This is a genomic window from Chelatococcus albus (assembly GCF_030067675.1).
Taxonomy (GTDB): domain Bacteria; phylum Pseudomonadota; class Alphaproteobacteria; order Rhizobiales; family Beijerinckiaceae; genus Chelatococcus_A; species Chelatococcus_A albus.
Window position 1 is genome coordinate 1 of the sequence record NZ_JASJEV010000010.1, and the last position, 105000, is coordinate 105000.

The following is a 105000-nucleotide window of genomic DNA, read 5'->3' on the forward strand; positions in this document are numbered from 1 at the left end:
CTGCTCTTCTTCACGTCCGTCTCCTCTAGGTGACGGACTCTCACTCAAACCGAGGGATCAGGAAGGGGGCAGGTCACTGGCCGTTCGTGCGGCTCGTCTTCGCGCCCGTGAACCTGGCGCATATCGGCTGGTCGGCGGTCGGTATCGGGCTGGCGACGGTGGCCCCACTCGCCGTCCCGGAGCGGCTGCGCCACGATCCGTCCCCGATCGCTGCCGGCATTCGCGGAGCCTCGGAACGCGTGCTCGTCGGCGCCCATCTCGGCCTGTTCAACATGGCGCTCGCCGTCGGTGGAGCCGCCTTCGCCTATGGTGCGACGAGCCTCGGATGGCCGCTTCAGGATGCGCGCTTGGCTGCCATCGACCAGGCCCTCGGCTTCGACTGGCCCGCCTTCCTTGCCTGGACCAATGCCCGGCCGTGGCTCGCAAAGCTGCTGGCCAACGCCTATCACAGCGCCGGCCCGCAGCTCCTTGCCCTCTATGCCTTTCTCTGCCTCACCAAGCGGTGGCGGGAGCTGGATGAATTCCTGGCGATGATCGCCGTGTCCTCGCTGATGGTTGGCGTGGGGATGGCCCTCATTCCCGCGGCTGGCGCCTATGCGCACTGTGGTCCCGATCCGAGCCAGTTCAGCAGTTCAGCACTGAGGCCGGCATGTGGCACTACGTGACCTGACAAGCCCTGCGCACAGAAGCGACCCCCGTGTTCGATCTGCGGAAGGTCGAGGGCATCGTCACCTTCCCGCCCTTCCACACCGTCCTGGCGATCCTGACAGCCTACGCCTGCCGCGACGTGCGCCCGCTGTTCGTCGCCGCGGTTCTTCTCAACGCGCTCGTCATCGTCTCCACCCTGCCCGAGGGCGGGCATCACCTGGTCGACATCATGGCCGGGGCGCTCATTGCAGGCGTGACGATCATCGGAGTGCGCCGGGCCCTTGCGGTCGGGACGGCGCGCAACTAGCGGTTGCGGCTCCTTCCCGCTCCCGCGAGAGCCCATCCCACCTGCGCGGGGCCTGCGCTTCCGTGTGGCTTGTTCGCCCATGCGTGGCGCGACGGGGAAGAGCATGCCCGCGTTCCGGTCGCGCTCTTGCTGGCCCGCCTCCGCCCGATCGGTCGGGAGGGATCATTCACTCCCTCGCGGGCATCGGTGGCCCCGCCTTCGGCCGCTCAGGCTGCGTGGCGGTGGGCGCCGGGACCGAAATGCTCGATGTAGCGGGGGTTGATGGCGGAGACCGGCAGCACCACGAGCACATCGGTCGTGCCGAACTGTCGGTCGATCACCGCACCTTCGCCGAAGGTCGCGCCGAGGCGCAGGTAGCCCTTCACGAGCGGCGGCAGGGCGTGCAGCGCCGCCTTCTGGTCCACCGCGTCCTTCGGCAGCCGGTCCATGGCGACGTAGCGCTCGCCGACGGCGCGAGCGCGCCATTCCCGCGGCGCCAGCGCGTAGTGGTGCAGGAAGCTGAGCGGCAGGGCCAGGTGATTCGGGTCCGTACCCTCGAGGCTGGCGCAGCCGAGCATGACGTCGATGCGATGATGCAGCACATAGGTCCAGATGCCGTGCCACAGGAGCTCGACCGTGCGCTTGTTGCGGTAGGGCTTGAGCACGCAGGAGCGGCCGAGTTCGAGGAAGCGCATCCCGGGATTGGCGTCGATCAGCGGCTGGATGTCGAACTCGCCCGCCGTGTAGAAGCCGAAATGACGGTCCGCCACTTCCTGCCGCAGCAGGCGGTAGGTGCCCACGACCTTGGGCTTGGCCTGCCGGAAGGGCTTGCGCGGCGCGTCGTGATCGAGAACGAGGAGGTGGTCGCAGATCGCGTCGTACTCGTCCTTGTCGCGCCGGGCGAGCAGGGAGGCGGCGTTGGGAATTGCCGACATTTCCTCGTAGAAGACGTGGTAGCGCAGGCGCTGCGCCTTCTTGATCTCCTTCTTCGAGGTGGCGAGGCGCACCTCGAGCGAGCCGATGCGGCCGAGCACCGGCGAGAGGCCCTGGCCGGGCTCGTTCGCCGGAAGGGACGGCATGAGGCCCGGGAAGAAGCGATGGCCGGCGGCGGGACCCCAGTGGCTCGGCTTGAGCTTCTCCATCAGCGCCATGGGCCCGAAACGGCCCGGCTCCGGACGCAGAAACGCTCGCGAAGCCTTCGCGTGCATGGGATCGAATACCATTATGCCCCCCCCCCGCGGGCGGCGGTTCGCTCCCATGCCGCAACTCGACCGTCGGGCGGCCGAGTCGGCATCACCGCCGCTTCCCATCGAGCGAGGAGAACCATAAGCGTCGGACGGTAATGTGACAATGCCGCGGGGGTTGTGGCGCGGCTGCGCTGCGGCCTTCAGCCGGCGACGGCGCGCGGTCCGCGGCCGGCAGCGAGCCAGTGGCGCAGCCTGTCCCGGTCGAGCGGCTTCGCCAGGAATCCGTCGGCGCCGGCGGCGCGGGCGGCAGCGCGATCCTCGTCGAAGGCATTGGCGGTCAGCATGACGATGCGCGTCCCGAGCGCCACGCCGAGCGCCGCCTCGCGGGCCCTCAGGCGCCGCACGACCTCGAGCCCGTCGATCTCCGGCATGCGCACGTCCAAGAGCACGAGGTCGTAGGGCGGTGCCGCGCCGGCGAGCGCCGCCTCCAGGCGCGCGAGGGCGGCCGCTCCGTCCCGCGCCCAATCGGCCTCGGCGCCGAGGAACTGCAGCATCTTGAGGGCGAGCAGCGCGTTGATCTCGTTGTCCTCGGCGAGGAGCACGCGCACGCTCTCGTCGCCCTCGCGCGCCACAACGGCGGGCGATGCCGCGAGCGCCGCGAGCGCGGCCGCGGCCGACGAGGTCGTGGCGACCGCCTGCTCGAAGAGCGAACGGACGCGCACGGGCTTGACCAGATAGCCGTCGAAGCCCGTCGCCGTCGGCGAGCCGACACCCCGCCGCTCGAAGGGCGACAGGAGCACGAGGCGCCGGCGGGCGCCGGCCTCGCGCGCCGCCGTCGCCAGGCGGCGCGCCGCCTCATCCCCGAGCGCGTAGTCGACGATGACGATGTCGTAGGCCCTTTCCGTCGCGAAATCCCGTTCGGCCTCTTCCGCCGTCGCCCGGATGCGCACCTCCGCCCCGGCCTCCGTCAGCCGCGCCGCCAGGAACGGGGCCTCGAAGGGCGACTGGGCGACGATAAGCACGCGCCGGCCGGCAATGCCCTCGGTCGAGAAGCCACGGCCGGTGTCGTCGGCGGCGGGGAGGGGAAGCGTGAAGGAAAAGTGCGAGCCGCGGCCGAGCTCGCTCGTCACCGAGAGCCGGCCGCCCATCCGCTCCACGATGCGGCGGGAAATGGCGAGGCCGAGGCCCGTCCCGCCGTGGGCGCGGCTTGCCGAATCGTCGCCCTGCTCGAACTCGCCGAAGATGGCGTCGAGCCGCTCGGGCGCGATGCCGGGGCCGGTGTCGGCCACGGCGAAGGCGAGGCCGCCGTCCGCCGCACGCGACAGGCTCACGCCGACGCCGCCGCTCGTCGTGAACTTCACGGCATTGCCGGCGAGGTTCATCATCACCTGGCGCAGGCGGTCGCCGTCGCCCACCACCCGGCGCGGCACGTCGGGGGCGATCGAGGCGGCGATCTCGAGGCCCTTGTCCTGGGCGCGCGGGGCGAGGAGCTCGACGACGCCCTCCACGAGGGAATGCAGGTCGAAGGGCTCGGCCGTGAGCGCGAGCTTGCCTGCCTCGATCTTCGAGAAGTCGAGGATCTCGTCGATCAGTGAGAGCAGCGCCGTGCCGGAGGTGCGGATCGCCCTGACATAGGTCGTCTGCTCGGGGTCGAGCGGTGTGTCGGCCAGCAGATCCGCCATGCCGAGGATGCCGTTGAGCGGTGTGCGCACCTCGTGGCTGACGGTGGCGAGGAAGCGCGACTTCGCCTCGTTCGCCGCCTCGGCCCGGGCGCGTGCCTCCTCAAGGGCCTGTTCGGCAGCGATGCGCTCCGTCACATCGCGGCCGACACGCTGGCGCTCGCTGCCGGCCGCCGTCACCACCGGCGTCTCGATCCAGGCGATCCAGCGCAGGCCGCCCTCGACCTCGATCGCCTCGTCGACGAGCCAGGCGCCATCGGTGCCCGGGCGGCCCGGTTCGCTCTCGCGCACGGGCAGTGCATAGGCGGAGCCGATGAGCGTCTCGCGCGGCCGATGCGCCAGCCGCGCGAAGGCGTCGTTGGCATAGGTGATGCGGCCGGTGCCGTCGCGCCGCACGATGATGTCGCCCTGGGCCTCGATGAGGCTGCGGTAGCGTTGCTCGCTCTCGGACATCTCCCAGAGCGCGTCGTGCAGACGCTCGATCTCGGCCTCCAGACGTGCGCCCGCTTCCGCCGGCCGCTGCCGGCGGCGCCAGACGCCGAAGGCCGCCGCCGCTGCGCCCGTGAGGAAGGCCGCGACGACAAGAACGGCCGTATCGATGGACGTGGGCGCCAACTCCATGCCGTTCCATTGCCAAAGGACCGGGCATCGGATCCCGGACGCGAGGTGCCATGATGCCTACGACAGATTGAGAAAGCGTTGTCCCGATCGGTGCAATTCGGTCATGCGGCGACGGCGATGCGGTCGACGGCGCTGCGGTAGGACAGCGCCTCGGCGAGATGCAGGCGGCCGACCTTCGCCTCGCCGTCGAGATCGGCCAGCGTGCGCGCCACCTTGAGCACGCAGTGGTAGCCACGCGCCGTCAGGCGCATGGCCTCGGCCGCCTCGCGGATGAGGGAAAGGCCGGCGGAATCGGGCCGCGCCACCTCCTCGAGCACCGGCGGCGGGCAGGCGGCGTTCGACGTGATGCCGTCGAGGCCGAGGGCGGCATAGCGCTGCGCCTGCCGGGCCCGCGCCGCGGTGACGCGCGCCGCAGCCTCCGCCGAGCCCTCCGCCGGCGGCGGCAGGATGAGGTCGGCGGCGGTCACCGCCGGCACCTCGATGACGAGGTCGATGCGGTCGATGAGCGGGCCGGAGAGGCGTGCCTGGTACTGCGCCATGCAGCGCTCGTTGGGCGCGCGCCGGCAGGTATGGCCGGGCTCCGTCGCCCGGCCGCAGCGGCACGGGTTCATGGCCGCCACGAGCTGGAAGCGCGCCGGATAGACCACCCGGTGGTTGGCGCGCGAGATCGCGACTTCGCCCGTCTCGATCGGCTGGCGCAGGCTATCGAGCACCTGCGGCTGGAATTCGGGCAGCTCGTCGAGGAAGAGCACGCCGCGATGGGCGAGCGACACCTCGCCCGGGCGGGCGTGCAGCCCGCCGCCGACGAGGGCGGCCATGGAGGCGGAGTGGTGCGGCGCCCGGAAGGGGCGCCGGTCGGTAAGCGCGCCCTCGGCGAGGAGGCCCGCGACCGAATGGATCATCGACACCTCGAGCAGCTCGCGCGGGGCGAGCGGCGGCAGGATCGAGGGCAGGCGCTGCGCCAGCATGGATTTGCCTGCACCGGGGGGCCATTCATCAGGAGGTTGTGGGACCCGGCCGCAGCGATCTCGAGGGCGCGCTTGGCGCTTTCCTGGCCCTTGATGTCCTTGAGGTCGGGAAGGGCCCCGGCGGGCCGCGCGATCGCCGGTTCCGGCCGGCCCATGACCTGCGTGCCCTTGAAGTGGTTGGCGAGCTGGATGAGCGAGCGCGGCGCGAGGATCTCGAGATCGCGGCTCGCCCAGGCCGCCTCCGCGCCGCAGGCGGCCGGGCAGATGAGGCCGTGGCCGCGGCCGTTGGCGGCGATGGCTGCCGGCAGCACGCCCGCGACCGGCGTGATGGTGCCGTCGAGGGCGAGCTCGCCGAGCACGGTGAAGCCCTCCAGCGCGTCCGCCGGCACGGCGCCGATCGCCGCCATGACGCCGAGCGCGATGGGCAGGTCGTAATGCGAGCCCTCCTTCGGCAGGTCGGCCGGGGCGAGGTTGACGGTGATGCGCTTCGCGGGCAGGGCGAGGCCCGAGGCGATGAGGGCGGCGCGCACGCGCTCGCGGCTCTCCGCCACCGCCTTGTCGGGCAGGCCGACGACGTTGAAGACGACGTTGCCCGGCGAGATGAGCACCTGCACGTCGACGGCGCGCGCCTCGATGCCCTCGAACGCCACCGTCGCGACGCGCGTCACCATGTGATTGAGCCCCGTCTTCCGGCGCCGCACCGGCGCCGCGCCCGGGGCGCATGCCCCAACGGAAACTGTAGCGGGCCACCGCACGGCTGACAAGAACAAGGGGAGAACGGAGGATGCCCTGCCGCCGCGCCGCGGCCCGCGGCCGCCCGCACACTTGTGCGCGGCCGAGGCCGCCGGCTATATGCGGCCGACTGCCGGGGAGATGGACATGGCCGAAATGCGGCTCGTCGTCGTGGGCGCCGCCGGGCGCATGGGGCGGATGCTCGTGAAGACCGTGGCGGAGACCGAGGGCACGACGCTCGTCGGCGCCATCGACCGCGAGGGCTCGGCCCTGCTTGGCCAGGATGCGGGGACGCTCGCCGGCATCGGCGCGCTCGGCGTGCCGCTGACCGACGATCCGCTCACGGCCTTCGCCAGGGCCGACGGTGTGCTCGACTTCACCATGCCGGCGGCAACCGTCACCTTTGCCGGGCTCGCGGCACAGGCGCGCATCGTCCACGTGGTTGGGACGACGGGCCTGTCGGAACAGGATTTCGCCCGTCTCGACGCCGCCGCGCGCCACGCCGTCGTCGTGCAGTCGGGCAACATGAGCCTCGGCATCAATCTCATGGCTGCCCTCGTGCGGCGCGTGGCTAGGACCCTCGGCGAGGATTTCGACATCGAGATCCTGGAGATGCACCACCGCATGAAGGTGGATGCGCCGTCGGGCACCGCGCTCCTCCTCGGCGAGGCAGCGGCAGAGGGACGCAACATCGCCCTGAAGGACCGTTCCGTGCGCGTGCGTGACGGCCACACTGGCGCCCGCAATCCCGGCGACATCGGTTTCGCGACCCTGCGCGGCGGCACCGTCGTCGGCGAGCACTCGGTCATCTTCGCCGGTGCCGGCGAGCGCATCGAACTCACCCATCGGGCCGAGGACCGCGGCCTCTTCGCCCGCGGCGCGGTCAAGGCCGCGCTGTGGGGATTCGGCAAGAAGCCCGGCCGCTATTCCATGGCCGACGTCCTCGACATCGCCGCGATCTGAGACACGTTCAGCCTTCAGGAGTTTCGTCCCATGGAGCGCCTTCTCGTCCTCGTCCGCCACGGCCAGAGCGACTGGAACCTCAAGAACCTGTTCACCGGCTGGAAGGACCCGGACCTCACCGAGCAGGGCATCCGCGAGGCCCGCGCCGCCGGCCGGCGGCTGAAGGAGCTCGGGCTCACCTTCGATGTCGCCTTCACCTCGGACCTGACGCGTGCCCAGCATACCCTGAAGCTCATTCTCGAGGAGATCGGCCAGGCCGGTCTGCCGACGCTCAAGGACCAGGCCCTCAACGAGCGCGACTACGGCGATCTCTCGGGCCTCAACAAGGACGACGCCCGGGCCCGCTGGGGCGAGGAGCAGGTGCACGTCTGGCGCCGCTCCTATGATATCGCTCCGCCCGGCGGCGAGAGCCTGAAGGATACGGCGGCGCGCGTCCTGCCATACTACATCCAGCACATCCTGCCGCGCGTCATGCGCGGCGAGCGCGTGCTTGTCGCCGCCCACGGCAATTCGCTCCGGGCCCTCGCCATGGTGCTCGACGGTCTCACTCCCGAGACGATTCCGACGCTCGAGCTCGCCACCGGCGTGCCGCTCGTCTACCGTCTGAAGGCCGACACGACGGTCGAGACGAAGCGGGTGCTTGCCGCCGCCTGAGGCGGGAGCGTCGGGCCTCGATCGACCGGCAACGGGGTGGAACCGCCCGATTGCAGACGCATCGGTCGATACCAGCGAGTTGCAGCGGGAGGGGACGGCTGGCCGGTTCCTGCTCCCCGTCCCGCTCCAGCGCGGAGGCCGGATGAGAGAAGTCCTGCCCGGCGTGCAATACCATCCCGGCTATCTCGACCGGGTGGTGCAAGAGGCGCTGGTGGAGGAGCTGCGCGGCGTGGCGCGCGCGGCGCCCTTCTTCACGCCGCGCATGCCGCGCACGGGAAAACCGTTCTCCGTGCGCATGACCAACTGCGGCAGCCTCGGCTGGGTCTCGGACGAGCGAGGCTACCGCTACCAGCCGACGCATCCCGACACTGGCGCTCCCTGGCCGCCGATGCCGGAGCGGCTGCTCGCGGCCTGGCGCGAGCTTGCCGGCTATCCGCATGATCCCGAGGCCTGCCTCGTCAACTTCTACGAGGCGAAGGCGAAGATGGGTCTGCACCAGGACCGGGACGAGCAGGAGTTCGACGCGCCCGTGCTGTCCCTGTCGCTCGGCGACACGGCCCGCTTCCGCATCGGCGGTACGGCGCGCTCGGGCCCGACGGTGACGCTGCGCCTCGCTTCGGGCGATGCCCTCGTCTTCGGTGGCCCCGCACGGCTTGCCTTTCACGGCGTCGACCGCATCATCGCGGGGTCGTCGACGCTCCTGCCCCAGGGCGGGCGCATCAATCTGACGCTGCGGCGCGTGACGCGGCCTCCGGCCGACTGAGCGGCGCGGGGGGCCACAATGCCGGCGCAGCAGCGGTCGAGGCTGCCGCCAATCGAGGGGAGGGCAAGGCGCATGAAGCGAGGTCTGGTCGGCGGTCTGGCGGCTCGTCCCGGTGTGTTCCGGTTTTCGGCGTCCGCACTCGGCCTGCTGCTCCTTGCGGGTGGCGCCCTGGCCGACCCGGTCTTTCCCACCGGCCTCGGCATCGGGCTCACCCCGCCCGAGGGCATGACGGCATCCGCCAAGTTCTCCGGCTTCGAGGACGAGAAGACGGGGGCCGCGATCCTCATCGTCGAAATGCCGCCGGAGGCCTATGCCCAGATCGAGAAGGGGCTTTCCGACGATGCGCTCGGCAAGCAGGGCGTCTCCGTGGCCAAGCGCGAGAACTTCCCGGTCAAGGATGGAAAGGGCTTCCTCGTCTCCGGCATGCAGCGCACCGGTGCGCTCACCCTGCAGAAGTGGATGCTCGTCGGCGCCCTTCCCAAGACGACGGTGCTCGTCACCGTGCAGGTGCCGTCGAGCGCGAGCGGGGCCTATTCCGATGCCGTGGTGCGCCGCGCGCTGGAAAGCGTCACCTACCGCTCCGCCGGCAGCCTTGAAGAGCAGATGGCCGCGCTCCCCTTCACCCTGGGCGACAGGGCGGGTTTCCGTGTCCTGCGTGTGCTCGCCGGCAACAGCCTGCTCATGACCGACGGCCCCAAGGACGTGGTGAGGGGCGGCGAGCAGCCGATCTTCATCATCGCGGCCGGCCAGGGCGCGATCCCGGGCACGCTGGAGCAGGACCGTTTCGCCCGGCAGGCCTTGTCCGGCCTCGCCGGCGTGCAGGCGGCCGAGATCAAGCGGGCGGCGGGCAGCGAACGCGACAGGGTGTCCTGGCACGAGATCGAGGCGGTGGGCGTGGACCCGGTCACCAAGGCCAGGCTCTTCGTGGTGCAGGCCATCCGCTTCGGCGCCAACGACTACATCCGCATGGTCGGCATGGTGCGCGAGAAGGACCGGGCTGCGGTTGCGGCCCGCTTCGCCCGGATCCGCGACGGCGTCGCGCCCCGATAGGCCGGGGTCAGGCGGCCGGTGCGGCCGAGGTCATCCAGCCCATGGCGGCGCCGGTCGGATCGCGCAGGATGGCGATGCGGCCGACGCCCGGCACGTCGAAGGGCGCGCGCAGCACCGTTCCGCCCTCGCGCTCCGCCGCCGCGACGCGGGCATCGATATCGTCCACCTCGACATAGGCGAACCAGTGCGGCGGAGCGCCGGGAGCCACGTCCTCGATCGCCATGAGGCCGGCAACCGGCGCGTCGCCTGCCTTGGCGACCCAGTACTGCGAGTTCTCCATCGGGAAGCTCTCGAAGCTCCAGCCGAGGGCCGCGGCATAGAAGGCCTTCGCCTTCTCGACGTCGTCGGTCATCAGCTCGTTCCAGGCGAAATGTCCGTGCATGACGCTCTCCCTCGGTGCTGCGGCGCGGGCTCCGGCCGGCCCCGCAGCATAGCGCAGCGGGCGGCGCGGGCGCGCCCGGTCTCACGCGCCGTCAGCCGGCGGCTGGAAATTCGGCATGGACCAGCCGCGCGCGAGGGCGAGGCCCCGCAGGCCGAAGCCGCTGGCGACGCCGGCGAGTTCGGCCGCGAGCGGCGGCAGGGCGAGGTGGAGGGCAACGACGTAGGCCGTGGCTCCCACGACGGCGGCGGTGATGTAGATCTCGCGGGCGAGGACGAGCGGCACCTCGTTCGCCAGGATGTCGCGGATGATGCCGCCGAAGGTCGCCGTCATGGTGCCGAGCGCGACTGCGACCAGGGGTGAGGCGCCGAAGGCGATCGCCCGCTCCGCTCCGGTGACGGAAAAGAGGGCGAGGCCCGCCGCGTCTGCCCACAGGATCAGCCGCCGCCGGCGCCCGCCTCCGGCCCGGACGGGAAAGCGCCCGCCGCCGGCGAAGACGAGCACCGCGACGGCCATGCACACGAGCACGTCCGTGGGGTCGCTGATCCAGAAGACCGGCCGCACGCCGATGAGCAGGTCGCGCAACGTGCCCCCGCCGACGCCCGTGACCGTGGCGAGCAGCATGAAGCCGATCGGGTCCATGCCCTTGCGCGCCGCGACCAGCGCGCCCGTGAGCGCGAAGACGGCGACGCCGGCCCATTCCAGCCACGGGGCGGCGACGCCGAGCATGGGGCTCAGGCCGCCGGACCCTGCGACGCGGCCGCCGTATCGCCGTTGCCGTTACCGTTACCGTTCGGCGTCCTCGGCCCGCCCTTCGACACGCCGACGAGGGCCGGGCGCAGCACGCGCTCTCCGATGACGAAGCCCGATTGCACGACTTGCACCACGGTGCCGTTCGGCACGCTGGCGTCCGGGACCTCGAACATGGCCTGATGCAGATGAGGATCGAAGCGCTGGCCCTGCGGATCGAGCTTCTTCACGCCGTGGCGTTCGAGCGTCTTGATGAGGTCGCGCTCGGTGAGCTCGACGCCTTCGACCAACGCCTTCAGGACCCCGTCGGCGGCGCGCGCCTCCTCCGGCAGGCTGGAGAGTGCGCGATGCATGTTGTCGGCGACGGTGAGGATGTCGCGCGCGAAGGCGCTGACCGCGTAGGTTCTGGCGTCGGCCACTTCCCGCTCGGTGCGGCGCCGCAGGTTCTCCATCTCGGCGAGCGTGCGCAGGAGGCGGTCCTTCAGTTCCGCCTTCTCGCTCTCCAGCGCGGCGATGGGGTCGACGGCGGGCTCGACGGGCGTTTCGGCCGCGGCCTCGGGCTGCGCCTCGGCTGTCCTGCTCTGCGCGTTCTCCTGCATGCTGTCCTGCACCTTGCGCGTGTCGGGGGCGGTGTCCTTGGCCGGATGGGAGCCACCGGCCGGCTCGTGCGTGGTCGGCTTGTGGGTCATTTCACGTCTTTGCGATTGCCACAGGTTCGCGCCCGATATCAGCGTTCGGGCGGGAAAAATCAAGGCAACCTGCGGCCGGTGCCGGGCGGTGGCGCCTATCGGGCCCCCGCGCGGGGTGGGGATGCAGGGGCCTCCTCCTCGCTCCGGAAGACGTCGAGGAGGGCCCGCCGGATGGCCGCCTGGCGGTTGGCGTTGGTGATCTTGGCGCCGGTGAGGTCCGTCACGTAGAACACGTCCACCGCCTTCTCGCCGAAGGTCGCGATATGCGCCGAGGCGATGTTGAGGTTGAGCTTCCCGATCGCGGTGGTGAGATCATAGAGCAAGCCCGGCCGGTCGAGGCCCGAGACCTCGAGCACGCTGTGGCGGTGCGACAGGCTGTTGTCGATGATCACCTCGGGCGCCACGTGGAAGGGCTTGGCCCGGTCCTTCGCCGGCCGGCGGGCGGCGACGAGGTCGGCGATGCGGACTTCGCCCTTGAGCGCCCGCTCGATGGCAAGCGCGATGCGCTCGCCACGGCGCAGCTCGTCCTCGTCGCGGTCGAAGGCGCGCGAGACGAAGATGGTGTCGAGCGCGAGCCCGTCGGTCGTGGTGAAGATCTGCGCGTCGACGATGTTGCCACCGGCTGCGGCGCAGGCGCCGGTGATGATGGCGAGGAGCCGGGGGTGGTCGGGCGCGAGCACGGTGAGCTCGGTCACGCCGCGGAACCCGTCGGTCGCCACCGTCGCTGCCGTGGTGCGATCGGCGGCCTCGGAGACGCGGATGAAGCGCGCCTGTTCGATCTTGCGCGGCAGGTCGACCTTGAGCCAGTAGGCGGGATAGTGCCGTGCCGCATAGGCTGCGAAGCTCGCGTCGTCCCAGTCCGGCAAGGCCTCGCGCAGGGCGACCTGGGCGCGGCGCACGCGCTCGGCGCGATTCTCGCCCGACTGGCCGCCGGTGAGCACGAGCTCGGTCTCGTAGAACAGCGTGCGCAGGAGCTCGCCCTTCCAGCCGTTCCAGACGCCCGGGCCCACGGCCTTGATATCGCAGACAGTGAGCAGCAGCAGGAGCTTCAGCCGCTCGATGGTCTGCACCACCTTGGCGAAGTCCTCGATGGTGCGCGGATCGGCGAGGTCGCGGCTCTGGGCCACGGTGGACATGACGAGATGGTTCTCGACGAGCCAGGCGACCGTCTCGGTCTCAGCCTCGTCGAGACCGAAGCGGGGTCCGAGCTTGCGGGCGATGCGCGCCCCGGCGATGGAATGGTCGTCCGGCCGGCCCTTGGCGATGTCGTGCAGGAAGAGGGCGACATAGAGCGCGCGTCGGTTCTGGATCGTGCCGATGATCTCGTTCGCCAGGGGATGTTCGGCGACGAGCCGGCCGGCGTCGATCTCGGCCACGACCCCGACAGAGCGCAGCAGATGCTCGTCCACCGTGTAGTGGTGGTACATGTTGAACTGCATCATCGCCACGACGCGGCCGAACTCGGGCACGAAGCGACCGAGCACCCCAGCCTCGTTCATGCGCCTGAGCACCACCTCGGGCGCGTTGCGCGAGGTCAGGATGTCGAGGAAGAGGCGGTTGGCCTCCCTGTTCTCCCGCACGCCCCGGTCGATGAGCTTGAGCGAGCGCGTCGCAAGGCGGCTCGCGTCCGGGTGGATCGCCAGGTTGTGTCGGTCGGCGAGCCAGAAGAGCCGCACGAGATTGACCGGATCGCGCGTGAAGGCGCCGTCGTCCGCGACGGTGATGCGGTTGTTGTCGAGCGCGAAGTCGTGCGACTCGAGCGGCCCCCTGCGCCGCCGCCGCAGGCGCTGGACGAAGCGGTCGAGCGTCGGGCGGTGCTTGGCATGACGGGCCTCGAGCCCCGCGCAGACGATGGCGGTCAGGTCGCCGACATCCTTGGCCGTGAGGAAGTAGCGCTTCATGAAGCGCTCCACCGCCGACAGCCCTCCGTGCGCGGCATAGCCGATGCGTTCGGCGATCGCCCGCTGCAGGTCGAAGGACAGGCGCTCCTCGGCGCGGCCCGTGGCGAAGTGCATGTGGCAGCGCACCCGCCAGAGGAACTCCTCGCAACGGTTGAAGAGCACCATCTCCTCGCCGGTGAACAGCCCGGCCCGTACGAGTTCCTTGGGCTCGTGCACGCGGTAGACGTAGCGGGCAAGCCAGAAGAGGGTGTTGAGGTCGCGCAGGCCGCCCTTGCCGTCCTTGACATTGGGCTCGACGAGATAGCGCGAGGCGCCGGCGCGCGAGACGCGGGCGTCGCGCTCGGCGAGCTTCGCCTCGACGAAGGCCTGGGCAGAGCCACGCACGACGTCGTGCTCGAAGCGGGCGACGAGATCGTCGTAGAGCGCGCGCTCACCGAGGAGGAAGCGCGCCTCCAGCATGGCGGTGCGCACCGTCATGTCGGCGCGCGCCTCGCGGATGCAGTCGTCCACCGAACGCGTGGCGTGGCCGACCTTCAGCTTGAGGTCCCACAGGATGTAGAGCATCGCCTCGACGACACTCTCGCTCCAGGCCGTCTGCTTGTAGGGCAGGAGGAAGAGGAGATCGACGTCCGAGCCTGGCGCCATCTTGCCCCGGCCATAGCCGCCGACCGCGACGACCGCGAGGCGCTCGCCGGTCGAGGGATTGTCGGCCGGGTAGAGCCGGCGCGTGGCGACGCCGTGCACGGCGGCGATCACCTCGTCCATGAGCTGCGACAGGCGCCGCGCGCAGGCGAGCCCGTCGCGCTCGGCGATGAGCCGGGTCTCGGCCTCCGCGTGGCCGGCCTCGAGGTGGGCGCGCAGAAGCGTCACCAGATCGCGCCGGAGAGCGGCGGTATCGCTGCCCTTGCGCGCTTCGAGCGCGGCGACGGCGGCCGCGAGGTCGCGGATTGCGGCGGTTTCGGTTGCGGCGCGGGCCATCGTGGCGAATGCTCCTCGGGCGGCGGGGGGACGGGATGCCGCCGCCGGGATGGCATAGCACGGGCGAGGCGCGTTGCGATGCGCCCGAAGGGAGCGCCATGGACAGGACCGAATTGAGGGCGCTGCAGGCGCCGCTCAAGGCGCGCTATCGCGCCGCGCCCGAGGCGGCGCTCGTGACGCTGAAGGCGCGCGGGCGCCTGGACGAGGCCCGCATCGCCTGCAAGGTGGAGAGCGGGCGCGCGCTCGCGGTGGCTGGGCTCCACCCGGCGACGGGTGGCACAGGGGCGGAGCTGTGCTCGGGCGACATGCTGCTCGAGGCGCTGGTCGCCTGCGCCGGCGTCACCCTCAAGGCCGTGGCGACCGCGCTCGACCTTCGCCTCGACGGCGGCGAGGTGCGGGCGGAGGGCGACATCGACTTTCGCAGCACGCTCGGCGTCGACAAGGATGCGCCCGTCGGCTTTCGCGCCATCCGCCTCACCTTCGCGCTCGATACCGATGCACCGGCGGAGAGGCTCGACGAGCTCCTGCGGCTCACGGAACGCTACTGCGTCGTCTACCAGACGCTCGCGCGGCGGCCGGACCTCAGCGTGACCATGGGGCGGGCCTGAGCCTTATCCTGCGAGTTTCAGTGATGGCATCGAGGGCGAGACGAAGCGGGCAGGCTTTCCCCCGCTCCTGGTTTACGATGCCCTGCTCGAACTCTGGCGCGCGCCCGACAGGCGCCTGCGCCAGGTCGATCTCGAACGCGCCATGCTCGTCCGCCAGTACGGCATCTCGCGCCTGGTCGACCGGCTCGAAAGGGACGGGCTCGTGCGGCGCGAGCCCTGCAGCGAGGCTCAGCGACGAGGAGGCCGATCTGCTTGCCGGCCTCCTGACGCGTCTCTATGGCGACTGATGTCGCCGCCCGGCGGCGCGTGCCCGAAGACCTACAGGCCGCTGAACCAGTTGTAGCCGTAGGTCTCCCAGTAGCCGCCGGTGTAGTCGTTGCCGATCTCGATCTCGACGAGGTGCTTCGGGTTCTTGAAGCCGAGCTTGGTCGGCACGCGCAGCTTCACCGGGAAGCCGTGGGCGCGCGGCAGGGGCACCCCGTCCATCATCAGGGTGAGCTGCGTCTGCGCGTGCAGGGCGCTCGCCATGTCGATGCTGGTTGCGTAGCCGTCCTCGCAGCGCAGCGTCACATATTTGGCGGTGAGGTCGGCGCCGGCCCGCCGCAGGAAATCCGAGAAGCGGACGCCGGTGAACTTGCCGATGGCGCTCCAGCCTTCGATGCAGACGTGGCGGGTGATCTGCGTCACGCGCGGCAGGGCATTGAGCTCCTCGAGCGTCCAGCCGCGCGGCGCATCGACGAGGCCGGTGACGGCGAGCCGATAGGTCGCCGGATCGATGACGGGCGCCTTCTCGGGGACGTTCGGCGTGTAGAAGCTGTTGAAGGGAAACGGCCGGGTGATCATCCGCTCCGGATATTCCGGGGCGAGCCGCTCGGGATCGAAGAGGAAGGCCTGGACGCGGTCGTTGAAGTCGGACATGCGGCCGAGCGCGGCCTCCGCCGACATGCCGTCCACGATGTCGCAGCCGGTGAGCAGGGTGAGCGAGCCGAGGCCGAGCATGTCGCGGAGGAACTGCCGGCGCGACCAGGGGGAGGCCCGCCGCGCCGCCTCGCGCAGGATCGCACCGCTGTCGGGATGGGGGAGCTTCGGAAGCGGGGCATTCATGGCAGCACCTATCGGCCGCGGATCATGGCGCCGAGGCTTCTCGGCACGGCGAGCGCCATCGTCACATGAACGAGGAGGAAGAGAACGATCGCCGCCATGGCCCAGAAGTGCAGGAGCCGCGCCCGGTCGAAATCACCGAGCGCCATGACGAGGCCCCGGAGCTGCACGGGCTTCCAGATGGCGAGGCCGCTCGCGACGGCGAAGACGAGCGCGAGAATGACGCCTGCATAGAGCAGTCGCTGCACGGCGTTGTAGCGGCCGATGTCGTCGTGCGAGAGCCGGCCGGCGACAAAGGCGCGGAGGTCGGTGACCACCGCGCGCGGCGAGATCGGCCAGAGCTTGCGGGCGAAGCGCCCCGAGGCGAGCCCGTAGACGAGATAGACGAGGCCGTTCAGGACGAGGAGCCACATGGCAGCGAAATGCCAGCGTAGCCCGCCGATGAGCCCGCCGCCGAGTGTGAGCGCCGGCGGAATGGTGAAGGGCAGGGTGGGATAGGCGTTGTGGATCGCCAAGCCGCTCAGGATCATGACGATGACACAGAGCGCGTTCACCCAATGTGTGACGCGCACCACGAGCGGATGGACGGCGGGTCGGTCGTTCTTCATGGCCTCCTCCTCCGGGACGGGGCCGCAGCGTCGGCTGCGGCCCCGGAGGTTTCTCCGCCCGGTCAGTTCGGCAGGAGGACGGTGTCGACGACGTGAATCACGCCGTTGCTCTGGAAGACGTTGCCGATGGTGATCGACGACCTGTGGCCCTTGGCGTCGATGATCGAGAGCTTGCGGCCCATCGGCATCACCGAGAGCTTCTCGCCCTGGACGGTGGTCAGGGAGGCCTTGCCGCCATTCGCCTCGGCCTGGCGCTTCAGCTCCTCCACCGAGAGCTTGCCGGGCACGACGTGATAGGTGAGCACCGCCGTCAGCATGGCCTTGTTCTCGGGCTTCAGCAGCGTGTCGACGGTGCCGGCCGGCAGCTTGGCGAAGGCGGCGTTGACCGGTGCGAAGACCGTGAAGGGCCCCGGCCCCTGCAGCGTATCGACGAGGCCGGCGGCCTTGACCGCCGCGACGAGCGTCGTGTGGTCGCGCGAGTTCACGGCGTTCTGGACGATGTTCTTCGTCTCGTACATGGGCGCGCCGCCCACGTCCGGGTTGGCGAAGGCGGCCGCCGACAGGAAGAGCGCTGAGGCCGTGGCGAGGGCGAAAGTGCGGATCGACGACATGAAGGTCTCCTCTTGGCAGTGTCCGGCCGCGGGTTCGGGCCGGGAGGCCGTCGGCACCATGTCCGTCCGGCCGTCGCGAGGAGCTACGGAAAGGTGTCCGGCGGGTTTCATGACGGCTGCGGATTTTTTGCCGGGAGCCCCGCCGGGGCGGGAGAAGTCAAGGCGTGGCCTGCACCAGCCGGCCCGTGAAGAGCACGGGGCCACTTGGCCGGCCCGTGGTCGAGCCGCCCCTGGGCTCAAGGCTCACCGCCAGCACGGAGGACTGCACGACCTCGCGCGGATAGGCAGCGAGTGCCGCCGTCTGCGTGAAGCCCTCGTCCTCGACCAGGCCTAGCGACCGCGGGGCATCGTAGCGGTCGTTGACGAGCCACAGCTCGTAGGACCTGTCGGCCGGGCGCTCGGCGCTGACGGCGCGCACGGTGAGGTTGCGGGTGGCGAGGTCGACGGACACGATGAAGGCGGGCGAGGCGGCGTCCTTCTGCAGCACTGCCACGAAGCTCTGCGGCTCGGTGGGGCGCAGCACCCGCTCGCCGGCGACGAAGAGCGCGAGCGAGGCCGCGATGGCGCCGCTCGCGAAGGCGGCGAGCTTCCACCGACGCAGGTGGCGGGTGAGGTCGACGACCGGGGCGCCAGCCCCGGCCGGCGCGTCGAGCGCGCGCTCGATCTCCGCCCACAGGTCCTCGGGCGGTGCGACCTCGGGCGCCGCCTCGCCCAGCGGACTGAGGCGCCTCTCCCAGGCCGCGATCGCGTTGTCGAGCGCCGGCTCGCGGGCGCGGCGCGCGGCCACGGCGCGGCGTTCGGCGAGATCCAGCGTGCCGAGCACATATTCGCCGGCAAGGCGCTCGATGTCGTCGCGCTCGCTCATGAGCCGAGGCACTCCCTGAGCTGGGCGAGGCTGCGGTGCAGCCACACCTTGATCGTGCCGACGGGACGCGCGAAGCGCTGCGCCAGCGCCTCGCGGCTCAAGCCGTGGCAATAGGCGAGCAGCACGGCCTGCCGCCGTTCGGCGTCGAGACCGTCGAGGCAGGCGATGAGCCGGCGCAATTCCTCACGGCGCGCGCGTGCGGCGAGCGGATCGGGGTTGTCGCCTGGGACTTCCAGCTCGACGTCGTCGATGTCCGCGGCCGGCGGCTGGCGGCGGCGCGCTTCGTCGAGGGCGCGGTTGCGCGCGATCGCCGCCATCCAGGTAATGGGAGACGATTTCGCGGGGTCGTATCTGGCGGCGTTGTGCCAGATCTTCACGTAGGTCTCCTGCGTGACGTCGCGGGACAGGTCCCTGTCCCCGAGGATACGCAGAATCGTGCCGAAAAGTTTCGCGGAGGTGGCGCGATAGAGCGCCTGGAACGCTGCCCGGTCGCCGCGGGCGGAGCGCGCCAGCCAATCGACGAGTTGGTCCTGCTCGCCACCCTGCACCGCCGCACCACCTCTGCCGATGATCCGCGCCGGATCCTACCGTTCCGCGCCGGCGGGCGCCACGGCCTTTCGACGGCGGCCGCAGCAGTCCGTCATGGTCCGGCGAACAGGCTCCATGCCAGCTCCATGTCAGCTCCATGTCAGCTCCATGCAGCCCCCGGGGCGGCGCCCCGACACGGCGCTCATGCCGATTGGCGCCGCCGTTCTGTCCCGCGCGCCTTCACCTTGCGCTCGATTGCATCCCAGATCGACACGGCGAGGTCGGGGCCGCCAAGGCGCTTGATGGCACGGATGCCGGTGGGTGAGGTGACGTTGATCTCGGTGAGATAGCCGTCGATCACGTCGATGCCGACGAAGATCAGCCCGCGTTCGCGCAGCGCCGGGCCGATGGCGCCGCAGATCTCGAGCTCGCGCGCCGTCAGGTCGGTCGGCCGCGCCGCGCCGCCCCGGACCATATTGGAGCGGATGTCGTTCTCCGCCGGCACACGGTTGATGGCGCCCGCCGCCTCGCCGTCGACGAGGATGATGCGCTTGTCGCCCTGCTTCACCTCGGGCAGGAAGCGTTGCACCACCCACGGCTCGCGGAACGTGACAGAGAAGAGATCGTAGATCGAGCCGAAGTTGGGATCGTTCTTCGTCACGCGCAGGACAGCGGCGCCGCCGTGGCCGTAGAGCGGCTTCATGACGATCTCGCCCACCTCGTCGCGAAAGGCTTCGATCTCCGCCTTGTCGCGCGTGATCAGCGTCGGCGGCATGAGCTCGGGAAACTGGGTGACGAACAGCTTCTCCGGCGCGTTGCGCACCTGCGCCGGGTCGTTCACCACGAGGGTGTGGGGATGCACGCGCTCGAGCAGATGCGTCGTCGAGATATAGGCCATGTCGAATGGCGGATCCTGGCGCAGGAGCACCACGTCGACGGTGGCGAGGTCGACGCGCGTCGGCTCGCCCACGGTGGCGTGGTCGCCGGCAACGTCGCGCACGCGCACCGGATGCATCTCGGCCGTCACGCGCCCATCGCGCATCGAGAGCTTCTCGGGGCGGTAGTAAAGCAGCGCGTGGCCGCGCTCCTGCGCTTCCAGCATGAGCGCGAAGGTGGAATCGCCGGTGATGTTGATGCGCTCGATCGGGTCCATCTGGACCGCCACTGTGAGGCTCATCAGCCGCTCCTCGTTGTCACGCCGTATCGGCGCTCGTCGTGTCGATCCATGCGCGACATGGGAGGTGAAGGCAAGCGGCGGAACGTCTCGTTAACGATGGCGATCTACGGTATTGGCCTGCCCCGGGACGGGGCGTGCTTTGGATCATCATGCGTCTGCGCTTTTCGATCGGGACCAAGGTCTCCTTCGCGCTCGGCCTCCTTGGCCTCGTCATGCTCGCCGTCGTGGCGCAGGGCTATGTCCTGGCCGACAAGGTCCGCCACGTCGTGCCAGAGCTGCACGCCTCGGCTCTCAACGCCCTCTATGCCCAGCGCTTGGAAACCCGCCTCAACCAGGCAATCCGGGAGGCGCAGAGCATCTATCTCGCCCGCGACGGTGGCGGCCTTGAACGCTACGGCCAGAAGGTGCTGAAGGCGCTTGACGACATGGAGCAGACGCTGACGGCGTGGTCGAACCTGCCCGATGCGGGCATGACCACCGCCCACGAGCGCACCCGCGCCCTCGTCCGCCGCTTCATCGACAGCCGCCGCGGGCACATGCGCAAGCTGGCGGAGGAGGGCCTGCAGGCCGGCTGGAACATCGCCAGCGAGAAGGCCTTTCTCGATCTGCGCAGCGAGCTTGCGGAGGTGCTCGGCGTCCTGATCGAGGAGAGCGATCGCGCCATGCACCTGGCCAACGCCACCATCAAGGCGGACAGCGAGCGCATGCGCACCTTCGTCGTCGGCTTCTCCGTCGTGCTGCTGACGCTCGCCCTGGCGCTGGCCCTCGCCTTCACCCGCGTTGGAGTGACGCGCCCCCTGCGCATCATGGCCCGGCGCATGCTGCGCCTCGCCGACGGCGACACGGCGATCGACGCGGGACCGGTGCATCGCGGTGACGAGCTGGGCGACATGGCGCGGGCTCTCCTCGTGCTGCGTGACGCCGTGCGGCGCAACAACGAGCTCGTGGAGGAGATGAAGGCGCGCGACCGGCGGGAGGAGACGCTGCGGCGCGAGGCGGCGGTGAAGCAGGAGGTGGAGGCCTTCGACGAGGACCTGCAGCGCTCCGTGGCGCGGCTCGGTGAGATGATCGAGCGCATGGCGGCCTCGTCGGAGGCGATGACCCATGCGGCCGGTGCCGCCAGCTCCGGCACCGATTCCGCTGCGGCCTCCGCCCGCAAGGCGGCGGAACACGTGTCGAGCGTCGCCGCTGCGGCCGAGGAATTGTCTCACACGGTGGACGAGGTGGGCCGCCGTGTCGCGGACGCGGCGAGCATCGTCCATTTCGCCGTGCTCGACACGCAGCAGACCAACACCACGATCGAGCATCTGGCGAGCTCGGCGCAGCGCATCGGTGATGTCGTCAACCTCATCAGCCAGATCGCCGCGCAGACGAACCTGCTTGCCCTCAACGCCACCATCGAGGCGGCCCGCGCCGGCGACGCCGGCCGTGGTTTCGCCGTGGTGGCGGCGGAGGTGAAGGCACTCGCCGCCCAGACGACACGGGCGACCGAGGAGATCGGCGATCAGGTCTCCGGCATCCAGGCGGCGACGCGCCAGTCGATCGAGGCGCTGCGCGACATCCAGCGCAAGATCGGCACCATCGAGGAGATCAGCCTGTCGATCGCGGCCACGGTGCAGGAGCAGAACGCCTCGACGCATGCCATCGCCGGCGACATCCGCTCAGCCGCCGAGGGAACGGCCGCCATGTCGATGAGCCTGACGGACGTGCGTGCGGCGACGACCCGCTCCAGCGACAGTGCCGACACCGTCGTGGAGCTTGCGCGCGCGCTCGATGCCGAGGCCCGGCGCATCCGTGCGGATATCGAGCAGTTCTTCAAGACCCTGCGCGCGGCCTGACGGGTCAGTCGAGGGCGAGAAAGGTCACAGCCGGCAGGTGCACGGGCCAGCGCCACGGCGCCAGGAACACCGCGTCGCAGCGCAGCACGTGGCTGGTCGCCCAGGGGTGGCGCGCGAGCCAGTGCCGCGCCGCGCGTGCGAGGCGGCGCTCCTTCCGGGCCGTGATGGCCGTGCGTGCGGCGTCGAGGTCTGCCCGCGCCTTCACCTCGACGAAGGCGATCGTGCGGCCGCGTCGCACGACGAGGTCGATCTCGCCGCCGTGGGCGGCGTAGCGCCGGGCGAGGATGCGGTATCCCTTGATGAGCAGGAAGGCGGCGGCGATCGTCTCGGCCGCGAGGCCGCGGGTATGGGAGCGACTGTGCCGGGACCGCGGCCCGCCGCTCACGGCGCCTCGCCGGCCGCGGCGGTGAGCGCGAGCGCGCGGGCGTAGACCTCGCGCTTGGGCAGGCCGGTCTCTGCCGCAACGAGGGCGGCCGCGTCCTTGAGCGAGTGTTTCGCCATGGCAGCCCGCAAGCGCTCGTCGAGATCGGCCGCGGAGGCAGGGCGTGTCTCCCCCTCGGCCGGAGGGCCGATCAGCACCACGATCTCGCCCTTCGGCGGTCCCTCCGCGGCAAAGCTCTCGGCGAGCCGGAGCAGTGTATCGCGGCGCACGCTTTCGAAAGCCTTCGTCAGTTCGCGCGCGACCGCCGCCGGGCGCGGGCCGAGGACGGCCGCGGCATCGGCCAGCATCTCCGGCAGGCGGCGGGGCGATTCGAAGAAGACGAGCGTGCCGGGCACGCCCGCGAGCGCGGCGAAGCGGGCCCGGCGGGCGGCGCTCTTCGGCGGCAGGAAGCCTTCGAAGAAGAATCGGTCGGTCGGCAGGCCTGAGACGACGAGGGCGGTCAGCACGGCCGAGGGGCCGGGAACGGTGGAGACCGTGACGCCCGCGGCGAGTGCCTCCTCGACGAGCTTGAAGCCCGGATCGGAGACGAGCGGCGTGCCGGCGTCCGAGACGAGGGCGAGTGCCTCGCCCTGCCTCAGCCGCGCGATCACCTTGGGGCGCATCGTCGCCGCATTGTGCTCGTGGTAGGGCACGAGCGGTGTCGTAATGCCATAGTGGGCGAGCAGCGTCTTCGTCACGCGCGTGTCCTCGGCGAGCACGGCGTCGGCGGCGGCGAGCGTGCCGAGAGCCCGGAAGGAGATGTCCTTCAGGTTGCCGATCGGTGTTGCGACGAGATGCAGGCCGGGCGCCAGCGGCTCGGCCTCGGCGGCGAGCCCGAAGGCGGTGAAGCGGGACGGCTCGCGGTGCGGGCGGGCTTTCGGGCGCTCGATGGTCATGCTGCTCTCCGGAACGCAGCTTGCCATGCGCAGCGGCACAAGCGGAAGCGCGCCGCGGCCTCCGCCCCCAGGGAACACGCGGGCAGCCCGGCGCCACGGCCGCGGGAAGGCGTCGTTAACCATTCGTTGCGATGCTGCCGCACATTGCAAGCATGCAGGCCCGCGCGGCGCCCCTGCCGTCCCGGTCCGACGGTTCGCCCGAGGAGTTTGCCGTGCCCAGCTCCGCCGTCCCGCTCCCGCGTCGCATCTCATTCTCCATGGCCGGCCACCTCCTGCGAGCCGTCGGCGCCGCTCTTCTGGCGGGCGGTCTCGCAGCCGCCTGCAGCAGCGGCTTCTCGGGCTTCCCCGGCACGGATGCGGGTCCCGAAACCAGGGCACCTGCCACTCCTGCGCCGGGCGGCAGCCCGACCGGCGCCGTCCTCGGCAACGGTCGCGTCAAGGTGGCGCTCATCCTGCCGCTCGGCGCGACAGGCCAGGCGGGCACGGCCGCCGTCGCCCTGCGCAACGCGGCGGAGCTCGCGCTCGAGGAGTTCAAGGAGCCCGACCTGCAGATTCTCGTGAAGGACGACCGTGGCACGTCGGAGGGAGCACGGGCGGCGGCGCAGGGCGCGGTCGCAGAAGGGGCGGAGCTCGTCGTCGGCCCTCTCTTCGCCGGTGCCGTGCAGGCGGCCGGCCAGGTGGCACATGGCGCCGGCCGGCCCGTCATCGCCTTCTCCACCGACGTGAGCGTGGCCGGCCGCGGCACCTATCTCCTGAGCTTCCTGCCGGAGACAGAGGTCCGGCGCATCGTCGGCCACGCGGCGCGAGAGGGGCGCCGGTCCTTCGCCGCGCTCGTTCCCGAGTCGCCCTACGGCCGCGTGGCGGAGGCGGCCTTCCGCGAGGCCGTGACGAGCAACGGGGGCCGCGTCGTCGCTGTGGAGCGCTATGGCGCGGCCGGGGCGCAGGAGGCAGCCGGCCGGATCGCCGGGCTCGCCGCCCGCGCAAGCCCGCAGATCGATGCGCTCTTCCTTCCCGACTCGGGCGACGGGCTCGTCGCCGCGGCGCAGGCCCTGCAGGGGGCCGGCATCGATCCGAAGCAGGTCAAGATGCTCGGCACGGGCCTGTGGAATGAGGCACGCGTCTTCAAGCTGCCGGCGCTGCAGGGCGGTTGGTTCGCTGCCCCGGATTCGGCCGGCTTCAATGCCTTCGCCCAGCGCTACCGCGCCCGCTTCAACGCCGATCCGACACGCATCGCCACCCTGTCCTACGACGCGATCTCGCTCGCGGCGGCGCTGGTGCGGACACAGGGCGAACGGCGTTTCTCGGAGGCGGTGCTCACGAACCCATCGGGTTTCGCCGGCGCGGACGGCGTCTTCCGCTTCCGCCCGGACGGCACGAACGAGCGGGCTCTCGCCGTGCTCGAGGTGCGCAACGGCAATGCCGTGACGCTGAGCCCGGCGCCCCGCCAGTTCGGGGCGTCAGGCACATGAGATCGCGGCGGACGCCGTCAGCGTCCGCGGCGCGCGCCCGTGTCGCGGTCGAAGAGATGCACCTTGGCCGCGTCGATGGTGAGCGTGAGCTGGCGCGTATCGGATGTGATGGCGCCGGTCGGCGCCTGCACCACCATCTCGGCGCCGTCGAGCTTGCCGTGGAAGAGCTGGGTGGCGCCCAGCTCCTCGACGAAATCGACGGGCAGGCGGATGCCGGGCCCGCCGCTGACCTCGAGATCCTCCGGCCGCAGGCCCACGTCGAGTACCGTGCCGGGGGCGAGGCCCGGCGCCATGTCGGCGACGGCGAGCATGTGCCCGCCCACGGCTACGCGGCCGTCGCCCTCCACGATGCCCGGCACGATGTTCATGGGCGGTGAGCCGATGAAGGTGGCGACGAAGCGCGAGGCCGGGCGCTTGTAGACGTCGTTGGGCAGGCCGACCTGCTCGACGTTGCCGGCATTCATGACGACGAGCTTGTCGGAGAGGGTCATCGCCTCGACCTGGTCGTGCGTCACATAGACCGAGGTGACGCCCAGCGCCCGCTGCAGGCGCTTGATCTCGACGCGCATCTGCACGCGGAGCTTGGCATCGAGGTTCGACAGAGGCTCGTCGAAGAGGAAGACCTGGGGCTTGCGCACGATGGCACGGCCCATGGCGACGCGCTGGCGCTGGCCGCCGGACAGCGCCCGGGGCTTGCGCGCGAGGAACGACTCGATGGCGAGGATGCGCGCCGCCTCCTTGACGCGCTTGTCGATCTCGTCCTTCGGCGTGCCGCGGTTCTTCAGGCCGTAGGCCATGTTGTCGTACACGCTCATGTGCGGATAGAGCGCATAGTTCTGGAACACCATCGCGATGTCGCGATCGGCAGGCTCCACGTCGTTGACGACGCGCGGCCCGATGGCGACCGAGCCTGCGGTGATCGTCTCGAGCCCGGCGATCATGCGCAACAACGTCGACTTGCCGCAGCCCGACGGTCCGACGAGGACGCAGAAGCCCCCGTCCGGAATGTCGAGCGACACGCCCTTCACCGCCTCGACACCGCCCGCATAGGTCTTGCGGACGTCCTTCAGCACCACCTCGGCCATCGAACCCCTGTCCTTGTCGTTCTGTTGCCGGCTCTCCGTCCGGAATAGCCGGGAGGCGCCCTCTCGGGCGCCCGATCCCCATGAGCCCCGCGGCATGCCGCGCGGGCGTCACTTCTCCGTTTCCACGAGCCCCTTCACGAACAGCCGCTGCATCAGCACCACGACGACCACGGGCGGCAGCATGGCGAGCACGGCGGTGGCCATGGCAAGCTGCCACTCGGTCAGCGCGTCCTGCGTCACGATCATCTTCTTGATGCCGATGACGATGGTCTGCATGTTGTCCTTCGTCGTGATCAGCAGCGGCCAGAGATACTGGTTCCAGCCGTAGATGAACTGGATCACGAAGAGCGCCGCGATGGTCGTGATCGACAGGGGCAGCACGGTATCCTTGAAGAAGCGGAAGGCGCCGGCCCCGTCGATCTTCGAGGCCTCGAGGAGCTCGTCCGGGATGGTCATGAAGAACTGGCGGAAGAGCAGCGTGCCCGTGGCCGAGGCGACGAGCGGCATGGTGAGGCCCGCATAGGTGTCGATGAGGCCGAGATCGGCCACGATCTTGTAGGTCGGATAGATGCGCACCTCGACCGGCAGCATCAGGGTCACGAAGATGATCCAGAAGGCCGTCATGCGGAAGGGGAAGCGGAAATACACGACCGCATAGGCCGAGATGATGGAGATGAGGATCTTGCCGAGCGCGATGCCCATCGCCATCACGAAGGAGTTCAGCATCATCGTGCCGACGGGCTCGCGCGTCGACGACGACGTGCCGACGAAGATGGTGCGGTAGTAGTTCTCCAGGAAATGCGGACCCGGCACGGGCTGCATCTGTCCGTTGGCGATGGTTGCCGCGTCGTGCGTCGAGGCGACAAAGGCGAGATAGACGGGGAAGGCGACGATCGAGACCCCGACGAGCAGGATGAGATGGGGAACAAGGTTCCCGAAGCGGCGCTTCTCGACCATCAGTACTGCACCTTGCGTTCGACGAAGCGGAACTGCACGGCGGTGAGCGCGATGACGATGATCATCAGGATCACCGACTGCGCGGCCGAGCCGCCGAGATCGCCGCCCAGCCGCCCGTCCGAATAGACCTTGTAGACGAGGGTCTCCGTCGCCTTGGCGGGGCCGCCGCCGGTCACGGCATCGATGATGCCGAAGGTGTCGAAGAAGACGTAGACGATGTTGACGACGAGCAGGAAGAACGTCGTCGGCGAGAGCAGCGGGAAGACGATCGTCCAGAAGCGGCGGGTGGGGCGCGCCCCATCGATGGCGGCGGCCTCGATCAGGCTCTTCGGGATGGCCTGGAGCCCGGCGAGGAAGAAGAGGAAATTGTAGGAGATCTGCTTCCAGGTGGCCGAGAGGACGACGAGCATCATCGCATGGTTGCCGTTGAGCAGCGGGTTCCAGTCGAGCCCGAGGCTGCGCAGGCCGCGCGCCACGAGGCCGAGCGAGGGCTGGAACATGAAGAGCCACAGGACGCCTGCGATCGCCGGCGCCACCGCATAGGGCCAGATGAGCAGCGTCTTGTAGACGGGGGCGCCCCGGATCTGCCTGTCGGCCATGGCGGCGAGCAGGAGAGCGACCGAGAGCGACAGCACGGTGACCGCCGTCGAAAAGATGAAGGTCGTGCCGACCGCCCGGAAATACTCCGGCTGCTGGAACAGCGCCGCATAGTTCTCCAGCCCGACGAACTCGGAGGAGAGGCCGAAGGCATCTTCCAGCATGAAGGACTGCCACAGCGCCTGCGAGGCCGGCCAGTAGAAGAAGACGAGGGTGATGGCGAGCTGCGGCAGGAGCAGCAGGTAGGGCAGCAGGCGGCCCGAGATGACCGAACGTTTTTCCATGGGCGTGCGCCGGAAGGGAGGCGGGCCGCCGTGCGGCCCGCCTCGTCTCGAGGTTGAGGCTCAGCGAGCGGCGGTGCGTTCGAACTGGCGGAGCATCTGGTTGCCGCGCGAAACCGCCGAGTCGAGCGCGTCCTTGGCCGTCTTCTGGCCGGAGAGCGCCGCCTCGATCTCCTCGGCCCACAGGTCCCGCAGCTGCACCATGTTGCCGAGGCGCAGGCCGCGCGAATTCTCCGTCGGCTCCTTGTTGGTGAGTTCCTTGAGCGCCACCTCGAGCGCCGGGAACTTGTCGTAGAAGCCGTCGGCCTTGGTCTTGTCGTAGGCGGCCTTCGTGATCGGCAGATAGCCCGACGCCTGATGCAGCTTCGCCTGCCGCTCCGTGTCGGAGAGGAAGGTGAAGAACTTGGCCACGCCCTTGTATTCGTCGGGCTTCTTGCCGCCCATCACCCACAGAGAGGCGCCGCCGATGATGGAGTTCTGCGGCGCGCCCGCCACGTCGGGGTAATAGGGCATCGGTGCAGCCGTGAAGTCGAACTTCGCGTTCGCCTTGACGTTGCCGTAGAAGGCCGAGGAGGTGAGGAAGAGCGGACACTCGCCGGAGGTGAAGCGGCCCTCGCCCGTGTTGGTGCGGCCGGAATAGTCGTAGATCTTGTCCTTCTGCAGATCGACGAGGTTCTGCAGATGTTTGACGTGCAGCGGCGAGTTGAACTTCAGCTCCGTGTCGAAGCCGTCGAGACCGTTGGCCTTGGTCGCGAGCGCCGTGTTGTGCCAGGCCGAGAACTGCTCGATGTTCGCCCACGTCACCCAGGCGGTGGAGAAGCCGCAGGTGGCATAGCCCGCCGCCTTGAGCTTCTTGGCCGCCTCGAAGACCTCGGGCCAGGTCTTCGGGGGCTGGTCGGGGTTGAGGCCCGCCTTCTTCAGCGCCTCCTTGTTCACCCACATGACCATGGAGGACGAGTTGAAGGGCATGGACAGCATCTCGCCCTTCGCCGTCGAGTAATAGCCGGTGATCGCCGGCAGATAGGCCTTGGGATCGAACGTCTCGCCGGCGTCCTTCATCAGCTCGTGCACGGGCTTGATGGCGCCCTTGGCGGCCATCATCGTCGCCGTGCCGACCTCGAAGACCTGCATGATGTGCGGTGCGTTGCCGGCGCGGAAGGCGGCGATGCCGGCATTCATCGTGTCGGCGTAGGAGCCCTTGTAGGTCGGGACGACCTTGTAGTCCTTCTGGCTCGCGTTGAACTCCTCCGCGAGCTTGACGATGACGTCGTTGTTCGCGCCCGTCATCGCGTGCCACCAGTGGATTTCAGTCTCAGCTGCGGCGGGTACCGCAATGCCCATCGCGACGGCGAAACCGGCCGTCGTGACGAATCGAGATGCCATGCTAGCCTCCCCTGTGCGGGACCCCCTCGGGGCCCTTCTCGTCGTTGCTAACGAACGTAGCACGATGCTTCCGTGACGGTTGCATGAATATTCGATGACAAACGAAAGTGAAACGACAATTCCACTTTCGGGCGGACACACGCCCCGGGTCGGGGCGAAGGGGCATCTATGATTCACGTGAAACTCAACGCCGACAAGGCCTTGCCGGTGGATTTCGCGCGCGCCGCGCTCGCCGGCCGGGTTTGGCGCCCGGATGTGGAAGGGCCGGCTGTGGTGGCGATTCGGCCGGATGGCGTTTTCGATATCAGCCGCACATTCGCAACGATTCGCGACCTATGCGAAGAAAACGAACCGGCGGCGGCCCTGCGCGCGGCGACGGGCGAGCGCCTCTGCGATCTTGACGCGATCCTCGCCAACACCCCACCCGACGGGCGCGACCCCGCGCGCCCCTGGCTGCTCGCACCGGTCGACCTGCAGGCGATCAAGGCGGCCGGCGTCACCTTCGTCGTCTCCATGCTGGAGCGCGTGATCGAGGAGCGCGCCCGCGGCAATCCGGATGCCGCCGCCGTCATCCGCGGCGAGATCAACCGCCTCGTGGGCGAGGACCTGCAGAAGCTGAGGCCCGGCTCCCCGGAGGCTGTGCGGCTGAAGGAGGTGCTGATCGCGCAGGGGGTGTGGAGCCAGTATCTCGAGGTCGGCATCGGCCCCGACGCGGAGATCTTCTCCAAGGCCCAGCCGATGGCCGCTGTCGGAACCGGCTTCGACGCCGGCATCCATCCCGCGTCGACCTGGAACAACCCGGAGCCGGAGGTCGTGCTGGCCGTGGCCTCGACCGGCCGCATCGTTGGCGCCACCCTCGGCAACGACGTCAACCTGCGCGACGTGGAGGGTCGTTCGGCGTTGCTCCTGTCCAAGGCCAAGGACAACAACGCGAGCTGCACGATCGGCCCGTTCCTGCGCTTCTTTGACGCGGCCTTCACGCTCGACGACGTGCGGCGCATGCGGGTGACGCTCACGGTGGAGGGGCCGGACGGCTTCCGCATGGAGGGCTTCTCCAGCCTCGACAAGATCAGCCGCGACCCGGCCGACCTCGTCGCCCAGACCATCGGTCGGCATCATCAGTACCCGGACGGCGCCGTGCTCTTCCTCGGCACACTCTTTGCGCCGGTCGAGGACCGCGATGCCCCCGGCAAGGGCTTCACGCACAAGGTCGGCGACATCGTCACCATTGCGGCGCCGCAGCTCGGCAGCCTCGTCAACCGCATGCGCCACACTCACGACTGCGCGCCCTGGACCTTCGGCGTGAGCCATCTCATGCGCAATCTCGCCAAGCGCGGGCTCCTCTGAGCCCGCGCCGAAGCGCTTCCCCCATGCGGGCTCCTCTGAGCCCGCACGTCCCTCACGCCGCAGTGCCGGGAGGATCAAGCACCTCGAGCAGGGCGCAGGGCGCGTGCAGGTCGGCGATCTTCGCCCGCACTGCCTTGAGGTGCGCGGCGGCGATCGCACCCGTGTCACCGCAGCGTTCCTGGCCCGGCGTCGCGAGGTCGAGAAGCGCGCCAATGTCATCGAGGCTGAAACCGGGTTCGCGGGCGCGGCGGATGAAGGCGAGGCGGCAGGTGCTCCGGCTCGCAGGCGCGATGCCCGCCGGACGTGCGCGGCGGCGCGGGCATCAGGCCGATGCGCTCGTAATAGCGCACGGTTTCGAGGTCGATCCCCGCCGCGGCGGCGAGCTGCCCGATGCTCGGGCCTCGCGTGGTCGTGATGACGGATATGTGGAACCCGTTGTCGCTACGGGCCGCAGCACAGGCCACCCGTGATCGGGCAGCGAGTCCGGAGAAGGAGCCATGCATCTGCAAAGCGTCCGGGACGGGCCCGCGAGGGCCGCGGGTTCCGCCGGCCGGCTGCTCGCCGCGGCGGGAGCGGGGTCCGGCCTCGCGGCCCTTGTTGCCGCATGGGCCTGTTGCCTCCTGCCCATCGGCCTCGGGACACGCGGGGCAGGCGCCAGCATCGTTGTGGCGCTCGATGGCCTCGTCCCCTGGCGGTGGCCATTGCTCGGCGTGAGCGTCGTCGTCGTTGCCCTCGGATGGCTCGCCCATCTGCGCGAGCGCGCGGCCGCCCGGGCCGCCGGATACGCCTGCACGAACGGAGGGCGGCGCCTGACACCCCTCCTCCTGGGGCTCGCCACCGTCCCGATGGCCCTCGCGGCAGGATGGGATGCGCTCCAGCCCGTCGTCCTCGGCTGGCTGGAACCAGTTGCCTCGTGAGGGAATCGACGAGGGAAGCGGCAAACGGTGGAACGAGGCGGAACGTGATGCGGCGCCTGTCGACCCTGACCTGTCCCGCCTGCGGCCACCGGGCGACCGAGGCCATGCCGGCGGAAGCCTGCCTCTTCTTCCATGTGTGCCGCGGCTGCGGCACGCGCCTGCGCCCGAAGCCGGGTGACTGCTGCGTCTTCTGCTCCTGTGGCGATTCCTGTGGCGATACGCCCTGCCCCAGCGTCCAGGCACTGGCGGATGATGCGGCCGGGCACGAAGCGCCGGTCTGCTGTCCGGGCGATGAGTGAACTCTCCACGGGGCGGGTGCGGCCGCCGCCCGTTTCGCTGCCGATCATGCGGACAAGCGATGCCACGAAGGCGGTCCTGCGTCTCATCGGCGGGCTCGCGCCCTGCGGTCGCACGGGCAAGGGCAGGTAAGTCCCAACGAGGGCTGTCGTTCGGCTATACTCTCGCGCCGGGGCAGGTTGCGGAGATGGCGCGTGGACGTTGCAGCCTGGTTGCAATCGCTTGGTCTGCAGCAGTACGAGCCCGCCTTCCGCGAGAACGCGGTGGACGCGGAGGTTTTGCCTCAACTGACTGCCGACGATCTCAAGGAGCTCGGTGTCGTTGCCGTCGGGCATCGCCGCAAGCTGCTCGCCGCCATCGCCGTGCTGCGCGAGGCCGCGGCGACGACCGCCCCGGTGGAGGCGCCCAAGCCGGCGCTCTCGGAAGGCGCCGAGGAGGAAGAGGGCGAGCGGCGCCAGGTCGCCGTGCTCTTCGCCGACCTTACGGGCTACACGCGCCTCAGCCGCGAGCTCGATGCGGAGGCCCTGCACGATCTCCTCGACAGCTTCTTCGTCTGCGCCGACCGCATCGTCGAGGAACACGGCGGCCATATCGACAAGCACATCGGCGATTGTGTCATGGCGGTCTTCGGCGCGCCGGTGGCGCATGGCAACGATCCCGAGCGCGCCGTGAGCGCGGCGCTCGCCATCCGCGCGGCCATGGCCGGCCTGTCGGCGGAACTGGGCCGCCCCATCGCGGTGCATACGGGCGTCGCCTTCGGCGAGGTCGTGGCGAGCGGCACTGGCGGGGTCGGCCACCGCGCCTATACGGTGACCGGGCTGTCGGTGAATCTCGCCTCGCGCCTCGCCGATGCCGCCGGCCCCCAGGCGATCCTCGTCTCCGATCTCGTCATGCGCGCGCTCGAAGGGCGCCTCGACTGCAGCGACGCCGGCACCCTCACCGTGAAGGGATTCAACGAACCGGTGCGCGCCTGGCGGCTCGAGGGCCTGCGCGCGGTCGCGACCGCGACGCGGCCTTTCGTCGGCCGGCGGGCGGAATTGCAGCAGTTCCAGGTGGCGCTCGCCGCCTGCCGCGAGACAAATGTCGGCCGCACGATCTACATCCGCGGCGAGGCCGGCATCGGCAAGAGCCGCCTCGCCGAGGAGTTCCGCGAGGCGGCGCGGGCCGCGGGCTTCTCCTGCCACACCGGCCTTGTGCTCGACTTCGGGACCGGCATCGGCCGCGACGCGATCCGCACCATCGTGCGCGGCCTTGTCGGCCTCGACGTCACGAGCCCGCCGGAGGCGGCGCGGGCGGCAGCGGATGAGGCGCTCGCCGACGGGCTGGTATCACCCGAACATGCCGTCTTCCTCAACGACCTTCTCGACCTGCCGCAGCCACTCGCCCTGCGCGCCCTCTACGACGCCATGGACAACGCCGCCCGCAACCGCGGCAAGCGCGAGACCGTGGCGGCCCTGGTGCGCCGGGCGAGCGCGCGGCAGCCCCTGATGCTCGTCCTCGAGGATCTGCACTGGGCCGACCAGCTCATGCTCGCCCATGCCGCGGAGCTCGCGGCCGTGACTGCGGACCATCCGGTCGTGCTCGTGCTCACCTCGCGCGTCGAGGGCGACCCGCTCGGCCCCGCCTGGCATGCGGCAACGCGGGGAGCTGCGCTCGTCACCATCGACCTCGGCCCCCTGAGGCGCGAGGAGGCGCTCGCCCTCGCGCGCACCTTCAAACATGCCGACGAGCGGCTGGCCGAGGCCTGCGTCGAGCGCTCCGGCGGCCACGTGCTGTTCCTGGAGCAGCTCCTGCGCAGCGCCGAGGAGGGCGGACTCGCCGAGGTGCCGGCTTCCATCCGCAGCGTCGTGCTCGCCCGCATGGACGCGCTGCCGCCCCACGAGCGCCGGGCGCTCAGGGCCGCGTCGGTGCTCGGCCAGCGCTTCGATCTCGCCGCTCTGCGCCATCTCCTCGCCGATCCGGATTACATCTGCGCCGAGCCCGTGCGGCACCAGCTCGTGCGGCCGATGGGTGAGGAATTCCTCTTCGCCCACGCCCTGATCCAGGAGGGCGTCTACGCCTCGCTGCTCACGCGCCAGCGGCGCGAGCTGCACCGCCGGGCGGCGCTGTGGTTCGCGGGGCGCGATGCCGTGCTCGAGGCCGAGCACCTCGACCGCGCCGGCGATCCCGCCGCGGCGCGCGCCTATCTCGCCGCCGCCCGCGCCCAGGCTGCTGTCTACCGCACGGAGCGCGCCGTGCAGCTCGTCGCGCGCGGTCTGGCGCTCGCCGCTGACCCGGCCGACGTGCACGCCCTCACGTTGTTCAAGGGCGAGCTCCTGCACGACCGCGGCGCCATCGCCGAGTCGCTCGCCGCCTACGAGCGGGCGCTCGCCGTGGCGGCGGATGATGCCGGCCGCTGCCGTGCCTGGCTCGGCCTCGCCGCCGGCATGCGCATGACCGACCGCTACGAGGAGGCCTTTGCCGCCCTCGACCGCGCCGAGCCCATGGCGATCGCCGCGGGGCTCGGGCCCGAACTCGCCCGCCTGCATCACCTGCGCGGCAATCTCCACTTCCCGCTCGGGCGTCTCGACGACTGCCGCCACGAGCACGAGGCGGCCCTCGCGGCCGCGCGCTCGGCCGGACTGCCGGAACTGGAAGCGCGCGCCCTCGGCGGCCTCGGCGATGCCGAATACGTGCGCGGCCGCATGGTCACGGCCCACGGGCACTTCCGTGAATGCGTCGACCTTGCCCGGCGGCTCGGCCTCGGCCGTATCGAGGTGGCCAATCTCGCCATGCTGGGCTGGACGCGCTGGCATTTCGACCCGAGCGGCGAGGTGCTCGACGAGGGGCAGGCCGCCGTCGCCGCCGCCGCGCGCGTCGGCCATCAGCGGGCCGAGGTCATCGCCCTCGGTCTCGTCGGCCTCATCCTGCTGCAGACGGGCGCATACGAGCGCGCCCTGCCGCAGATCGAGCGTCACCTCTCCGTGTGCCGCGGCCTCGGGGCGGGGCGCTTCGAGGCCCAGAGCCTGCTCATGAAGGCGGAAGCCCTGCGCGCCCTCGGCGAGCGGGCCGAGGCGGTCCGCATCCTCCGGGATGCCCTGGCGCTCAGCCGCCAGACCGGCTTCGGCTTCATCGGTCCTGCGATCCTCGGCGCGCTCGCGCTCGCGCTCGATGCTCCGGACGAGCAGCGCGCCGTCCTGCGCGAGGGGGAGGAGGCCCTCAACGCCGGGGCTGTCAGCCACAACCACTTCTTCTTCCGTCGCGACGCTGTCGAGGTCATGCTCGCGCTCGGCGACTGGCGGGCGGTCGAGCACCATGCGGCCGCCCTGGCGGACTACACCCGGCCCGAGCCCCTGGTGTGGACGCAGTTCCACATCGAACGGGCGCGCGTGCTCGCCGCCGTCGGCAGCGGCCGTCGCGACGCGGTCCTCGCGGCCGAGCTCGAACGCCTGCGTGCCGAAGCCCTGCGGCTCGGCCTTGCCCCGGCCCTGCCGGCGCTGGACCGTGCGCTCGCCGCTGCCGCCGCCGCCCCCGGTGCGGCGCGGCGTGGCCGTTGACGACAGGCGCCGAACATGGCCTGTCGGGCGTTGACGCGACGCGTGGCCCGGCGTGATCTGGACGAGCGACCTGTCGCCGGTGAACGGAAAACCAATGAGCGGTCTCATTCTCGTGGCGGGCGAAGCGCTCGTCGACCTCATTCCCGAAGGAACGGCCGAGGCGCCGCTCTTTCGCCCCGTGCTGGGCGGCTCGCCCTTCAACGTGGCGCTGGCACTCGCCCGCCTCGGCGCACCCAGCGCCTATGCCGGCCGTTTGTCGCTCGACGCCATGGGCGAGCGTTTCGCCGGGGCGCTGGGCGCCGCCGGGGTGGACCTGTCGCTCGCCGTCCGCGACGCGCGGCCGAGCCCGCTCGCTCTCGTGACCCGCGACGGCGACGGCTCGGCGAGCTACGGCTTCTACCTCGCCGGCACGGCCTACGACGGGGAGGCTCCGCTCGGCGGCCCGTGGCCCGACGGCGTCGCGCATCTGCATGTCGGTTCCTTCGCCGCCCTCGACGAGCGGCACGGCCCGGCGACGCTCAAGGCCCTCAGCGCCTTCGCCGGCACTGGCTCGACGAGCTACGACCCCAACATCCGCCCGGCCCTCATGCCGGGGCGCGCCGAGACCCTGCGGCGCGTCACCGCCCGCGTGGGCCTCGCCGGCGTGGTCAAGGCGAGCGAGGAAGATCTCGCCTGGCTCTACCCGGGCCGCGATCCGCTCGACGCGGCGCATTCCTGGTCGCTCCTCGGCCCGCGGCTCACCGTCGTGACGCGCGGCGCCGCCGGCGCCGTCGCCTTCGCCGCGGGCAAGGCCGTCGCCGTGCCGGCACCGGCGGTCGCGGTGGCCGACACAGTCGGCGCCGGGGACTGCTTCATGGCCGCCCTCCTCGCCGCCATGCACCGCGACGGGGCGCTCGTCGCCGGCGCCGAGCCGCCGACGCGCGTGGCGGTCGTCCGCTGGCTCACCTTCGCTGTCGCCGCGGCCGCCATCGTCTGTGCCCGCCAAGGGGCCGACCCGCCGCTCCTCGCCGAGGTGGAACGGGCGCTCGCCGCCTGACCCAGCAAGGGAGACGAGCGCGGATGGATGTCGCGGCGCGAACGCCCGGTCACGGCAAGGCGGCCGTCTTCGAAGCAAAGCGGCAGCGCCTGATGAGCGTGGCCTACCGCATGCTCGGCTCCGTCAGCGACGCCGAGGACGTGGTGCAGGACGCCTATCTGCGCTGGCACGCCGCGCCGGAGGTGGCGATCCGTGTGCCGGAAGCCTGGCTCCTGGCCGTCGTCACGCGCCTCGCGCTCGACCGGCTGCGCGCGGCAAAGCGCGAGCGCGACGCCTACGTCGGTCCCTGGCTGCCGGAACCCTGGGCGGGCGGCGCGGGCGTTGCCGAGGCGCCGGACGCGGCCCACGAGCAGGCGGAGGAACTGTCCTACGCCTTTCTCGTCCTCCTGGAACGCCTCGCCCCGGAGGAGCGGGCGGCCTTCCTCCTGCGCGAGGTCTTCGAGGCCGATTACGCGCTCGTGGCGGCGACGCTCGAGCGCAAGGAGGCGGCGTGCCGGCAGCTTGTGCATCGCGCCCGCGAGCGTCTCGCGGCCGGTCGCGCACGCCGAGTCGCCACGGCGGCGGAGAAGGCGGACCTGCTGCGGCGCTTCCAGGCGGCAGCGCGTGCCCAGGACGGCGAGACCCTGGCGCGACTCCTCGCTCCGGATGCCACCTTCACCGCCGACGGCGGCGGCAAGACCTTCGCGGCCCGCAAGGTGCTCGAAGGCGCGGCGCGTATCGCGCATGTCGTCCTCGGCATCCGCCGCAAGGCGCCGGGCCCGGAGGTCGACAGGCTCGTCTGGCTCGACGGCGAGCCGGCCATGACGGTCTGGCGCGACGGCGTGCTGCGCACCGTGACGCTCGTCGACGTCGACGAGGGACGCATCCGCGCCATCTACAACGTCCTCAACCCCGACAAGCTGCGCCACTGCGCCGTCGCATCCAGCTGAGGCGCAGAATCGCAAGAAAAGTCACCGCGCCTGTCACAGGCGCCGGGCCTCGTTCGTCTTCGGGGGCGAGCGACCGGATCACGGGTCGCGCCCACCCCAAAGGATCGATCAATGCAAGCCAGACTGAACGCCTACGAGGTCGCCCCCGAGATCGTCCAGCAGGCCGCAGCGCTGTCCGAGGCGATCAATGCCGTCGGCCTCGAGCCCTCGCTGCTGGAACTCGTGAAGCTGCGCGCCTCCCAGATCAACGGCTGCGCCCATTGCCTGCACATGCACGCCCGCGACGCGCGCAGGGCCGGCGAGAGCGAGATGCGCATTCACCTGCTTCCGGCTTGGCGCGAGACCCTGGTCTTCACCGGGCGCGAACGCGCGGCGCTCGCCTGGACCGAGGCCCTGACCGAGGTGGCGCGCAAGGGTGCGCCCGACCATCTCTACGAGGATCTGAAGGCGCATTTCACCGACAGGGAAATCGTGGCGCTCAACTCGGCAGTCGCCATGATCAACTTCTGGAACCGCTCGGCCATCGGCCTCGGCTACGTCCCGCCGGTGACCCGGGAGAGGTTGGCGGAACAGGCGGCGTGAGGCTCGGGCCGGTGCCGGGCCGGGGGGGGCCGCCCGGAACGGTTGGTTCCCCGAGGCCACACCCTCCGGCAAAACCGCAGCCGCCCGCGGCCCGCGGGCTTTCCCCGGCCGTCCAAGTCGGCCATAAGGGGCCGGTTCTGCCTTGCGCCTTCCGCGCGGGCTTTCAGCGATATTGAAGTGAGGGACCGAATGAAGAAGGCGCTTGTCTTCGCGGCCGTGGCTCTCGGCCTCGCGGCGTGCAACCCCAACAATCCGGGCGATCGTGCAGTGGGCGGCGCGCTCATCGGCGGCGGTGCGGGTGCCCTCGTCGGCGGCCTCGCCTCGGGCACGGCCGGCGGCGCCCTCGTCGGCGGCGCCATCGGCGCGGCGGGCGGCGCCATGATCGGCGCGGCGACCGCTCCGAAGTGCCGCAGCTACTACTATCGTGGCCGCCGCTACGAGGAGTGCTACTGAGCACCTTGCCGCCGGCCCCGGACGCGTGAGCGCCGGGCCGGCTGCGCCAGTGCGCTTTCCGTCTCACGGGGGTCGGAAAGCGCATCCAGCATCTCAGAAGGGGAAGAACCGCGCCGGTCCCCCCTTCGGCGGGAAAGGCTCTATCCTGCGGCGGCGCAGCAGGCGAGATCGTAGCGCATCACCACCTCCCCGCCGATCATCTCGCCCGTCTCGTGAAAACCGGCGCTGGCGTAGAGACGGCGGGCGTGAGTATTGCCGGGCTGAACGCCGAGCACGATCAACGTGCACCCCGGCTGCGCGGCGATGAGTTCGACGACGCGGAGAAGGGCGGCGCGGCCGTAGCCCCGCCCCTGGAAGCGCCGGTCGATCATCAGGCGATAGATCCAGTAGTTTCCGTCGTCGGGATCGAGCGCATACATGGCGAAGCCGACGAGCTTGCCGTCGGCGTGAACGGCGAGGGGCACGCATTCGGGGCGCTCGTCCGCCTCCTCGATCGACTCGGCATTGGTGGCGACGAAATCGGCCTGCTCCGGCGCCACGGCGAGCGCACGCACGGCCTCGCGCTCCTCGTGCGTGAGCGGCGTGACGGCAACGGTCATCGGCGAGATCTCTCCCAAGAGGCTGCTTCTCCGAAGTGGCGGTGTCTTGCCAGGTGGTTTCTCGAAATGGCGCCGACACCTCGTGCGGCTCAATGGGGCGCACCCCACGACGAGGCCTGAGGCGGGATGCGGGATCGCACCGCCGAAGCGTCGGCCCCGGTCTCCTCGCAGTCGAGGATTACCGCAACATGACGCAACGGCACGGGATCAACGGGGCCGCGCGCAGAGCGCGCGCTTGCCCGCCCTCTCGCAGGCGCGCAGCATGGGTCGCGCGGACAACAGAGGAGGGGCGCATGCGATTGGACGGCTCGTGCCATTGCGGGGCGGTGCGCTTTTCGGTGACGGCCTATGCGCCGGCACCCTATCTGCGCTGCTACTGCTCCATCTGCCGCAAGACCGCGGGCGGCGGCGGATATGCCATCAATCTGGGCGCCAAGGCCGATACCCTGGAGGTCCAAGGGGCCGAGCACATCACAGTCTTCCACGCCCGCATCGACGGCGAAAGGAGCCCGGCCGAGCGCCGCTTCTGCTCGCGCTGCGGCTCGGCGCTGTGGGTGTGGGACCCGGGCTGGCCGGAACTCGTTCATCCTTTCGCCAGCGCCATCGACACGCCGCTGCCGGAGGCGCCGGAAACCGTGCACATGATGCTCGGCTCGAAGGCGAACTGGGTGCGCGTCGATGCGCGCGACGGGGAGGAGCGCTACGAGGACTATCCGCCCCACTCACTGGAAGCCTGGCACCGCGCCCGCGGCCTGCTCGACGAGACGTGAGCCGGCGAGACGCGAGCCAGCTCGGCGCCGGAGGCTGCGCCCGTCAGATGACGTTCTCCTCGCGCAGCGGCCGACCGGCAAGGATGCGCTCGTAACCGAGCGCCGAGAGGTCGAGCGTCACGAAACGGCCGTGCACGATTTCCTCGGCGATGCCGCGGCCGACGGCCGGCGACTGCTGCAGACCGTGGCCGGAGAAGCCGTTGGCGAGGTAGAAATTCTGAGGCCCGGCGCGGCCGACGATGGCGTTGTGGTCGAGGAGGTTCATGTCGTAGGGTCCGGCCCAGGCGCGCCCGGGGCGGATCGCCTCGAAGGCCGGCACGCGCGCGGCGAGCGCCGGCCAGATCGTCTCCTCGAAGAAGGACCAGTCGACGTCCTCGGCGTCGTCGCCCCAATCGGGGTCGTTCTCCGGGCCCGGCGAGGCGCCGCAGATGAACATCTGGCCGTCGGCGCCGGGATGGCCCTCCGGCCGCACATAGACGCCCTTCGTGTCGATCATCAGCGGGCAGTTCATCACCGGTCCCTTGCAGGTGAAGGAGAAGACGTAGCGCTTCTTGGGAAAGACCGGGATGTCGAGCCCGGCCGAGGCGGCGATGCGCCGGCCGTCCGAGCCGGCGCAGTTGACCACCGCCCCGCAGGCGATGCGCGTGCCATCCCTGAGGCGCACGGCGGTGATGCGGTCGCCCTCCCGCTCGAGATCGGCGACCTCGCCCGTCACGTAGTCGGCGCCCAGCGCCCGTGCCTTCTTGCGGAAGGCCTGCAGCAGCCCCCAGCCGTCGAACCAGCCCTCGCCCGAGCGGCCCCAGGTGCCGACGAGGAGATCGTCGCTGGCGAGCCAGGGGAACTGGCCCTTGAGGCCGTCCCGGTCGAGGAGGAGGATGTCGGCACCCTCCGCCGTTTGCAGGGCGTGGTTGCGCGTCAGCGTCTTCGCGCCCTCCTGCGAGGCGGCGAGATAGAGATAGCCGCCCTCGTTGAGGTCGATGCGCGGTTGATCGCCGCCGACAGCCAGGCGCTCGCCGATCGAGCGCAGGAAGGCGATGCCGAAGAGGGAAATGCGGATGTTGATGGCGCTCGAATATTGCTGACGAATGGAGGCGGCCGAGAGCGCCGAGGCCGAGCGGGCGTAGGTCGCGTCCTTCTCGACGACGACGACGCGCCCCGTGAAGGCCGGATCGCTGAGGAGATGGTAGGCGACCGAGGAGCCCATCGCCGCGCCGCCGACGATGACGATATCGGCCGTGGACGGGGACGGGACGGCGGGAGCTTGCGACATTGGGGGAGATGCCTGGGAAGTGCCTGTCGGGGATTGCGGGCCGCGCGCGGCGGGCGCCAGCGTCGTCGCGTCATTTCATGAGCCGTGCGCATGATTGACGCAAGCGCGTCACTTTGTCGAGGGGGCGCGGCGCGGGACGGTGCGGGGGGCGGCGGCTCAGGCGGCCGCGCATTCGCCGACGAGCCAGTCGCGGAAGGCAGCCACCGCCGGACGGTTCGCCTTCTCCTCCGGATAGACGAGATAGTAGGCCTCCGCGCTCGTCACCGGCCGGTCGAAGGGCACGGCAAGCGCGCCGGACTTCAATTCCTCCTCCACGAGGAAGCGCGGCACGATGGCGAGCCCCAAGCCCGCGACCGCGGCCTGCGCCACCATGGCGAACTGCTCGAAGCGCGGGCCCATCACCGCCCTGTCCGGCGCGAGCCCCTGAGCGACGAGCCACTGCGCCCAGGCGCGCGGGCGCGTCGCCTGCTGCAGGAGCGGCACGGAAAGCACGTCGGCCGGCTGCTTGAGCCCCGCACGGGCGATGAGCGCCGGGCTCGCCACGGGGACGATCTCCTCGCCCATCAGCCGGTGCAGGCGCGCCCCCGGCCACACGGCGTCGCCAAAGTGGATCGCGGCGTCGAGGCCCTCGTGCGCGAAGTCGAAGGGCAGGACGCGCGTGGCGAAATTGATGGTGACGCTGGGATTGCGCTGGAAGAAGCCGGGCAGGCGCGGGATGAGCCAGCGCGTGCCGAAGGTCGGCAGGATCGCGAGGTTGAGGACGCCGCCCGCACCGCGGAAGGCCATGGCGTTGACGGTCGCCGCCGACAGGCGGGCGAGCCCGTCGCGCACCTCCGCCGCATAGGCAGCGCCCGCCGCCGTCAGCACCACGCGCTGGCGCACGCGCTCGAACAGCTTGAGGCCGAGCTGGTCCTCGAGTCCCGCCACCTGGCGGCTCACCGCACCCTGGGTCAGGTTGAGCTCCTCGGCCGCCTTCGTGAAGCTGAGGTGCCGCGCCGCCGCCTCGAAGGCGGCGAGGGCGGCGAGCGAGGGCAAGGTCAGGCGTTGGGCGGTATCGCGCGGCAGCATTCACATAACTCATGAAGTCGTGAGAACATATCGTTTGTCTTGCGGCTTGGAAACGGCCATTTTCTGCCCCTGAACTGCGCAAGGGCCGGCTTCCCGGCCCGTTCCGCCATCGACCGTCCGAGGGGCCCGCCGCTGGTCTCGGGACGCCCCGGCCGTCGGCCGGCACATATCGCCAACGAGGGGCGCATGACCGTTCACACCACTCTCCCGTCCGTCCGGGACGAGGCCCTCGCCATCCTGAAGCGCCTCGAGGTGCCGGACAGCGCCTTTGCCGACAAGGGGCTCGTCGCGCGCTCGCCGATCACCGGCGAGGTCGTCGCCACCGTGCGTGAGACCTCGGCGGAGGAGGCGAAGGCCGCCATTGGCCGCGCGGCGGAAGCCTTCAAGGCCTGGCGCAGGGTGCCGGCGCCGAAGCGCGGCGAGTTCGTGCGCCTCCTCGGCGAGGGGCTGCGCGCCGCCAAGGACGACCTTGGCCGGCTCGTCACGCTGGAGGCCGGCAAGATCACCTCCGAGGGCCTCGGCGAGGTCCAGGAGATGATCGACATCTGCGATTTCGCTGTTGGCCTGTCGCGCCAGCTCTACGGTCTCACCGTGGCGACCGAGCGCGCCGACCACCGCATGATGGAGACCTGGCATCCGCTCGGTGTCTGCGGCGTCATCTCCGCCTTCAACTTCCCCGTCGCGGTGTGGTCGTGGAACGCCGCGCTCGCCTTCGTTTGTGGCGATCCGGTGGTGTGGAAGCCGTCTGAAAAGACCCCGCTCACCGCGCTTGCTACGCAGGCGATCGTGGAGCGCGCCGCCAGGCGCTACGGCGAGGCCGGGCTCGGGCCCGTGCCGGCAGGCCTGTCGGAGGTGATCGTCGGCGGCCGCGAGATCGGCGAGGTGCTGGTCGACGATCCGCGCGTGCCGGTCGTGTCGGCCACGGGTTCGACCGCCATGGGCCGCAAGGTCGGCCCGAAGCTTGCCGCCCGCTTCGCCCGCGCCATCCTCGAACTCGGCGGCAACAATGCCGCCATCGTAGCCCCCTCGGCTGATCTCGACCTCGCCTTGCGCGGCATCGCCTTCGCGGCCATGGGCACGGCCGGCCAGCGCTGCACCACGCTGCGTCGCCTTTTCGTGCACGAGAGTGTCTACGACAGGCTCGTGCCGCGCCTCGCCAGGGTCTACGGCAATGTCACGATCGGCGATCCGCGCGCCAAGGGCACGCTGGTCGGCCCGCTCATCGACGCCCACGCCTTCGAGAGCATGGAGAAGGCGCTCGACGAGGCGAAGGCCGCGGGCGGCAAGGTGCACGGCGGCGGCCGCGTTGCGGGGCTCGGCGGGGAGGGGGCCTATTACGTGCGCCCGGCCCTCGTCGAGATGCCGGGCCAGACAGGCCCCATGCTGCACGAGACCTTCGCGCCCATCCTCTACGTCGTGCGCTATCGCGACTTCGACGAGGCGGTCGCCCTGCACAATGCTGTGGGGGCGGGCCTCTCGTCGTCGATCTTCACGCTCGACATGCGTGAGGCCGAGCGCTTCGTCTCCGTCGAGGGTTCGGACTGCGGTATCGCCAACGTCAACATCGGCCCCTCGGGGGCCGAGATCGGCGGTGCCTTCGGCGGCGAGAAGGAGACGGGCGGCGGCCGCGAGGCGGGCTCGGACGCCTGGAAGGCCTACATGCGCCGCGCCACCAACACGCTCAACTACGGCACGGCCCTGCCGCTGGCGCAGGGTGTCACCTTCGACGTGGGCGAGTGATCCTGTCGGGAACGAACAGAAACGAGCGAGCATCGTCGTTCCGGCCCCCCGGCACCGCGGGGCCGGGAGACTGGCGAGGAGAGGAAGAGGACATGGCCGAGGCGGCGAAGAAGAGCGGCGTGAAGGGTGACAGGCAGAACGCCTTCGACTGGGCGGACCCTTTCCGGCTCGATGACCAGCTCACCGACGACGAGCGCATGATCCGCGACACGGCGCGGGCCTATGCGCAGGAGAAGCTCCTGCCGCGCGTCATCGAGGCCTACCGCGAGGAGAAGACCGACCGCACCATCTTCAACGAGATGGGCGAGCTCGGCCTCCTTGGCGTGACGCTGCCGGAGGAATATGGCTGTGCCGGGGCCTCCTACGTGGCCTACGGCCTCGTGGCCCGCGAGGTCGAGCGCGTCGACTCCGGCTACCGCTCGATGATGAGCGTGCAGTCGTCTCTCGTCATGTATCCGATCTACGCCTATGGCGACGAGACGCAGCGCAAGCGCTACCTGCCCAGGCTCGCCTCGGGCGAATGGGTGGGCTGCTTCGGCCTGACCGAGCCGGATGCCGGCTCCGATCCCGCCGGCATGAAGACGCGCGCCGAGAAGATTGACGGCGGCTACCGCCTCGTCGGCTCCAAGATGTGGATCTCCAATTCGCCGATCGCCGACGTCTTCGTCGTCTGGGCTAAGTCGGCGGCGCATGACGGCGCCATCCGCGGCTTCGTGCTGGAGAAGGGGCTGAAGGGCCTCTCCGCGCCGAAGATCGGCGGCAAGCTTTCCCTGCGCGCCTCGATCACCGGCGAGATCGTGCTCGACAACGTCGAGGTGCCGGAGAGCGCGCTTCTGCCGAACGTCTCGGGCCTGAAGGGTCCGTTCGGCTGCCTGAACCGCGCTCGCTACGGCATCTCCTGGGGCGCCATGGGCGCTGCCGAGGACTGCTGGCACCGCGCCCGCCAGTACACGCTCGACCGCAAGCAGTTCGGTCGGCCCCTGGCGGCGACCCAGCTCGTCCAGAAGAAGCTTGCCGACATGCAGACGGAGATCGCGCTCGGCCTGCAGGCGTCCCTGCGCGTCGGTCGCCTGTTCGACGAGGGCAAGCTCGCCCCCGAGATCATCTCCATTGTCAAGCGCAACAACTGCGGCAAGGCGCTCGACATCGCCCGCATGGCGCGCGACATGCACGGCGGCAACGGTATCTCGGAAGAGTTCCACGTCATGCGCCACGCCCAGAACCTCGAGACGGTGAACACCTACGAGGGCACGCACGACGTGCACGCGCTCATCCTCGGCCGCGCCCAGACAGGCATCCAGGCGTTCTTCTGAGCGGGCACTGTTTGTAGCCTTCGCCCGGCCACTTCGCCGCTCCCTCCCCGATGGGGAGGGAGCGGAGCGGCGCGCCAGGAACGGGACTGACGCATGAGCACCCCCCCTCTCCACGGCCTGAAGGTTCTCGAGCTCGCCCGCATCCTTGCCGGGCCGTGGGTCGGCCAGCTCCTTGCCGACCTCGGCGCCGACGTCGTCAAGGTCGAGCGGCCGGGGACGGGCGACGACACGCGCGGCTGGGGCCCGCCCTTCGTCGCGGCGGCGGACGGCTCCGACCTGTCGGCCGCCTATTTCCACGCCTGCAACCGCGGCAAGCGCTCGATCACCGTCGATTTCGAGACGGCCGAGGGCCAGGCCCTCGTGCGCCGGCTCGCCGCCCGAGCCGACGTGCTCGTGGAGAACTTCAAGGTCGGGGGCCTGAAGAAATACGGCCTCGACTACGAGAGTCTCAGCGCGGTCAATCCGCGTCTCGTCTACTGCTCGGTCACCGGTTTCGGCCAGAACGGCCCCTACAAGGATCGCGCCGGCTACGACTTCATGATCCAGGGCCTCGGCGGCATCATGGACCTGACCGGCGCGCCGGACGGCGAGCCGATGAAGATCGGCGTTGCCTTTGCCGACATCTTCACGGGCCTCTACGCCACGATCGGCATCATGGCGGCCCTGCGCCGCCGCGATGAAACGGGTGTCGGCGGCATGGTCGACATGGCGCTCCTCGACGCGCAGGTGGGCGTGCTCGCCAACCAGGCGATGAACTACCTCGTCTCGGGCGAGGCGCCGCGGCGCCTGGGCAATGCCCATCCCAACATCGTGCCCTACCAGGTCTTCCCCGTGGCGGACGGGCACGTCATCGTCGCCGTCGGCAACGACGGCCAATTCCGCAAGTTCTGCGCCGTGCTCGGCGCGCCGGGCCTCGCCGACGAGCCCGACTTCGCGACGAACAAGGCCCGCGTCGCCAACCGGGCGCGTCTCGTGCCGGCCCTGTCGGAGCTGACGAAGGCCAAGACGCGCGCCGAGCTCCTTGCCGCGCTCGAGGCGCAGGGTGTGCCGGCGGGGCCCATCAACACGCTCGCGGACGTCTTCGCCGACCCGCAGGTGATCGCGCGCGGCATGCGCGTCGACCTGCCCTCGGCGGCGGCAAAAGGCGGCGCGATCCCGAGCGTGCGCACGCCCATCGTCCTCGACGGCGAGGCGATGGTCGCCATGCGCCCCTCGCCGCGCCTCGGCGAACATACGGACGAGGTGCTCGCCGATCCGGCATGGATGGGCGCGCGCTGATCATGGGCGCCCGGAAGGCGCCTTGCGGGACGACCGCTGACAGAGGGAAGAGATGATTGAGGCCAAGATGAACGAGGCCGCGCCCCGCACCGGCGGACAGATCCTCGTCGACCAGCTCCTCGCCCACGGCGTCACCCACGCCTTCTGCGTGCCGGGCGAGAGCTATCTCGCCGTGCTCGACGCGCTCCATGATGCTTCAATCGACGTCACCGTCTGCCGGCAGGAGGGCGGCGCCGCCATGATGGCGGAGGCACACGGCAAGCTCACGGGCCGGCCCGGCATTTGCTTCGTCACGCGCGGGCCCGGCGCCACCAACGCCTCGCCCGGCGTGCACATCGCCCGGCAGGATTCGACGCCGATGATCCTCTTCGTCGGCCAGATCGAGCGCAGCATGCGCGAGCGCGAAGCCTTCCAGGAGCTCGACTATCGAGCCGTCTTCGGCCCGATGGCGAAATGGGCGACGGAAATCGACGAGGCGGCGCGCATGCCCGAGATCATCTCGCGCGCCTTCCACGTGGCGACATCCGGCCGCCCGGGCCCCGTGGTCATCGCCCTGCCCGAGGACATGCTGACGGAGGTGGCGACCGTCGCCGATGCGCCGGCCTACGAGCCCGTGGAGACGCATCCCTCCCTCGGCCAGATGGCCGAGCTGCAGAAGCTTCTCTGGGCGGCGAAGCGACCGGTCGCGATCCTCGGTGGCAGCCGCTGGAGCGAGCAGGCGGTGCAGCGCTTCGTGCGCTTCGCCGAGCGCTTCGACTTGGCCTGCGCCGTCTCCTTCCGCCGCCAGATGCTCTTCCCCGCCGATCATCCGAACTTCATCGGCGATCTCGGCATCGGCCCCAATCCCAAGCTCCTCGCCCGCATCAAGGAGGCGGACGTGGTGCTCGTCGTCGGCGGCCGCCTGTCGGAGATGCCGAGCCAGAGCTACACGCTCTTCGACATCCCGACCCCGCGCCAGACGCTGGTGCACGTGCATCCGGACACGGGCGAGCTCGGTCGCGTCTATCGTCCGCATCTTGCGATCAACGCCTCGGCCACGGCCTTCACGGCAGCGCTCGAGGGGCTGCAGCCACCGCAGGTCATCCCCTGGCGAGAGGACACCAAGGCCGCTCGCACCGCCTATCTCGCCTGGAGCGACCCGACGCCGATCAGGACGCCCGGCGCCCTGCAGATGGGCGAGGTCATGGCCTATCTGGAGAAGGTGCTGCCCGCCGATGCGGTGATGTGCAACGGCGCCGGCAACTATGCCACCTGGCTGCACCGCTTCCATCGCTTCCGTCGCTTCGGCACGCAGCTTGCGCCGACCTCGGGCTCGATGGGCTACGGCGTGCCGGCGGCGGTCGGGGCGAAGAAGCTCTTCCCCGGGCGCGCCGTCGTCGCCTTCGCCGGCGACGGCTGCTTCCTGATGAACGGGCAGGAATTCGCCACCGCCGTGCAGTACGATCTTCCGATCATCGTGCTCGTCATCGACAACGGCATCTACGGCACGATCCGCATGCACCAGGAGCGCGAATATCCCGGCCGCATCTCGGCGACGACGCTGAAGAACCCCGATTTCGCCGCCTACGCGCGTGCCTTCGGCGGCCATGGCGAGCGGGTGGAAAAGACGGAGGACTTCGCTCCCGCCTTCGAGCGGGCGCTCGCCAGCGGCAAGCCCGCCATCCTGCACTGCCTCATCGATCCCGAGGCCATCAGCCCGGCGACGACGCTCTCGGCCATCCGCGAGAAGGCACTGGCGGCGAAGGCGTGACGCGGGACGGGGGGCCGGCGGTCCGCGGTCACGGCCGGCGGAAGGTCCTCACCTCCGACTGGCTGCCGTCGAAATAGGTGAGCTGCACCGAGACCGTCTGTACCGAGGCGGGAATGGTGCGGTAGGGCGCGACGTCGGCGGGGACGGCGTGAGGGTTCGTCTCGTCGCAGGGCGGCAGGGGCACGAGCGTGTCGAGCGCCCCGCCGTCGAAGCCGATGACCACGCGGTCGATGGCGCAGCGATAGCTGACGAGATGGGTGAAGTAGAGGAGCGTGTCGCGGTCGGCGCGGAAGGCGACCCACGCGCCGGGCATGCGCTCCAGGATGTCACGCTGGCTCATGAGGAGCGCCGCGCGCGGGTCGAAGGCGATCTCGAAGGGGCCGGCCGCGCGTCCCTTCGTGTCCTCGTAGCGGACGAAGAGGCGCGTCTGCCCCTGGTCGGCCGGCAGCTCGAAGCTCGGCATGGGCACCGGCCGGCCGGTGCGCGGATCGAGAGCCGGCGTCGTGCCAGTGGACTTGAAGGCCCCCGCCTCGCCGATGCGATAGGCGATGGCGGTCGCGGCCTCCGGCAGCGACAGGGTGACGACCCAGCCGGTGTTCGAACGCATGAAGCCGGCCGTAGGCTCCAGCGTCGCGTTGCGGAAGTAGGCGGCGAGCGCCGCCTGGCGCCTGCGGGCGCGATCGAGCCACTGGGCGAGCACCGACTGGTCGAGGAAATAGGGCACGAGCCGCCCCTCCCGCTCGGCCTGCAGGAAGGCCGAGAGCGCCTCGTATTCGCTGCGCCGGTCGGCAAGCGTCTGGCTGCCGAGCCGGTCCTCCGAATATTCCTCCGACAGGAGATATTGCGCCGGCGCATAATCGGGATGGGCGGCGGCGAAGGCCTCCACCTTGGCGCGCCGCTCCGCATCATCGAACTGGAGGGCGTGGACGATTTCCACGATACGCGCCGGAGCGGAGCGCATCAGCTCGGAATAGACCTCGCGCGCGCCGGCGCGGCCGTCCTGCACACGCAGAAGGGCGGAGAGGCGCAGGTGCGGGTCGACGAACTCCTGCCCCAGCCGCGCCAGTGCCAGATAGGCGCGGCGGGCGGCGAGCGCATCGCCGCGCGCCTCGTAGAGGCGGGCGTTGTGATAGAGCTCGGGCGCGGTCTTCGCCTCCGCCACGATGCCGCCCTGGCGGGACAAGGCCGCGAAAGCCTCGGCCGGCGTCGCGGGGGCGGGTTGCAGGGGCGCGGTTCCCGCGTCGGCCGCCTGCTCGGCGGCCGAGGGCGATGGGGCTGGCTTCTCCGGCACCGGGCGCAACCACAGGACCCCGGCGACGCCTGCCGCCAGCACGGCGGCGCCCGCCGTGATCGCGGCCCCGCGCCAGCGGCGCGGCGCCGCGGCGGCCCGCGTCCCGTCCTTGCCAGCCGCGGCGCGCGGCCAGGCGACGACGAAGGCGTGCACCGGCTGCGGGATGTTCTTCACCTCGCGCTCGCCGATGTCGCGGAAGGGCACGGAGATCTTGTTGGCCACCGCCTCGTGCACCGAGCGAGACACGCAGATGCCACCGGGCTCGGCGAGGCCCTCGAGCCGCGCAGCGATGTTGACGCCGTCGCCCAGGAGGTCGCCGTTGCGCTCCACCACGTCGCCGATGGTGATGCCGATGCGGAAGGTGAGCCGTCGGTTGGGCGGGTAGGCGAGGTTGCGCGTGCGCAGCGATTCCTGGATGTCGATGGCGCAGCGCGTCGCCTCCACCGCGCTCTCGAACTCGCACATCACCGAGTCGCCGGCGGTATTGAAGATGCGTCCACCGGCCTTGCGCACGAAGTCGTCGAAGACCTCGCGGTAGGCCGCGAGGCGGCGCAGCGTCTCCTCCTCGTCCTCGGCGACGAGGCGCGAATAGCCCGCGACGTCGGCGGCGAGGATGGCGGCGATCTTGCGCTTCAGGCGCATGGGTTCCTGCACGGCGACGCTCTCGCGATGTTGCGGCCTGTCGATCATCGCATGTCGATCGTTATCGGCGACCTCAGGACCTTATGGGAAGACGGTCGCGCCGCGTCCGTGACGTTGCGCACCGCGCGCCGGCTCGATGCCGTGCGATTCAGGCGGCTTCGTGTTCGCACGGCTCCTGCGGCGGTTCGTGTTCCTGGCATATGCTCAGCGAGTCGCGCTCGCTCAAGGGCACGAGCAGCAGGCCGCAGAAATGTGGCGCGCCTTCGGGCGCCTCGGGACGGAAGAACCGGCAGGTGCGGCAGACACCGAAGGGGCGCCCGCCGTTACGGGCGATGGTGGCGGCGAGCAGCATGCCGAGGCCCGTGGCGGTACCCGCGAGCATCGGCCCGGCGAGGGTTGCGGCAGCCTCCGCCAGCAGGCCGAGCGGATCGTCAGCGAGGAGGCGCTCGCCGGTTTCGGTGAGGAAGAGGCGCACGCTGCGCCCCGACGCGGGGTCCGGCTCCTTGCGCACAAGCCCCTTGCGCTCAAGGGCAATGAGCGTCTGCGACACGGTGCCCTTCGTCGCCGCGAGGTAGCGGGTCAGCGCCCCGGGCGTGTTGGAGAAGCGGTTGCAGCGGGCGAGATAGCGCAGCGCCTCCCATTGTGCGGGATTGAGGGCGGACTCGTGTTCGCGGGCGCGCACGAGCCGGGCGAGCCGCTCGACGGTCTCGGCGAGATGGCGGGCATGGTCCGGAGGGCTGCTCACCGTGGTCTGATCCGCGCTGCGTCGCGACGTGGGGGCTGCTCATCGGCTGCCGCGGGTTGAACCCCTCGAACGGTCAAGGGATTCGGCCAGCGTGATCAAAGCGCCGTGATCGGGCCCTGTCCAATGTTGGATCGCGTCGGCCGGGCCGCGGGAGCCCCCTGTTGCCAGAACGCGATCCTTTGGCCCATAATGTATCGACTCGATACTATTTGCGAGACAAATCGCCATGTGCCTTCGCTCCCTGCTTCCAGTGGCACTCGCCCTGTCGCTTCCCCACGGACCCGCTGCCGCCCACGAGGTCACGGCGAAGGCAGACGCCAAGGCGCCCCCCAGCCTTGACATCCTGCGCGCCCAGGCGACGACGGACGGCCGCCTCGCCACCTTCCTGATGGAGGTCGCCGGGGAGGCGGGCAGGGCCGTCCCCGCCAGGACCGGCAAGCTTCCCGGCGCCAAGGTTGCAGCCTATGTCTGGCCGACGAAGCTTGACCCCTCGGCCGCCGGCTTCGCGAAGGACGCGGGGCTTCTGGCCCTGGCCGTGACCGCCCATCCCGACTTCGACGACACGCCCCTCTACGACGAGAACGGCGACGGCGATCCGGCCAATGACGGCGCTGGGTGGCACGCGCACTGGGTGGTGCTCGGCGAGGACAAGGCCTGCGCGGGTGGGCTGAAGGTCAAGGACGTGAGCCCCGGCGAGGCGGTGCTGCCGCCCACCGCGCCGGGCCTGCCGCTGCTCCTCGACAGTCCCGGCATGAGCCCGCTCCTCAAGGGGCGGACGGTGACGCTCACCGTGCCGCTCAAGGGAGCGGAGGGCCAGGCCTTCGATGCCGTGACGGCGGAACTCGCCGTCAACGGCGAGGGCAAGGCGCCGCTCCTCTGCGTCACCGGCGTCGCCAAGGTCGCCTCGGGCGATCTCTCCTTCCCCGGCCGGATCACGCGGAGCGAAGGGAAGTGACGATCAAGCGCGATCCCGAGGCGCGCACGCGCGCCTTCTCATCACAGGAGCAGCCATGAGCGGGACTGCGGGCCTCGCGCCCGAATTCGATGTGAGCGAGTGGATCGGCGGACCGCCCGACCTCTCGCTCGCCGAGCTGCGCGGCAAGGTCGTCGTGGCCTATGCCTTCCAGATGCTCTGCCCGGGCTGCGTGGCCGAGGCCCTGCCGCAGGCGCGGCGCCTCGCCGCCGTCTTCCCGCGGGAGATGGTCGCCGTCCTCGGCCTGCACACCGTGTTCGAGCACCACGAAGCCATGATGCCACTTGCGCTGCGGGCCTTTATACAGGAATACCGCATCGACTTTCCGGTCGGCGTCGACCGGGCGAACGGAAGGGAGTTGCCGAGAACCATGGCGCGCTACCGGATGCAGGGCACACCGACCATTCTGATGATCGACCGCGCGGGACGGCTGCGCCGCCAACACTTCGGCCATGTCGACGACATCGCGCTCGGCGCCGAGGTGATGGCTCTCGTGGCCGAGGCCGCGTCGCCCCAGGCCGCCGCGGGCGCGCCCGCCGGCCGGGGGTGCACGGACGGGGAGTGCGCGGCATGATCCGGCAGATCGTCGCCCTGCGCCACGTCGCCTTCGAGGATCTCGGCACATTCGCCGATGTCGCCGCCGCGCGTGGCATTGCGATCGTCTATCGCGAAGCGGGCATCGACGCCCTGCCGCGCACGCTCGCCGAGGATACGGCCCTCGCCGTGCTTGGCGGACCGATCGGCGCCTACGAGGAGGACCGCTATCCCTTCCTCCTCGACGAGCTCAGGCTGATCGATGCCGCGCTCGCCGCCGGCCGGCCGGTGCTCGGCATCTGCCTCGGCGCCCAGCTCCTCGCCCGGGCGCTCGGCGCGCGCGTCTATCCCGGCAAGGCGAAGGAGATCGGCTTTGCGCCGGTCACCCTGACGCCGGCCGGCGAGAAGTCCTGCCTCGGGCAACTCGCGGCGAGCGGCAACGTCGTCCTGCATTGGCACGGCGACACCTTCGACCTGCCGGCGGGCACCGAGCGCCTCGCCGAGACGCCGATCACGCCGAACCAGGCGTTTTCGCGCGGGCCCGGCGTGCTCGGGCTGCAGTTCCATCCCGAGCTGCGCGCCGCCGAACTCGAGCGCTGGCTGATCGGCCACACGGCGGAGCTCTCGGCGGTGGGCATCGATCCGCGCGACCTGCGCCGCGATGCCGCCCTGCACGGCGCCCGTCTGGAGGCAGCCGCCCGCGCCATGATGGCCGCCTGGTTCGACGGCCTCGGCATCCCCGAGCGCGCGGCGACACCTGCGAGTGCGGCCGCGCGTGCGTAGAGCGACGTCCACCCCTCTGTCGACCCCGCCCGTCGCTCGGGGATGCCCCCGGGAGCGGCGGGTTCAAGGGCAGGGCAGAGGATCGCTCCCGAACGGTCCGCGCGCGTGGCCGCCGGACTTTCGCGGGCGTCCGCCACGTCGCATGCTCAATGCGCCGCTTCCCAGTTGTCGCCCGCCCGCGCGTCCACCTGGAGGGGGACGGCGAGCTGCACGGCCGGGTGCGGTGCCTCCTCCATGACCTTGCGCACGACGGGGAGCGTTGCCTCCACCTGATCCTCCGGCACCTCGAAGACGAGTTCGTCGTGCACCTGCAGCAGCATGCGCGCGTCGAGCTTGGCTTCGGCGAGCGCGCCGTCCATGCGGATCATGGCGCGGCGGATGATATCGGCGCCGGAGCCCTGCAGCGGCGCGTTGATCGCCTGGCGCTCGACGAAGGCCCGCTCGGATGGGTTCGACGACCTGATCTGCGGATAGTGGCAGATGCGGCCGAACAGCGTCTTCACGTAGCCGTTCTCGCGGCAGAAGCGCTTCGTCTCCTCCATGTAGTCGCGGATGCCGGGAAAGCGCTCGAAATACTTCTTGATGTAGGCCGAGGCCTCCTCGCGCGCGATGCCGAGCTGGGCGGCGAGGCCGAAGGCGGAGATGCCGTAGATGATGCCGAAGTTGATGGCCTTGGCCCGTCGGCGCACCTGCGGGTCCATGTCCTTCACGGCCACGCCGAACATCTCGGACGCCGTCATGGCATGGATGTCGATGCCGTCGGCGAAGGCCTGCCGGAGCTGCGGGATGTCGGCGACGTGGGCGAGGAGCCTGAGTTCGATCTGTGAATAATCGGCCGAGATGAGCTTCATGCCCGCCGTCGCCACGAAGGCGGAGCGGATCTTGCGCCCCTCTTCGGTGCGCACGGGGATGTTCTGCAGGTTGGGCTCGGAGGAGGACAGCCGCCCGGTCGTCGTCGCGGCGAGCGCGTAGGAGGTATGCACGCGCTTCGTTTGCGGGTTCACATAGCCGGGCAGGGCGTCGGTGTAGGTGGATTTCAGCTTGGCGAGCTGCCGCCAGTCCAGGATCTTCGCCGGCAGAGGATGCCCCTGTTCGGCCAGGTCCTCCAGCACGCCGGCGCCGGTCGACCACTGGCCCGTCGCCGTCTTCTTGGCTCCGGGCAGGCCCATCTTGCCGAAGAGGATGTCGCCGAGCTGCTTGGGGCTGCCGATGGTGAAGCGCTCGCCCGCGAGCGCGTAGATCTCGTCCTCGAGCCCGGCGAGCTTCTGCGCAAAGTCGCCCGACAGGCGCGACAGGATCGTCCGGTCGATGGCGATGCCGCGCTCCTCCATGCGCGCGAGCGTCGCCACCATCGGCCGTTCGAGCGTTTCGTAGACGGTGGTCTTGCCCTCGGCCACGAGGCGCGGCTTGAGCACGCGCCACAGGCGCAGCGTCACGTCGGCGTCCTCGGCGGCGTAAGCCGTCGCCTTGTCGATGGCGACGCGGTCAAAGGTGACCGCGTTCTTGCCCGTGCCCGCCACTTCGCCGTAGGTGATCGGCTTGTGGCCGAGGTGCTTCTCGGAGAGTCCGTCCATGCCGTGGCCGTTGAGCCCGGCGTCGAGCACATAGGAGATGAGCATCGTGTCGTCGTAGGGGGCGAGCCTGATGCCGTGCCGGGCGAAGACCAGCCAGTCGTATTTCAGATTCTGGCCGACCTTGAGCACGCCCGGGTCCTCGAGCAGCGGCTTCAGCCGCGCAATCGCCGCATCGAGCGGGATCTGGCCGGGCAGGAGCCCGGACCCGAAGAGGTCTGAACCGCCGCGGTGCTGCAGCGGCACGTAGGCCGCGCGCCCGGGCGCCGTCGCCAGCGAGAAGCCAACGAGGTCGGCCTGCATGGCGTCGAGGGAATTGGTCTCGGTGTCCACGGAGACGAAGCCGACGTCCGTCGCCTCCGCGATCCACGCTTCCAGGCGCTCGACGGACGTGACGGTCTCGTAGGCCGAGCGGTCGACCGGCGTGCCGAGCGCTTCCTTCGCCCGCGTCCCGGCGAGGGCTGCCGGCGTCGACGCCGGCTCGGGCGCCTTCTCCTCGCCGCGTGCCGCCTTGTCAGCCGGCCTCGCGGCCGGGGCGGCGCCCGCCTCGGCCCGGGCAGCCGCTTCCTGCGACCAGCCGCTGCCGACGTCCGCGGCGGCGTCGATCGCGGCCGGATCGACATCGTATTCCTCGGCCACGCGCCGCGTGATGGTCGTGAATTCGAGCGCCTTGAGGAAGGCGACGAGAGGCTTCGGGTCCGGCGGCACGAGGATGAGATCGGCGAGCGGCACCTCGAGCGCCACGTCGTCGACCAGCGTCACGAGCTTCTTCGAGATGCGGATGTTGTCGACGACCTCGGCGTTGGTCAGCGTCTCGCGGCGCTTCGGCTGCTTGATCTCGCCGGCGCGCGCGAGGAGTGTGTCGAGATCGCCGTATTCGCCGATGAGCTGGGCGGCGGTCTTGAGGCCGATGCCGGGGGCGCCGGGCACGTTGTCGGTTGCATCCCCGGCGAGCGCCTGCACGTCGGTCACCTTGGCCGGCGGCACGCCGAAATACTCGACGACCTCCGCCTCGCCGATGCGTCGCTCGGCGCGGTAGCCGCCCTTGCCCTGCGTGCCCGAAGCCGGGTCGTACATGGCGACGCCGGGGCGCACGAGCTGCATCAGGTCCTTGTCGGCCGAGATGATGAGCACGTCCGCTCCCGCCGCGGTCGCCTGCGCGGCATAGGTCGCGATGAGGTCGTCGGCCTCGTAGGTGTCCTGCTCGATGGGCACGAGGCCGAAGGCGCGCACCGCCTGCCGCATGAGCGGGAACTGCGGCACGAGGTCCTCCGGCGGCTCCTGACGGTTCGCCTTGTAGGGCGGATAGAGCTCCTTGCGGAAGGAGTTCTCCGACTTGTCGAAGATGATGGCGAGATGCGTCGGCTTCACGCCGACCGCGCCTTCGCGCACGAACTGGAAGAGCTTGGTGCAGAAGAGACGCACGGCCCCTGTCGGCAGGCCGTCGGACCGGTAGTTGTATTTCCGGTCCTGGTTGATGGACTGGAAATAGGCGCGGAAGACGAAGGACGAGCCGTCGACGAGGAAGACGTGATCGCCTTTCTGAATGGGGCGGGCGGACTGGGTCATGAGGCCAATGGGATTCGAAAGGGGCCGTTTGGCGCGGGACTATGGCACGCGCCGCCGCTTCGTGCGACCGTTGCCCGCAACCATAATGCGGAGGATCGCCCCGCCATGGTAGCAGCCACCTGCGTACCGCTCGTCTTCGACGAACGTCCGGTGCCGGAGATGATCGACCGCGCCGGCGTCTTCGGGGCGCTGATGCGCCGCTGCCGCACGGTGCGCGACTATTCCGACCGGCCCGTGCCGCGCGCTGTCATCGAGAGCGCCATCCGCACCGCCGCTTCGGCCCCCTCGGGCGCCAACCAGCAGCCCTGGACCTTCGTGGCGATCTCGGACCCGACGGTGAAGCGCAGGATCCGCATCGCGGCGGAAGCGGAGGAGAGGGAGGTCAACGCAGGCCGCGCCGGCGAGGAGTGGCTTGCGGCGCTGAGCCACCTCGGCACGGATTGGGAGAAGCCCTTCCTCGAAACCGCGCCCTGGCTCGTCGCCATCTTCGCCCAGCGCTGGGGCGTGACGCCTGACGGGCGGCGCGTGAAGCACTACTACATGCCCGAATCGGTCGGCATCGCCTCAGGCTTCCTCATTGCCGCCCTGCACAATGCCGGCCTCGCAACCCTCACCCACACGCCGGCGCCGATGAACTTCCTCAACGAGATCTGCGGTCGGCCCGACAACGAGACGGCGGTGATCCTCCTCGTCGTCGGCTATCCGGCGGAAGGCTGCCAGGTGCCGGCCATCGGCGAGAAGGGCCTCGACGAAGTGGCCGTCTTCATCGAGTAACAGGCACCGGTGCAGGGCTGAACGCCCGGGCCGGTCCCGTTGCCCGGGTCACGCTGCCGGCGCGAGCCGCGACACGGGCATCAGGCGGAAGGCCGCGGGCCGCGTGAAGAGGAAGGACAGGCGCGTGTCCTGCACGAGCCGCTCGAGCACCAGCGGCACGACGACGGCGACGGTGGTGATGAAGGCCGAAGCCCAGCCCACATCGCCGACGAGGCCGAGCTTGACGAGCGCCACGCGTGTCAGGGCCATCGGCAGGAAGAAGGCGAGGTAGATCGCGATGGAGTGCTCGCCGCAGTAGCGGAAGGGCCGTGCCAGCGCTGTCCGGGCGAGCAGCGACGCGGCGGCGACGATCGCGCCGGCGCCGGCCAGCCCGAGCGCGAGCGAGACGAGCGGCAGGCTTGCAAGCGTCGGATAGCCCGTCAGGCCTGCCGGCGTCAGGGCGAGGATGCCATTGGCGAGCGCCCAGGCGGCAAGCCCCGCGAGCGTCGCGAGCGGCCGCGTCGCGACACGCGCGGCGAAGGCGAAGATCGCCGGCGCCAGGAGATAGCCCACGAGGAAATAGACGTAGCGGGCCGCAAATTCGTCGACGACCGTCCAGCCTGTGTGGACCGGCATCGTCTGCAGGGCCGCGGCCAGCCCCAGGAGCGCGAAAGGCGGCACCCGGCGCAAGAGTTTCGTCGCCACGGAGAAGATTGCGAGCAGGTAAACGAACCACAATGTGCCGAGCGGCTCGACGAATCCGAGCGCGAACTGGCGCAGGAGCTCGGCCGGATCTCCGCCGGCAAGCCCCCAGCCCTTGAAGGCGAACTGGATGAGGAACCAGAGCAGGTAGAAATAGAGGAAATGGACGACGCGCCTGTCGCCGTAGGAGCGCCAGTCGCGGTCGATCACGCGGCCGAGGAACAGGCCGGAGACGAGGAAGAAGTCCGGCATGCGGAAGGGCTTGGCGAAGGCCACCACCGTGTGCAGCCAGCCCTCGCGCCCGACGGCCTCGCCAAGGCCAAGCGTTGAATGCATCATCACCACGAGGATGATGCACAGCCCCTTGGCCGTATCGACCCAGGCGACTCGCGTCGCATCCGTTGCACTCGCGCTGTCGAATGCCGTCGTCCGCATGGCCGCACCGTCCCGTTTCTGCCTGCCCGTTTCGGATGGGTGTGCCAGAATGGCACGAGGTACCACGATGCGGCGAAGCTTGGTCCACCGCACCGGAACGCTCAGCAAGACGCGGGCCAGGGGGCGATTGCCGAGCGGGAGCGAGCCGTCATGCCGCGATACGACTGCCTCGTCGTCGTTGGAAGCTTCCAGCCCTTCCATGAGGGTCATCGCTTCGTGCTCGACCGGACGCTTGCTCTGGCGAGGCGCGTCGTCGTCCTGATCGGCGCCGCCGGTGCGCCGCGCTCCCTGCGCAATCCCTTCACGGCCGGGGAACGCGCGGCGATGCTCGCGGGGGTCTATCCGCGGGAGGTCGCGGCACAGCGCCTCCTCGTTGCGGCCGTCGAGGACAACCTCTACGACGAGGCCGCCTGGGCGGCCGAGGTTCGACGCATCGCAGCCCGCGTCCTCCCTGGGACGGCAGGGGGCGGCGGCAGGATCGCGATCGTCGCCTGCGTGGGGAGCCGCCTGTGCTCCGACCCGGCGGTGATGGCGCCGTGGGAGGTCCTGCCGATGGAACCGCCGCCCGGCGGACCGAGCGCCGCCGCCATTCGCGACGCCTATCTCCGAGCCGAAGCGCCCCTGCCCATGGCGGCCTGCCCGCCGGCGGTCGTTGCAGTCCTGCACGCGTTCCGCGATACGCCGGGCTTCTCGGAGCTCCTCGCCGACGCCTTCGTCCGGCACGCCGATCATGTGCTCCTCATCCGCCGCGGCAGCCGGCCGGGTCGGGGCCTCCTCGCCCTTCCGGGCGGCTTCGTCGAAGCGGGCGAGACGCCGACGGAGGCGGCCATCCGCGAGTTGCGGGAGGAGACGGGCATCGCCGCCCGCGACGGCGCGATCACCGCCGAGATGCTGCGCGCATGGATGGTGCCCGAGAGGATGCGGGTGTTCGACGCGCCCTGGCGCGACGACCGCGCCCGCATCGTCACACACTGCGTGCCTTTCCTCGTCCCCGACGCCGTCGAGCGCCCCCGCATCGCCAGCGGCGGCGACGCGGCGGAGGCCGCCTGGCACCGCCTCGCCGACCTCGGCCCGGCAGGCTTCTATGCCGATCACTGGTCGATCCTGCGCCGCATGCTCGGTTCCTGACCGGCGGCCCGCGACGGGTCCAGCCGCCGGACGGGTGGCTCCGCCTGTCGAGCCTCACGGCCGCGTCATGCACAGCGCTCGCAGAAAGCCATTTGCAGGATCGGGGTTCCTGGGCTAGTTTCCGCCCGCTCACCACGGCCTGCACCCGTAGCTCAGCTGGATAGAGCGTTGCCCTCCGAAGGCAAAGGTCACACGTTCGAATCGTGTCGGGTGCGCCAATGATTTCAATGGCTTGGGCTGGTGTTCGCAGAGGTGAGAATACTTCGGGTAGCAACGGGGCAGCACGCTCTACCGGCTGATTCCTGCCGATGTTTTCCACAGTTTCGGCCGCCGCCCTTACCCGGTGCCCGTCTCTCTAAAGAGTGATGGACAGAGCGCTGAGGGTAGTTCACCTTCCGGAGCCGCCTTCGCGCCTCCACATAGCGCTGTAGAAGGCGGAGCCGAGGAAAGGGGACGGGTGCTTCCTTGGTGGGTAGGAGCAAGGGCGTCACTTGTATTTTTCGCCCTGTTCCTGGCAGTGCGCCCGCACACGGGCAAGCCAGGCATCAAACCAGACCCACGTTCCCTTGTAGTCCCCCGCGCAACCGAAACCCTTCGCAGGGTCTTTGGCATCAAGACGCTTCCACAGCTCGGTGTGATTGTGCAGCTTGAAGGTCGGGTAGCCCTCGGCCTGCATCGTTTCGACCACTTGCGCTGCGGTGTATCGCTTCTTGTTGACCTCCTTCAGCAGCACCCGGGGCGACCGTTCCTTATGCTGTCGCGTTCTCCCGCCCTGCTGCGAAGGCCGCGTCCGCCTGCCGGCGCAGGAGATCGGCGCGGCTGAGGTAGCGGGGCGAGAAGTGGAAGGGGGTGAGGCGCTTCACGCCGGCTTGCCGGGCGATGCGGCCGGCCTGTCCTGCCGTCAGATGCGCGCGGGCTGCGGCGATGGCCTCGTCCTCGTCCAGGAAGGGGGCCTCGATGAAGAGCTGGTCGGCGCCGCGCGCGAGCGCCACCATCCGGGCGACATTGTCCGCGTGGAAGGCGGCATCAACCACATAGGCGATGCGCTGCCCGCGCGCGGCGCGCAGGGCGTGCTGCTTCAGCACGCCGAGCGGCAGGCCGAGGCGGGGCGAAACCGGGACGGGCGTATCGTCGGGGGCGCCGAGGCGCACGGCGCGCTTGGCGGCCGTGAGCCAGGGGCCGACGGTGAGGCCGAGTTCCGCGAGGCCCTGCGGCCGCACGTCCACACGCAGCCGCTCCTGCAGGGCGAAGGCGAGGCAGGGCGTTCCGTGGTCGAGCACCGCGCCCTCGACGCGGAACTCGCCCTCGTCGAGCAGAATGCCGGGCGGCAGGGCGGGCGGCTCCGCCTCCTTGCGGCGAAAGGCCTCGCGCGCCCGGAAGACGGCACAGCGGCCATAGCCCGCCTCGCCCCATTCGCTGGCGACGATCGAAAAATCGACGGATGCTTCGCCGAGCAGGTTCCATGTATAGGCGGAGAGCTTTGCCGCGACTGCGTCGAGGAAACCCGCTGGGCCGGCAAGGTGCAGCGGCGCCGGTCGGTAGAGGCAGGCGCGCAACAGGCGGTCGAAGCCCGCGAAATGGTCCATATGCATGTGCGAGACGAAGGCGTCGCTGACGCGCATGAGCTCGCGCCAGGAGAGGGGCGACAGGTCACCGAGGTCGAACAGCAGCGCACGCCGGCCGAAGCGGAAGTCGATGAACAGCCCCGGGTCGGAGAACGGCTCGTTCACGAGCCGCGGTCGAACGAGCCAGCTCATGTGCCATTCGGCCTCCACCGGGATCTCCGGCCCAGTCGGCCGGACGGACGGCGCGAAGGGCCCCTCGAGCGGCGCGTCAGCCGGCCGCAACCCTCCCGCATACGTTCGCCCTGGCGGCGAGCCGCCGCGCGAGCGCGAGGCTCTCCGGCAGTTCCGCATCGTAGCGCTCGGTGATCTCCAGCACGAGGGCCGTGTCGGGCAGGAAGGTCAGTTCCGCGAAAAGCTCCTCCCACGGGATGTCGCCCCAGCCGAGCGGCAGGTGCAGATCGCCGATGCCGAGCGCCGTCGCCTCGCAGGGGTGGTGGAAGTGGGTCATCGTACAGGGACGGCCGAAGGAATCGTGCACGTGCAGGTGGCCCGCCACGGCGGCCATGGCGCGGATCTGCTCGCGCCAGTCGAGGCCGCGGCGCGTGCATTCGATATAGGCGTGGCTGAAGTCGAGGAGGGCGCAGAGGTTGGGACGGCCGATCGCCTGCACCGTGGCGGCGACCTCGGCCGGGCTCTGCCGGTATTCGGCATCGCTCATGGCGAAGATGTTCTCGAGGGCGATGCGCACGCCGTAACCGCGCGCCACTTCCGCCATCTCCGCGAGTGCCTCCCGCTCCAGCGTGTCGTAGCGGGTGTGGTCGGCGATGCGCCCCGCCGGCGCCGTGCCGGAATGGTGCACGAGCACTGTCGCACCGACGCGGTCGCACAGCTCGAGCATGGCGCGCACCACGGCCTTCTGCAGGGGCAGGTGCGGCTCATCCATGAAGTTCGAGACGATCTGACCGTGTACCGTGTAGCGCAGCGGATAGCGCCGGCAGATCTCGGCAAGCCGCTGCGCCCGCGAGCCGATGACGCGCCCGCCGGCGATCAGGTCCTCACCGTAGAGCGACAGCTCCGCCACGTCGGCGCGGAGGGCAACGAAGCGTGCGAGCGCCGCCTCCAGGACCGAGAGATCGCCGATGCCCGTGCCGGTGCAGAAGCCGACGCCGGAAATGATGCCGTGATCGGACATGGGGGTTGTTCCGTTCCGGGACGCGACGAGCCGCGCCCCAGTCTGCGGCGCGGCTCGTGCATTGGCCGTCGTTGCGCGCGAGACGCGCCTCGGCTCAGAACTCGGCCCAGTCGTCGAGGCGGGCGCCGGAATTGGCGACGCGCCGCGGCGCCGGACGGGCGGCGGGCTTCGGCTCCCGGCTCGCCATGGCGGCCGCGAGGCTCTTCAGGTTGGCCGCATCGGTGTGGGCGGCGAAGCTCTCCTCGCCCTGCATCTCGTCGGTGCGGAAGGCGGCGACGAGGTTGCGCAGGCGCTCGATCTGCGTCTGCAGCTCGTTGGCGGAGGCCGCGCTCTCTTCGGCCAGCGCCGAGTTCTGCTGCGTCATCTCGTCCATATGCGCCACGGTCTGGCTCATCTCGTCGATGCCGTTGGCCTGCTCGGCCGCGGCGGCGGAGATGTCGGCGACGGTTGCCGCCACGCGGTTTGCCGCGGCCACGATCTGTTGCAGCACGTCGCCCGCGCCCTGCACCAGCCTGACGCCGTCGGCCACCTGCTCGCTCGAGTTGGAGATGAGCCCCTTGATGTCCTTGGCCGCCTGGCTGGACCGCTGGGCGAGCGCCCGGACCTCGGAGGCGACGACGGCGAAGCCCTTGCCCGCCTCGCCGGCGCGCGCCGCCTCCACCGCCGCGTTGAGGGCGAGCAGATTCGTCTGGAAGGCGATGTCGTCGATCACCCCGATGATCTCGGAGATGCGGGTCGAGGCCTTCTCGATGCGCTCCATGGCGGTCACCGCCTCGGCGACGATCTGGCCGCCGCGCTCGGCCACGCTCTTTGCCTCCTCGCCGAGGGCGGTCGCCTGGCGCGAGTTCTCGGCGCTCTGCTTGACCGAGGCCGCAAGCTCCTCGGTGGTTGCCGCCGTCTCCTCGAGGCTCGTCGCCTGATCCTCCGTGCGCTTGGCAAGGTCGGAGGCGCCAGCGTTGATCTCGGCCGCCGAGACCGACACCTCGCGCGCCGTCTGCTGGATGGTGGTGACCGTCTCCGACAGGCGGGTGAGGGTGGTGTTCAGGCTTTCCTTCAGATCGGCGAAGCGGCCGTGATAGTCGCCGGTGATGCGGCGGGTGAGGTCACCCTGGGCCAGCGCCGCGAGCGCATCGGCGAAGTCGTCGGTCGCGGCCTCCACCATGGCGCCGATGCGGTTGATGCCCTCGGCGACGTTGCGGGTGAAGCCCGCCTTGCCGTCGAGCGGGACGCGGCGCGAGAAGTCGCCGGCCGAGGAGGCGGCCACGACCTCGGCGACCTCCGCCTCCGCCGCGAGCTCCTTGGTGAGGTCGTTCCACTCGAGCACCGCACCGAGCCGCTTGCCGTCGGGCGCGAAGATGGGGCTGACGCTGATGTCCATCTTCCGGGCCCCGACGGTGATGCGCGCCTGATAGGTCTCGCTGAGCTGCTCGACGCGTGCGCGCTGCTGGCCGGCGTTGCGATGGAAGACGTCCATGCTGCGGCCGATGATGTCCTTGGCCGAGAAGCCCGGAATGGCCGTCTGGAAGTCCTGCTCCGCCTCGTTCATCAGCGTCTGGGCCGAGCGGTTGAGATAGACGATCTTGTGCTCGGGGTCCGTGACCATGACGGTGGTGCGGCAACCGTCGAGCGCCACCTTGATGCGGCTCGCCTCGACGCCGTTGTCGTAGATCGCCTTCATGGCGCGGGCGAGCTCGCCGATCTCGTCGTGGCGCTCGATGCCCTTGAGCTCGGCGTTCTCGGCACGGGCGAGCTTCTCCACCGTGTCGCGGATGGCGAGGATCGGCTTGTAGATCGTGCGCCCGGCGAGCCAGCCGAGGACGCCGATGCCCGCGAGGATGCCAGTGCCGATCACGAACATCAGCCAGGCCATCTCCTCGATCGGCTTCTCAAGCTCAGCGATGGTCTGCTCGCCGACAATCGCCCACTTCAGCCCGTGGATCTGGAGCGGGAGGGCGCCCACGACGCTCGGCACGCCGCCGGCGCCGGCGGCCTCAACCATGCCGCTCTGGCCCTGCAGGGCGCCCTTGAGGGCTTCGTTGTCATAGGCCGTGGCACGCAGGAAGGTCGGCTCCTTGCTGAGCGGCAGCTGCGAGCGGATGAGCCGGTCCGGTCCGACGATGAAGGTCTGGCCCGTCTTGCCGAGCCGGGTGACGGCGATGGCGTTGAGCGCGTCGGGCGACAGCTGCAGCGCGATGATGCCCATGGTGCCGCCGTAATCGTCGCGAATGGCGCGCGCCAGGAAGGCCGCAGGCTGCTGATTGGCGGGCGCGTAGTTGTCGAAATCGACGAAGACGATCTCGGCCTGCGCCGCGGCCTCCTTCGCCGCCTTGAAGGCACGCGCGAGATTGCTGGCGGCGAGCGGGCCGTTGACGACGTTGCCGCCGAAGTCGCTCCGCTTCTCGACCGTATAGATGACATCGCCCTTGTCGTTCAGCAGGATGACGTCGGCGAATCCCTTGTTCTTCAGGTTGATCCAGTAGGGATGATACTTCTGGTGCATGATTCCGTAGAAGGAATCATCCTTGTCGCCCTTGTACTTCCAGCGTTCGCCGGCTGCAGAGGGGTTCTTGTCGACGTAGTGCGACTTGAGGATGTCGCCGGCGTCCTGCAGGCCGTTCCAGGCGACAGCGATCGAGCCCAGCGCATCGCGCGTCGCCGGGCTGTCGGAGAAGGTGCGCAGGTCGGTCTCGACCTGGTCGAAATACCGTTGCAGCGCGGTGCGCTGGGCCGTGAGCACGGTCTCGAGCTTGTTGCGGACTTCCGCATCCATCGCCTGGCGGGCGACGAAGAACGCGGTCGTGCCGATAGCCACCGCGCACACCACGGCGCCGCCGATGATCATCAGCGGAATCCGGAAGGAGAGCTTGGAGAATTTGCGCAGGAAACTCTTCATTTCTTGGGCCCGCTGCGAAAATGGTCTTGACGTTCTGTCGGTCCCCACCGCCGGGTCCGGGACGAGCGGTTGGCTGGCGAGATAATGCCTTATCTAAGTGCCAGAGATTTATAGAACATAAATGGTGCAAGCGGTTGCCGTGCGATATTTACGCAGTGTAGTTTGTGGCGATAATGAGTCACTTGCGCTGCAAGCAGAATCAAATCGCCTTGAAAATGATGCTTTACGGATCGTTTATGTGCGAGAATAGATTCATATCGGCCGTCGGGCTGGATTCAATAGAGTCGAATTTCATTTCGATCGTATGGAGTGAACGATTCCGATGTGGCGAATTTGGATTCGCGGCCCGGGGCCGGCTGAGGTTGAACTTCTTGCAGAAAACGACCTGCGGGCAATTGACGACCATGCCGGTGGCAGCCGCGCGCCGTCGCCGCGGCGTGGTGACGGCGGGCGGTCCGGTGGCGCGGCCACCCTCCTGCCCCGCCGCGCCCCGCAGGATGCGCCGCTGGTGCCTGTCCGCGCCGGGGGACGGCTATGCGTGGCGTGCAGACCGGGCCCTCCGCCGGAGCTGTCGCTGTCGCGCCGGGCCTGTTGTGCAGCCATTGCCAGGCCGGATCGTTCACGCGTTGCCGTCGGCGGAATGATTTCTGTCGGATGCGCAGTTCCAATTTATAATAATTACAAATAGAGATACTTGCGAGTTATTTGCGTTGACCTTGAAGAATTTTTGCGCAATGCAGCATCTATATTGTGGAGCGTGGCGGTCTTTCCGGCGGCCGGCGTCCTCGCCCGGGGGGCGGGACAGGCTGCGCACCCCATGCACATGGGTCCTGAGATCGGTTCCGGTCACCCGTCGAGGTGGGTGCGATGCCCCGGTCGCGCGGACCGGGCGCGCGGTTGCCGCACCTCGGCAACGGTGTGTGCGACCGCTGTTGCGAGTGATGGATCGTGATGTCGAAGACGTTTGAGATCGTGCTGCTCACCGGTCTTGGAAGGATGCGCCGACTCGCCGTGCTTGCGGTGCTCGCGGCCGTCGCCTGGGGCGGTGCGCCCGCCCTGGCGCAGGAGGCCGGAGCGCCGGTCGTTTCCTCGCCGGCCGCACAGTCCCTCGCTGGCGTCGGCCCGGGCGGAGCCGGGACGTCCGCGGGGGCGTCGGCGCCGGCTGCCACGGTGGCGGGGGACGGGGGCGTTCTCTCGTCGCCTCTCGCGCCGCCGCCGGCCGCGGTCAGGGCGGCGTCCGGTTCCACAGGCGCACCTGCGGCGGCGATGGCTTCCCTCCCGCACGATCTGTCCCCGTGGGGCATGTTCCTGGCGGCAGACGTGGTCGTGAAGGCAGTCATGGTCGGGCTCGCCTTCGCCTCGGTGGTGACCTGGACGGTCTGGTTCGCCAAGACGCTGGAACTCGTCATGGCGCGCCGGCGCCTCGGCCGCGCCATTGCCACGCTGCGCGGTGCACCGAGCCTCGCCGCCGCGGAAGGCGCCCTGCACGGGGCGGATGTTCCGGCGCGCGGCCCGTCAGCGGCGCTGGTCGCGGCGGCCCACGAAGAGGTCGCCGTGTCCGGTGACCTGCCGGCCGAGGGCATCAAGGAACGTCTCGCCGCCTCGCTGTCGCGCATCGAGGCCGCGGCCGGGCGACGCATGACCCGCGGCACCGGGCTTCTCGCCACGATCGGCGCCACGGCGCCCTTCGTCGGCCTTTTCGGCACGGTATGGGGCATCATGAACAGCTTCATCGGCATCTCGAAGGCGCAGACGACCAATCTCGCGGTCGTCGCGCCCGGCATTGCCGAGGCCCTGCTCGCCACCGCCATAGGTCTCGTCGCCGCCATTCCCGCGGTCATCATCTACAACGTCTTCGCCCGCGCCATCGCCGGCTATCGGGCGCAGGTCGCCGATGCCGCGACCGAGGTCCTGCGGCTCGTCAGCCGCGACCTCGACCGGCGCGACCAGGGCGTCGCGCGCCATCACCCTTTCGAGGCACAGCGCGAGCGCCCGACGAAACCGAGCCTCGTCGCCTCCGTGGCGCCCATGGCGCACGCGGCGGAGTAGGCTGCCATGGGCGCCAGGCTCAACCACGGGGAGGATGATCTCGGCGAAACGCACGAGATCAACGTCACCCCCTTCATCGACGTGATCCTCGTGCTGCTCATCATCTTCATGGTGGCGGCTCCGCTCGCGACAGTGGACGTGCCGGTCGACCTGCCGGCGTCGACCGCAAGTCCGCAGCCGCGGCCGGACAAGCCGTTGTTCCTGACCGTGAAGGCCGACCTGTCGCTCGCCCTCGGCGAGCAGACAGTGGCGCGTGACGGGCTCGCCTCGGCCCTCGACGCGGCCAGCGCCCAGGATCGCAACAAGCGCATCTTCCTGCGCGCCGACAAGGCGGTGGCCTACGGCGACCTGATGGAGGTCATGAACGCCCTGCGCGACGCCGGCTATCTCAAGGTCGCGCTCGTCGGCCTCGAGGCGGCGCCGGCCGCCGGAGCCGCGCAGCCGTCTCAGGCCGCGTCCCAGCCTGTTCGCTGAGGCCGGCGATGGCGGCGGCACCGGTGGACTGGCGGGAGGAGGGACGCGGCGCGACGGTCGCCCGCTGGGGCCTTGCGTCAGTCGTCGTGCTTGCCGCGCATGTCGGCACCGCCGCGGGGCTCCTCGCCCTGCAGGCGCCCGAGCCGTTGAGGGGAGAGCCGCCGGCGGCGATCATGATCGAGCTCGCGCCGCTCGCCATGGCGCCGGAGGCGCCGCAGAACGACGTCGCCCCGGGCGAGCGGGCCCTCATGGCGCATCCCGAAACCGACGAGCCGGACAAGGACGCCGAGCCCGATCCCGAGCCTCCGCCGCCGGCCCTCGACCTGCCCGAACCGCCGCCAATACCCCAGCAACTCGCCGTCCAGACCGCGGTTCCGGTCGAGGATCTCCCGCCTCTTCCCCGCGTTCCGACCTTGCCCGAGCCGGAGGTGACCCTGCCGCCGCCGCCCAAGCCGGCCGAGCCGCCGAAGGCGGCTGAGAAGCCGCGCGAGAAGCTCGAGAAGAAGCCGCAGGAAAGGCGGCGTGAAGTGAAGCGCCGGCCTCCGGCGCAGCGAGAACAGGCGCCACAGCGCCTGCAGGCCGCTCCGGCACCGACCGCCACGGCCCCCGTGGCCGGCGCCATGGCGGGCAATCCCGGAGCCTTGCCGGCTTCGTGGAAGAGCCGCCTCTACGCCCATATCGCCCGGCACAAGCGCTATCCGAACGAGGCGCGCAGCCGCGGTGAAACCGGCGTCGCACATCTGCGCTTCTCCATCGATCGAACGGGCCGCCTCGTGAGCTTCCGCCTCGTGCGCAGTTCAGGGTCGGCCGCGCTCGATGAGGCGGTGCTCGCCACGATCCAGCGCGCGGATCCCTTGCCTGCACCGCCGCCCGAGGCGGCCGCAGACAATCTCACCTTCGTCATCCCGATGAACTTCAGCCTGCATTGAGCCCGACGCCGGGTTCCCGCCCGACGAAGGGCGGGCGGCGCCCGTGCCGCGTCCCCCGAAATTGCCACGCTCGCCGCCGCGGCTTGGTACAATTCGGGTAGTCACCGCGAACTCGGGGGTGCACCGATGCGGATCTCCGTTCTGTCTCTCGGGCTCGTCGCCGCGCTCGTCGCGACGGCGGTTCACGCGCAGTCGCGCCCCTATGCGCCGCGCATGTCCTGCAGGGCAGTTGCCGGTCTCGTGGCTGCGCGCGGCGCCGTCGTCATCAGCACCGGCCCGACGACCTACGACCGCTATGTGCGTGACCGCCGCTTCTGCGAAATCACCGAGGTGACGCAGCCGGCCTGGGTGCCGACGGCCGACAGTCCGCAGTGCTTCATCGGCTACACCTGCAAGGAGGCGGAGACCGAGGACTTCTTCCCGCGCTGGCGGTGAGGTGGCGCTCACAGGGCGAGCGTCAGACGGGCGCTCGCCGGCAGGGCGCAGCACAGAAGTGCCTCGCCTTCGCCCGGAGAGGCGCTCGGCGCGGCCGCATAGGTCACGGCGCCGGCGACGAGGCGCACGGCGCAGGTGCCGCACGTTCCGGAGCGGCAGCTCCATGGCGCGTCGATGCCGGCGGCCTCGGCAAGGTCGAGCAGGCTTCCCCGGGATGGGTCCCAGGCGGCAGCGACGCCCGAGGCCTCGAAGGTCACGGCAGCCTCGACGGCGGGGGGCAGCACTTGCGCGGCCACGGCCGCCGGGCCACGCCTCTCCAGACGCGCCGGGCCGAAGGCCTCGTGCCGGATGCGCTCGTCGCGCACGCCGAGGCCGAGAAGCATATTGTAGACCGACTGCATGAAACCCTGCGGGCCGCAAAGGTAGAAGTCGTAGTCGTCGAGCGGGAGGAGGCCCTTCAGGAGCTCGGCGTCGATCCGGCCGACACTGTCATGGTCGCGGCCGAGCACGTCACCCGCCCGCGGGGCACTGTAGCGGACATGGACGGCCAGGGTGGAGCGCCGCGTCGCGAGCGCACGCACATGTGCGGCGAAGGCGTGCTCGCCGCCATGGCGCGCCGCATGGATGGACCAGACCCGCCGGCCGGGATAGCGCATGCGGTCCTCTGTGCCGCCCAACAGATGGTCGAGCATGGCGATCGTCGGCGTGATACCCACGCCGCCGGAGATGAGCACCACCGGCCGCCGGCTGTCGGGATCGAGCGTGAAGTCGCCGCGCGGGGCCATGGCCCGGACAGTCGTGCCGGGCCCGACGGTGTCGTGGAGCCAGGTGCTGGCGAGAGCACCCGTGCCCGCGCGCTTCACACTGATGCGATAGTGCCGGCCATTCGCCTCCTCCGAGAGGGTGTAGGTGCGGCGCACCGGGCGTGGCTCTCCGGCGATATCGAGCGCGATGGGCAGGAACTGTCCGGGGCGGTGGCCGGCAAGGCCGCCGCCGTCCGCCGGCTCGAGGTAGAACGAGCGCACCGTCTCGCTCTCGTCCTCGATGCGTGTAACGGTGAAGCGGCGATAGGCGTCGCGCAACGCATCCGCGGCGAGTGTCTGCGCGACGGCGTCCCAACTTCCGGTGGCCGGAAGCTCCCGCGCCAGCGCAGGTTCGGACCAGCGCAGGGGGACTGCCCCCTCGATCGCGACCCCCTCGGTCACGCGAAAGCGCAGGAGCCGTTCAGCTCCGGCGAAGGCCGCGAGGTCCGGCCCCTCCCAGACGACCTCGGCCTCGCCCGTGAGCGACAGGAGGCGCCCCGTGGCGAAGTCGACGAACAGCAGGCCGGCGCGCGGGTTCACCGCGAGATTGCCGAAGGTGTTGAAGTGGAAGTTGCCGACGAAGTCGGGCGAGGTGAGCAAGGTCCGCCCGTCCTCCTCGCTCACGCGCACGAAGTCCGGCCTGCCGCCGCGATGCGAGACGTCGACGCCCTCGACCGGATCGCCGCCCCGCGCCTCCGGCGAAGCCGTGGCGATGAAGAAGGTGTCGGCATTCGCCACGAGCGCGGCCGCCTCGGCTGAAAGGAGCGGCCCTTCGGCCCGGACCGGTCGCGACGCGGCGACCGTGGATGGCTCGGCAACGAAGGTGGGCTCGCGTGCCTGGATGTACTGCGGGCAGTTGCCGAAGCTCTGCCCGACCCGCACCGTCAGGCGGCCGGGCTCGGCTTCGACGATCGTGCCGTTCATGCGGTTGCGCCGGCGGGTCTGGAGTTCGATGCCGAGAAGCCCGACGGGCCTGCCGGCCGCGAGGTTCTCGCGCCCCGGATCGCCGAAGGCGGCGGTCGCGGTGATGACGAGCGTGCGTGCATCGGGTGAGGCGACGAAGCCCGGTCGCCCTACCAGGATCGATGCCCAGGGCCGTCGTTCGGCGTCGAGGCTCCCGACGATCAGGAACGGCAGCTCGCCGAACAGCTCGCGGTGCTGGTCGGGCATGAAATCCCGCACCACCCGGCGCCCGATCCGCTCGACCCGGTCGCGGACGCCGGCGCGTTCCTGAACGGCGCGCTCGCCCGCATGGAAGGGCGAGCCCGCATGAGGCCAGCCCGGCAACGGCGCCGGCGCTGCTTTGGGCGTCAGGGGCTGCGACATGAGCGTTTCCTTCTGGTGCGGGTTGCCGCCAGGGCCCGTTCCCGGGCCCTGCGGCGGCTTCGGCGCGGCGTCTCAGGCTGCCGCGAGAGGCGTGCGCTGCATGGGCACGAAGCCGGGCAGGGCCTCCACCCGGCTGAGCCAGGCACGCAGGGGGGCGTAAGGCTCGAGCGAGATGCCGCCCTCCGGTGCGTGGGCGGTATAGAAGTAGATCGCCACGTCGGCGATGGTGGGCGTCGTGCCCGCGAGGAAGGGCTCAGCGGCGAGATGCCGGTCGAGTACCGCGTAGAGCTGCGTGGCGATGGTCTTCGCCCGCTCGTGGTCGAGCTTCGCGCCGAAGACGGTGACGAGGCGCGCCGCCGCAGGACCGGAGGCGAGGGGACCAGCGGCGACCGACAGCCACTGCTGCACGCGTGCCGCGGCGAGCGGATCGCGCGGCAGCCAGCGCCCCGACGCGTCGTGGCGCGTCGCAAGATAGACGAGGATGGCGTTGCTGTCGGCGAGCGTGACTTCGCTGTCCTCGATCACCGGCACCTGGCCAAAGGGGCTCTTGGCCAGGAACTCGGGCGTCTTGTGTGCGCCGCGGGCGAGATCGACGTCGACCAGCTCGACGGGCAGCCCCAGGAGCGACAGGAAAAGCTCGACGCGATGGGCATGGCCCGACAGGGCGTGGCGGTAGAGGCGGATGGGGCTGGCGGGGCGGGGCATGCTCGGTCCTTTCGGGGCTCGCCTCGTTGTTGGCGCACGACGGCGCCTTCCCGCCGGAGATTGCCATTCCGATCACACGGCGGAATGGCCGCATTTGACAATTGATTGTTCCGCGGAATGTAATGATCTGATGGATCGCCTGGACTGCATGCGCGCCTTCGTCGCCGTGGCGGAGGAGGCGGGCTTTGCCGCTGCCGCCCGGCGGCTCGCCCTGTCTCCGCCCGCCGTCACGCGCGCCGTCGCGGCGCTCGAAGAGCGCATCGGTGCGCGCCTCCTGCACCGCACGACCCGGCTCGTGCGCCTGACGGAGGCCGGCGCGCGCTACCTCGCTGACTGCAAGCGCATCCTTGCCGAGATCGAGGAGGCCGAGGGCATCGCGGCCGGCGCCCACGGCGAACTGCGGGGGCCGCTCACGGTCACGGCCTCGGTCCTGTTCGGGCGCATGTTCGTCGCGCCGATCGTGCTCGACTTCCTGGTGCTCCATCCGGGGGTCTCGGCCCGGACGCTCCTTCTCGACCGCGTGGTCGACCTTCTGGAAGAGGGGATCGACGTCGCGGTGCGCATCGCCCATCTGCCGGATTCGTCGCTGAGCGCCGTGCGGGTCGGCACGGTGCGGCGGGTCGTCTGCGCCGCTCCCGCCTATCTCGCCGCGCGCGGCGTGCCGCGTTCGCCCGCCGACCTCGCCCGCCATGAGGTGGTGGCCTTCGCGCCGAGTGGGGTGCCAGAGGAGTGGGTCTTTACCGCAGAGGGGCGCAGGGAGAGCATCCGGCTCGCGAGCCGGCTCGTCGTCAACACGGCAGATGTCGCCATTGCCGCGGCCGTCGCCGGGCACGGGCTGACGCGCGTCCTCTCCTACATGATCGAGCCGGAGCTGCGCGCCGGGCGTCTCGAGATCGTCCTCTGCGAATATGAGCCGCCGCCGGTGCCGATCCATGTCGCCCACGCCGAGGGGCGGCGCGCGGCCGCGCGCGTGCGCGCCTTCGTCGATTTCGCCGCGAAGCGGCTCAGGTCCGGCCCGGTCCTTGGCTGACGAGGGGAGGCCGTGTTCGGGGTCGCCGCGCGGCATCCCGCATCAGCGTCGCGGGTCGATGACCAGCTGCGGATCCTCCAGGAGGCCGAGATCGAACAGCGTGGGCGCGCCGCCGACCGGCGCGCCCTCGATCGCGAGCAGCCGGCGCTTTGTCGCCACGCAGCCGTTTGCCGAAAAGCCGCCGGCCTTGCCGCCGGAGGCGAGCACGCGATGGCAGGGGACAATGATGGGGAAGGGGTTGCGCCCGAGCGCCTGTCCCACGGCGCGCGCGAGCCCGGGATCGCCGAGGCGGGCCGCGATCGCGCCGTAGGTGAGCGTTTCGCCCGGGGCGATGCCGCGCGCGATTTCATAGACACGCCGGTCGAAGGGCGGCACGGTCTCCATATCGAGCGCAACGGCGGACAGATCGCATGGCGCGCCGGTGAGAAGCGCGACAATGCTGTCGATGGTGCGCTGCACGTCCGGAGGCGGCGCCGTCTCCTGCGCGCCCGGACATCGCCGCACGAGGCGCGTGCGCGTCTCGCGCTCGCTCGCCTCCGGCAGTTGCAAGCCCACGATGCCGCGCTCGCCCCAGGCGATGCCGCAGCGGCCGACTGCCGTGTCGAAGAGGGCAAAGCCATATGCCGTCATACACTGAGCATAGCACAAGGCGCCCGGCGCGGGCCTGCGCGCCGGCGGTGCGGATTGAACCGTTCGAGGGCCGTCGAAAACGATGCCGCACGGCCGGATGCGCGGCTCCCATGGCCCTGTCGCGACAGATTGGAGGAACCGGTCGATGCCCCTGGCGCGTGCGACCGAAGCGGCGGGCCGGTATCCGATTCGCAAAGGACGCATATGATATGTAATTTATTTCCATATTGCTGCATGCGGCGTAAAAATCTATCAATTGGCATTCCCGAGACTCGGAGGCAGGGCATGCTCCAGGTTGTGCGCGCCAAACTGCACGCGATCCGCGTGACCGGAGCCGATCTGAACTATCACGGGTCGATCACGCTCGATCCTGACCAGTGCACGCAGGCCGGCATTCGCCCGCTCGAGTTCGTTGATATCTTCAACAAGAACAACGGCGCGCGCTGGTATACCTATGTCATCTTCGGCAAGCCGGGTTCACGCTGCTGCGTCCTGAACGGCGCGGCGGCGCGCAACTGCCAGAAGGACGATGAACTCATCATCTGTGCTTCGGCCTATGTCGAGGAGCGCGCGCTGTACGACTTGAGGCCCAAGGTTCTCACCTTCGGTCCGGGCAATGTCGTCGAAGACGTCATGCATTACGAAGTCTACGAGACGCCCGAGCGCCCCTTTGATTTCCGCATGGTGATCGAGCCACGCGAGCCGTCGGCCGTGCGGCGCGTCGGCGCGGTCGATGTCGAGGCCCTGGCCCGGGATCTCAGGGCGCGCGGGCTCGACGACCACGCGGTGGCCGATGTCCTGTCGCGCCATCTCAGGTCCGTCGCCTGACAGCGTGTGCCGCGGGCCGTTCACCGTCAAGCCTGCATCGCGCTTCTGAGCGTCGCGTAGATGCGCGGGTCGGTGGATTGCGCCACGTTGAAGCGCAGGAAGCGGCTCGCCGATTGCGACAGACTGAAGGCGTTGCCGGGGGCGAGGACGACATTCTCGGCGAGAGCGCGCCGGGCGATGTCGGCGGCGTCGAGCCCCTCGGGCAGTTCGCACCACAGGAACATGCCGCCGCGCGGCTCGATCCAGGGCATGATGCCGATGGCCTTCAGGCGGGCGCTCGTCTGCCCCATGGCGCGCGACAGCCTCTCGCGCAGGCCCTCCACGTGCTTGCGGTGGGTGCCGTCCGTCAGCACGGTGAGTACGAGTTCGGCGGACAGCCGGCCGCTACCGAAGGAGGTCGCGATCTTCAGGTCGGTCAGGCCCTCGATCCAGTCGCGCCGCGCGGCGATGAAGCCGCAGCGCACCGCCGCCGACAGTGTTTTCGAGAAACTGCCGATGTGCACGACACGCTCGAGCCCGTCGAAGGCGGCAAGGCGCGGCGCCGGCTCGTGCTCGAAATCGGCGAAGATGTCGTCCTCGACGATGGTCGTCCCCGCCTGCTCGGCGAGCTTGAGCACCCGGTGCGCGACGAGGGGCGAGAGCGTCGCCCCGGTCGGATTGTGCAGGGCGGAATTGGTGAGGTAGAGGCGCGGCCGGTGCGCGGCGAGCGCCTGGGCGAAGAGCTCGAGGTCCGGGCCCGAGGCCGTGTAGGGAACGCCCGCGACCTTCACCCGGTGGGCGCGGAGCAGGGCGTGGAAATTGAAGTAGCAGGGGTCGTCGACGAGCACCGCATCGCCCGGCTCGAGCAGGAAGCGGCAGACCAGGTCGATCGCCTGCGTGCCCGATTCCGTCAGCACGATCTGGTCGGGCGCCGCCTCGATGCCGCGCTCGGCCATGCGCCGGGCGAGAAGGCGGCGCAGGGGCGCGAGCCCGAGCGGCGTGCCGTAGTCGGCGAGCGTGGCCTCCTCCGCCCGCGCCAGAGCGCGCAGCGCCCGACGGATGCCCGCCTCCGGCATCCATGAGGGCGGCAGCCAGCCGCAGCCCGGCTTCAGCACATCCTCCCCCGCTGCGAGCGACTGCCGCGACACCCACAGCGGGTCGACGGCGCGGTCGAGCCGCGGGCCCATCTCGGCGAGCGAGAAGGGGGGCAGGTGCCCGGCCACGTAGAAGCCGGAGCCGCGCCGTGAGCGCACAACGCCCTCCGCTGCCAGCCGCTCGTAGGCCTCGACGACGGTCGATTTCGACACCTGCATGGCTTCTGCGAGGCGCCGGATGGATGGCAGCTTCGCGCCCGGCGCGAGCGTGCGCCCGGCGATGCGCTGCCGGATCGCCCGCATGACGTGCGCGACAAGCGAGCCGTCGCTCCCCTGAGGATCGACCGGGCTGTCCATCTGTACTGCTCACTGCTGCATCACAGTTTGCGCGAACTGTAATGGACTGTCCCTGGAAAGGCCACGCGCGACGTCCGATAGGGACTGCGGCGAGGTGGCATGATGGACAAGACCGCGAGCGGATGGATCAACGGCTTTCTCGGGGTGCTGATCTTCAGCGGGTCGCTGCCGGCGACGCGGGTCGCGGTCGCCGATTTCGATCCGCTGTTCCTCACCGTCGCCCGGGCGGGGATCGCCGGCGTTCTGGCTGTCGTCCTGCTTCTCGCCTTCCGGCAGAAGCGCCCGCAGCCTGCCGACCTCGCCTCCCTGGCCGTCGTCGCCCTTGGCGTGGTGGTGGGCTTCCCGCTGCTGACGGCGCTCGCCCTGCGCCACATCACCTCCGCGCACTCCATCGTCTTCATCGGGCTCCTGCCGCTGGCGACGGCGGCCTTCGGCGTGTTCCGCGGGGGGGAGCGGCCGCGCCCGGCCTTCTGGCTCTTCTCCGGCGTCGGCAGCGCCTTTGTCGTCGGTTTCGCGCTGGCCCTGGGCTCCGGCGCCGCGCCCGTCGGCGACTTGCTGATGCTCGCGGCGATCGTCGTCTGCGGCCTCGGCTATGCCGAGGGCGCGAAACTGTCGCGCAAGCTGGGCGGCTGGCAGGTGATCTCCTGGGCGCTCGTGCTGTCGCTGCCCGTGATGGCGCCGCTCGCCCTCTGGACCATGCCCGCGTCATGGGCTGCGGTGGGCGGCGCGGCATGGCTCGGGCTCGGCTACGTGTCGCTATTCAGCATGCTGATCGGCTTCGTGTTCTGGTACCGGGGGCTGTCCCAGGGCGGGATCGCCGCGGTGGGACAGTTGCAGCTTCTGCAGCCCTTCTTCGGGCTGGTCCTCGCGGCCACCCTGCTGCACGAGACGGTGGGCTGGTCCATGGTCTGGGTCACGGCCGCCGTCGTGCTCTGCGTTGCCGGCGCGAGGCGCTTCGCCGCGTGAGGGCGCGCCGCGGCCCTCCGGTCATCATCGTCGATCAGGCGGTGGTGCCCCTGGCCGGGATCGAACCAGCACTCCTTGCGGAACTCGATTTTGAGTCGAGCGCGTCTACCAATTCCGCCACAGGGGCAAGCGCGCGCGATCATAGCGGCGGAAAGTCCCCGGTCAACGCGCTGCGCGCGACGATCCGCCGCGAATTGGCGCGGGATGACGCGCTCGTCGCTCTGAACCGAGGCGGGGCGCGGAAGCGCAATCGCTTGCCGCGATCGGCGCGCGACGCTGGCCGGCGACCACATTGGCCCGGCAGCGCGATGCCCATGCCGTGGGCATGGACAATTCGGCGGCCGGCCGGTAATCGGACGGAATGTTCCGCCGCCTCTACGCTTGGACCATGTCGCTCGCAGAAAGCCCGCGAGCCCCCTGGGCGCTGGGTGCGGTGTCCTTTTCCGAGAGTTCCTTCTTCCCGGTTCCGCCGGATGTCATCCTCGTGCCGATGGCGCTCGCGCGGCCGGACAGGGCGTGGTTCTACGCCGCCCTGTGCACCGTCACCTCGGTCGTCGGCGGGCTCGTCGGCTACGGCATCGGCGCGCTCCTGTTCGACTCGCTCGGCCAGTGGCTGATCGCGCTCTACGGCTATGGCGATGGCGTCGCTGCCTTCCGCAAGGCCTATGCCGACTACGGCCACTGGATCATCCTGCTCAAGGGCCTGACGCCGATCCCCTACAAGCTTGTCACCATCGCCTCGGGCTTTGCCGGCTACGACCTGCTCTGGTTCACGCTCTTGTCAGTGGTCACGCGCGGGCTGCGCTTCTATCTCGTCGCCGGGCTCATGAACCGCTTTGGAGATCCGCTGAAGCGGCTGATCGATCGCCATCTCAATCTGGTGGCGGGACTGACGCTGCTCCTGCTGGTTGGCGGGTTCGTGGCGGCCAAGTATCTTTTCTGAGGGTGAAGGGGCCGATGCAGGCAGTCGCCCGTTTTCTCGCCGTTCCACGCCGCGTCGCGCTCGCCGTGTTCGCGGCGGCCGCCGCCACCATCGCCGGCGCCTATTTCTTCGAGTACGTGCTGCGCCTGCCGCCGTGCGATCTCTGCCTGATGCAGCGCGTCCCCTACTATGCGGCCATGCCGCTCGCGGTGCTGCTGGCGCTTCTGCCGGCGCGTCCTCCCGCTCTGCGGGTCGCGGGCTATGGCCTCGGCCTCGTCGCCGCGATATTCCTCGTCGGCGCGGCTCTCGCCGGCTATCACGCCGGAGTGGAATGGGCGCTCTGGCAGGGGCCGGGGGGCTGCACCGGGGCGATTGCCGCGCCCGCCGGCATGGGCGATTTCCTGAAGAGCCTAGAGACGGTGCGCGTCGTGCGCTGCGACCAGGCCGCCTGGCGCTTCCTCGGCCTGTCGCTCGCCGGCTGGAACGTGCTGATCTCGCTCGCTATCGCAGCCGTCGCCGGCCTCGGCGCCCGCGCCGCGCTTACGCGCGGCTGAGAACCCCAGCAATATCTTCGGGGCCGGATGGGCGCCCCATTGCCGCAGTGCTCCTTGTCCGCAGGGCGTTCGTGACGACCGTCGTCGCTTCGCGTGAGGCTGTCCTGCGAGGGGGGGGCGGCGAGTGCCCTAGGGTTCGAGCTCGGTGTCCCAGTAGAGATAGTCGAGCCAGCTGTCGTGCAGGTAGTTCGGCGGAAAGAGCCGGCCGTTCTGGTGCAGGTCGCCGATGGTGGGTTGAAAGGGCTCTTGGCTCGGCCACATCCCGACGTCCTCGGGCAGGCGGTCCCCCTTGAGGAGATTGCAGGGGGAGCAGGCGGTGACGACGTTGTCCCAGGTCGTCTGGCCACCTTTGGAGCGCGGGATCAGGTGATCGAAGGTCAGATCCTCGCGGGCGCCGCAATACTGGCAGGTGAACCGGTCGCGCAGGAAGACGTTGAAACGGGTGAAGGCCGGTTGTCGTGTGGGCTTCACATAGGTCTTGAGCGAGACGACGGAGGGTAACCGCATCTCGAAGCTCGGACTTCGCACCGTCCGCTCATATTCGGAAACGATGTTCACCCGCTCGAGGAAAACCGCCTTGATGGCATCCTGCCAGCCCCAGAGGGACAGCGGGTAATAGCTCAACGGACGATAGTCGGCGTTGAGAACAAGGGCCGGACAGGCTTCCGGCGCGACCGGATGTGGGACGTGAATCGTCACCCCACCGCCTCCGCGAGCGAATCTGCTCGTGGGATTAGTCTACAGAGGCTGTGACACCGTTGTGAAGGTGCCAGTGCGGCAGGCAGCGACAAACAACCGCGCCCTCCCGCAGGAGGGCGGCTGAATGTCGCGCCGTCGGCGGGGGCGGTTGGGGCTCAGCGCGTGGGAACCGGCTTGTCGCCGCGGTAATCATAGAAGCCGCGCTTCGTCTTGCGGCCGAGCCAGCCGGCTTCGACATATTTCACGAGCAGCGGGCAGGGCCGGTATTTCGAATCGGCGAGGCCTTCGTAGAGCACCTGCATGATCGACAGACACGTGTCGAGGCCGATGAAATCCGCAAGCTGCAGCGGCCCCATCGGATGGTTGGCGCCGAGCCGCATGGCGGTGTCGATGGATTCCACCGAGCCCACGCCCTCATAAAGCGTGTAGATCGCCTCGTTGATCATCGGCAGCAGGATGCGGTTGACGATGAAGGCCGGGAAATCCTCGGCGAGGGTCGCCGTCTTGCCGAGCTTGGCGATGAAGGTCTTGGTGGCCTCGTAGGTCGGGTCCTCGGTGGCGATGCCGCGGATGATCTCCACGAGCTGCATCAGCGGCACCGGATTCATGAAATGCACGCCGATGAAGCGCTCGGGCCGGTCCGTCGCGGCGGCGAGGCGCGTGATCGAGATCGACGAGGTGTTGGTGCCGAGCATTGCCTCGGGCTTCAGCACCGGACACAGGGCGGTGAAGATCTTGCGCTTCACCTCTTCGTTCTCGGTGGCGGCCTCGATGACGAAGTCGCAGTCAGCGAGCGCCTCGAGCGTGGTCGCCGGCACGATGCGCGCGAGCGCCTCCTTGCGTGCCTCCTCGCTGACCAGCCCCTTCGACACCTGGCGGGCGATATTGCCGTTGATGGTGGCGAGGCCGGCGTGAATGCGCTCCTCGCTCAGGTCGTTCAGGGCAACGTCGTAGCCCGCGAGCGCGCAGACATGGGCGATGCCGTTGCCCATCTGGCCGGCACCGATGACGCCTACCTTGCGAATCGTATCCGACATGAAAGTCCGTCCGGTGGACAAGGAAGCAGCGGCGGCCGCATCGGGCGGCCGCCGCTGCCGGGCTCAGCGCCCGATCTTGGCGAGTTCCTGCTCGAGCTCGGGCAGGGCGGTGAAGAGATCGGCGACGAGGCCGTAGTCGGCGACCTGGAAGATGGGTGCCTCCTCGTCCTTGTTGATGGCGACGATGACCTTCGAGTCCTTCATGCCGGCGAGGTGCTGGATGGCACCGGAGATGCCCACCGCGATGTAGAGCTCGGGTGCCACCACCTTGCCCGTCTGGCCGACCTGCCAGTCGTTCGGCGCATAGCCGGCATCGACGGCCGCGCGCGATGCGCCCATGGCCGCGCCGAGCTTGTCGGCCACCGGCTCGATCACCTTGGCGAAATTCTCCGCCGAGCCGAGCGCCCGGCCGCCGGAGATGATGATCTTGGCCGAGGTGAGCTCCGGCCGGTCGGACTTCGACAGTTCCTCGCCCTTGAATGCCGACAGGCCCGGATCGGCGACAGCGGCCACCGCCTCGATCGGCGCCACTGCCGTGCCCGGCCCGGTGGCAGGGAAGGAGGCGCCGCGCACGGTGATGATCTTCTTGGCGTCCGTCACCTGCACGGTCTGGATGGCATTGCCGGCGTAGATCGGCCGCTCGAAGGTGTCGGGCGCCACGACCTTCGTGATGTCGGACACCTGCATCACGTCGAGGAGGGCGGCCACGCGCGGCATGACATTCTTGCCCGTCGTCGTCGCCGGCGCGACGAGCGCGTCGTAGTCGTCGGCGAGCGACACGAGGAGGGCCGCGAGCGGCTCGGCGAGGCGATGCTCGTAGGCGGGCGCGTCCGCGAGGAGCACCTTGGCGACGCCTTCGAGCTTGGCGACCGCCTCGGCGACGCCCTGGCAGCCCGCACCGGCAACGAGGACGTGAACGGGCGCGCCGAGGGCGCGCGCCGCGGTCAGGGCCTTGGCGGTGGCGTCGTTGAGCGACTTGTTGTCGTGCTTGGCGAGAAGCAGCGTCGTCATGATCAGAGAACTCCCGCCTCGTTCTTCAGCTTGCCCACGAGCTCGGCCACCGAGGCCACCTTGACGCCGGCCTGGCGCGCCGGCGGCTCGGCCGTCTTCAGGACCTTGAGGCGCGGCGTGACGTCGACGCCGAGCGCCTCGGGCGTCGTCTCGTCGAGGGGCTTCTTCTTGGCCTTCATGATGTTGGGCAGCGAGGCGTAGCGCGGCTCGTTCAGGCGCAGATCCGTCGTGATGATGGCCGGCAGCTTCAGCGACAGGGTCTGCAGGCCGCCATCGATCTCGCGCGTCACCTCCACACTGCCATCGCCGATCACCACCTTCGAGGCGAAGGTGCCCTGGCCCCAGCCGAGGAGGGCGGCGAGCATCTGGCCGGTCTGGTTCGCATCGTCGTCGATCGCCTGCTTGCCGAGGACGACGAGGCCGGGCTGCTCCTGCTCGACGAGCTTCTTGAGGATCTTGGCGACGGCGAGCGGCTCCACCGGCGCATCGGTCTTCACCAGGATGCCGCGGTCGGCGCCCATGGCGAGGCCGGTGCGGATGGTCTCGGCCGCCTGCGCCGTGCCGATCGACACCACCACGATCTCACTGGCCTTGCCGGCCTCCTTCTGGCGGATGGCCTCCTCGACGGCGATCTCGTCGAAGGGGTTCATCGACATCTTCACATTGGCGAGCTCGACGCCGGAACCGTCCGCCTTCACGCGGACCTTCACATTAAAGTCGACCACCCGCTTCACGGGCACCAGGATCTTCATCGAAAAGTCCCTTTAGGCGAGGGCAAGCGGTCCTGCCGGACCGACCTCGAGGATGCGATGAGCAGAGGGATCTCGCGCGCGGTTGACGATCGGCGCGCTCCCGAGCGCGAGGACCGTAGCGAGCGGCTTCTGGCCTTGTCAACGCTGCGAAAGTTCATTCTCCTCCGGTGAGAGAAGGCCCGTCCGCGGCTCCGAGCAGGGGCTGGTCCGGTCGCCTGAGGACGAGCACCAGGACGGCCCCCGCGGCGAAGCCGCCGAGATGCGCGACCCAGCCGACCGAGTCGTCGAAGCCGCTCCACATCTGCGCGATCTGGAACAGGAGCCAGAAGCCGATGGCCCAGTAGGCGCGCAGGCGCAGCGGGATGCGCGCGAAGAACAGCCCCCACAGCCGCACGCGCGGATGCAGGATGAGATAGGCCGCCACGACGCCTGACACCGCGCCCGAAGCGCCGACCAGCGGACGCACGGAATCGGGCGAGGCGTACGCATGTGCGAACCCGCCAGCCACCCCGCAGGCCAGGAAGAAGAGGACGAAGCGCAAATGCCCCATCGCATCCTCGACATTGTCGCCGAAGACCCAGAGGAACAGCATGTTGCCGGCAAGATGCAGAAGGGAGAGATGCACGAACAGGCTGGTGACGAGCGTCAGGGGCTCCGGCACGATCGGCAGCCCCTCGGGTAGCGAGGCGCTGCCGAACAGAGAGGCCGGGATGACGCCGAGGCCGGCCACGAGCCAGGTCTCGCCGACCGGCAGGAGGTCGAGCCAGGTGGCAAGGTAGACGGCGCCGCACAGGCCGATGAGCGCATAGGTCGCATAGGGCGCCTTGAGGTTGCGCATCGGCACGCCGTCGTGGATCGGCACGAACATGGCTCAGCCTCTCGCGCGCGCCGGGCTCACCGGTTCTGCCCCGGCACCCACAATATGTCACCCGCTCCCTTGTCGTTCACGTGCCGTGACGCGACGAAGAAGAAGTCCGACAGGCGGTTGAGGAACTTGACGGCGGCGGGCGAGACGGTCTCGCCCGGCTTGTCGGCGAGCGCCGTGACCACGCGCTCCGCGCGCCGGCAGACCGTGCGGGCGAGATGGAGAGCCGCGGCGGCGGGCGTGCCGCCGGGCAGCACGAAGGACTTCAGCGGCGCGAGATCGGCGTTGAGCGCGTCGATCTCCCGCTCCAGGCGCTCGACCTGCGCATCGACGACGCGCAGGGCCTCGCGCCTCGCCGGCTCTTCGCGCGCAGGCGTGGCGAGGTCGGCGCCGAGGTCGAAGAGATCGTTCTGGATGCGCGCCAGCATGGCGTCCACGGCCGCGTCGCCGCTGGTGTGCAGCCGCGCCAGGCCGACGCAGGCGTTCACTTCGTCCACCGTGCCGTAGGCCTCGATGCGAAGATCGTGCTTCGGCCGCCGCTCGCCCGTGGCCAGGGTCGTCGTGCCCTTGTCGCCCGTGCGCGTGTAGATGCGGTTCAGGCGAACCATGCGGGCCTCTTGGGGGTCAGAATCGGTAGCCCACCTTGGCCCCGATATTGGTCAGCCCGCGATTTTGGTCGCAAATGCCGGCGTTGGAAAGGTGCTCCACCGTCGCCATCACGCTCCAGTTTGCCGTGAGGCGCCAGCCGATGGCGGCCGACTCGCGGAAGGTCGGCGAGCAGCCCATGGCGTTGTGGTCGGCCGGCACCACCGGGCCGTCCTTGCCGTTGTGCACGGCGCCGCCGAGGCTCGCCTCGACGAAGAACTCCTGCGTCAGGTCGAACGTCCAGGTGAAGCCGGCATAGGCATGGCTCGTCTTGCCGGCCGTGTTGAGCGCGCCGCCGATGTGGAGGCGCGGGATGAGCAGATCGAGCGTGGGCGTGCTCGCCGTGAAGGGCTTGGCGAAGAGAATCTCGCCGGTGATATCGGCAGACCCCTTCTCCGGGCTCCAGGGATCGTGCGCGTTGACGCCGAAGCGCAGCTCCGACAGGAAGCTCGGTGCCGTGACCGTCGGCGGTGGCGCCGAGGGTGCCCGCGGCCGGGCGAGGTCGGCGGCACCCGCCGGGCCAGCCGCAAACGCGCAAAACACCAGTGTCGCGAGAATCGTCGCAGAAGAACGCATGGGGGCTTGCCTCGCCGTATGACTCGGCTTTGTAGCACGGCAGCATGGGGCGCAAAGCACCAGACCCCCCTCGCGGGCATTTCGCGCCTGCAGCGTTGCGCCGGGGCAACGCTTCATCCTTCCGGCAGCCGTAGTCCCGCGCCGAAACGGTGCGATTCCCGGGTGATTTCGAGGAAATACAAGAAGTCGACAGGCCGGCGCAATGAACGCCCGCCGGTCGCTCACGGGCTCAGAAGGCCCGCCACCAGACCACGAACATGATGACGAGGATGGCGAGGAACTGCAGCAGCACGCGCAGGCGCATGAGCTGCTGCGAGCGGTGGGCGCTGCCGCCGCGCATCATGTTGACGAGGCCGAGGAGGAGCACGATCGCCACCGCGGCGACGGCGATCGGGACGAGCGAGTTCATGGCGAGGTTCATGCCGCTCAGATAGCCCGGCGCGCAGCTTCATGAAACCGCTGCGCGCTGCGGCGAAGGGCTGCGGCATTCAATTACGCCGCAGCAGCCGCTCCAGATAGTCGAGCTCCTCCTGCGGACGCATCGGCTCGCCGAGCCGGCGGCGCAGCTCCTCGAGGATGCGGCGAGCCCTGACCGAGGCCGATTCCTCGGCGGTCGGCACCTTGACGCGCCCATCCGACCAATCGCGGCTGCGGGTTGGGCGCCCCAGCGGATCCTCGTCGCGCGGACCGCCGCGACCGCGGTCGGTGGCCCGGCCAGGCCGGCCGTCGATGCCGTCGGCCTGCTCCGTGCCGTCGCCGTCGCCAAGCATCTGCTGGGCGAGCCCCTGGGCGCCGCGTCTGAGCCCGTCGAGCGCGCGTCCCTGAGCGTCCACCGCATCGCCGGGGTTGCCCTGGCCGAGCTGGCCCTCGGCGTCACGCATGGCCTGCTCCGCATCGTCGAGGCCCGGATCGCCCTCAAGGCCCAAGCCCTTCATGCGGCGCTTCAGTTCTTCCAGCCGCTCGCGCAAGGCCTGCTGGCGTTGCGAGAGGCCCCGGGCGGGATCCTGTCCGTCGTCACCCATCTCGCCCTGCTCGGCCTGGCTCTGGTCGCCGCCGTCCTGCCGGCTGCCGCGCTGCCGCTGACCGCGTGGGCGCTCGCCGGGCTGGCCCTGGTCGGCACGCTGGCGGTTGCGGTTGAGGCGCCGGCTCATGGACTCCTCGCCCTCGCGGAATGTATCGTCGCGCAGGGTCTGCTGGTCGCGGATCATCCGGTCGAGTTCCTCGAGCGACCGGTTCATTTCGCGCGCCATCGGGTCGCCGGGGCGGCCGGGGCGCGCCGTCTGGAGGTTCTCCAGGATGTTGCGCAGCTCCTCGAGCAGCCGCTGGGCGTCGGCCGTCGCGCCGAGCCGCGCCAGATCCTCGAGCCGGTCGAGCATGTTCTTGAGATCGTTCGGCGTGATCGTCCGCATCGGCACGTCGGCGCGCGCGTCGGGGGGCCGGTCGCGGTTCTCGCGCATCTGCCGTTCGGCGAACTCGCGCAGGAAATTGTCGAGCGCCCGGCGCAGGTCCTGGGTGAGCTTGCGGATCTCGTCCTCGCTCGCGCCGCGCTCCAGCGCCTGACGCAGCGCTTCCTGGGCGGCACGCAGCTCGCGCTCGGATTCGCTCAGGTCGCCGTCCTCGATCTGCACGGCCATCGTCCACAGGAGTTCGGCGACGTCGATGAGGTCGGCGTCCGTCTTCGCCTTGGCGAGGCGCGAGGAGGCGAGGATCAGGCCGAGATAGATGCCGAGCTCCGGCGTGAAGCGATCGGGCGCCACCATCAGGGCGTCGAGGGCGGCAAGCACGGGCCGCGTCTCGTCGGGGGCGAGGATGAGCCGGCGCCGCTGCTCGACGAGCGCCTTGGCGAGGGGTTTGGTGAAGGGGCGCTGCGGCAGGGTGAAGGTCACGGTGTCGCTGCGGCCTTCCTGGCCGGCCTCGTCACGCGCGACGAGCGCGAGCCGCACGCGCGCCCCTGCCCAGGGATGGGCGGACAGGTCGCTCGTGGTGTGCGTATCCTCGTCGGCGGCCGGATCGGCTGGCAGGGTCAGGGGAATGCGCGGCGGCGGCACGAGCGAGCGCCGGCCGGCCCGCTGGTCGGACTCGATCTGCGCCTCGGCCGAAGCGATGCCGTAGTCGTCCTTCATGCGATAGGCGAGGGTCAGCGAGCCGCGCGCATTGACCTGTGGCTCCCCGGACAGGCGCACCTCCGGCGGCCTGTCGGGGATCGCCTCGATGACGAGATCCGGCAGGGGGGCCGCGTTGGAGCGCAGGATCAGGCGGGCATCGCCTTCCACGGCGAAGCGACTTTCCGTCAGGTCCGGCTTGGCTGCCGCAGCGGGAGGGAAGGCGCGCAATCCGGAGCTCGGCACGGGCGTCACGTCGGCCTTGCCGGAGGCGCGCACGACGAGCGTGCTCCTCACAGGCGCGCGCACGCGGATCGTCTGGCCGTGAGACGCACCGAGATCGATGAGCTGCGGGGGCAGGCGCGTGTACAGGGGCGGATCGATCCAACCGTCGATGCGGAAGGCGGGCCCCTGCGCCGTCCCGTCGCGCCAGTCGAAGGCGGAGAGGAGGCGCGGCCCCATTTCCGGTCCGGCGACGAAGGCGCTGCCGACGAGCGCCACGATGGCGAAAGCGCGCAGGGCGCGGCGGTCGTGCATCGCCATGCCCGGGCGCGGCGGCGCCACGTGCAGCGCGTCGATGGCCGCTCGCGTGCGCCGCCGGTGCAGCTCCCACAGCGCCTGCGTACCGGAATCGTCCCGACCAAGGGCGAGCGTGTCATCCAGCGTGCTCGCCGGGCGATGGGCGACGCCGGAATCGCGATCGAGGCGTGCGAGGGCATCGCGGCGAGCGGGCCGCGCGAGGCGCAGGAGCGGGATGAGGGACGCGAGCAGCGCGACCCCGAAGAACAGCACGCCGCCTTCGCGCCAGCCGGGCGGCGTCGCGAGCCACAGGCCGAACCACGAGGCGGCGACGAACAGGACGAGGATGCCGAGTGGCGGCCACAGCGCCCTCCACAGGGCCTCCCACAGGAGGGCGAGCCGGGCGCGACGGACAAGGCGCGCAAGGCGCAACCTGGTGCGATCGGCCGACCGCACAAGGCTGTCGCTCGGCCTCGGCGCGTTGCTCATGCCGGATCTCCCTGCGCCCCGCCGGGCGCTGTCCAGCCCCTCGCCCAGGAGGGTAGCACGGCGCGCGCGCATGGCCATCCTCCAGCGCGGCGCCGCGTCATGTTAGGCCGACGAATGCGGCATCGGTGCGATCACCATCAAGCGAGCGGCGTGTTCAGCCGAGCCAGGGAGGCAGGCGATCGAGGCCGATGAGATCGTCGTAGGTCGGGCGCGGCCGGACGACGGCGTGGTCCGCCCCGCGCACCATCACCTCGGGCACGAGGAGGCGGGTGTTGTAGGTCGACGCCTGCACGGCGCCGTAGGCCCCAGCCGTCATGACGGCGAGGAGGTCGCCGGGCTTCACGTCCGTGAGGTCGCGGCCGAGCGCGAGATAGTCGCCCGTCTCGCACACCGGGCCGACCACGTCCGCGACGAGGCGCGGCGCATCGACCGCCGCCTGCACCACGGGCTTGATGTCGTGATGGGCGTCGTAGAGGGTCGGGCGGATCAGGTCGTTCATTGCCGCGTCGACGATGACGAAGGTCTTGCCCTCGCCCTCCTTCACGTAGATCACGCGGGTGACGAGGATGCCGGCGTTGCCGGCCATGAGCCGCCCCGGCTCGAAGACGAGCTTCAGGCCGAGCCCCGCGGCATGTCGCTTGATGATGGCGGCATAGGCCTGCGGATCCGGCGGCGGCTCGTTGTCTTCGCGGTAGGGCACGCCGAGGCCGCCGCCCACGTCGATGTGATGCAGGCGGTGGCCGTCCGCCATCAGGTCGCGGGCGAGCTCGGAAAGAAGGGCCGTCGCGTTGTCGAAGGGCGAGAGGTCGATGATCTGGCTGCCGATGTGCATGTCGACGCCGGTCACCGCGATGCCCGGCAGGCGCGCGGCGCGGGCATAGACCTCCCGGGCGCGCGAGATCGGGATGCCGAACTTGTTGTCGAACTTGCCGGTCGAGATCTTGGCGTGGGTCTTGGCGTCCACGTCCGGATTGACCCGAATCGAGATGGGCGCCGGCCGGCCCATGCTGGCGGCGACCTCGGAGAGCGCTTCGAGCTCCGGCTCCGATTCGACGTTGAAGCACAGGATGCCCTCGCTGAGGGCATAGGCCATCTCGGCCCGCGTCTTGCCGACGCCCGAGAAGACGATGCGTTCGGCCGGCACGCCGGCCGAGCGGGCGCGCCTGAGCTCGCCCTCGGACACGGTGTCCATGCCGGCGCCGAGGCGCGCCAGCGTCGCGAGCACCGCCTGGTTGGAATTCGCCTTGAGCGCGTAGCAGACGAGCGACGGCACGTCCGCAAAGGCTTCCGAGAAGACACGGAAGTGCCGCTCCAGCGTCGCCGTCGAGTAGCAGTAGAACGGCGTGCCGACCGTCTCGGCAATGCTGCGAAGATCGACATCTTCGGCGTGCATGACGCCGCCGCGATAGGCGAAGTGGTGCATGGGTCTGGCCGCCGGATCTGCGCCGGAAGGGAAGGTCAGAGAAGCGGATCGAGGATGAAGGGCTCGTTCGGCACGCTCGTCGCGCGCGGCTGCTTCTTCGGCGTGCCGATGGGCGAGGGGGTCATGCTGCCGCCCCCCGGCTCCGCCTTCTCCTCCTTGGGGGCGGACGGGTCCGGCGGCGGTTCGAGCGGGCCACGACGGCCGCAGGCGGCGACGAGGAGCGACAGGCCGGCTGCGACGAGCGCGAGGCGGACGTAAGGCGGGAGGGATCGAGGCACCGGCGGGATCTCCGAAGTCGGGCGCACTATAGCGAAAGGATCGGACCGCGCGAGCCCCGTGATGGGGCTCCGCGCCGCAGCGTCGGGCTCAGGAGCCGGCGGGCTTGGCCTTGCGCCCCTTCTCCAGCTTCTTCAGCCAGCGTCGCGCCTCGCGACGCACGTTGGCAGGTGCCGTGCCGCCGTAGCTCGTGCGGCTTCTCACCGAACGTTCGACGCCCAGCACGCCGAATACGTCCTCGGTGATCCGGGGCTCGACGTCCTGCATGTCGGTAAGGGGCAGCTTCTCCAGGTCGACGCCGCGCTCTGCCGCCAGGGCAACGAGCCGGCCGGTGACATGATGGGCGTCACGGAAGGGCATGCCGATGACGCGCACCAGCCAGTCGGCGAGGTCGGTCGCCGTGGCGTAGCCGATGCCGGCGGCGCGCTTCATGCGCTTCAGGTCGGGCTGCATGTCGCGCACCATGCCGGTCACCGCGGCGAGGCACAGGGAGAGCGACTGCAGGGCGTCGAAGGTTCCTTCCTTGTCCTCCTGCATGTCCTTGGAATAGGCGAGCGGCAGGCCCTTCATGACGACGAGCAGCGCCTGCAGGGCGCCGAGCACGCGCCCGGCCTTGCCGCGCGTGAGCTCCGCCGCGTCGGGGTTGCGCTTCTGCGGCATGATGGACGAGCCGGTTGTGAACTTGTCCGACAGGGCCACGAAGCCGAATTGGGGCGTCGTCCACAGCACGATTTCTTCGGCGAAGCGCGACAGGTGAACGGCGCAGATGGCCGCGGCGGAGAGGGTCTCCAGGGCGAAGTCGCGGTCTGACACCGAATCGAGGGAGTTCGCCGTCGGCCGGTCGAAGCCGAGGAGTCGGGCCGTCATGAAGCGGTCGATGGGGAAGGAGGTGCCGGCGAGCGCCGCGGCGCCGAGCGGGCATTCATTGAGCCGCTTGCGCGCGTCGGCGAGGCGGCCGCGATCGCGGCCGAGCATCTCGACATAGGCGAGCAGGTGATGGCCGAAGGTCACGGGCTGGGCCGACTGCAGATGCGTGAAGCCCGGCATGACGGCCCCGGCAAAGGCAAGCGCCTTCTCCGCCAGCGCCCGCTGCAGATCGGCCATCTGCTCGTCGAGCGTGTCGATCGTGTCGCGCACCCACAGCTTCATGTCGGTGGCGACCTGGTCGTTGCGCGAGCGTGCCGTGTGCAGCCGCCCAGCGGCGGGGCCGACGATGTCCTTCAGCCGCGATTCCACGTTCATGTGGATGTCTTCGAGCGCCCGCGAGAACGTGAAGTCGCCCGCCTCGATTTCGGCGCGGACGGCCGCGAGACCCTTCGCGATCGCGTCGGCATCGGCCGTGGCGACGATCCCCGTCTCGGCGAGCATGGCGACATGCGCCAACGAGCCGCGGATGTCCTGGCCGGCAAGACGCTTGTCGAAATCGATGGAGGCGTTGATCTCCTCCATGATCGCATCGGGACCGCTGGCGAAGCGGCCCCCCCACATCCGGTTGCTCATCGTTCCTCACCGTTCCTGGGTGCCATGACCGACACGACCAAAAGCTCGCGCCGCCCTCTCGTCCTTGCCGCCATCGCCGGTCTGGCGGTGATCGGAGCTGCCGCAGCCCTATACGGGACGCGACCGTCCGGCGGCAACGGCGAGAACGCACAATGCCGCGCAGCCGCGCCGGTCGTTGAGCGCATGGCGCCGCTCGCCAGGGGCGAGGTCGCGGCCGTGCAGGTGGCGAAGGAGCCGCGAGCGCTGCCGGCTCTCGCCTTCACCGGCCCCGACGGCAAGCCGAGGACGCTCGCCGATTTCAAGGGCAAGACGGTCCTGCTCAACCTGTGGGCGACCTGGTGCGCACCCTGCCGCAAGGAGATGCCGGCGCTCGATGCCCTGCAGGCGAAGCTCGGCGCGGAGGACTTCGAGGTCGTGGCCGTGAACATCGACACGCGCAATCTCGACCGGCCGAAGAGCTGGCTCGCGGAAGTCGGTGTCAGGAACCTCGCCTATTATTCCGACCCTGAGGCCAAGACGTTCCAGGAGCTGAAGGCCGTCGGCAAGGCCTTTGGCATGCCGACGACGGTGCTCGTCGGCAAGGACGGCTGCGAGCTCGCCCATCTCTCGGGGCCGGCGGAATGGGCCTCGGACGACGCCGTGGCCCTGCTGCGCGCCGCCCTCGGGCGCTGACGGGCGGCGGCTGCCCGCCCGCCCGCGGGGCCGCGTACCTGCATGCGTAACGGGACGTTAGGCAATCCCTCCCTAGGCTCGCCCGTCACGGCTGTTCTTCCGCGCCGGATCGATTGCATGCAGACCGTCATCACGCTCGCGGACCGCGTGCGGCTCTATGATCTCGACGCCTGCGGGCCGGCGATCCGCGCGCTCGAGCCGTTCGTCGCATCGGTCCTGCCGGCGGTCGTCGAGGAATATCTCGCCCGGCACCGGGCGATCCCCACCCTTGGTGAGCTGTTCCGCAGGCACGAGCGGGACATCGTCGCGCTGGAGACGGAGCATGTCGCCGTGCTCTTCGCGGGGGATCTCGGGGAGGATTATCGCGCCAGCGCCGAACGCCTGATGCAGGGGCACAAGCATCTGGGCACGAGCCCTCGCTCGCACATCATGTTCTCCAACCTGCTCGCCGTGCGGACGGGCGCGGCGATCGACCGGAGACTATGGTGGGGGCGGCGCCGCGCGGCCCGTGCGCTCCTGTCGCGCCTGGCAGGATTCGACATCGCGACGATCGCCGCCCTGGAATCGGCCGCGGCCGGCGAGGCGGCGGTGGCGCGGCGCGCCATGATCGAGAGCGCGATCGCCCGTTTCGACGGTTCCGTCTACGGCATCGTCGCGGCCCTGCGCGATGCCGCTTCCACCTTCGCGGTCACGTCCGCCGACCTGCAGGCCGTCGCCGATGCCACGACACGGCGCAACGCGGCGGCGGTGCGCTCCGCCGAGGAAAGCCTCGCCAGCGTCTGGCAGACGGCGACCGGCACCCAGGACCTGAGGCACTCGTTCGAGGGGGTGAGCACGCAGGTCGAGCGCGGCCTCGCCTCCGCCGACACGGCAGCGGCAGCCATCGAGCGCTCGCGCAGCTCGATCGCCATGCTCGCCGAGACCGTCGAGCGCATCGGCTCGGTCGTCGACCTCATCTCGACCGTCGCAGCGCAGACGAACCTGCTCGCGCTCAACGCCACCATCGAGGCGGCCCGGGCAGGCGAGGCCGGCCGCGGCTTTGCGGTGGTGGCGCAGGAAGTCAAGGCGCTCGCCGGCCAGACGAGCCGCGCCACCGGAGAGATCGCCGCGGCGATCGCGGAGATTCAGGGACGCACGCAGCAGACGGTGACCGACATCGCCGAGGTGGCGAGCACCATGCAGGGGATGATGGCTGTCTCCGGCGCCATCCGCCACGCGATCGACGCGCAGGAGGCGGCCACCGCCGAGATGACCGGGAACATCGACGCATCGGCCGACAGCACGCGCCGCTCGGTCGAGGAGATCGTGGCGGCGGGCGAGGCCGTCTCGGCCATGGCCAGCCAGGCGGGCGAGATGGTGGCGGCTTCCGGGCGCCTGTCGCAGACGGCAGCCGACCTCGCAGCCTGCGTGGCCGTGTTCTTCGACGACGTGCGCGCCGCATGACGCCGCGCCGAAGGCGCAGCGGGATGACCCGTCAGCGCCGAAGAAGAAGGGCGCCGTCGCAGCCCCTTCCCGATCGCGAAAGCCGGGCTCAGCCCTTCGCGGGCGCCTTCACGGCGATGCCCTTGTCGGCGAGATGCTGCTGCAGCTCGCCCGACTGGAACATCTCGCGCACGATGTCGCAGCCGCCGACGAACTCGCCCTTGACGTAGAGCTGCGGGATGGTCGGCCAGTTGGTGTAGTCCTTGATGCCCTGACGCACGGCCTCGTTCTCGAGGACATTGATGCCCTTGTAGGGCACGCCGAGGTAATCGAGGATCTGCACGACCTGGCCCGAGAAGCCGCACATGGGAAACTGCGGCGTGCCCTTCATGAAGAGCACCACGTCGTTGGTCTTCACCTCGTTGTCGATAAAGGCGTGAGCGTCAGTCATCTTTCGTTCCTTTGCGGCGCGCCGTTCAAGGGCGGCGGCCTTCCTCAGTTCAATTGTCGGAGGCGAGCGTCGTCAGTGCAAGGGCATGCAGGGTTCCGCCCATGCGCCCCTTGAGCGCGGCATAGACCATCTGGTGCTGCTGCACGCGGCTCTTGCCCTTGAACGACGGTGAAATTACGGTCGCGGCGTAGTGGTCGCCGTCGCCGGCGAGATCGCGGATCTCCACCTTCGCGTCGGGAATATGCGCCTTGATCATCTCCTCGATCTCGCGCGCGTCCATGGCCATGTGCGTCGTCCCCCTGGATCGCCCCGGTCGCGGATCACCCGATCTGGCCGGCCATGTAGCCCGGCAGCCACGATTCGTGGCGCTCCTTCAAACCGTTCAAAGATATGGGCGCCTCGCCGGGCAGGGTCAACGCATCGCCGCCCGTGACACCGAGCCGCGAGACCGCGACACCGGCGGCTTTGCCCTCGGCCAGGATGCGCTCGGCCTCCCGGGCCGGAACGGCGAGCACGTAGCGCGCCTGGTCCTCGCCGAAGAGGAAGGCATGTGCCGGCAGCCCGCCGGGGAGGGCGTCGAGAGCAAGGCCGATGCCGGAGGCCATGGCCATTTCGGCGAGGGCGACGAGCAGGCCGCCGTCGGAGAGATCGTGCACGGTCTTGACCCGCCCGCTGCGGATGAGGCCACGCACGAAGCCGCCGTTCCTCTTCTCCACCGCGAGGTCGACTGGCGGCGGGGCACCTTCCTCGCGGCCACAGATGTCGCGCAGGTAGAGTGACTGGCCGAGCCAGCCCTTGGTCTCGCCGACGAGGAGGAGGACGTCGCCGGCGGCCTTGAAGGCGATGGTGGCATGCAGTGTGACGTCGTCGAGGAGGCCGACGCCGCCGATGGTCGGGGTGGGCAGGATGGAGCGGCCCTGCGTCTCGTTGTAGAGCGACACGTTGCCCGAGACGATGGGGAAGTCGAGCGCCCGGCAGGCCTCGCCGATGCCGCGGATGCAGCCGACGAACTGGCCCATGACCTCGGGCTTCTCCGGATTGCCGAAGTTGAGGTTGTCGGTGACGGCGAGCGGCAGGCCGCCGACCGCGGTGATGTTGCGCCAGGCTTCGGCGACCGCCTGCTTGCCGCCCTCGACGGGGTCGGCCTCGCAATAGCGTGGCGTCACGTCGGTGGTCATGGCGAGGCCCTTGGGCCCGTCCTCGACGCGCACGATGGCCGCGTCGCCGCCCGGCGTCTGCACCGTGTTGCCGAGGATGAGGTGGTCGTACTGCTCCCACACCCAGCGCTTGGAGGCGAGGTCCGGCGAACCGATGAGCGCCGTCAGCGCCTCGCCGTTCGTCATCGGCGCATTGACCGCCTGCGGCGGGATGACCGGCTGCTTCGCGCTTTCGACCCACGGCCGATCATAGACGGGAGCCTCGTCGCCGAGTTCCTTGATGGGCAGGTCGGCCATGACCTCGCCCCTGTGCTTGACGACGAAGCGCAGCGTGTCCGTCGTCTTGCCGACCACCGCGAAGTCGAGCCCCCATTTGCGGAAGATGGCCTCGGCCACGTCGTGCTTGGCCGGATCGAGCACCATGAGCATGCGCTCCTGGCTCTCGGAGAGCATCATCTCGTAGGCGCTCATGCCCTCCTCGCGGCAGGGCACGGCGTCGAGGTCGAGCTCGACGCCGAGGTCGCCCTTGGCACCCATCTCGACGGCCGAGCAGGTGAGGCCCGCCGCGCCCATGTCCTGGATGGCGATGACCGAGCCCGAGGCCATGAGTTCGAGGCAGGCCTCGAGCAGGAGCTTCTCGGCGAAGGGGTCGCCCACCTGCACAGTGGGGCGCTTCTCCTCCGAGTTCGCGTCGAACTCGGCCGAGGCCATGGTGGCGCCGTGGATGCCGTCACGGCCGGTCTTGGAGCCGAGATAGACGATCGGGTTACCGACACCGGTCGCCTTGGCGTAGAAGATCTCGTTCGCCTTGGCGAGCCCCACGGCCATGGCGTTGACGAGGATGTTACCGTCGTAGCGCGTATGGAAGCCGACCGAGCCGCCGACTGTCGGCACGCCGAAGGAATTGCCGTAGCCCCCGATGCCGGCGACGACCCCCGCGACGAGGTGGCGGGTCTTCGGATGATTGGGCGAGCCGAAGCGCAGGGCATTGAGGGCCGCGACGGGGCGCGCACCCATGGTGAAGACGTCGCGCAGGATGCCGCCGACCCCCGTTGCCGCCCCTTGGTGCGGTTCGATGTAGGAGGGGTGGTTGTGGCTCTCCATCTTGAAGACGCAGGCGAGCCCGTCGCCGATGTCGATGACGCCGGCGTTCTCGCCCGGCCCCTGGATGACCCAGGGGGCCGTGGTCGGGAGCGTCTTCAGATGCAGGCGCGAGGACTTGTACGAGCAGTGCTCGTTCCACATGGCCGAGACGATGCCGAGTTCGGTGATCGTGGGCTCCCGGCCGATGAGCGCGACGAAGCGCTCGTATTCGTCAGGCTTCAGCCCGTGCTCGGCGACCAGTTCGGGCGTGATCTTGGGAGCGACCTTGGGCTCGGTCTTCGGCGCTGTCTGGCTCATCGCGGGCTCGGCACGGGCTGACGGGAGACATCTCGAGCCCCGGCCATAGCTGCTTGGGCCCCGCAAGGCAATCGCCGGCCCGGCGCCGCCGAACGGCTGCGGCTTCATGCCCAAGGCCGAAATCGGGGCTGAGTCTGCGATTGCATCCAGAGTTTCGCAAGGAATGCATGGCATGACGGAGCGCCTTCACGGCGCGGCCCAAGGCCTGGGAGTGTCATGCCGATGTCTCTTACTGCACGTTTCCGCCGAGACGAGCGCGGCGGCATCGCCATCATGTTCGCGCTCATCCTCCTGCCGCTGATCCTGGCGATCGGCGTTGCCATCGACTATTCGCGCGCCGCCGCCGCGCGCACGCAACTGCACATGGCGCTCGACGCGGCAGCACTCACGGCGGCGCGGGAGGCGGCCTCGACGCCCGACGACAAGATCCTCAAGGCCCGCGCCCTCGCCATTCTGAAGGCCAACTTCAAGGTGGCCGGGGACGACATGGATCCCGTCTTCGACCTGAAACGCACCGACAAGAAGATCTTCGTCACCGCCGAAGCCAGGGTGCCGGCGGGCTTCATGTCCCTCTTCTCGCAAGACTCCATCTCCGTCTCCGCGCAGACGGAGGCAACCTGGGGCCTGAAGAAGATCGAGCTCGCGCTCGTCCTCGACAACACGGGCTCGATGTCCTCCCGCAACAAGATGACCGAACTCAAGAAGGCGTCGAAGGACCTCCTGAACATCCTGAAGACGGCCTCGCCGGAGAAGGGCGTCATCCGCGTGTCGGTCGTGCCCTTCGCCACCCAGGTCCGCATGGACACGGCCTTCGTGAACAAGAAGGCGATCATTGAATTCAACCCGGCGGGCATGAACCCGGGCGACAAGGTCAACGAATATTCCTGGGCCGGCTGCCTGACCGACCGCGACAAGTCCTACGACGTCGACGACACGGCGCCGGATCCCGTGAAGGGCCGCGCGACGCTCTATCCGGCCATGCGCTGCGTCACCAACATCGCGCGGGTGCAGCCGCTGACGGACGACTTCGCCAAGCTGGAGACGGTGATCGATAGCATGGTCGCCACAGGCAACACCAACATCACCATCGGCGTTGCCCACGGCCTCGCAACGCTCTCACCGCACCAGCCCTATACGGGCGCTGCCGCATTCGGCACCGAGGATCTCGAAAAGTTCATGATCGTGCTGACCGACGGTGACAACACGCAGAACAGGTTCGGGGACTCGGGCAGCGTGATTGACGACCGCACCCGGCGGGCCTGCAACTCGGTCAAGAATCAGAAGGTGCGCCTCTACACGATCCGGGTGATCGAGGGCGATGCGGGGCTGTTGCGCAGCTGCGCCACCTCATCGGAGATGTTCTACGACGTGAAATCGGCGAGCGAACTGTCGCCGGTGTTCCAGAAGATCGCCCAGGAGATCGCCTCGCTCCGCCTGACGCAGTGAGGCGCAGCGGACCGCCGCCCAAGGCGGCGGGTTCTGGCCGGCACAGCGCGAGGCGTCGGCCCGTCAGGCGGCGGTCCTCAGGCCGGCAACCAGGCTGTCGAAGAGGCCGCGCCCGTCGGTGCCGCCGACGAGGTTGTCGATCAGGTTTTCCGGATGCGGCATCATGCCGAGCACGTTGAAGCGCTCGGAATAGATGCCGGCGATGGCGCTGAAGGAGCCGTTCGGATTGGCCTCTCGCGTCACCGTGCCGGAGGCGTCGCAATAGCGGAAGGCAACACGCCCCTCGCCGTCGAGCCGGGCGAAGGTTTCGGCATCGGCGGCGTAGTTGCCCTCGCCGTGGGCGATGCACACGTCAATCACCTGCCCGCGCGCGTAGCGATTGGTGAAGGGGGTGTCTGCGCGCTCGACGAGGAGGTGCTGGCGCCGGCAGACGAAGTGCAGGTCCGCGTTGCGCATGAGCACGCCGGGCAGCAGGCCCGACTCGCACAGGATCTGGAAGCCGTTGCAGATGCCGAGCACCAGGCCGCCCCGGGCGGCATGCGCCCGCACGGCGTCCATGATGGCGGCGCGGCCGGCGATGGCGCCGCAGCGCAGGTAGTCGCCGTAGGAGAAGCCGCCAGGCAGCACCGCGAGGTCGGTGCCGGCGGGCAGCTCATGGTCGGCGTGCCACACGCTGACGACGGTCGCGCCGGCCTGGCGGAGGGCGCGCGCCACGTCGTGGTCGCGGTTGGAGCCGGGAAAAACGATGACGGCGGCCTTCATCGCGACCTCGCTACCTCTTCAGCCCTGGATCTCGATGCGATAGTTCTCGATCACCGTATTGGCGAGGAGCTTTTCGCAGGCGTCCTTCAGCACGGCCTCGGCGGCCTCCCGGTCCGCGGTCGTCAGCTCGAGGTCGAAGACCTTGCCCTGGCGCACGCTGCCGACGCCCTCGATGCCGAGCGACTTCAAGGCACCTTCGATGGCCTTGCCCTGCGGATCGAGCACGCCGGTCTTGAGGGTCACGGTCACGCGGGCTTTCATGCAGGTCTCCGAGCTTTCGGGCGGAACGCCCCCGCATAGAGCGAAATCGCCTTGCACTCAACCGTGGGGCGGGACCTCGGTAGCGGGAAGGGCGCCCGGGAGCGCGACTCACCCGTGCACCGCCGCCTGCGCATTGGCACTGGCGGCGTCCATGTCCGGGGCGATGGAGAGGAGGAGGCGCAGCCGGTCGCCCTCGTCGCGGGCGAGGATGACCACTGCCGCGGCCCGGCCCGTGCCGTCGCCCGGCGTGATGAGGACGCGCGCGCCGCGGAAGCCTCCGGTCGCGAATGGCTCGGCGCGCGCATGGGCTCGGTTCCTGCGCTTCGCCCTCTCATTCCTGTCGGCCGGGGCTGCCAGAAGGCGGTCCGGCCGTGCCAGCGTCGCCGCGACCTGCCGGGCGGTCTCGCCACGGGCCTCGAAGGCGACCACCATCGCCTCCTGGCGGCAGGCGGGCCGCGGGCACACCACCCATTCCCTCGGCGTCAGCCCGTCGTTGATCAGCCAGTCGCGCACCGGCGGGCGCTCCCAGCCGCTCGCCGCCGGCAGTTCGGCGAAGCCGGGTCCGTAGCCGCCGCAGGAGGCGACCAGGGCCGCCGCCATGGGCGCGAGAGCGATCCGCAGCGGGCGGAGACGGCCGGTCATCGCACGGGAAGGGCAGAACGAGAGTGGACGGGGATCTCGTGAAAACGGGGGCGCGCGGCCCCCGTTTGTCGTGCGAACGCCGCTGTGCCGATGCTCACTGCACCAGGCGCGGGCCGCTGTGGCCGGGGCGCTCGTTCTCGGAAAGGATGCCGAGGCGCCGCGCCACTTCCGAATAGGCCTCGATCAGGCCGCCCATGTCCTTGCGGAAGCGATCCTTGTCCATCTTGTCGTTCGACTTGATGTCCCACAGGCGGCAGGAATCGGGCGAGATCTCGTCGGCCACGACGATGCGCATCATGTCGCCTTCCCACAGGCGACCTGTCTCCATCTTGAAGTCGACGAGGCGGATGCCGACGCCGAGGAAGAGGCCGGAGAGGAAATCGTTGACGCGGATGGCGAGCGCCATGATGTCGTCGATCTCCTGCGGTGTCGCCCAGCCGAAGGCGGTGATGTGCTCCTCCGAGACCATCGGATCGCCCAGCGCGTCGTTCTTGTAGTAGAACTCGATGATCGAGCGCGGCAGCTGCGTGCCCTCCTCAATGCCGAGGCGCTGCGACAGCGATCCCGCCGCCACATTCCGCACCACGATCTCGAGGGGAATGATCTCCACTTCGCGGATCAGCTGCTCGCGCATGTTGAGCCGCTTGATGAAGTGAGTCGGCACGCCGATGTCGTTGAGGTTCTGGAAGATGTACTCGGAGATGCGGTTGTTGAGCACACCCTTGCCGTCGATCACCTCGTGCTTCTTGGCGTTGAAGGCGGTCGCATCGTCCTTGAAATGCTGGATCAGGGTGCCGGGCTCCGGGCCCTCGTAGAGCACCTTTGCCTTGCCCTCGTAGATACGACGGCGACGGTTCATCGGCGTATACCGTGTTTTGAGGAAGTCCATTGTGTTGCCGTGGCTCCGTAGAAAAGGTCCGCGGCTCGAAGCGGGCGGGGACCGGTTCGAGGCCTTGACAGCATGGCGGACAAAGCCCTCGCCCGCGGGCCGCAACCTAACCGATTGGGCGCGGGAGTACAATGTTCGGCCACAAGGAACGTCGTCGCAGCCCGTCCTTCCGTTGCTTGCGGTTGGATATGGTGGGGAAACGGGCTCCGGGCAAGGCGACGCCGCGCCGCGCCCGCACGGACGCGCCCGGCGTGGGGCACTGGCGTTCGCGCCCGCCGCCCTCTATATCGCCACGACGAATTGACCCATCATGGACCGTCGGCGGATGCGCGACCTTCATTCGCTGGTAACCGTCCGTCCGCAGTTTCGGTCGCTCGCAGCCCGGCGGGCACGGGATCGCAAGCCCGCCGTCGGCATCGCAGCATAGGGGAGAGACGAAGCCGATGACGACCTTCGACAACCGCGAGGCCGCTTTCGAGAACAAGTTCGCGCACGATGAGGAGCTGCGCTTCAAGGCAACCGCCCGGCGCAACAAGCTCCTCGGTCTGTGGGCCGCCGAAAAGCTCGGCAAGCAGGGCGCGGAGGCGGAAGCCTATGCCAAGAGCGTCGTCATGGCCGATTTCGAAGAAGCGGGCGAGGACGACGTGTTCCGCAAGGTGCGGGCGGATTTTGACACGGCCGGCGTCTCGCAGTCCGATCACCAGATTCGTCGCACCATGGAAGAGCTGATGGCCAAGGCCATCGACGAGGTTCGCTCGCAGTAAGGCTCGCGCCGATGTGCGGGGCGCATGCGCGGCATGCCGTGCGCCCGTTTGCCCCACAGCGGCCCCGCGTGACAGCATTGCCGCTCGCACCGCCCCTTCGACCTTCCGGTGAGAGCATGTCCGACGTCATCAACCTGCCCGCGCGCCTCGCCGCGCCCGGTACCGCCTTCACCGCCTGGATCGGCATCCCCGATCCGATCGTGGCGGCGACGCTGGCGCGCGAGTCCTTCGATGCCGTCACACTCGACATGCAGCACAGCGCCATGGACTTCCAGGGTGTCGTGCGGGCCATTCCGGCTGTCGCAGCGGCGGGCAAGCCAGCCATCGCCCGCATTCCGGTCGGCGAATTCCAGACGGCCTCGCGGCTCCTCGACGCCGGAGCAGCCGCCATCATCGCGCCGATGATCAACTCCGTCGCTGACGCGCGGGCGTTTGCTTCCTTCATGAAGTTTCCGCCGATCGGCGAACGCAGCTGGGGGCCTCATGGGGCACTGGCGATCTCGGGCCTCGCGCCGCAGGCCTATTTTGCCGAGGCCAATGCGCGTTCGCTCGCCATCGCCATGATCGAGACGCGGGCGGCGCTCGCGGTCGTCGACGACATCCTGGCGGTGTCCGGCATCGATGGCGTCTTCGTCGGGCCGTCCGACCTCTCGATCGCACTGTCGGACGGGGCGGCGCTCGATCCTGGCAGCAAGGGGGTGGACGAGGCGATCGACCATGTCCTCGCGCGCGCTCGCGCGCGCGGCAAGTTCATCTGTGTCTACGCCAACGACCCCGGCCATGCCGCGCATCTCGCCCGCAAGGGCGTCGATCTCGTGGCGGCGGCGAGCGATGCGGCACTCCTGCGCCTCGCGGCCAAGCAGGCCCTGGCGACTGCACGCGGCGAGGCGGTCTGACGGGCAGCGCCGCTCCTTGCGGAGCGAAGCGTCCGCTAGCGTTGCGGGAAGGGCAGTCCGAAGGACTGCGCGAGGAACAGGCCGCCGTGCCGCAGGCCCTCGCCGTCGATGCCGTGGCCGAGACCGGCGGCGAGGTGCCACTGGCAGGGGACTTCGATGTTCGACAGGCCCTCAGCCGACATGAACAGTGCCTCGACCGGGATCACCTCGTCGGCATCGCCGTGCACGAGCAGGATCGGCGGGCGTGTCCGGACCTCGCCCCGCAGGTGATCCGGCCCCGGATTGTCCGGGATGACCAGCATGCCGGAATAGCCGAGCAGGGCGGCGGGGCCGACGGCGCGCCTCAGGCCGACGTGCAGCGCCATCATCGTGCCCTGGCTGAAGCCGACGAGGGCGAGCTTCGTGCCGTCGAGACGGTGTTTGGCGAGCTCGGCATCGAGGAACGCATCGAGGGCCGGCGCGGCGCGATTGACGCCACGCCACCGCTCGGACGGATCGCGGAATGTCAGCGCGAACCACTGCCGCCCCATGGGCGCCATGCCGCACGGCTCGGGCGCATGCGGGGCGACGAAGGCGGCATCCGGCAGCCAGCGCTGCCACTGCCGGCCGATCTCGATGAGATCGTTGCCGTCGGCGCCGTAGCCGTGCAGGAAGACGACGAGCTGCCTCGTCGTGCCGGATTTCGGTGCGAGACGTGGGCCGTCGAGCGTGGCAGGCATCGGACAATCCTCGAATGGTCGCGCATGCTGTAGCGCGACCGCGCGCGAAAGCGAACCCCGTCCGGTCCATGCGCGCGGCTCAAGGGGTCGGGAGCGGCGCCCCGTCGCGGGCCTTGGCAATGCGATAGTAGGCCCACAGCGCGTAGGCCGCCGCGCCGCGCCAGGGACGCCAGCGTTCGGCGAGCCGCCGCATGTGGCCTGTGTCAGGGCGCGCCGCGAGGTCGAGCGCGAGCCGGCTCGCCTCCTGCAGCGCGAGATCGCCGGCGGGGAAGACGTCCGCGTGCCCGAGGCAGAAGAGCAGGTAGACCTCCGCCGTCCACGGACCGATGCCCTTGACGGCCGTCAAGGCCTCCTGTGCTGCCGCCGCGTCCATATCGGCGAGCGCATCGAGATCGAGCGTCCCCTCGTCGATCGCGCGGGCGATGGCGCGCAGGGTACGCATCTTGGGCAGGGACAGCCCCACCGCCCGCAGATCGTCGTCGCCGGCGGCGAGGATGGCCTCGTGATGCAGGGGCCTGAAGCGCTCGGCGAATCGGCCCCAGATGGCGGCGGCGCTCGCGGTCGACACCTGCTGGGCGATGATGATCCCGGCAAGGCCGGCGAAGCCGGGCGCCCGCTTGCGCAAGGGCGGGCGCGCACCCGCCGCCTGCAGGCGCGCGAAGAGCGGATCATGCGCCGCAAGCGCCTCGAGGGCCGCGGTGAGTGCGTCTTCCGAATCGAGAATCATGGTCCTGCCGGTCGTGAAGGGGCTGAAGGCAACATAGGATCGTTTATCCGCCCGGTGGACCGCCTGCAGCGGACCCTTGCCATGTACGGTCGCGCCGTCGCTAGATTGGAGCGGCGCGGTCGAGCCCCGGCGAAGGTGCGGGAGCGCTTGCCGGAGCACGCCCCCCCGGATGATGCCGGATCGAATGTCTGACGTCCGCCAGCAACCCGTTTTCCGCTTCGCGCCGAGCCCGAACGGCTTCCTTCATCTCGGCCATGCCTATTCGGCGCTGCTCAACGCACGCATGGCCCATGCCGCCGGCGGACGTTTCCTGCTGCGCATCGAGGATATCGACCTCGGGCGCTGCCGGCAGGAATACGAGGCGGCGATCTACGACGACCTCGCCTGGCTGGGGCTCGGCTGGGAGAAGCCGGTGCGCAGGCAGTCGGCGCATCTCGGCGAATATCGGGTCGCCCTCGACAGCCTGCGCGAGCGAAGGCTCGTCTACCCCTGTTTCGCGACGCGCCGGGACATCATGGCGGCCGTCGCGCGCAGCGAAGGCAAGAACGGCGGGCCCTGGCCGCGCGATCCGGCCGGTGCGCCGCTCTATCCGGGACTGGCGCGCGCCCTGTCGGCGGCCGAGGCGGAGCGGCGCATCGCGGCGGGGGAACCGCATGCCTGGAGGCTGGACATGGCGGCCGCGCTCGCCGCCGTCGGCCAGCCGCTGACCTATCGGCGCCTGCTTCCGGACGGCCGCGCGGAACCGGTCGTGGCCGTTCCCGCCCGCTGGGGCGACGTGGTGATCGCGCGCAAGGACGTGCCGACGAGCTATCACCTGTCGGTCGTGCTCGACGATGCGCTCCAGGGCGTGACGCACGTGGTGCGCGGCGCCGATCTCGAGGCGGCGACAGACCTGCACAGGCTGTTGCAGGCTCTCTTCGATCTGCCGACACCCCTCTACCATCATCATCCGCTCGTGCTGGACGGCGAGGGGGGCAAGCTGTCGAAGAGCCTGCAGTCCGAATCGCTGCGCGACCTGCGGGGGCGCGGCGCAACGCCCGGCGCGCTGCTGCGGCGCCTCGGTTTCGCGCCTGACGTCAGTTGACGCCGACGCCGAGCACGGCAAGCCAGAAGACCGTGGTGAAGAGCGACAGGACCGTCGACAAGCCGATGGCACTTGAGGCGATGCCGACGCCGGAGCGGTATCGCTCGGCGAAGAGATAGGCGTTGATGCCCGAGGGTGCGGAGGCGAAGAGCACCGCGACCCCCGCCCAGGCTCGCGGCATGGAGAAGGCCTGAGTCGCGAGCAGATAGACCACGAGCGGGTGGACGACGAGCTTGAGGACGGTGATCACCGCCGGCAGTCCGAAGCCCGAGCCGAGGCCGTAGCGCCTGAGTGCCATGCCCATGGCGACGAGCGCGCAGGGCACGGCGGCGCCGGCGATCGGCTCGATGATGAGCCACGCGAGATCAGGCACTCCCGTCGGCAGGAGGCGGCTCGCGGAACCGGCGAGCACCGCGACGACGATCGGATGGGTGACGAGACGGCGCAGGATGGTGACGGGCGATGCTCCACGCCCTTCCACGAGCAATGTCGCCACCGTCATCATGATCGGCAGATGGATCGCAATGAGCAGGAAGAGCGGGACCGCGCCCTCCTCGCCATAGGCCTTGAGGATGAGCGGGATGCCGACCAGCACCGTGTTCGCCTGCCCGGCCGAGAAGCCGGCCACGACGCCCTCGGCGCTGTTGACGCGATAGAGCTGACGGGCGGCCACCGTCGCCAGAACCCAGACCACGGCCACGCCGGCGAAATAGGAGATCCAGTAGCCCCACGGCTGCACCGCCGGGATCTGCGCCTTGGCGAGTGTCCGGAAGATGAGGCAGGGCACGGCGAGCGCGTAGACGAAGTCGGAGATGCCTTCGCCCGCACGGTCGCTCACGAGATTCGCGAGCCGGGCGAAGAAGCCGACGGCAATGAGGCTGGCAACGGGCAGGACGACGAGAAGAACGGCGAGCATTGCGGCTGATCGAAGGAGCCTGCCGCGACCTTCGTCCGGGCCGGCGGGTGGAGAAAGACTGCCGAGCGCAAGGCTGGCATGTTCTGACGCGCGAGGGAGTCAGGCTGCGGCGCGAGTGCCGGAGCCTCAACGCCCCTGCTGGGCGACGACGGTGGAGGTTGCCGCCTTGGCGACGAGGTCGTTCACCTGGTCGCGCTGGCGCCTGAATTCCGCGAGCGCCCGGCCGTCGAGCTCGCGTCCACGCGGCACCTTGATCTTCATCGGGTTCACGAAGTGGCCGTTGACGAGCACCTCGTAGTGCAGGTGGGGACCGGTCGAGAGGCCCGTGGAACCGAGATAGCCGATGACCTGCCCCTGGCGGACCTTGGTGCCCGGGGCGATGCCGCGCGCGAAGGCGGACTGGTGGGAGTAGGTCGTCACATAGCCGTTGGCGTGCTGGATCTGGGTGTGCTTGCCGTAGCCCGATTCCCACCCCGCCTTGATGACGACACCGTCGCCGGCCGCGAGGATGGGCGTGCCGATCTTGTTGGCCCAGTCGACGCCGGTGTGCATCTTCGAATAGCCGAGCACCGGATGGCGCCGGTAGCCGAAGCCGGAGCGCATGATGGCGTCCGTGATCGGCTTGCGCATGAGGAACTTCTTGAGGGAGCGTCCTTCCTCGTCGAAATAGTCGATCGTGTTGTCGTCCGGCGACTGGTAGCGGTAGACACGGCGCGTCTCGCCGCCAACCGAGAGCGAGGCATAGAGGATCTCCGCGCGCGCGCCGTCGCCTTCCTCGTCCTCGCTGTAGAAGATCTCGAGCGAATCGCCGCCGGTGACGCGCCGCTGGAAATCGACGTCGGAGGCAAAGATACGCACCATCTCGTCAGCGATGTGGCGCGGGATCTCGTTCTTCAGCGCCGTCTCGTAGAGGCTGGCGTAGAGCCGGGCGCCGCTGCCGCCCTCCTCGTCCTCCTCGTCTTCCTCCTCTTCCTCCGCATCGCCCGGGCCGCGCGCCACGACCTCGTCCTGCGGCAAGAACACCGGCACGAAGGCACCCCGGTCGTTGACCGCGGCCATGGCCTGGATCGATTGCTCGTCGAGCAGCGTGACGCGCATGATCTGGCGCGCATCGCCATTGCGTGGGCCGGGGGCGATCAGGAGCTTGACCTGCTGGCCCTCGCCGACGGCGGAGAGCTTCAGCCGATCGGCGATTGCCGCGAGGATCGATCTGATCTGCTCGGGCGTTGCGCCATTGGCCTTGAGCATCTGCTCGAGCGTCTCGCCCTTCTTGAGCACGACGATGCGTTCTTCGACGAGCGGGTCCTTGCCGGCCGCATCCTTCTTGGCGAGGACGGTGACGTTCTCGGGCACGACGCGGACTTCGAGGCCCGAGAAAGGGGTATCGACGGGGTTCGCATAGCCCTGCAGCCCGGCGATGGCATCGGGCTGTCGCAGCGTGCGGGACAGCATGAGCTGCGGCGGCAGGGGCAGGACCGGCCG

Annotated in this window: 101 protein-coding genes, 2 tRNA genes and 1 pseudogene (1 of these 104 only partly in view); 44 read left to right on the forward strand and 60 right to left on the reverse strand. The window is 70.0% G+C overall.

The features are described from left to right. The first annotated feature begins 86 nt into the window (after positions 1–86). Together QNA08_RS14695 and QNA08_RS14700 are read left to right on the forward strand one after the other, a co-directional pair. A complete protein-coding gene (locus QNA08_RS14695; RefSeq protein WP_283741487.1) occupies positions 87–665 on the forward strand; it encodes a phosphatase PAP2 family protein in 579 nt (192 codons plus the stop codon). 32 nt (positions 666–697) lie between these two features. Next, a complete protein-coding gene (locus QNA08_RS14700) occupies positions 698–955 on the forward strand; it encodes a phosphatase PAP2 family protein (RefSeq protein WP_283741488.1) in 258 nt (85 codons plus the stop codon). A 206-nt stretch (positions 956–1161) separates the two neighbouring features. Here QNA08_RS14700 and olsB read toward each other — a convergent pair whose 3' ends face one another. The 3 genes and pseudogenes from olsB to QNA08_RS14715 form a co-directional block, all read right to left on the reverse strand. After that, positions 1162–2085, reverse strand: coding sequence for a l-ornithine N(alpha)-acyltransferase (gene olsB, locus QNA08_RS14705; RefSeq protein WP_422679927.1), 924 nt, complete (start codon positions 2083–2085; stop codon positions 1162–1164). A gap of 236 nt (positions 2086–2321) precedes the next feature. Continuing rightward, entirely contained in the window at positions 2322–4421 is a 2100-nt protein-coding gene (locus QNA08_RS14710) for an ATP-binding protein (protein WP_283741489.1), read from the reverse strand. Positions 4422–4522: 101 nt separating this feature from the next. Beyond that, a pseudogene (locus QNA08_RS14715) lies at positions 4523–6060 on the reverse strand (YifB family Mg chelatase-like AAA ATPase). A gap of 217 nt (positions 6061–6277) precedes the next feature. Between QNA08_RS14715 and dapB the strand changes: the two are divergent. The 4 genes from dapB to QNA08_RS14735 all read left to right on the forward strand — a co-directional run bounded on the left by dapB (position 6278) and on the right by QNA08_RS14735 (position 9551). Continuing rightward, entirely contained in the window at positions 6278–7084 is an 807-nt protein-coding gene (gene dapB, locus QNA08_RS14720) for a 4-hydroxy-tetrahydrodipicolinate reductase (protein ID WP_283741583.1), read from the forward strand. A gap of 30 nt (positions 7085–7114) precedes the next feature. After that, on the forward strand, positions 7115–7738 hold the full coding sequence (locus tag QNA08_RS14725) for a 2,3-bisphosphoglycerate-dependent phosphoglycerate mutase (protein ID WP_283741490.1): 624 nt from the start codon (positions 7115–7117) through the stop codon (positions 7736–7738). A 142-nt stretch (positions 7739–7880) separates the two neighbouring features. Continuing rightward, on the forward strand, positions 7881–8501 hold the full coding sequence (locus QNA08_RS14730; protein ID WP_283741491.1) for an alpha-ketoglutarate-dependent dioxygenase AlkB family protein: 621 nt from the start codon (positions 7881–7883) through the stop codon (positions 8499–8501). 72 nt (positions 8502–8573) lie between these two features. Beyond that, complete coding sequence (locus QNA08_RS14735) at positions 8574–9551, forward strand: hypothetical protein (protein WP_283741492.1); 978 nt, start codon at positions 8574–8576, stop codon at positions 9549–9551. A gap of 7 nt (positions 9552–9558) precedes the next feature. Here QNA08_RS14735 and QNA08_RS14740 read toward each other — a convergent pair whose 3' ends face one another. From QNA08_RS14740 to QNA08_RS14755, 4 genes are all read right to left on the reverse strand, one after another. Next, the gene (locus QNA08_RS14740) at positions 9559–9933 is read right to left on the reverse strand and encodes a VOC family protein (RefSeq protein ID WP_283741493.1); all 375 of its coding nucleotides are present in this window, start codon (positions 9931–9933) and stop codon (positions 9559–9561) included. Between the two features lie 81 nt (positions 9934–10014). Then, the gene (locus tag QNA08_RS14745; protein WP_283741494.1) at positions 10015–10659 is read right to left on the reverse strand and encodes a trimeric intracellular cation channel family protein; all 645 of its coding nucleotides are present in this window, start codon (positions 10657–10659) and stop codon (positions 10015–10017) included. 5 nt (positions 10660–10664) lie between these two features. Beyond that, positions 10665–11369, reverse strand: coding sequence for a nucleotide exchange factor GrpE (grpE, locus tag QNA08_RS14750; RefSeq protein ID WP_283741495.1), 705 nt, complete (start codon positions 11367–11369; stop codon positions 10665–10667). 95 nt (positions 11370–11464) lie between these two features. Continuing rightward, positions 11465–14248: a [protein-PII] uridylyltransferase gene (locus QNA08_RS14755; RefSeq protein WP_283741496.1), complete on the reverse strand. Its 2784-nt coding sequence runs from the start codon at positions 14246–14248 to the stop codon at positions 11465–11467. A 98-nt stretch (positions 14249–14346) separates the two neighbouring features. On the opposite strand from QNA08_RS14755, the gene QNA08_RS14760 reads away from it, so the two are divergent. Further along, on the forward strand, positions 14347–14856 hold the full coding sequence (locus tag QNA08_RS14760; protein ID WP_283741497.1) for an OsmC family protein: 510 nt from the start codon (positions 14347–14349) through the stop codon (positions 14854–14856). Positions 14857–14923: 67 nt separating this feature from the next. Continuing rightward, on the forward strand, positions 14924–15199 hold the full coding sequence (locus tag QNA08_RS14765; RefSeq protein ID WP_340322240.1) for a MarR family transcriptional regulator: 276 nt from the start codon (positions 14924–14926) through the stop codon (positions 15197–15199). Here the strand turns inward: QNA08_RS14765 and QNA08_RS14770 are convergent. The 6 genes from QNA08_RS14770 to gshB all read right to left on the reverse strand — a co-directional run bounded on the left by QNA08_RS14770 (position 15175) and on the right by gshB (position 19746). Next, positions 15175–15960, reverse strand: coding sequence for a molybdopterin-dependent oxidoreductase (locus QNA08_RS14770; protein WP_283741498.1), 786 nt, complete (start codon positions 15958–15960; stop codon positions 15175–15177). The genes QNA08_RS14765 and QNA08_RS14770 overlap by 25 nt on opposite strands. A gap of 8 nt (positions 15961–15968) precedes the next feature. Next, entirely contained in the window at positions 15969–16565 is a 597-nt protein-coding gene (locus tag QNA08_RS14775) for a cytochrome b/b6 domain-containing protein (RefSeq protein WP_283741499.1), read from the reverse strand. Positions 16566–16627: 62 nt separating this feature from the next. Further along, positions 16628–17176, reverse strand: coding sequence for a fasciclin domain-containing protein (locus tag QNA08_RS14780; RefSeq protein ID WP_283741500.1), 549 nt, complete (start codon positions 17174–17176; stop codon positions 16628–16630). A 157-nt stretch (positions 17177–17333) separates the two neighbouring features. Further along, positions 17334–18041 (reverse strand): anti-sigma factor, encoded by a 708-nt coding sequence (locus tag QNA08_RS14785; RefSeq protein ID WP_283741501.1) that lies wholly within the window; start codon positions 18039–18041, stop codon positions 17334–17336. After that, complete coding sequence (locus QNA08_RS14790) at positions 18038–18589, reverse strand: sigma-70 family RNA polymerase sigma factor (RefSeq protein WP_283741502.1); 552 nt, start codon at positions 18587–18589, stop codon at positions 18038–18040. The genes QNA08_RS14785 and QNA08_RS14790 overlap by 4 nt, the downstream gene beginning before the upstream one ends. Positions 18590–18771: 182 nt before the next feature. Then, positions 18772–19746 (reverse strand): glutathione synthase, encoded by a 975-nt coding sequence (gene gshB, locus QNA08_RS14795; protein WP_283741503.1) that lies wholly within the window; start codon positions 19744–19746, stop codon positions 18772–18774. 149 nt (positions 19747–19895) lie between these two features. Between gshB and QNA08_RS14800 the strand changes: the two genes are divergently transcribed. Beyond that, positions 19896–21584 carry a methyl-accepting chemotaxis protein gene (locus tag QNA08_RS14800; protein WP_283741504.1) on the forward strand — a complete coding sequence of 563 codons (1689 nt, stop codon included), beginning with the start codon at positions 19896–19898 and terminating at the stop codon, positions 21582–21584. 4 nt (positions 21585–21588) lie between these two features. On the opposite strand, the gene QNA08_RS14805 is transcribed toward QNA08_RS14800, so the two are convergent. Both QNA08_RS14805 and rsmI read right to left on the reverse strand, forming a co-directional pair. After that, a complete protein-coding gene (locus QNA08_RS14805; RefSeq protein WP_283741505.1) occupies positions 21589–21969 on the reverse strand; it encodes a YraN family protein in 381 nt (126 codons plus the stop codon). Continuing rightward, positions 21966–22901, reverse strand: a complete 936-nt coding sequence (gene rsmI / locus QNA08_RS14810) for a 16S rRNA (cytidine(1402)-2'-O)-methyltransferase (RefSeq protein ID WP_283741506.1) — start codon at positions 22899–22901, stop codon at positions 21966–21968. The genes QNA08_RS14805 and rsmI overlap by 4 nt, the downstream gene beginning before the upstream one ends. 257 nt (positions 22902–23158) lie before the next feature. Here rsmI and QNA08_RS14815 point away from each other — a divergent pair, with 257 nt between their 5' ends. After that, complete coding sequence (locus tag QNA08_RS14815) at positions 23159–24370, forward strand: penicillin-binding protein activator (RefSeq protein WP_422679928.1); 1212 nt, start codon at positions 23159–23161, stop codon at positions 24368–24370. Positions 24371–24387: 17 nt separating this feature from the next. On the opposite strand, the gene QNA08_RS14820 is transcribed toward QNA08_RS14815, so the two are convergent. The 4 genes from QNA08_RS14820 to ugpB form a co-directional block, all read right to left on the reverse strand. Further along, the gene (locus QNA08_RS14820) at positions 24388–25455 is read right to left on the reverse strand and encodes a sn-glycerol-3-phosphate import ATP-binding protein UgpC (protein WP_283741508.1); all 1068 of its coding nucleotides are present in this window, start codon (positions 25453–25455) and stop codon (positions 24388–24390) included. Positions 25456–25563: 108 nt separating this feature from the next. Next, positions 25564–26412 carry a sn-glycerol-3-phosphate ABC transporter permease UgpE gene (gene ugpE / locus QNA08_RS14825; RefSeq protein ID WP_283741509.1) on the reverse strand — a complete coding sequence of 283 codons (849 nt, stop codon included), beginning with the start codon at positions 26410–26412 and terminating at the stop codon, positions 25564–25566. After that, positions 26412–27293 (reverse strand): sn-glycerol-3-phosphate ABC transporter permease UgpA, encoded by an 882-nt coding sequence (gene ugpA, locus QNA08_RS14830; protein ID WP_283741510.1) that lies wholly within the window; start codon positions 27291–27293, stop codon positions 26412–26414. The genes ugpE and ugpA overlap by 1 nt, the downstream gene beginning before the upstream one ends. Before the next feature lie 60 nt (positions 27294–27353). After that, positions 27354–28673, reverse strand: a complete 1320-nt coding sequence (gene ugpB, locus QNA08_RS14835; RefSeq protein WP_283741511.1) for a sn-glycerol-3-phosphate ABC transporter substrate-binding protein UgpB — start codon at positions 28671–28673, stop codon at positions 27354–27356. A gap of 168 nt (positions 28674–28841) precedes the next feature. Here ugpB and QNA08_RS14840 point away from each other — a divergent pair, with 168 nt between their 5' ends. After that, positions 28842–30020: a fumarylacetoacetate hydrolase family protein gene (locus tag QNA08_RS14840; protein ID WP_283741512.1), complete on the forward strand. Its 1179-nt coding sequence runs from the start codon at positions 28842–28844 to the stop codon at positions 30018–30020. Positions 30021–30072: 52 nt separating this feature from the next. Here QNA08_RS14840 and QNA08_RS14845 read toward each other — a convergent pair whose 3' ends face one another. Then, positions 30073–30312, reverse strand: a complete 240-nt coding sequence (locus QNA08_RS14845) for a MerR family DNA-binding protein (protein WP_340322241.1) — start codon at positions 30310–30312, stop codon at positions 30073–30075. Beyond that, the gene (locus QNA08_RS14850; RefSeq protein ID WP_283741513.1) at positions 30236–30523 is read right to left on the reverse strand and encodes a MerR family DNA-binding transcriptional regulator; all 288 of its coding nucleotides are present in this window, start codon (positions 30521–30523) and stop codon (positions 30236–30238) included. The genes QNA08_RS14845 and QNA08_RS14850 overlap by 77 nt, the downstream gene beginning before the upstream one ends. On the opposite strand from QNA08_RS14850, the gene QNA08_RS14855 reads away from it, so the two are divergent. The 7 genes from QNA08_RS14855 (at position 30518) to QNA08_RS14885 (ending at position 37770) form a co-directional block, all read left to right on the forward strand. Continuing rightward, positions 30518–30937 (forward strand): mercury transporter MerT, encoded by a 420-nt coding sequence (locus QNA08_RS14855; RefSeq protein WP_283741514.1) that lies wholly within the window; start codon positions 30518–30520, stop codon positions 30935–30937. The two genes, QNA08_RS14850 and QNA08_RS14855, sit on opposite strands and share 6 nt — an antisense overlap. Before the next feature lie 47 nt (positions 30938–30984). Further along, positions 30985–31236: a GDCCVxC domain-containing (seleno)protein gene (locus QNA08_RS14860; protein WP_283741585.1), complete on the forward strand. Its 252-nt coding sequence runs from the start codon at positions 30985–30987 to the stop codon at positions 31234–31236. 192 nt (positions 31237–31428) lie between these two features. After that, a complete protein-coding gene (locus QNA08_RS14865) occupies positions 31429–34770 on the forward strand; it encodes an adenylate/guanylate cyclase domain-containing protein (protein ID WP_283741515.1) in 3342 nt (1113 codons plus the stop codon). A gap of 94 nt (positions 34771–34864) precedes the next feature. Continuing rightward, positions 34865–35806 (forward strand): carbohydrate kinase family protein, encoded by a 942-nt coding sequence (locus QNA08_RS14870; RefSeq protein WP_283741516.1) that lies wholly within the window; start codon positions 34865–34867, stop codon positions 35804–35806. 23 nt (positions 35807–35829) lie between these two features. Then, positions 35830–36735, forward strand: a complete 906-nt coding sequence (sigJ, locus tag QNA08_RS14875; RefSeq protein ID WP_283741517.1) for an RNA polymerase sigma factor SigJ — start codon at positions 35830–35832, stop codon at positions 36733–36735. Between the two features lie 111 nt (positions 36736–36846). After that, positions 36847–37317 (forward strand): carboxymuconolactone decarboxylase family protein, encoded by a 471-nt coding sequence (locus QNA08_RS14880; protein ID WP_283741518.1) that lies wholly within the window; start codon positions 36847–36849, stop codon positions 37315–37317. A gap of 189 nt (positions 37318–37506) precedes the next feature. Next, the gene (locus QNA08_RS14885) at positions 37507–37770 is read left to right on the forward strand and encodes a glycine zipper domain-containing protein (RefSeq protein ID WP_283741519.1); all 264 of its coding nucleotides are present in this window, start codon (positions 37507–37509) and stop codon (positions 37768–37770) included. Between the two features lie 140 nt (positions 37771–37910). On the opposite strand, the gene QNA08_RS14890 is transcribed toward QNA08_RS14885, so the two are convergent. Beyond that, a complete protein-coding gene (locus tag QNA08_RS14890; protein WP_283741520.1) occupies positions 37911–38369 on the reverse strand; it encodes a GNAT family N-acetyltransferase in 459 nt (152 codons plus the stop codon). Positions 38370–38662: 293 nt separating this feature from the next. Between QNA08_RS14890 and QNA08_RS14895 the strand changes: the two genes are divergently transcribed. Beyond that, positions 38663–39139, forward strand: coding sequence for a GFA family protein (locus QNA08_RS14895; protein ID WP_283741521.1), 477 nt, complete (start codon positions 38663–38665; stop codon positions 39137–39139). A gap of 43 nt (positions 39140–39182) precedes the next feature. Here QNA08_RS14895 and QNA08_RS14900 read toward each other — a convergent pair whose 3' ends face one another. Together QNA08_RS14900 and QNA08_RS14905 are read right to left on the reverse strand one after the other, a co-directional pair. Continuing rightward, entirely contained in the window at positions 39183–40409 is a 1227-nt protein-coding gene (locus QNA08_RS14900; RefSeq protein WP_283741522.1) for an NAD(P)/FAD-dependent oxidoreductase, read from the reverse strand. Between the two features lie 156 nt (positions 40410–40565). Then, on the reverse strand, positions 40566–41477 hold the full coding sequence (locus QNA08_RS14905; protein WP_283741523.1) for a LysR family transcriptional regulator: 912 nt from the start codon (positions 41475–41477) through the stop codon (positions 40566–40568). 186 nt (positions 41478–41663) lie between these two features. Between QNA08_RS14905 and amaB the strand changes: the two genes are divergently transcribed. The 4 genes from amaB (at position 41664) to QNA08_RS14925 (ending at position 47558) form a co-directional block, all read left to right on the forward strand. Next, positions 41664–43217, forward strand: a complete 1554-nt coding sequence (amaB, locus tag QNA08_RS14910) for an L-piperidine-6-carboxylate dehydrogenase (protein ID WP_283741524.1) — start codon at positions 41664–41666, stop codon at positions 43215–43217. Between the two features lie 92 nt (positions 43218–43309). After that, positions 43310–44530 carry an acyl-CoA dehydrogenase gene (locus QNA08_RS14915; RefSeq protein WP_283741525.1) on the forward strand — a complete coding sequence of 407 codons (1221 nt, stop codon included), beginning with the start codon at positions 43310–43312 and terminating at the stop codon, positions 44528–44530. A gap of 93 nt (positions 44531–44623) precedes the next feature. Beyond that, the gene (locus tag QNA08_RS14920; RefSeq protein WP_283741526.1) at positions 44624–45808 is read left to right on the forward strand and encodes a CaiB/BaiF CoA transferase family protein; all 1185 of its coding nucleotides are present in this window, start codon (positions 44624–44626) and stop codon (positions 45806–45808) included. Positions 45809–45860: 52 nt separating this feature from the next. Next, positions 45861–47558 carry a thiamine pyrophosphate-binding protein gene (locus QNA08_RS14925; protein WP_283741527.1) on the forward strand — a complete coding sequence of 566 codons (1698 nt, stop codon included), beginning with the start codon at positions 45861–45863 and terminating at the stop codon, positions 47556–47558. 28 nt (positions 47559–47586) lie between these two features. Here the strand turns inward: QNA08_RS14925 and QNA08_RS14930 are convergent, their stop codons facing one another. Further along, a complete protein-coding gene (locus QNA08_RS14930) occupies positions 47587–49539 on the reverse strand; it encodes an adenylate/guanylate cyclase domain-containing protein (protein ID WP_283741528.1) in 1953 nt (650 codons plus the stop codon). A 100-nt stretch (positions 49540–49639) separates the two neighbouring features. Further along, complete coding sequence (locus tag QNA08_RS14935) at positions 49640–50236, reverse strand: MarR family winged helix-turn-helix transcriptional regulator (protein WP_283741529.1); 597 nt, start codon at positions 50234–50236, stop codon at positions 49640–49642. Between the two features lie 226 nt (positions 50237–50462). On the opposite strand from QNA08_RS14935, the gene QNA08_RS14940 reads away from it, so the two are divergent. From QNA08_RS14940 to QNA08_RS14950, 3 genes are read left to right on the forward strand one after another with little or no spacing between them, the layout of a single operon-like run. After that, positions 50463–51191: a hypothetical protein gene (locus tag QNA08_RS14940; protein WP_283741530.1), complete on the forward strand. Its 729-nt coding sequence runs from the start codon at positions 50463–50465 to the stop codon at positions 51189–51191. 55 nt (positions 51192–51246) lie between these two features. Beyond that, positions 51247–51783, forward strand: coding sequence for a peroxiredoxin family protein (locus tag QNA08_RS14945; RefSeq protein ID WP_283741531.1), 537 nt, complete (start codon positions 51247–51249; stop codon positions 51781–51783). Next, complete coding sequence (locus QNA08_RS14950) at positions 51780–52526, forward strand: glutamine amidotransferase (protein WP_283741532.1); 747 nt, start codon at positions 51780–51782, stop codon at positions 52524–52526. The genes QNA08_RS14945 and QNA08_RS14950 overlap by 4 nt, the downstream gene beginning before the upstream one ends. Positions 52527–52672: 146 nt before the next feature. On the opposite strand, the gene polA is transcribed toward QNA08_RS14950, so the two are convergent. After that, the gene (gene polA / locus QNA08_RS14955) at positions 52673–55666 is read right to left on the reverse strand and encodes a DNA polymerase I (RefSeq protein WP_283741533.1); all 2994 of its coding nucleotides are present in this window, start codon (positions 55664–55666) and stop codon (positions 52673–52675) included. Positions 55667–55771: 105 nt separating this feature from the next. Here polA and QNA08_RS14960 point away from each other — a divergent pair, with 105 nt between their 5' ends. Next, positions 55772–56440: a nitroreductase family protein gene (locus QNA08_RS14960; RefSeq protein ID WP_283741534.1), complete on the forward strand. Its 669-nt coding sequence runs from the start codon at positions 55772–55774 to the stop codon at positions 56438–56440. A 48-nt stretch (positions 56441–56488) separates the two neighbouring features. Here QNA08_RS14960 and QNA08_RS14965 read toward each other — a convergent pair whose 3' ends face one another. Next, the gene (locus tag QNA08_RS14965) at positions 56489–57556 is read right to left on the reverse strand and encodes an acyltransferase family protein (RefSeq protein ID WP_283741535.1); all 1068 of its coding nucleotides are present in this window, start codon (positions 57554–57556) and stop codon (positions 56489–56491) included. Positions 57557–57706: 150 nt separating this feature from the next. Between QNA08_RS14965 and QNA08_RS14970 the strand changes: the two genes are divergently transcribed. Both QNA08_RS14970 and QNA08_RS14975 read left to right on the forward strand, forming a co-directional pair. Continuing rightward, positions 57707–58684: an NUDIX domain-containing protein gene (locus QNA08_RS14970; protein ID WP_283741536.1), complete on the forward strand. Its 978-nt coding sequence runs from the start codon at positions 57707–57709 to the stop codon at positions 58682–58684. Between the two features lie 141 nt (positions 58685–58825). After that, positions 58826–58902: transfer RNA gene (locus QNA08_RS14975), tRNA-Arg, on the forward strand. A gap of 269 nt (positions 58903–59171) precedes the next feature. Here the strand turns inward: QNA08_RS14975 and QNA08_RS14980 are convergent. The 4 genes from QNA08_RS14980 to QNA08_RS14995 form a co-directional block, all read right to left on the reverse strand. Further along, positions 59172–59417, reverse strand: coding sequence for a hypothetical protein (locus tag QNA08_RS14980; RefSeq protein WP_283741537.1), 246 nt, complete (start codon positions 59415–59417; stop codon positions 59172–59174). 16 nt (positions 59418–59433) lie between these two features. Next, positions 59434–60441, reverse strand: coding sequence for a ribonuclease Z (locus tag QNA08_RS14985; RefSeq protein WP_283741538.1), 1008 nt, complete (start codon positions 60439–60441; stop codon positions 59434–59436). 76 nt (positions 60442–60517) lie between these two features. Further along, complete coding sequence (locus QNA08_RS14990) at positions 60518–61441, reverse strand: sugar phosphate isomerase/epimerase family protein (protein WP_283741539.1); 924 nt, start codon at positions 61439–61441, stop codon at positions 60518–60520. A gap of 94 nt (positions 61442–61535) precedes the next feature. After that, complete coding sequence (locus tag QNA08_RS14995) at positions 61536–64334, reverse strand: methyl-accepting chemotaxis protein (protein WP_283741540.1); 2799 nt, start codon at positions 64332–64334, stop codon at positions 61536–61538. A 951-nt stretch (positions 64335–65285) separates the two neighbouring features. Between QNA08_RS14995 and exbB the strand changes: the two genes are divergently transcribed. The 4 genes from exbB to QNA08_RS15015 all read left to right on the forward strand — a co-directional run bounded on the left by exbB (position 65286) and on the right by QNA08_RS15015 (position 68221). Then, positions 65286–66383 (forward strand): tonB-system energizer ExbB, encoded by a 1098-nt coding sequence (gene exbB, locus QNA08_RS15000; RefSeq protein WP_283741541.1) that lies wholly within the window; start codon positions 65286–65288, stop codon positions 66381–66383. Positions 66384–66389: 6 nt separating this feature from the next. Next, on the forward strand, positions 66390–66857 hold the full coding sequence (exbD, locus tag QNA08_RS15005) for a TonB system transport protein ExbD (RefSeq protein ID WP_283741542.1): 468 nt from the start codon (positions 66390–66392) through the stop codon (positions 66855–66857). An 8-nt stretch (positions 66858–66865) separates the two neighbouring features. After that, positions 66866–67786 (forward strand): energy transducer TonB, encoded by a 921-nt coding sequence (locus tag QNA08_RS15010; RefSeq protein WP_283741543.1) that lies wholly within the window; start codon positions 66866–66868, stop codon positions 67784–67786. Positions 67787–67912: 126 nt separating this feature from the next. Next, positions 67913–68221, forward strand: coding sequence for a hypothetical protein (locus tag QNA08_RS15015; RefSeq protein WP_283741544.1), 309 nt, complete (start codon positions 67913–67915; stop codon positions 68219–68221). Between the two features lie 8 nt (positions 68222–68229). Here QNA08_RS15015 and QNA08_RS15020 read toward each other — a convergent pair whose 3' ends face one another. Both QNA08_RS15020 and QNA08_RS15025 read right to left on the reverse strand, forming a co-directional pair. Next, positions 68230–70350, reverse strand: coding sequence for a pyridoxamine 5'-phosphate oxidase family protein (locus QNA08_RS15020; protein ID WP_283741545.1), 2121 nt, complete (start codon positions 70348–70350; stop codon positions 68230–68232). 72 nt (positions 70351–70422) lie between these two features. Next, entirely contained in the window at positions 70423–71034 is a 612-nt protein-coding gene (locus tag QNA08_RS15025; RefSeq protein WP_283741586.1) for a glutathione S-transferase family protein, read from the reverse strand. 151 nt (positions 71035–71185) lie between these two features. Here QNA08_RS15025 and QNA08_RS15030 point away from each other — a divergent pair, with 151 nt between their 5' ends. Next, on the forward strand, positions 71186–72085 hold the full coding sequence (locus QNA08_RS15030; RefSeq protein ID WP_283741546.1) for a LysR family transcriptional regulator: 900 nt from the start codon (positions 71186–71188) through the stop codon (positions 72083–72085). 42 nt (positions 72086–72127) lie between these two features. On the opposite strand, the gene QNA08_RS15035 is transcribed toward QNA08_RS15030, so the two are convergent. Beyond that, a complete protein-coding gene (locus QNA08_RS15035) occupies positions 72128–72715 on the reverse strand; it encodes a methylated-DNA--[protein]-cysteine S-methyltransferase (protein ID WP_283741547.1) in 588 nt (195 codons plus the stop codon). A 285-nt stretch (positions 72716–73000) separates the two neighbouring features. On the opposite strand from QNA08_RS15035, the gene QNA08_RS15040 reads away from it, so the two are divergent. Then, complete coding sequence (locus tag QNA08_RS15040; RefSeq protein ID WP_283741548.1) at positions 73001–73543, forward strand: aspartate 1-decarboxylase; 543 nt, start codon at positions 73001–73003, stop codon at positions 73541–73543. Between the two features lie 26 nt (positions 73544–73569). Here QNA08_RS15040 and QNA08_RS15045 read toward each other — a convergent pair whose 3' ends face one another. Further along, entirely contained in the window at positions 73570–74973 is a 1404-nt protein-coding gene (locus tag QNA08_RS15045; RefSeq protein ID WP_283741549.1) for an aminotransferase-like domain-containing protein, read from the reverse strand. Between the two features lie 102 nt (positions 74974–75075). Between QNA08_RS15045 and QNA08_RS15050 the strand changes: the two genes are divergently transcribed. After that, the gene (locus QNA08_RS15050; protein ID WP_283741587.1) at positions 75076–75939 is read left to right on the forward strand and encodes a DMT family transporter; all 864 of its coding nucleotides are present in this window, start codon (positions 75076–75078) and stop codon (positions 75937–75939) included. Positions 75940–75981: 42 nt separating this feature from the next. Here the strand turns inward: QNA08_RS15050 and QNA08_RS15055 are convergent. Further along, positions 75982–76066 (reverse strand) — tRNA-Leu (locus QNA08_RS15055). A gap of 234 nt (positions 76067–76300) precedes the next feature. Here QNA08_RS15055 and QNA08_RS15060 point away from each other — a divergent pair. Both QNA08_RS15060 and QNA08_RS15065 read left to right on the forward strand, forming a co-directional pair. Then, positions 76301–76882 carry a YqaA family protein gene (locus QNA08_RS15060; protein WP_283741550.1) on the forward strand — a complete coding sequence of 194 codons (582 nt, stop codon included), beginning with the start codon at positions 76301–76303 and terminating at the stop codon, positions 76880–76882. A gap of 14 nt (positions 76883–76896) precedes the next feature. Then, positions 76897–77415, forward strand: a complete 519-nt coding sequence (locus QNA08_RS15065; RefSeq protein WP_283741551.1) for a disulfide bond formation protein B — start codon at positions 76897–76899, stop codon at positions 77413–77415. Between the two features lie 129 nt (positions 77416–77544). Here the strand turns inward: QNA08_RS15065 and QNA08_RS15070 are convergent, their stop codons facing one another. The 12 genes from QNA08_RS15070 to argH form a co-directional block, all read right to left on the reverse strand. Next, a complete protein-coding gene (locus QNA08_RS15070; protein WP_283741552.1) occupies positions 77545–78114 on the reverse strand; it encodes an HNH endonuclease in 570 nt (189 codons plus the stop codon). 155 nt (positions 78115–78269) lie between these two features. Continuing rightward, positions 78270–79151, reverse strand: coding sequence for a 3-hydroxybutyryl-CoA dehydrogenase (locus QNA08_RS15075; RefSeq protein ID WP_283741553.1), 882 nt, complete (start codon positions 79149–79151; stop codon positions 78270–78272). Between the two features lie 63 nt (positions 79152–79214). Continuing rightward, on the reverse strand, positions 79215–80162 hold the full coding sequence (locus tag QNA08_RS15080; RefSeq protein ID WP_283741554.1) for an electron transfer flavoprotein subunit alpha/FixB family protein: 948 nt from the start codon (positions 80160–80162) through the stop codon (positions 79215–79217). A 2-nt stretch (positions 80163–80164) separates the two neighbouring features. Further along, positions 80165–80914 carry an electron transfer flavoprotein subunit beta/FixA family protein gene (locus QNA08_RS15085; protein WP_283741555.1) on the reverse strand — a complete coding sequence of 250 codons (750 nt, stop codon included), beginning with the start codon at positions 80912–80914 and terminating at the stop codon, positions 80165–80167. Positions 80915–81068: 154 nt separating this feature from the next. Then, complete coding sequence (locus tag QNA08_RS15090) at positions 81069–81782, reverse strand: rhomboid family intramembrane serine protease (RefSeq protein ID WP_283741556.1); 714 nt, start codon at positions 81780–81782, stop codon at positions 81069–81071. Positions 81783–81808: 26 nt separating this feature from the next. Continuing rightward, positions 81809–82387 (reverse strand): cob(I)yrinic acid a,c-diamide adenosyltransferase, encoded by a 579-nt coding sequence (locus QNA08_RS15095; RefSeq protein ID WP_283741557.1) that lies wholly within the window; start codon positions 82385–82387, stop codon positions 81809–81811. Positions 82388–82403: 16 nt separating this feature from the next. Continuing rightward, on the reverse strand, positions 82404–83000 hold the full coding sequence (locus QNA08_RS15100; protein ID WP_283741558.1) for an acyloxyacyl hydrolase: 597 nt from the start codon (positions 82998–83000) through the stop codon (positions 82404–82406). A gap of 229 nt (positions 83001–83229) precedes the next feature. Further along, positions 83230–83409 (reverse strand): twin transmembrane helix small protein, encoded by a 180-nt coding sequence (locus QNA08_RS15105; protein ID WP_422679926.1) that lies wholly within the window; start codon positions 83407–83409, stop codon positions 83230–83232. 79 nt (positions 83410–83488) lie between these two features. Further along, the gene (locus tag QNA08_RS15110) at positions 83489–86110 is read right to left on the reverse strand and encodes a TIGR02302 family protein (RefSeq protein WP_283741560.1); all 2622 of its coding nucleotides are present in this window, start codon (positions 86108–86110) and stop codon (positions 83489–83491) included. A 154-nt stretch (positions 86111–86264) separates the two neighbouring features. Then, positions 86265–87533 (reverse strand): diaminopimelate decarboxylase, encoded by a 1269-nt coding sequence (gene lysA / locus QNA08_RS15115; protein ID WP_283741561.1) that lies wholly within the window; start codon positions 87531–87533, stop codon positions 86265–86267. A gap of 35 nt (positions 87534–87568) precedes the next feature. Next, on the reverse strand, positions 87569–87811 hold the full coding sequence (gene lptM, locus QNA08_RS15120) for an LPS translocon maturation chaperone LptM (protein ID WP_283741562.1): 243 nt from the start codon (positions 87809–87811) through the stop codon (positions 87569–87571). 88 nt (positions 87812–87899) lie between these two features. Beyond that, complete coding sequence (gene argH / locus QNA08_RS15125; protein WP_283741563.1) at positions 87900–89309, reverse strand: argininosuccinate lyase; 1410 nt, start codon at positions 89307–89309, stop codon at positions 87900–87902. A 24-nt stretch (positions 89310–89333) separates the two neighbouring features. On the opposite strand from argH, the gene tlpA reads away from it, so the two are divergent. Together tlpA and QNA08_RS15135 are read left to right on the forward strand one after the other, a co-directional pair. Continuing rightward, a complete protein-coding gene (gene tlpA / locus QNA08_RS15130) occupies positions 89334–89981 on the forward strand; it encodes a thiol:disulfide interchange protein TlpA (protein WP_283741564.1) in 648 nt (215 codons plus the stop codon). A gap of 117 nt (positions 89982–90098) precedes the next feature. Beyond that, positions 90099–91424, forward strand: coding sequence for a methyl-accepting chemotaxis protein (locus tag QNA08_RS15135; protein ID WP_283741565.1), 1326 nt, complete (start codon positions 90099–90101; stop codon positions 91422–91424). A gap of 88 nt (positions 91425–91512) precedes the next feature. Here QNA08_RS15135 and grxD read toward each other — a convergent pair whose 3' ends face one another. From grxD to purL, 3 genes are read right to left on the reverse strand one after another with little or no spacing between them, the layout of a single operon-like run. Further along, entirely contained in the window at positions 91513–91854 is a 342-nt protein-coding gene (gene grxD, locus QNA08_RS15140; protein ID WP_283741566.1) for a Grx4 family monothiol glutaredoxin, read from the reverse strand. 49 nt (positions 91855–91903) lie between these two features. Further along, positions 91904–92140, reverse strand: a complete 237-nt coding sequence (locus tag QNA08_RS15145) for a BolA family protein (RefSeq protein WP_283741567.1) — start codon at positions 92138–92140, stop codon at positions 91904–91906. Between the two features lie 34 nt (positions 92141–92174). Next, positions 92175–94412, reverse strand: coding sequence for a phosphoribosylformylglycinamidine synthase subunit PurL (purL, locus tag QNA08_RS15150; RefSeq protein WP_283741568.1), 2238 nt, complete (start codon positions 94410–94412; stop codon positions 92175–92177). 222 nt (positions 94413–94634) lie between these two features. Between purL and QNA08_RS15155 the strand changes: the two genes are divergently transcribed. Next, positions 94635–95858 (forward strand): vWA domain-containing protein, encoded by a 1224-nt coding sequence (locus QNA08_RS15155; RefSeq protein ID WP_283741569.1) that lies wholly within the window; start codon positions 94635–94637, stop codon positions 95856–95858. 63 nt (positions 95859–95921) lie between these two features. On the opposite strand, the gene purQ is transcribed toward QNA08_RS15155, so the two are convergent. The 4 genes from purQ to purC form a co-directional block, all read right to left on the reverse strand. Next, complete coding sequence (purQ, locus tag QNA08_RS15160) at positions 95922–96620, reverse strand: phosphoribosylformylglycinamidine synthase subunit PurQ (RefSeq protein ID WP_283741570.1); 699 nt, start codon at positions 96618–96620, stop codon at positions 95922–95924. 18 nt (positions 96621–96638) lie between these two features. Then, positions 96639–96881, reverse strand: a complete 243-nt coding sequence (gene purS / locus QNA08_RS15165; RefSeq protein ID WP_283741571.1) for a phosphoribosylformylglycinamidine synthase subunit PurS — start codon at positions 96879–96881, stop codon at positions 96639–96641. A gap of 108 nt (positions 96882–96989) precedes the next feature. Continuing rightward, positions 96990–97481 carry a hypothetical protein gene (locus QNA08_RS15170; protein WP_283741572.1) on the reverse strand — a complete coding sequence of 164 codons (492 nt, stop codon included), beginning with the start codon at positions 97479–97481 and terminating at the stop codon, positions 96990–96992. A gap of 136 nt (positions 97482–97617) precedes the next feature. Continuing rightward, the gene (gene purC, locus QNA08_RS15175; RefSeq protein WP_283741573.1) at positions 97618–98412 is read right to left on the reverse strand and encodes a phosphoribosylaminoimidazolesuccinocarboxamide synthase; all 795 of its coding nucleotides are present in this window, start codon (positions 98410–98412) and stop codon (positions 97618–97620) included. A 443-nt stretch (positions 98413–98855) separates the two neighbouring features. Between purC and QNA08_RS15180 the strand changes: the two genes are divergently transcribed. Continuing rightward, the gene (locus tag QNA08_RS15180; protein WP_283741574.1) at positions 98856–99176 is read left to right on the forward strand and encodes a DUF1476 domain-containing protein; all 321 of its coding nucleotides are present in this window, start codon (positions 98856–98858) and stop codon (positions 99174–99176) included. Between the two features lie 116 nt (positions 99177–99292). Beyond that, positions 99293–100072, forward strand: a complete 780-nt coding sequence (locus QNA08_RS15185) for an HpcH/HpaI aldolase family protein (RefSeq protein WP_283741575.1) — start codon at positions 99293–99295, stop codon at positions 100070–100072. Positions 100073–100107: 35 nt separating this feature from the next. On the opposite strand, the gene QNA08_RS15190 is transcribed toward QNA08_RS15185, so the two are convergent. Together QNA08_RS15190 and QNA08_RS15195 are read right to left on the reverse strand one after the other, a co-directional pair. Further along, entirely contained in the window at positions 100108–100791 is a 684-nt protein-coding gene (locus tag QNA08_RS15190; protein ID WP_283741576.1) for an alpha/beta hydrolase, read from the reverse strand. Positions 100792–100870: 79 nt separating this feature from the next. Beyond that, complete coding sequence (locus QNA08_RS15195; RefSeq protein ID WP_283741577.1) at positions 100871–101518, reverse strand: DNA-3-methyladenine glycosylase family protein; 648 nt, start codon at positions 101516–101518, stop codon at positions 100871–100873. Between the two features lie 184 nt (positions 101519–101702). Here QNA08_RS15195 and gluQRS point away from each other — a divergent pair, with 184 nt between their 5' ends. Next, on the forward strand, positions 101703–102602 hold the full coding sequence (gene gluQRS, locus QNA08_RS15200; protein ID WP_283741578.1) for a tRNA glutamyl-Q(34) synthetase GluQRS: 900 nt from the start codon (positions 101703–101705) through the stop codon (positions 102600–102602). Here gluQRS and QNA08_RS15205 read toward each other — a convergent pair. Beyond that, the gene (locus QNA08_RS15205) at positions 102595–103518 is read right to left on the reverse strand and encodes an AEC family transporter (RefSeq protein ID WP_283741579.1); all 924 of its coding nucleotides are present in this window, start codon (positions 103516–103518) and stop codon (positions 102595–102597) included. The two genes, gluQRS and QNA08_RS15205, sit on opposite strands and share 8 nt — an antisense overlap. Positions 103519–103644: 126 nt before the next feature. Next, a protein-coding gene (locus QNA08_RS15210) for a M23 family metallopeptidase (protein ID WP_283741580.1) crosses the window boundary here: on the reverse strand, positions 103645–105000 show its 3' portion. 702 nt of this gene lie beyond the right edge of the window; 1356 of the gene's 2058 nt are visible here — the last part of the coding sequence; its start codon lies off the right edge, out of view; it ends in the stop codon at positions 103645–103647.

Bases quoted from the DNA above. Each gene is read 5' to 3' on its own strand.
- olsB (WP_422679927.1), bottom strand. From the start codon at position 2,085: ATGGCGCTGATGGAGAAGCTCAAGCCGAGCCACTGGGGTCCCGCCGCC.
- QNA08_RS14710 (WP_283741489.1), bottom strand. From the start codon at position 4,421: ATGGAGTTGGCGCCCACGTCCATCGATACGGCCGTTCTTGTCGTCGCG.
- dapB (WP_283741583.1), top strand. From the start codon at position 6,278: ATGCGGCTCGTCGTCGTGGGCGCCGCCGGGCGCATGGGGCGGATGCTC.
- QNA08_RS14725 (WP_283741490.1), top strand. From the start codon at position 7,115: ATGGAGCGCCTTCTCGTCCTCGTCCGCCACGGCCAGAGCGACTGGAAC.
- QNA08_RS14730 (WP_283741491.1), top strand. From the start codon at position 7,881: ATGAGAGAAGTCCTGCCCGGCGTGCAATACCATCCCGGCTATCTCGAC.
- QNA08_RS14735 (WP_283741492.1), top strand. From the start codon at position 8,574: ATGAAGCGAGGTCTGGTCGGCGGTCTGGCGGCTCGTCCCGGTGTGTTC.
- QNA08_RS14740 (WP_283741493.1), bottom strand. From the start codon at position 9,933: ATGCACGGACATTTCGCCTGGAACGAGCTGATGACCGACGACGTCGAG.
- QNA08_RS14745 (WP_283741494.1), bottom strand. From the start codon at position 10,659: ATGCTCGGCGTCGCCGCCCCGTGGCTGGAATGGGCCGGCGTCGCCGTC.
- grpE (WP_283741495.1), bottom strand. From the start codon at position 11,369: ATGACCCACAAGCCGACCACGCACGAGCCGGCCGGTGGCTCCCATCCG.
- QNA08_RS14755 (WP_283741496.1), bottom strand. From the start codon at position 14,248: ATGGCCCGCGCCGCAACCGAAACCGCCGCAATCCGCGACCTCGCGGCC.
- QNA08_RS14760 (WP_283741497.1), top strand. From the start codon at position 14,347: ATGGACAGGACCGAATTGAGGGCGCTGCAGGCGCCGCTCAAGGCGCGC.
- QNA08_RS14770 (WP_283741498.1), bottom strand. From the start codon at position 15,960: ATGAATGCCCCGCTTCCGAAGCTCCCCCATCCCGACAGCGGTGCGATC.
- QNA08_RS14775 (WP_283741499.1), bottom strand. From the start codon at position 16,565: ATGAAGAACGACCGACCCGCCGTCCATCCGCTCGTGGTGCGCGTCACA.
- QNA08_RS14780 (WP_283741500.1), bottom strand. From the start codon at position 17,176: ATGTCGTCGATCCGCACTTTCGCCCTCGCCACGGCCTCAGCGCTCTTC.
- QNA08_RS14785 (WP_283741501.1), bottom strand. From the start codon at position 18,041: ATGAGCGAGCGCGACGACATCGAGCGCCTTGCCGGCGAATATGTGCTC.
- gshB (WP_283741503.1), bottom strand. From the start codon at position 19,746: ATGAGCCTCACAGTGGCGGTCCAGATGGACCCGATCGAGCGCATCAAC.
- QNA08_RS14800 (WP_283741504.1), top strand. From the start codon at position 19,896: ATGCGTCTGCGCTTTTCGATCGGGACCAAGGTCTCCTTCGCGCTCGGC.
- rsmI (WP_283741506.1), bottom strand. From the start codon at position 22,901: ATGACCATCGAGCGCCCGAAAGCCCGCCCGCACCGCGAGCCGTCCCGC.
- QNA08_RS14815 (WP_422679928.1), top strand. From the start codon at position 23,159: ATGGCCGGCCACCTCCTGCGAGCCGTCGGCGCCGCTCTTCTGGCGGGC.
- QNA08_RS14820 (WP_283741508.1), bottom strand. From the start codon at position 25,455: ATGGCCGAGGTGGTGCTGAAGGACGTCCGCAAGACCTATGCGGGCGGT.
- ugpE (WP_283741509.1), bottom strand. From the start codon at position 26,412: ATGGTCGAGAAGCGCCGCTTCGGGAACCTTGTTCCCCATCTCATCCTG.
- ugpA (WP_283741510.1), bottom strand. From the start codon at position 27,293: ATGGAAAAACGTTCGGTCATCTCGGGCCGCCTGCTGCCCTACCTGCTG.
- ugpB (WP_283741511.1), bottom strand. From the start codon at position 28,673: ATGGCATCTCGATTCGTCACGACGGCCGGTTTCGCCGTCGCGATGGGC.
- QNA08_RS14840 (WP_283741512.1), top strand. From the start codon at position 28,842: ATGATTCACGTGAAACTCAACGCCGACAAGGCCTTGCCGGTGGATTTC.
- QNA08_RS14855 (WP_283741514.1), top strand. From the start codon at position 30,518: ATGCATCTGCAAAGCGTCCGGGACGGGCCCGCGAGGGCCGCGGGTTCC.
- QNA08_RS14850 (WP_283741513.1), bottom strand. From the start codon at position 30,523: ATGCATGGCTCCTTCTCCGGACTCGCTGCCCGATCACGGGTGGCCTGT.
- QNA08_RS14860 (WP_283741585.1), top strand. From the start codon at position 30,985: ATGCGGCGCCTGTCGACCCTGACCTGTCCCGCCTGCGGCCACCGGGCG.
- QNA08_RS14870 (WP_283741516.1), top strand. From the start codon at position 34,865: ATGAGCGGTCTCATTCTCGTGGCGGGCGAAGCGCTCGTCGACCTCATT.
- sigJ (WP_283741517.1), top strand. From the start codon at position 35,830: ATGGATGTCGCGGCGCGAACGCCCGGTCACGGCAAGGCGGCCGTCTTC.
- QNA08_RS14880 (WP_283741518.1), top strand. From the start codon at position 36,847: ATGCAAGCCAGACTGAACGCCTACGAGGTCGCCCCCGAGATCGTCCAG.
- QNA08_RS14885 (WP_283741519.1), top strand. From the start codon at position 37,507: ATGAAGAAGGCGCTTGTCTTCGCGGCCGTGGCTCTCGGCCTCGCGGCG.
- QNA08_RS14890 (WP_283741520.1), bottom strand. From the start codon at position 38,369: ATGACCGTTGCCGTCACGCCGCTCACGCACGAGGAGCGCGAGGCCGTG.
- QNA08_RS14895 (WP_283741521.1), top strand. From the start codon at position 38,663: ATGCGATTGGACGGCTCGTGCCATTGCGGGGCGGTGCGCTTTTCGGTG.
- QNA08_RS14900 (WP_283741522.1), bottom strand. From the start codon at position 40,409: ATGTCGCAAGCTCCCGCCGTCCCGTCCCCGTCCACGGCCGATATCGTC.
- QNA08_RS14905 (WP_283741523.1), bottom strand. From the start codon at position 41,477: ATGCTGCCGCGCGATACCGCCCAACGCCTGACCTTGCCCTCGCTCGCC.
- amaB (WP_283741524.1), top strand. From the start codon at position 41,664: ATGACCGTTCACACCACTCTCCCGTCCGTCCGGGACGAGGCCCTCGCC.
- QNA08_RS14915 (WP_283741525.1), top strand. From the start codon at position 43,310: ATGGCCGAGGCGGCGAAGAAGAGCGGCGTGAAGGGTGACAGGCAGAAC.
- QNA08_RS14920 (WP_283741526.1), top strand. From the start codon at position 44,624: ATGAGCACCCCCCCTCTCCACGGCCTGAAGGTTCTCGAGCTCGCCCGC.
- QNA08_RS14925 (WP_283741527.1), top strand. From the start codon at position 45,861: ATGATTGAGGCCAAGATGAACGAGGCCGCGCCCCGCACCGGCGGACAG.
- QNA08_RS14930 (WP_283741528.1), bottom strand. From the start codon at position 49,539: ATGATCGACAGGCCGCAACATCGCGAGAGCGTCGCCGTGCAGGAACCC.
- QNA08_RS14940 (WP_283741530.1), top strand. From the start codon at position 50,463: ATGTGCCTTCGCTCCCTGCTTCCAGTGGCACTCGCCCTGTCGCTTCCC.
- QNA08_RS14945 (WP_283741531.1), top strand. From the start codon at position 51,247: ATGAGCGGGACTGCGGGCCTCGCGCCCGAATTCGATGTGAGCGAGTGG.
- QNA08_RS14950 (WP_283741532.1), top strand. From the start codon at position 51,780: ATGATCCGGCAGATCGTCGCCCTGCGCCACGTCGCCTTCGAGGATCTC.
- polA (WP_283741533.1), bottom strand. From the start codon at position 55,666: ATGACCCAGTCCGCCCGCCCCATTCAGAAAGGCGATCACGTCTTCCTC.
- QNA08_RS14960 (WP_283741534.1), top strand. From the start codon at position 55,772: ATGGTAGCAGCCACCTGCGTACCGCTCGTCTTCGACGAACGTCCGGTG.
- QNA08_RS14965 (WP_283741535.1), bottom strand. From the start codon at position 57,556: ATGCGGACGACGGCATTCGACAGCGCGAGTGCAACGGATGCGACGCGA.
- QNA08_RS14970 (WP_283741536.1), top strand. From the start codon at position 57,707: ATGCCGCGATACGACTGCCTCGTCGTCGTTGGAAGCTTCCAGCCCTTC.
- QNA08_RS14985 (WP_283741538.1), bottom strand. From the start codon at position 60,441: ATGAGCTGGCTCGTTCGACCGCGGCTCGTGAACGAGCCGTTCTCCGAC.
- QNA08_RS14990 (WP_283741539.1), bottom strand. From the start codon at position 61,441: ATGTCCGATCACGGCATCATTTCCGGCGTCGGCTTCTGCACCGGCACG.
- QNA08_RS14995 (WP_283741540.1), bottom strand. From the start codon at position 64,334: ATGAAGAGTTTCCTGCGCAAATTCTCCAAGCTCTCCTTCCGGATTCCG.
- exbB (WP_283741541.1), top strand. From the start codon at position 65,286: ATGTCGAAGACGTTTGAGATCGTGCTGCTCACCGGTCTTGGAAGGATG.
- exbD (WP_283741542.1), top strand. From the start codon at position 66,390: ATGGGCGCCAGGCTCAACCACGGGGAGGATGATCTCGGCGAAACGCAC.
- QNA08_RS15010 (WP_283741543.1), top strand. From the start codon at position 66,866: ATGGCGGCGGCACCGGTGGACTGGCGGGAGGAGGGACGCGGCGCGACG.
- QNA08_RS15015 (WP_283741544.1), top strand. From the start codon at position 67,913: ATGCGGATCTCCGTTCTGTCTCTCGGGCTCGTCGCCGCGCTCGTCGCG.
- QNA08_RS15020 (WP_283741545.1), bottom strand. From the start codon at position 70,350: ATGTCGCAGCCCCTGACGCCCAAAGCAGCGCCGGCGCCGTTGCCGGGC.
- QNA08_RS15030 (WP_283741546.1), top strand. From the start codon at position 71,186: ATGGATCGCCTGGACTGCATGCGCGCCTTCGTCGCCGTGGCGGAGGAG.
- QNA08_RS15035 (WP_283741547.1), bottom strand. From the start codon at position 72,715: ATGACGGCATATGGCTTTGCCCTCTTCGACACGGCAGTCGGCCGCTGC.
- QNA08_RS15040 (WP_283741548.1), top strand. From the start codon at position 73,001: ATGCTCCAGGTTGTGCGCGCCAAACTGCACGCGATCCGCGTGACCGGA.
- QNA08_RS15045 (WP_283741549.1), bottom strand. From the start codon at position 74,973: ATGGACAGCCCGGTCGATCCTCAGGGGAGCGACGGCTCGCTTGTCGCG.
- QNA08_RS15050 (WP_283741587.1), top strand. From the start codon at position 75,076: ATGGACAAGACCGCGAGCGGATGGATCAACGGCTTTCTCGGGGTGCTG.
- QNA08_RS15060 (WP_283741550.1), top strand. From the start codon at position 76,301: ATGTTCCGCCGCCTCTACGCTTGGACCATGTCGCTCGCAGAAAGCCCG.
- QNA08_RS15065 (WP_283741551.1), top strand. From the start codon at position 76,897: ATGCAGGCAGTCGCCCGTTTTCTCGCCGTTCCACGCCGCGTCGCGCTC.
- QNA08_RS15075 (WP_283741553.1), bottom strand. From the start codon at position 79,151: ATGTCGGATACGATTCGCAAGGTAGGCGTCATCGGTGCCGGCCAGATG.
- QNA08_RS15080 (WP_283741554.1), bottom strand. From the start codon at position 80,162: ATGACGACGCTGCTTCTCGCCAAGCACGACAACAAGTCGCTCAACGAC.
- QNA08_RS15085 (WP_283741555.1), bottom strand. From the start codon at position 80,914: ATGAAGATCCTGGTGCCCGTGAAGCGGGTGGTCGACTTTAATGTGAAG.
- QNA08_RS15090 (WP_283741556.1), bottom strand. From the start codon at position 81,782: ATGTTCGTGCCGATCCACGACGGCGTGCCGATGCGCAACCTCAAGGCG.
- QNA08_RS15095 (WP_283741557.1), bottom strand. From the start codon at position 82,387: ATGGTTCGCCTGAACCGCATCTACACGCGCACGGGCGACAAGGGCACG.
- QNA08_RS15100 (WP_283741558.1), bottom strand. From the start codon at position 83,000: ATGCGTTCTTCTGCGACGATTCTCGCGACACTGGTGTTTTGCGCGTTT.
- QNA08_RS15105 (WP_422679926.1), bottom strand. From the start codon at position 83,409: ATGAACTCGCTCGTCCCGATCGCCGTCGCCGCGGTGGCGATCGTGCTC.
- QNA08_RS15110 (WP_283741560.1), bottom strand. From the start codon at position 86,110: ATGAGCAACGCGCCGAGGCCGAGCGACAGCCTTGTGCGGTCGGCCGAT.
- lysA (WP_283741561.1), bottom strand. From the start codon at position 87,533: ATGCACCACTTCGCCTATCGCGGCGGCGTCATGCACGCCGAAGATGTC.
- argH (WP_283741563.1), bottom strand. From the start codon at position 89,309: ATGAGCAACCGGATGTGGGGGGGCCGCTTCGCCAGCGGTCCCGATGCG.
- tlpA (WP_283741564.1), top strand. From the start codon at position 89,334: ATGACCGACACGACCAAAAGCTCGCGCCGCCCTCTCGTCCTTGCCGCC.
- QNA08_RS15135 (WP_283741565.1), top strand. From the start codon at position 90,099: ATGCAGACCGTCATCACGCTCGCGGACCGCGTGCGGCTCTATGATCTC.
- grxD (WP_283741566.1), bottom strand. From the start codon at position 91,854: ATGACTGACGCTCACGCCTTTATCGACAACGAGGTGAAGACCAACGAC.
- QNA08_RS15145 (WP_283741567.1), bottom strand. From the start codon at position 92,140: ATGGCCATGGACGCGCGCGAGATCGAGGAGATGATCAAGGCGCATATT.
- purL (WP_283741568.1), bottom strand. From the start codon at position 94,412: ATGAGCCAGACAGCGCCGAAGACCGAGCCCAAGGTCGCTCCCAAGATC.
- QNA08_RS15155 (WP_283741569.1), top strand. From the start codon at position 94,635: ATGTCTCTTACTGCACGTTTCCGCCGAGACGAGCGCGGCGGCATCGCC.
- purQ (WP_283741570.1), bottom strand. From the start codon at position 96,620: ATGAAGGCCGCCGTCATCGTTTTTCCCGGCTCCAACCGCGACCACGAC.
- purS (WP_283741571.1), bottom strand. From the start codon at position 96,881: ATGAAAGCCCGCGTGACCGTGACCCTCAAGACCGGCGTGCTCGATCCG.
- QNA08_RS15170 (WP_283741572.1), bottom strand. From the start codon at position 97,481: ATGGCGGCGGCCCTGGTCGCCTCCTGCGGCGGCTACGGACCCGGCTTC.
- purC (WP_283741573.1), bottom strand. From the start codon at position 98,412: ATGGACTTCCTCAAAACACGGTATACGCCGATGAACCGTCGCCGTCGT.
- QNA08_RS15180 (WP_283741574.1), top strand. From the start codon at position 98,856: ATGACGACCTTCGACAACCGCGAGGCCGCTTTCGAGAACAAGTTCGCG.
- QNA08_RS15185 (WP_283741575.1), top strand. From the start codon at position 99,293: ATGTCCGACGTCATCAACCTGCCCGCGCGCCTCGCCGCGCCCGGTACC.
- QNA08_RS15190 (WP_283741576.1), bottom strand. From the start codon at position 100,791: ATGCCTGCCACGCTCGACGGCCCACGTCTCGCACCGAAATCCGGCACG.
- QNA08_RS15195 (WP_283741577.1), bottom strand. From the start codon at position 101,518: ATGATTCTCGATTCGGAAGACGCACTCACCGCGGCCCTCGAGGCGCTT.
- gluQRS (WP_283741578.1), top strand. From the start codon at position 101,703: ATGTCTGACGTCCGCCAGCAACCCGTTTTCCGCTTCGCGCCGAGCCCG.
- QNA08_RS15205 (WP_283741579.1), bottom strand. From the start codon at position 103,518: ATGCTCGCCGTTCTTCTCGTCGTCCTGCCCGTTGCCAGCCTCATTGCC.